Here is a 115,343-nt window from a genome sequence, read left to right on the forward strand (position 1 = left end):
CCGCGGCACCGGCCGCCGCCGGCGGGCCGTCCGGCCCGGCCGCGGGTTCCGGCGGTGACGGCGCGGTCACCGTCCCCGTACCGGCGTCGAAGGAGGCGGTGATCGCCGGGCTGCCGCCCGCACTGCGCACCGAGCTGGAGAACTGCAAGGCCTCCGGGGAGACCGACAACGGCGGCCTGCAGTTGCAGTGCCAGATCCGTGAGGGCAGCGCGCTGACCGCGGGCATCACCGAGGGCGGCTACCAGTCGATCATCGTCTCGGTGGACGTCAAGGACGCGAAGAAGCGGGTGATTGGGATCCGTCAGGGCTTCCAGAACAACACCGCCGCCGCCACCAACGAGACGGTCGAGGACACGGCGCGGTCGGCGGCCGCGCACATCGACGGTCCGGGCTACAACGACACCTTCAAGATCTGGTACGCCAACTCGTCGACCGGGGTGATGGCGTCCTTCAACGGCGCGCAGGGCCTCGACGGCGCCAAGACGTTCCTGGCCCGGTCGGGCCTGATCCACTGATCGTCGACGCATGACGAGGGGCTGCCGAACAACCGTGTTCGGCAGCCCCTTTCGCGTATCTGCGGGCCCGGAGAAGTTTCCTCGAAACGGTCGGGAACCTTTCCGGCGTCCGGCCGCATCCAACTCTCGACAACGCACACGAGAGCGAGCGAGGACGAGACGATGAGCAACCCGGACGCGTACACCGACACCGACCTCGCCGAGTACAAGGCCGAGCTGAACGCCATCGTCACCGACCCGAACCTGACGTTCGAGGAGAAGCTGGACGCGATTTCCGACGCGGCCGGCGAAGAATTCGACGACATCGTCAACGCTCACGACGCCACCGCCACCGCACCCGAGGAGACCCCCGTGACCGAACCGACCAGCACCGTCTACGACAAGCTCGACGCGATCGACGCCACCATCGAGGACCTCAGCAGCATCGGCCCCGACGCGCCCGCGGGATCCGACGTGGTCGGCGACCCCGCGACCGCGTCATACAACACCGCCACCGCACCGACCAGTGAGCCGGTACCCGCCGCGGACACCACCGCGGCCCCCGCCGAGGTGCCCGCCGAGGCCCCCTCCGAGGTCAACGAGGCCATCGGCGTCAACGGCAACGTCGACTACTTCTCCCCCCGCGACGTCGACCGCGACGGCGACGTCGACATCGCACACTCCCGGGTCGACGGCGTCGACACCATCACCCACTACGCCGACGACGGCGCCATCACCCTGGTCGAGCAGGACACCGACTTCAACGGCACCTACGAGACCGCCGCCTCGGTCCGCGCCGACGGCACCGTCCGGACCGCCGAGGACTCCGACGACGACGGCGACGTCGACCTGGTCACCTACTACGACCCGGCCACCCGCCAGCCGGAGCGTCAGGACGCGATCGACGGGGCGCGGATCACCGACAGCAAGTTCGACACCGACGGAGACGCCCAGCCCGACGTCCACCTCGTCGACAGCGACGGCGACGGCCGTTTCGACTCCGTGGCCGTCGACAGCGACGCCGACGGCATCGTCAACGAGACCCTCGTCGACACCGACGGCGACGGCGCGTTCGACCTGATCAGCTCCGACGACGACAACGACGGCACCCAGGAGTCGTACCTCACCTCGGCCGAGAACGGGGTCGGGTCGCTGGGCGACATCAGCACCTACGAGTCGCTGATCCCGGCCGACGACAGCTACCACACCCAGGCCGGCACCGGCGCCTACGAGCCGCCGACCGTCGACGAGATCCCTGGCGACCTCGCCTGACCTCCACCGACGCTGCGACCCGGAAGGATTCGACGATGGACGACTTCGACCATGACGCAGTTGCCATGTGGTCCGACACAGTCGCGGCCGTCGACGAGTCGTCGGCGGTCGACGACGCCGCCGGACCCGAGCCGATCCCGCGCGCAGATCCCCTGTCCGACTTCGCCATCGACCCGGCCGACCCGGCGCCCGGGTCCGGCGACGGACCGGTGGGGGCGGTCGGTACCGACGACGCCGACGACGGCGTCGACGACGTGCCCGACCTCGCCGGCGGGGAGGACGGGGTGCACGGCAACCCGGTCGCGTGGACTCTGGACTGGTTCTACCAGCAGTTCGACGGGTACTGCGGGCCGTCGGTGGTGGCACAGGTCGTCGCCCAGTACACCGGCGCTCCCATCACCGACCCCCAGCAGCTGGTGGACCGCGCCGTCGAGCTCGGGCTGACGGACGACCCCAGCGAGGGGATGACGCTGCCCGCCGTCGAGACCCTGCTCGAGGATCAGGGCGTGCCGTGCACGCGCACCGACAGTTCCCTCGACGACCTGCGCGACCGGCTCGACGCCGGGTACGGAGTGATCGCGATGGTCGACTCCGGTGAGATCTGGACACCGGGGGAAGAGGCCGACGAGGACGACGCCCCCGATCACGTCCTCGTCGTCGCCGGCGTCGACGACGCCCGCGGGGTGGTGATCCTGTCGGATCCCGGTGTGCCGTACGGCAATCAGCTCGAGATCCCGATCAAGCAGTTCGAGGACGCCTGGGCCGACTCGGGATTCGAGATGCTCGTGACCGACGCGCCGGACGAGGCCCTGATCGGTCCGCCCGCGGGCACGACGGGCGAGCGTCGGTCGGCGATCGTCACCCTGCGGTCGGCGCGGCCCGATGAACAGGACGCACAATGATGACGGCGGCGTCCGCGGGTGACGCGACAATGAGGGGCAGTGCCACCGCGGGGTGGCGGACACGAGAGTCAGCGAGGTGACCGATGGACGATGACGAGTCGCTCTTCACCGGGTCGGAGGCAGCGAGCGCGCTGCCTCCCGTGCCCGACGACGTGTGGGCGCGGGCGTTGGCGGCCGCGCTCGACCCGGCTGCGCCGGCGGTGGACGCCGACCTCGTCCCGGAGATGGACGACGAGCCGGTGGTGCCCGAGGAGGACGGCATCGTCCTCGTCGACGACGAGAGCGATCCGGACGACGACGACACCGCGGAGGTCGTTCTCGACGACGGCGACTCCGTGTTCGACGAGCTGACCGCGCTGGACATCGACGACGTGGGGGTTTCCGGCGAGGACCCGGCGAGCGCGTTCGATCCGCAGGAGCCGGACCTCCACCACCACATCGTGGACCCCGATCCGGGCTACGACCTGCTGTGACCGGCACTCCACCACCACGGTCGCGACCGACGACGCGGCGGCGGGTAGCATCCCCGTCGGCCATGTGGGGGTGTGGGTGAGAACGCAAGGAGCGCGGGGGAAGTCGATGGACGAAGCGGAATTGTTGGCCGCCTGCCGGGGCGGTGACCAGCACGCGTTCGCCGAACTCGTGGGTCGTCACCGCACCAACGCCTGGCACGTGTGCCTGCAGATCACCGGCAACGCCCACGACGCCGAGGATGCGCTGCAGGACGCGCTGACCGCGGCCTGGCAGAACCTGCATCGGTTCCGCGGCGACGCCCGCTTCAACACGTGGCTGCACCGCATCGCCACCAACGCCGCCCTCGCGGTGGTCCGGCGCCGCAAGATCACCACCAGCCTCGACGACGCCGACGACGACTCCCCCGGTATCGATCTCACCGATCACGGCAGCGGGTTCGACGAGCGGGTGGTCACGGCCGACGCCGTCCACCACGCCCTCGGCCAGCTCCCCGAGGACTTCCGGGTAGCCATCGTCCTCGCCGAGTTCGCCGACCTGCCCTACGCCGACATTGCCGAGCACCAGCAGGTGAGCGTCGCGACCGTCAAGACCCGGATCCACCGGGCGCGCAAGCAGTTGGCGCAGTCGTTGGCGGCGGCGCACGCCTGACGGGCCCACCGCGGCCGCGCCTCCGCGATCGTGTCGGTGCGCACTGCCATCATGGGCGGCATGCATCTGTTCGACGAGGGTTTCGAGCCGCCCGAGGACTGCGTGTCGTGGTGCAAGACCAGGAGTTACGACCTGCACGTCCTCGACGACGGCGCGCTCGTCGACCTTGACTGGTGGAACCGGCACCTCGAGGAGGACGAGCACGAGATCCGGCTCCGGGGCCGCGACCACGACGGCCGGATCGTCACCGGGGGCCGGGCAACGGTCCTGCGCAACGACCTGCGCCTGGACGGCGAGCTCGTCGACGCCGAACATGCCGGCCTGGGCCTGCTGTTCCTCTGCGCCGCGTGGCGCAGCGGTCACACCAGGCGGCGCGCGGCGCGCCGGTTCCCGGACGTGTCCAACCGCTTCGTCGCCCCGAACGTGCACCGGCACACCGCGATCAAGGCGGCCATCGACCGCCTCATCCGCGACAAGCGACTGCCGGACTACGACTACACCAGTGGCACCGGCTGGCCCGAACTGCCGAACGTCGGGGTCGCGTTGACGACGGTGTTCCTCTGGGCCGTCGACGTCAAGGCCGGCGGGATGCGTGCACAGCTGCTCGACCAGCACGGCGTGTCCACCCTCATCCACCAGGGCTGGCTCGAAGACCCGTCCGTCAGCGGCTTCACCCGCCGCCGCTACGACCGCTACCTCGAGGTGCTCCAGCACTGGGCGGCCACCGCCGGCTCCGAACCAGAACTGGTCGAGCGGTGGCTGGTGGATCGGTGGCACGCGCGGGTGGTCGAGGCGCGCAGTGGGGCGTTGGCGGAGCCGACCTTGTTCTGAGGTCGCCCACCCGCACCCCGCCCCGCACTGTCCGGATCTGGTCCGTCTCTACAGGACGGCCCGACTCACCGGCGGGGTCGGGTGCAGCTAGCGTGCACTCGTGGCAATAGCAGTTATCACCCGGGCATCAGGTCCGACCGCGATCGACGAGTACGTCGACATCGCCACGACATCGGGAGGCAACCAGTGACCGCCGCGAGCCTGCTCGCATCTCTGCGCGACTTGAAAGTTCAGTCGTACAGAGGCCAGCCAGCGCCTTACCAGTTTGTGGTCCTGCTTTACGCGATCGATCGGGCAAATACCGACAAACCGCGAATCGCCAGATTCAGTGAGGTCAAGGACGAACTGGGCCGTGCACTAGCCCCGTTCGCACTCGCCAAGACTCCGCCGAACCCTGCCAACCCGTGGGTGGCATTGGGTCAGTCGCCGTGGTGGGAACTTGAGGCGACCGTTCCCTACAAGCTCGTCGCCGAGCGTGACCTCGCTGCTGGGCTGAGCGTCGTTGCATACGACCTCGTCCGCGACGACCCGGCGTTCACCGGACAGGCTGTCGACGTCATCACTCGGATCATCGGTAGCCATCCCGCGTATCCGTCACTGCTGGAGTCACTCTCAGTCCACTAACTCCGAGCAGACGCCTGATGTCTCGCGCCGCGCCTGCTACTCAGATCCGACCTCTCACATCCCTTACGTCAACCCGGTGAACCCCTGGGTGCGCAGCCTTACCCGGCAGGCACCCATGCCTGCTCCAACAACTCGACGATCTCTTCTTCGCCGCGGGCCCGAAACCCGCTGAGCACCCGACGCGGCCGGTCCTCGCCTGCCCTTCCTATCGCTTCGGCGAGTGCGAGTACCACCTCGTCGTCGGGCAGGCTGTTCGCATCCGGCCGGCCGACTGCCGCCAATGCCCGACGCAGCGGCGCCCCGGTCGGATCGGCGACAGCCGCGCGCCGGACGTCGAAACGACGGTCAGAGTGAAATTCGAGGAACACGTACTCTCCCTCGCCGACTCCAAGGTCGTCGAGGAACCGACGTACCGTCCCGCTGGCTGGCTGCAAATTCTTCCAACGGATCGCGTGAGTACCGAGTCGGCTCTCGTACTCGACAACTTCGCCGTAACCGCAACCGACGATGCCGGCCAGCGCGGCAGGCACAGTGAACCCGGAGCCACGTAGGTGCTCGGAGGTGACCTTGAGCGAAAGACGCCAGATATCACCGTGACGGTAAAGGCGGCGCGTCTGTTCCGGAGTCTTCTGCGGGACCCCGCGGGTCGACCGCCGGCGGACGTTGCCCTGCCTTACCTCGAAGTCGCCACTGGCGGCATATGCCTGCACGCTGCTCGCGGAGACATCGAACTTGCCGGCCACCTGCGTGACGAGCGCGCTGAGCGGCATCTCACCGTCGTGGGCGTCCAATTCACGTGCAATGAGGTTGCGGATGGTGGTGTATTCCTCGACGCCCCATTCGGCCAGTGCCCAGGTGGCCCGGTCTGCACGTACGAACCGGTCGTCCCCACCAAGCACGTTGGCTACCGAGCGCGGGTTGCGGCCGCACGCCATGGCCGCGACGAGCTCATCGAGCGGTGTGGGTTCGCCGAGCACCTCGAGGATTGCGGCGGCGTGGTCGCCGGTGTTGCGCACCCGGGTGAGGATGCGGCCGCCGAGCAATGCGTACCCGCACCAGGTCAACCAACGCACCAGCTCGTCGCTGGAGAGCGCGGAGGACTCGGCGAGGACCACCAGTTCCACCACCCCGTTGGGGGACTCGAATTCCTCGAGCAGTGCCCGGGTCTGCGCCTTTGCCTCTGCGACGCCCGGTGCCGCGGCCCAACCGTCGGTCACCTCGAAGTAGTCGTCGAGGCGATCGAGGACCAGCCACAGCGGTACCCCGACGCTGGGGACCGGAACGGCAATCTCAGGATGCTGATCAATCAGCCGGTCGAGGGCCGCCACCGGCTGGATCTCGACGCGGAGGCTGGCCAGCAGGTTCCCCACTGCCGTACCGAACCCAAAGCGACCCTCGAGATGCCGCTTGACCTTCACCTCGATCTGTCGGGCCCGCTCACGAGTGACACCGAATTCGCTGCCGAGTTCCGCGAGAGTCTTCGGCTCCGGTGCGAGGAATCGCTCGCGGAGGACGAACCGTTCACGCTCGTCAAGCACGGCAAAGATCTCCTCGAGCTCCGCGATCGCGTCCGCGGGGCCCACCGCGTCTGGCAGGTCGGCTGCAGTCAGCGCGGAGATCCGGGCCGCGAGATCCTCCAACTCCGGTGGCGCGCCGTCCTCGATGTCTACCGAGAGCAGCGACTTCCCCTCCGCTCCACGCAGTTTGCGCCACCCCGCCAAGATGGTCAGATCGTCGACCAACCGCGCAATGACGTCGGCGGTCTTCGCGTCGAGAACAACGGCCGTATCGGAATTCGGCAAGGACTACTCCCCCACTAGAACTTTTGAAACCTCGTCATCAGATCACAGGGCTCCGACATGCTGGCCCGCACTTACCTGTCGAAACCAGACTGCAGCACTTCAGTTCGCTCGTCTGTTCGCTCGCGCGCTGATGGAGAAGTCTTGCCTGACTGCAGATTCGACCCACCGGTGCTACGCCCACGCTGAAGGCCTAGGCCGAGCACCGCCGAATCTTCCCCGAACTGGCCGAACGCGAGCTCGTCGAACGCTGGGCCGCGCGACGCCACGATGCCCGGCGGAACCCTCCCCGAACCGACGCTGTTCTGAGCCACACCCCGCCGACCCGTCGCCTGACAATTCGCTCGCACCACCGCTGTCCGTCATCTGAATGACACCAGCCCGCCCACACCGCACCCCGCGATACGGCAGCACTCACCCGCCTGACAGCATCACCGGTCAGACCACCCGATCGTGCCCGACTCACCCTCGCACTCACCCCCAAGACAGAAGGACCACAGCACTCACATGGTGTCCCATCTGGCGTGGCTGGACCACGACGAAACCCAGCGACGGCGCGTGATGCAGGTGATCGACCAATTCCGCGACGAGGGCACCGTCGACGAGCTGGGACTCGGCTCGATTCGCGACACCTTCTCGTCGCTGCTGCTGCCCGGGCTGTCGACACTGCACACCCGTGCCCGCTACCTTCTGTTCATTCCATGGCTCGCGGAGGCCGCCGCGGCCGAGGCCAAGGACGCCCGCGCACTCGCCCCGCTGTTCCGCGAGAAGGAGTACCGGCTCATCGAGGCCCTCGACCGGGCCGGCGAAACACAGGGAGTGATCGGCGGCACCGCCAAGCGCAAGCTGCAGCGGATGCCCAGCGGCATGTTCTGGTCCGCCACAGCACATTACGGACTTCGCCTCACCGGCAAGTCGATCAACGCGACGCTGCGGCAGGCTCACGACGCGGCCAGGTTCGACCGGCGCACCGAGGCCTCGGACGATCCGGGCGCCCGCCCCGACGTCGCCCCCACGGGTTTCGACCCGCGGCTGCCGGCTCCGCCGGAGGACCTACTGGTCGAGACCACGTTCACGCTCTCCCCCACCGAGGCCGAGTACCTACGCGAGCGAATGTGCACCACCCAGCCGGGCTCGATGTTCCCGTGGCTGTTCGAGCACGGTGTCGACGAGGACGCTCGCTACCTGTGGCAGCACCGCGACATCGCGCGGCTCGACGGTCCGCTTGCCGCCACCGTCGACCACGGCCGGCGCTTCTCGACCGTGATGACGGGCGCGACGGTCCTCTACAACCTGATGCTCGCCCGCGAGAAGGACGACGACGAACTGGTCGACGGATACTCCGAGGCCTGGCGCGACTGGAACGCCGAGGTCGAGACCGGAAATCTCCTCGCCGGTTGGGACCGCGGTGCGTTCTGGGAACTGGTGCAGCGCAACGGCAACATCACCAGCACCACCGCGTCATTCGTCGACGCCTGGCTCACGACCGCCACAGCGGCGGGATCTGCGCCCGACGCGGCAGCAGAGGAGATAGTCCGCGGCCGCGAGATCCAGCTCAAGGGCGCACGGGCTCGTCTCGGCGGCAACGTCGCCGGGGTCAACGCCTGGCGCGGGCAGTCCGGTGGCCAACTGAACTACAACTGGCCGGTCGCCGTGCGCATCCTGCGCGACGTGATCGACGGACGGGAGAACTGATGCTCAGCCCCGACACCCGGGTCCTTCTCACCGACGCGCTGCTACCACCGGTCGGCTACGCCATCGATTCCGTTGTCACCACGACGTATTCGCTCGACCTGACGGCACTGCTGCTGGCGCCGCTCACGTTCTCCGCCCGCACCCGCACCGGCGACATCGACGATGCCGACCCGATCGCACTACTCGAGTCGATCCGCCGCCATGTGGGGTCAATTACGGTGTTCACCCAAGCCGGGGGCCTGAAGCTGCCGAGCGCCTACCGCTCGGTGCTCTCGTTTGCCGAGAATGCGGTCGTCGAGGTGCGGGCCCCGCAGCCGGGGCGGCTGTTTCACCCGAAGATCTGGCTGCTGCGGTTCGTCAGTGACGAGGACGGCGGGTATCTGCACCGCTTCCTGTGCTCGAGCCGGAACCTGACGTTTGACGCGTCCTGGGACACGCTGCTCGTACTCGACGAGGACCCCGACTCGGCCGACGTCGTCGACCCGGCGCCGATTGCCGAGTTCGTCTCGGCCCTGCCCGATCTCGCGACGACCCCGATGAGTGTGGACCGTGCTGCCGCGGTAGTGGACCTGGCGCGCACCGTGCGCGGAGCCCACTTCGCATGCCCGAGCCCGTTCACGTCGATGACACTGCATCCGCTCGGCCTAAGCGAGGGCGCCGCGCTGCCGATCCCGGCTGTCGCTGACCGTGCCCTGGTGATCTCACCGTTCTTCGACCCGTCAACGTCGCGTCGCTTCGCCTCACTCGCGCCACAGACCCGGATCGTTTCGCGGGCAGAGACGTTCGACCGCACCGGCTCCGCCGCGTTCGGCTATGCGGAGACCTTCACGCTGCAGTCCGTTGCGGACCGGCCGGGCGAGGAAGAGACCGCCGACGAGCCGGCCTCGGAGGTCGGGGGCGTCCCGTCCGGCCTGCACGCGAAGGCGTTCGTGTTCGACACCGGCGACTCCACCCTGCTGATCACCGGGTCCGCGAACGCGACCAGCGCCGCGCTCGGCGGCAACATCGAGTTCTCCGCCGCGTTGTCCGGACCGTCGGCAAGATGCGGCATCGACGCGGTCTGGGACGGAGGCAGGGGGACGACGGGCCTGTCTCGAATCGTCGAGCCCTATACGATCACCCCGGCCGAACCGGATGCCGCGGCCGACGCGCTGGCGCGGGTGGAGAAGGAGATGGCCGACTTTCGCGCACTGCTCGCCGCCGCTGGCCCACAGCTGCACTTCACCTTCGACGGCGAGACCGCGCAGTGCACCTTGCTCGTTCCGGAGGGGATGGTCGGCGCCTTCGACGGGGAGGTCACGGTCAGCCCGATCTCCCTGCAGGGCGAGTACCGGCCGCTGGCACCGGAGGTCACCTGGTCCGGGGTCGCGGCCACCAACGTGACCGCGTTCGTCGGCGTGCGGACCGTTCGGGACGGCATCGAGCTGTTCGGCGTGGTCAAGGCCGAGCTGCACGGCGACGTCGCCGGTCGTGACCGGCTGATCCTGCGCGGTCACATCACGAGCGCACAGGACCTGACGCGTTGCCTGCTGTTCCTGCTCGGTGGGGAACTTCCCGGTGACCTGGATGCGCTCGCCGGCACCGATCGAGGACCGAACGGCGAACGCGCACCCGGCCGCGGCACCGTCGACGACACCGTACTGTTCGAACCGCTGGTGCGGGCCGTGATCGGGGACCGCGCCGCCCTCGACCGCATCGATGCCCTGATCCGCGATCTCGACGCCCCTGCCGACCTCATCGACGCGGAGCTACGCGACCTGCTGGACGCGGTGCGCGTCGCTCATGCCGCGGTGGCGGGAGGAGAAAAGTGACCACCGTCAAGCCCGATCTGGCCCGAACCCTGGCCCCACTCAAGGCCTTCCAGCGTGACACCGTCGCGCACGTCACCAACAGGCTGTGGACGGATGACGACCCGACCACCCGATTCCTGGTTGCCGACGAGGTCGGTCTCGGCAAGACCCTCGTCGGGCGCGGCGTTATCGCCGAGACGATCGAGCACCTCTGGGAGAAGGAGGACCGCATCGACATCGTCTACATCTGCTCGAACGCGCAGATCGCGCAGCAGAACCTGGCGAAGCTGGTGCCCGGAGACGTCGACGTCCCGCATGCCGACCGGTTGACGCTGTTGATGGCGAACGTCGCCGAGTTCCAGGGCCGCAAGCTCAACTACATCTCCTTCACCCCGGGCACGTCCTTCACCGTCGGAGAGACGGCGGGCAAGTCCGCCGAGCGGGTCCTCATCTACCACCTACTGCGCTGCGGCTGGGGTCGACAGGAGATGACGTCGAAGGGCTGGCTGAAGTTCTTCCGCGGCAGCTCCGGAGCGGAGCGGTTCGAGGGCAAGGTCAAGGCCTTCAACACTCACGCCGTCACCGTTGAGATCGCCGAGGCGTTCATCGCGGACCTCAAGGTCGCGGACCCGATCGACCCCAGCTTCGCCTCGCTGGAGGACGAGGTGTGGGACGTCGCCCACTCCCGGTTTGCCTACCTCAAGGGCGACCCCGACCGGGAGCTGAGCCGCTATCGCAACCGCTTGATCGGCCGGATGCGGAACCTGGTGGCGCACGCCGCCATTCGCGCCCTCGAACCCGACCTGATCATCCTCGACGAGTTCCACCGTTTCAAGACCCTGCTCGACGACGACAACCCCGAGGCGGAGCTCGCGAAGGCCCTGTTCAACCAGCCGACCGCCCGGGTGCTGTTACTGTCTGCGACCCCGTTCAGCATGTACACGCTGCCGGACGAGCCGGAGGGCGCGGACCACTATCAGGACTTCCTCGCGACCGTCCGGTTCCTCCTCGGTGGCCGCGGCCTGTCCGCCGAGGACGTGAACGCCCGAGTCGCGGACCTCGGTCGCGACCTCGAGACGATGCGCCGTGCGGCGCTGCCCGGCGCCGACACGCGAGCGGCAGGACTCGCGGCCCGGGATCGGGTGCAGCACACACTGACCCGCGTGATGTCGAGGGTCGAACGGCTTGCGTCGACACCGGACCGGGACGGGATGCTCACCGAGAAGCCGATGCCGGTACCGGTCACCGCCGGCGACCTGCAGGCGTACGCGGGTGGGCAGCGGATCGCGGACGCCATCGGCCGGGGCCGCGGCGGACGCGACATGTTCGAGTTGTGGCGGTCGAGCCCGTACCTGTTCAACATCATGGAGGACTACCAGGTCAAGCAGGCCCTGAAGAAGGCGATCGACTCGCCGGATCCGGCGGTCCGCAAGCCGGTGCACGACGCGATCCACACCGCCGACGGCCTGCTGGACTGGCAGTCCGTCGAGCAGTACCGACCGCTCGACCCCGGCAACGCCAAGATGCGCGCACTGGTCGCGGACACCGTCGACCGCGGCGCATGGAAGCTCGCGTGGCTCCCGCCGTCACTGCCCTACTACCGACCCGCCGGGGTGTTCGCGGACGAGGCCCTACTGGCCTTCACCAAGCGGCTGGTGTTCTCGGCGTGGACGGTCACGCCGAAAGCGATCGCCAGCGTGGTCAGTTACGAGGCCGAACGACGCGGGGTGCGGGAGTCCGGCCGCACCGGCGGGTACTCGGAGCGGGCGTCGCTGAACCCGCCGATCCGGCGGCCCCGCCACGACGGAAACAACCAGAACATGGCCCCGGAGGCACTGTTCCAGCCGTCGATCATCCTGGCGGAACTGTGCGATCCGCTGACGTTGGCCCAGCAGGTCGGCGGCACGGTCAGCGCCGCGGAGCTGCGGGACCGCGCGTCCGGCGCGGTCCGCGAAAGGTTCGACGCGATGTGTGCGGAGCGTGACATCAGCAGGTCGTCACGGTCCAAGGAGGACCCGTCCTGGTACTGGGCGCTGCCACTGCTGCTGGACCGGCATGCGCATCCGGATCGCCCGTATCCGGTGGAGATTCCGGAGTACTTCGCGTCGGCCGAGGATCCGGCCGAGCTTGACGTCGAGGCACTCGGCGGGTTCCCGGAGGACCTGGTCGAGGTCGTCACCGAACTCGGTCTCGCCGGCCCCGGCAACTGTGCGCTGCGGGCGCTGCGCCGGGCCACCGGGTCGGTGCGGGAGTTCGCGGACGACGACCTGTGGGACGCGGCGTTCGGCGCCACCGAGCACCTGCGATCGATGTTCAACCAGGCCGAGATCGCGGCGGCGGTGCGGGTTTCCGCGACCTCGGACGCCTACTGGCGGTCGGTGCTCGGCTACTGCCGGGACGGGAATCTGCAGTCGGTGCTCGACGAGTACTTTGCGCTCGGTGGCGTCGAGCGCGACCACGACGGCAACGACCTCGATCCGCTCACCGAGCGATTGGGGCAGGCCCTCTCGGTGGGGTTGGGCCGCGCGGAGATCGACGTGTTCGACACCAGCGGCGACGAGGTGGTGCTCGACGGCTCGAACTCGATCCGGCACCACTTCGCAATGCGGATGGGCCACAAGGGGGCGACGGACGAGCAGCAGCAGGCGCGAGCCGGGGACGTGCTGGCGGCCTACAACTCGCCGTTCTGGCCGTTCGTGCTGGCGTCGACATCGGTCGGGCAGGAGGGCCTAGACTTCCACACCTACAGCCATGCGATCGTGCACTGGAACCTGCCGGGGAACCCGGTGGACATGGAGCAGCGTGAGGGGCGGGTGCACCGGTTCCGTGGGCACGCTATCCGCCGCAACATCGCCGCCGAGCACGGCGGCGCCGCGCTGACTCCCGGCTGCACGGATCCGTGGTCGGCGATGTTCGCGGCCGCCGAGGCCGCAAAGACCCCCGAGGACACCGACCTGGTCCCCGACTGGGTGTACGCCCGGCCGGGCGGCACGACCATCGAACGGTACGTGCCAGCGATGCCGCTGAGCCGCGAGTCGGTGCGGTACCAGCGCCTGCTCCGCACCGTCGCCGCATACCGGCTCACCCTCGGCCAGCCGCGTCAGGAGGATCTGGTGCGGTACCTCAGCGAGGGGGCCGCGGACGGGGATGTCCTGCGGATTGACCTGGCACCGCCGGCACGGGATTCGGCTCCCGACGCGCGTCATTCACACAACCGACTTCTTCGGTGTGTCGACGAGCTGCCCAGCGGTCCGATCAGCTAACACCGAGCGGGAGGTCACCGCAAGCGGCGGCATGCTCACTCGCCATCACGCCCATAGACAGGAGTCGCATGCCCTTCATGCTTGACCACCGCCTCGTGATCGGGGTCGCCTCCAGTGCGCTGTTCGACCTCAGCGAGTCGGACGCGATGTTCCACGAACGTGGCGAGGCCGGCTACGCATCTGTCAGGAGGAGCACCTCGACGACCACCTAACTGGTGGGGTGGCTTTCCCTTCGTGAATCGCCTGCTGTCGTCGAACGATCTGAGCCTGGCCGCCGATGACCCGCTCGTCGAGGTGATCGTCCTGTCTCGACCCGATGACCGGCCTATGGACTGGCAACCTTGCGGTCGCCCGGCGCCGATCGGTCCTTGTCGGCAGTGGACAAGGGCGCGCGCAAGGGGCTGATGTTCTCCGCTGCGCTGCCGGAAGAGCTGGCGCGGCGGACGTTGGCTACCCGAATGGTGAACGCCGTCGGAGCCGCTACCGTGTTGAGCGAGAAGACTCAGCTGCATCAGCACGACGGGGCGTAGGCACCTGGTTCGGCCGGCAACATGGGTTCAGCAAACAGCGCCGTTCACAGCGGCACGCCGAACGCCGACCGTTGCGCCAACGCAAGATCAACCACCCTCTCGGCTCGCAGGTGCTCTCCGTCGCGGAGTCCGTCCTGAACGAACAAGACGCCTCGATCCTGCCCTGCACCTCGGCGACGTCCTCGAAATCATCCTGATCTGAGGCCCGCGCCGACTCTGCACCGAAAGGGTGGCGTCTGGGTCAGAGCCCCATCAGTCCGGCTACCAGCACACGGCCAATCGCTGCTCCGAGAGGAATCGGCACTGCATTTCCGATCTGACGCGCGATCGCGGTCTTCGATCCGACCCACTGATGTTCTTCGGGGAACCCCTGAATACGGGCTGCCTCGTAGTGGGTGATTGACCGATTGGCCGTCGGGTGTAGGTATCGACCCTTCTCCGGCTTGAAAAACTCCGTGCGAATCGTGACCGATGGCTTGTCCCAACGAAGACGCCCCATGACGTCGCCGGAACCCGACCGATGCTTGCGCCAACAGTTGGCTTGAAGCTCGAATGGAATATCGAACCGGTTGCCTCCAGGCGGAATCGTCTCGAAGCGTGACAACGACAGGTCTGTGAACGTCCGGGTGAGGTGAAGTTCGGGGGTCTTGAATGCTCCCCGAAAGGTCTTCCCGTTGAAGTCGATATAGGTTTCTGGCAGTTCGGTTTCTGTGACGTGCACAGCGACGCCAGCCAGCGCGTCCGCCACCGTCACCGGCTGATCGAGATGCGTGGGTTCTGGCGCACCAGGCGAGGAAATATCTCGGTGACGGCCAATCACGATGGTCCGTTTTCGCGCCTGGGCCGCGCCGTAGTGAGCAGCATTCAGAACGTAGTGACTGAACGTGTAATCAGACAGCTGGGCTCCTGGTTCAATGCTCCGCCGGAAGAGCTCGAACTCCGGAGATTTCAAAAACTGCGGAACATTCTCGAGGATGAAGAACTTGGGTTTGGCACGGCGCACGGTCTCGGCGTAATGCCACCACATCTTGTTGCGGTCGTCCGCCGCGTCCTGCCTGCCCAGCGCCGAGAATCCCTGACACGGCGGCCCTCCAACCACGACGTCGACCTCGGGAACCTCCTCTTCCTTCAGCCAGTCCTCGATTCTGCCCGCATACACCGGCCGTCGGAAGCTCGCGTTGTAGGTTGCGGCCGCAGCGAGGTCCATCTCGACCGCCTGGGTCACCTCGAACCGACCGTCCGCAGCATGCAGACCTGCGGAAAGACCCCCGGCACCGGCGAAGAGGTCGAGGGTGCTGATCGAGTTTGGAACGGCCATGCAGCAACCCTAACGTGGCAGACAGACAACCTAGAAAAGCACGGATCCGCTCGGTCCAACAAGGACCCCGACACCGCCCCACACTCAGCGAAGGGCTCTGATCTCCCGGACAGCATCACTCAACGTCGCGCGCAACGTGCCCGCAAGTTCATCTTCCGACTGGGCGTCAAATCGTATGAAAGCGGCCAGCCGAAGAAGTCGCTTGAGGAAGTCACGAAGAATATCGCGGCGCGACGATGACTCGTCCAGCTCGGCCCAAACCGTCAGGATCATCCTGACCACGAACGAACTGGCACCCAATGACGTACGGCGGGCGTATATCTGGTCAAACTCGGACTCACCGAGCAAGCCAAGATATGCATAGGGATCCACGCTGTCAGGCTGCTGGACCAAGTGCGCCCTCCACCACAGTCTGCCAAAGACATGCCGGGTGATGTCAGTCGAAAGTACACGGTCGCCTGGTGGATCCGGATAACGCCAGTACGCCACGTCCGGCAAGAGGACGAGTGCAAAGAACGCCCATATGTCGCCCGATGCGGCCTCCGCCGGGACCATCCCAGAGTCGCTGTGCAGGTACTTCGCCACCTCGAGATCAAAATCGTTTCGATCGCTTACCGTCGCTGTGTCCGGAAAGCCCGCGTCCTCTGCCAGCTTGTGTACATGGTTTCGCACTGACTCGAGCTGTTCGCCTGATACACGAGCTCCGCCGGTAGCGACATACACCGCACTGTCGTCACTCGAACGCCATCGGCTTCCGAGTTCCGCAATCGACAGGAACCGACACTCCTCATGCATTGCGCTCGCGATCTCGGGGAGGAGTCGCGGGTACAGAACACTCACGAGAGCTCCTCGAAAATCTTGACCGACGCCTGGACCCGAGTCGAGAACGCAGTCGGCGAATTGTCACGCTGACGACGGAGATCCTCAAACGCCTCATCCGGAAAGCGCATCTGGATCATCGCCTGCAACGTTGCCCCCAAACTGTCCTCGGGATACGACGTCACATCGTCGAACTCGGCGTTGCTCAGTGCATGCTCGATCAGGGTCCGTGCGACATCTGCATACGTCGAAGAAATAATCGCCACATCGACTGGCCTCGGGCTCGAGGCGTTCTTGAATGCAGTCGACGCAGGCTCGTTTGCTTCGTTGATCAGCAGTAGCAACGAACCCATCGTGGCAGCGTGCATGTTCGTTCCGATTTGGACGTACCACGCCGCCTCTAGAGGGTACGGCGTCGACGCGAAGTCGATAATAGCGATCGGGAACTGCGGAGCGTCACCCTGCAAGCGAACCGACTTGCTGTCGGACCAAAGCAGCGACCCTGCGCGACGAGGAGCAAAGGCCGCGACGTCAGCCTGATCGTGGGCCAACGTCAGGATCGTGTCGAGGGTAAGCGTTCCACCGAGATCCGAACCACGCAGAGTCGACCGAATCGCTACTCGTTGAACTCCATTGCCGAAGAGCACTTCTCGAAATGCAGGAGCGCGCAGACTAGACCCGGACGCCGTCCAGACGACCGACAATGCGATCTCGGCGCCGGGCGGGAGCCCCGTGTCCGAACGTAACCGGTCGAGATCGACATCGACGACACGTGTCAGCAACAGATCTGTGTTGTAGTCCCAGTCCGGCAGGTTGTCGTCAAGGTCGAATGGCGTGTCCATGACAAGAATCTGCCAGCTGGCGGCAGAGACGACTGCGTCGCCCGGAACGCGATACGGGAATGCCGTGCGACTCATGCCTCGACGGCCTTTCGCTCCGCGAACAGGTCAATAGACGTGACCGTGTCCGGGGCTGGACGGACGACGACCTTCCAGATTGTGTCACCGCCCACCATGTCGAGTCCGGCGAGACCGACGAATGCACTGTCGTCGTCGGTATCCCAACCGAGAATAACGGGCTGCTGGGCGTTCAGCGGCGGATCAGTCTCCTTACCCCGGTTGGACGGGATCGCGACACCTACGTCCGCGCGGATCGCGTAACTGCCATGCTGCGCGACCCGGAAGCGTTGAACCACAACGGCTTCTCCATTGCGGATTTCAATGGCGGGTTCGCCGATGTAGGCGACTCGGGGCCGTGTTCCCGCGCGGTGCCGGCCGAGCCGGCCGCCGCTTGCATCTGGCGACGCGCCGTCGCCGCCGGACCGATTAGCCGGTTCGGCCGAGCCAGCTGAACGGCCTTGCCCGGCCCCCGCTCCGGCGGATTCACCATCGGCTCCGAATGGCCTGGCTCCTGGTTCAGGTGTCGGTGCCGAATCGTGATCAGTGGCAGGCTTGCGCGGGTGATTCTTCGTCGATATTGCCGCAGTCATCCCCCCGAAGCCGAACGAGCCGGAGACCAACGACGAGAATTGTCGACTCGCTGCCCCAAGTGGAGCATTGACCGTCGCGCTCACCGCGTCTGAGCCGAGCTCGACGAGCGGACTGAGGCTCTCCTTGATCCTCTGGTACGTGACACGCACGATCTTCCGGTCGTTTCCTTCGAGCGGCTCATGACGCCAGTCGTCATGCGTCGGCGGTTCCGATTTCGCATAGGCCTGATCGACTTCGGCATCAGCCCGAAAGACTCCGGCATATGACGTGAAACGGGCACCCGTGGCCGGACCTCTCAGGTACTTGACGACGAGTTCCGGTGTGCGCATGAGACATACGTGATGCGACGTGTCCCTGAAGCCACACTCCTCGGAGACCGAGCTCGGTTCGAACGGCTTCATCATTGTCTTGTGGAGACCGAGTCTGCCTAGGTAGATCTTCGGACTCTTCACCCACAGCCGGTCTGAATCGGGCGATTCCATCTTGCGATAGGCCTGCACGAACAACCTCAGTGGCGACGTCTCGACCGGGTCGGGAATCGGAACATCATTCCCGTTGCACGTAACTGAGAATCGAATATCGGGAGGCGATCCGTCTGCCTTGTCGATCATCTTGGGCCACAAGTTCCACGCGATTGCGTCCGCGATCCACTGGGCGGCCTCGTCAGGGTCTCGGTCGTCGAGATCCGGGTCGACGATCATGACAGTGGTGCCCGTTTCCTTCTCGCCGAACTGCTCAAATCCCAGTTGGTGTGCGATCCTGTCGGCCTCAGCACCGATGAACGGTTCGACCACCTCCCCGGACATGTCACCCCACCAGTGCCGGCCCGTATAGCGCTTGCCTTCCATTCCTTCACCCACGGAGTAGCTCTTCCACAGGCTGCACCCGACTAGTCGTGTTTCGAAACCACCCTTCACCCGACAGCGAGTGTGGACCAGGACGGTGCCAGTGCGAGATAGAAGATAGTAGATGCCCTTTCCGAATCCATAGGTACCACCACCGAAGTCCCGGTTTCGGGGCTCGCCGATATTGCGGACGAAGCGCACGAAGTTGTTGTCCGTGGTGATCGCGTTGTCCGCACGGGTCGGGCCTCCGAGACCCTTTGTTCCTCGATCGGATACCGACAGAACTCGGATCGGTTTTGCCAACGTTTGCCGAAGTGGCAGCTGAGAGTCGGTGGGTGCCGACGGCGTCAGCAGCCGCCTCCACACTGGAGCCATTCCGGCACCCAGATCATTGAGTGCGATCCGGAAGTCGACCGGATCAGGACCACTCCGCGCATCCCAACTGTTCTGGGCGGCTTCACGGACGAGGACTGTGAGCATGTTCAACGCCGGCCGGCCAAGCTGGTTGCGGATTCCCTCAGCCGCGGTTGCGCCTTCAGGTGGATACATCTGGGATTCCCAGCCGAACTTCATGGAGCAATATCCTTCATAACTCGCTCGTGCAAGGCTTCGACTGCGGAGGCGTCCAAGCCCGAGGTTGCCGGATCAGGCAGTTCGATCGTGTATGCCACATCGGCCACCAAGACGGGAAGCCCCGAGTCGGACAGCTGCGTGATGGTCAGGCGCGGGAATTCGGCATCGACTGCATACCAGGCATCTTCGACCACTTCGAATCGAATGTCGCGGTACCAGTCCGAGTCCGCCAGCCGATATCCCGACTGCTGGAGCTTGTCGACCAACGCTGCCTGGTCGTCGCTGAGGTTCAACACCTCACTGACCAGATCAACGAGGCTGTGGCCGTCGGGTCTTGACTGCAGTCGCATCCAGGCCACGAAGAGGCGGCCGTTGTGTGGCGCGTCAAGCTGGTCTAGCCCATGAATCCTGACTCTGCGCCCATCGGTCGCGGTTGTAGCCTTCACTTCGAAAGCATCTGCGCCAAAAGCGAAATCGTGGCAGTAGCCAGCTGGGCCGGCCCACATCGAGACAGCCGATGAGCTTTTCGTCAGGAGACGACGCAGGACCCAGAGTTCGGCGAACAACCCGGTTAGCCGAGATTCGCCCAGGACCGACGATGATGTCGAGAACAATGAGCGCCATCGGTCCAACACGAGGTGGGTCGCGCCGAGCGCTTTGTCCGGTGAAGACGCGACCGCAAGCAGCACATCCGAGCAGACGTCACTGAACAGGTCGTTCAACTCCTGATTGAGGCAGCTCACGTCGGCGTAACGGGTGTATGTGGTGCTGGTCTCAAGCGCGCGTTCAGCCACACGGAGGTTTGCCCCATCGAGCTGCCTGCGCACCCTCTGCTTCCGCGATATAGGTATCAGGATATGGCGCAATCCATCAGCGTCGACCGCCGCAAGCAACCGCCCGTCTCTGCCTTCCACAGGGAGATCGGAGGTCCTCAAGCGATTCGAATTCGTTGGATGATCTGATTCGAGAACCTTCCAGTGATCATCCAGAATATCGCGCAGCGAACCCGCCACTACGTCTCCACGAGTTCCAGCTCGCTGAGATCTTCTTCCTCGATCTCGAGCCTAGACAAGTCTGCGCTGATGTACTCCCACTCGACCTCGCTGTCGCCATCCTTCGGAGTTGGAAAGACGAGACCCACTCCAATTACGTGTTCGGGAGCGTTGAGCCCGACACGCATCTCGGCGGTGCGCTCGCCGGGTTCGGAATCCTTGTCGATTGCGTACAACACGAGCAGCCCTGTCTTGCCCGCCTGCTCTGATCGCAGGCGGACGATAGCCGCTTCAGTGAGCTCACCTTCAACCTTGCTGGTATCCAGGTCGACGGCAGCGTCCCGGCGGCTCATGAGTGTCTTGATGTCGACGATGTCACTGGCCTTCAACCTGGCACGAGTGACTCGCTCGACGTCGATACCTGGGGCAAACCCAAACGTAGCGCCGGCCACACCGGATGGCTTCTTGCCCACAATCGCGACATTCCACTTGTGCAGTGCGGACTTCCCGACCCGCTGATTGATGTACCGGGTCAACAGGTTTGCGTCACAATCCTGCGACTTGGCATGGAAGCTGTAGGCCTCCAGAAACTTGATGACGTCCTCGAACGGAACTCCTCGCCACAAGTATCGGCCTTCCGTCGGTGTGTGCTCCTCATCGGTGTGACTGGCGATGACCTCCGCGATCAGTTGCTGTGCCGCCGACTGGTTGCCCAGCAGGGTCTCGGCGTCCAGGTCGAAGTAACGCGTCTGGATTCGTTGACCGCCATACGCGGCTGCCGCCTTGGCGATGTCCTTCATCTTCGCCGCGGCAGTGACGCGCAGTGAGGGATGGGTGCGTATGCGGACCGCAAAGGTGGTCGGCGTCTTGTCCTCAACCATGTACACACCGATGTCGCGACGGATCTCCGACTCGACGGTCGCAAGGTGTCGGAACCAGTCGCGGAGTTCCGCCGTCATCCAGACCCGAGGGAGGTCCTCATATCCGGTGCGGTAGCCGAACCAGCGGCCCATCTGTAGGAGTGTGTCGTACGCCGACACCGACCTAACGAAATAGCTCACCGACAGCCCTTCGAGCGTTAGGCCTCGGGACAGTGTGTTGCCGCCGATCGCGATCGCAACGACCGGATCCCCCTCGTAGTCGAGACGTACCTTGCTGCTCGCGTTGTCGAGAATAATCTCGCAGTCAGAAACGACGCGGGCAAGTTCATCCAGAAGCTCATCGAACGCAATCGGGGTGCGGCCGAACTCTGATGCCGGAACCTTGATCGTTTCCGTGTCCCACAGTTCACGGAGCTCGTCAAGAAGTGCGCTGTCCTCCGATCCAAGCAGGGATTCAGTCTCGGCGCGGAAGTCCTCTAGCGGGTCCCGGAAGCTGTTGTGAATCGCCGTGTTGACGCTGGTGTGGATCAGCATCGTGGCATGCCTCGTCCCAGTGCCCCTTACCTTGCGAGCAGCGGTGTTCAGCCAGAAGTAGTGGACCGCGTCGCGGAGGGCATCGCCGATCTCCGGCTCGAAGCCTTCCCGCTCCGCGCGGGTGCGCGGACGCACAAGATCAACTTCGTCGTCGGGGATCTCACGAATCATGTCGTAGCCGTCGTCGACGTCTTCGGGATCCTCGCCGTCGAGCACGTCCCGACCGAACAGCACCTCCGTGCCGAAGTGCCCCTCCGGCTTCGGGAGGCTGACAATGAAGTCCTTCGGGTAGAGGTCCTCCGCCGCCGGGTCGATGAGTAGATTCGCGAACGGTGTCGCGGTATAGCCGACGTATGCTGATCTGGGGAGCTTGTCCATAATGTCGCGGATCAGTGGGTTGATTGTCTTGGTCGCGACGGTTGCCTGATCGGCCTCGTCATCGATGATGAGGGCCGGGCAGTCCACCAGGTATCCAGATGCCGTGTCGAGCCATTCCCGGAATCGCCGGAGAACTGCGGCGTTCTTCTTGATCACACACAGAACGTGCTGTTTGTTGCTCTTGGCGAAGTACGCGGCTGCATTTGCTGGCGCCACGAAATCCTTCTCCGGCACGGTGAGCTGCATCCAACTCGCCGCATTGGGCTTGATCAGGTCCTGGACGAGGCGCAACTGCGTCTGGCGGCGGAGTCCGTTGTGGACGCCCGCGAGAACTATGAACAGCTTGTAGTTGCGGTCTGCGGCCTTCGCCATGACGGCCGTGAAGTTCGTCGTCTTGCCGGACTGAACGTGTCCGACGACGAGGCCCCGCGCAGAAAAGCGCTTCTCCTTGGGGTGGTTGAGCAGCGAGACCACCTGAGTGGATGACTGATCCAACGCATCGATGGACTCCGTGGTCCAATCCTTCTTTCGCAGTTGCTTTGCGAGTGTGGGCCAGCAGGTGTCGTCCGATTGCGGGCCTGTGTACCAGGTCGGCCGGTTGTCAAGCACAACGGACTGAGCAGTGTCCTGCTCACGGACCTTGATGGCCTCGAGCTCGTGGCGTTCACGAATCTGCTGAATCAGCGCAGGCGGGACACCAAACATCGACAGCATCTTGATTGCGTCTTGAGGCGTCTTGCTGTCAATCAGATCTACAAAATGTGCGTACTGCTCGTCGAACTCGGTGCTCAACACATCCCCCAGCCATCTCAGAAAATCGCTTGTCGCTATTGCGAGTCAAGGTAAATTGCGGCCAGTCTAGGTTGCTGGCCTGACACAGGTCTTGCGAGCGTGGAAATGGGCTGCCTTCGCCGAGACCGATCGGTGTTCGGCGAGTTCAACTGGCACGGCGCAGACTGGAAGTTTCGCACCATTGGCCGGCTACGATTCCAGCCTCGCCGGCACCACTCGACACTGCAGCGCCCGCAAAGACCGCTGGTAGACGTAGCGCGGTCCCGCGCGCGATGACCGGAAGAAGGCCACGGTCCCGCAGCGGGAGGCAGCTACGCCCACACCCCCCGCTGCGCCAACACCCACCGAACCGGATCCAGACACCGGAACGGCGAGATCCCGTTCTGGTGCAACCGATCTCCCACCGGCGACTCCCCCAGCGCCGACACCGCGAAGTACCGGCTCGACAGCTGAACCCCGGTGTGCGGCTGCTCGACGGCCATCACCATGGTCCGCGCCTCCAGCTTTTCGAGCAGGCTCCGCACCTCCTCGTGCACCAGCCGGCCGTCCTGCTCGTCGTACGGCCCGGCCCGCAGGCTGGGGTCCCGCGAGAACCCGGCGCCGCGGTGCGACATGACCTCGCTCCAGTCGCTCCCGTCCACGTGCGCCAGTGCCTGCAGGGCGTCGAACTTCGACAGGACCACCGCGAGGTGTGGAGTCCCGGTGCCGATGATCGACAGCACGGTCCGCAGCACCGACCGCGGGTCGCCGCCGACGCGTTCCTGCGCGGGCACCAGGTCGTGCAACTGATGGCGCACCGACTCCACCTTGAGCGGGTCGAACATGAACACCACCCCGTCGGCGTGCCCGAAGAACTGCATGGAAGCGGCGTTGACGTTGTTCGCGTTCTCCAGGTCCTCGCCCGCCACGTCACGGATGACCAGGTACTGCCGCGCCTCGTTCCAGACCCCGAGGCTGAATATCAGCGGTTCGCGCTGGTACGGGTTGCCGGTGTGCGCGGCCGGGGTGGACTCGAGGATCCCGCGCTCCTCGTACAGCGGCCGCTCGTAGTGCTCGAGGTAGTTCAGTTCCGTCTCCGTGGTGGCGGGTTCGGCCACCCGGTTGAGCCGTTCGCCGAGCAACTGCAGTGTCTTGACCAGGACGGCGATGTACACGGTCTTGCCGGTCGCGCGGGCGCCGGCCAGCGCGACGCACGTCGTCTGGGCGCCGCGCCAGCCGGCCGGCAGCCGGTAGTGGCACACCGGGCACACCTCGGCGACATCGCCGCCGGTCTGCCGCTCGCCGTAGAACGCGGGCGGGGCCCAGTCGTCCGCCGCGTCCGCCGGCCGAACCAGCTCGATCACCTTGCCCGACTTCACCGGGCTCCCGTGATAGGCCGAGGCCACCTCGTCCACCTCCGGTGCGTCCGGCGCCAGGGGGACCCAGGCGTACCGGTCCTGGGTCAGCGTCACGAAGCAGCGTGGGCATTTGGTCATCGCAGTACACCTTCCGAATCCTGCAGCGCCGCAACCTCGGCCAGCAGGGACTCCACAACTCGAGACAGCTCGTCGGCATCGGCCAGCAGCGCCGGGACCAGGTCGCCGCCCGCCTCGGGGGGCGCGACGACGGTGGCACCGACCTCCGCCGCCGCGCCCGCCGAGCGCGGTGCCAGCAGCACCAGGTGCGGCCGGACCGCCGACCCCGCGCCACCGTCGCGGACGCGGTCCGCGGGCACCGCGTCGGTCACCGTGACGACCAGCGTCTCGACGACCCGCGAGGACCGATCGATCGCCGCCGACCGGAATCCGACGCCCAGGCCCGCCACGTCGAGTTCGGCCTGCACACGGTCGGCGAGATCCCGCAGCTCCCCCGACGGCGGCGTCGTGACGGCGCCCCCGATCAGGTTCACCTGCACCGAGTCCCGTGCCCCGACGACGGTGGCGATGCCAGCCACGATGTCGACCACTGCCCGGATGCTGCGGTCCTCGATCCGCGGCAGCATCGAGATCGTGGTGTCGATGTCGACCTCGACCAGCAGGCGGCGCATCTCCGGCAGTCGGTCGACGCGGAGCAGCCCCCGCGCCGCCGAACGGGCCCGGGCCGCGAGGTCACTCAGCGGCACGTCGACGGCGGTCTTGCGGGCCGTCACCTCGAGCCGGTCACCGACGGGCGCGATCGTCGCCAGCTCGACGCCGTGCAACCCGGAGACGTCGATCGGCGTCAGCTCGGCGCGTTCCGGGTCCGGGTCACGCTCGCTGTCGACCCCGATGGTGACGTGCAGGACCGTACCCTGCGGGAATCCCCCTGCGCCACTGGACGGCCGCGCCATCACGACCGTCTCGGAGTCCACCCGCGGCAGGATCATCAGTCCAGGCCGCGGGTTGAGCACCTGCCCAGCGCCGGTCCCGTCCGGGCCGAACGCCCACACCTCGACCGAGACGCCTGGCGCATCCACCGTCACCGCGAGCGGTCGCCGCGGCAGGTCCACCCGTCCCGCGCCGTCGAGCACATATCCCGGCATCAGATCGATTCCCTTCGCCCACGGCGCCAGCACTTCTGCGTGGTCACAGTCCACTCACTTCCTTCTCAACCGACCGGCCGCGGGCCGGTCGGCGCTCAGTGAGCGCCTCTCGGTCCAGCCCTTGACGAACGGTGCGTAGCCCTTGCATGCGTACTCCACATCGATCCCGCCCTCCTGGCGGAGGACGGTCCGGATCGCGTCCAGCACACCCTGCGCGTCGACGGGACCGCGATAGTCGGACTCCCCCATCAGCGTCCACACGACCGACTCCAGCAGCGACCGCGGATCGTCCGGAGACCCGATCTCCATCCGGCACAGCAGGTCATCTCGATCGACGGCCAGCCGCAGCCGCGACGCGGACGGGTCGGTGAACACCGCGTACGCGACGGCCCAGCGGAGATCGATCACACCGGATCGCACCCAGGAGGACACCACGTCGAACGCCAGCCGCCGATCTGCACGGACCGCGCGCACCAACGCCTCCTCGTGCCCGTCCGGCAACCGGGGCACCGCAGAACCCCGCCCGGTGGACGCGTTCGCCCGGGCGGCGACGGTGAGGAGCGCGAGCCGCACCAGCAGGTCGTGCGGAAGGTCCGCCTCGAAACACGCCGCGTAGTCGAGGAGAACGGGCCGCACGTGCTGGTCCAGCAACGGCCGGATGTCGCGTTCGGTGAGGCTGCCCCACCGTCCCCAGCTCCGGATCGCCGCCCACGACGTCGCCAGCCCGTCGAGGTAGGGATCGGACTCAATCGGTAGCGCCGCACCGGCCCGTGGGTCCGCCGCCCGCGAGACGAGCAGCTCGACCTCCGGGCCCCACGGGTCCGTGACGATCCCGTTCCGCAGGAAGCCCCGGGGAACCACGGACGGATACTCCGTCACCGCCAGGCTCAGGTCGCGCGACGTCCACACGACCTCCCGGAGCAACCGGGTGAGGTCCTCGCCTGCCCAGCCGCCGCGGGATGCCTCGTACAGCGCGCGTCGCAGGACAATCAGCAGATGTGGGCTGTTCACGTCGAGTTCGCCCGCCGCCATGGAGGCGCGCACCCCGTCCGCGACGAGCATGCTCAGCGGCTCCGCGATTCGGCCGGGATCTCGTGACAACGCCTCCGGCACCGACTGCCCCGTCTCCCCGACTACCCACTTCAGCACGAGGTGCGGAACCCGTGACCCAAGCGGCCGGCCGGTGACCGCCGGGTGCGCGGCGAGCGCGGGCTGCAGGTACTCGAGTCTGGTCGCGGTCCCGACCGGTCCGGAGTCCGCGACCAGCGCGGGGCCGTCGACCGGGTCGCAGAGGATCGGCACCACCGCAGCCTCGAGCACCTCGAACACCGCCGCCCTGCCGGGTCCGTTCAGCAGCCCTGCCTCCGCGAAAACATCGAGCATGGCCACCGCGTCCACCGCGAGGTCGCGAAGTTCCTGGCGGGTCGAGACCGCGTGCGCACGGGTCCGCAGCGCCGCCGCCACCCGGTCCGCCTCGGCCAGCAGGTCATGCGACGACCACGCCGGATCGAGGCGTTCGCGCTGTTCCCGGGTGCTGCCGCGGATCCAGCGGCGATCGCCGAGCATGCGGAACAGGAACATTCGCCCGGCCAGCACCCGCACCGCCGGTGCGACGGTGTCGTCGTCGAGGAGGAGCACCAACGCCGGCCACGCCGCCGCGGTGTCGTGACCGAACTGCGCATCGACGACGGCCAGCGGCACCGCCGCGAGGTCCGGTTCGTCGACGACCGTCTCGGGCGACTGCTCGAGGATCACCTGGGCGGCCTCGTCGTGTCCGTCGTACAGTCCGGGTTCGAGGGTCACCGCCATCGCCAGCGGCCACATCGGCGACAGGCCCCGGTCACCGGCCCGGCACGCAATCGAGTCCTGCTGGGCGAGAGTGCGTTCGGCGACCGTCGCGTCGACGAGGGCGGTCTGCGCCAGCACCGACCACGCCGTCACCGGGACCGCCTCACCGCGGGCGGTGCGATGCGGTTCGCCGCCGAGCTCGCCGAGGTCCGGCGTCTCGTGCTCGTCGATCAACACCTGACCGCCGAGCACCGGGAGTCCCTCGACGTCCCTGCGCGGCACCGCCACCAAATGCGCTCCGCGGGTGACGGTCTCCTCGACGGCCGGCAGCCGGTCGAAAGTGCACCAGCCGAACCGCCGCGCCGACCCGGGCGACATGAACTGGCTGATCGCCCCGATCCACAGCGCCGCAGACTCGGGGTTGTCGGTACCGAGCACCACCGCCGGGCCGCCTGCCATTGCCCGGGCGACCGCGTCGAGCAGCAGGCTCAGCACCCCGATCCGCCAGGTTCCGGGGTCGAGCAGGAAGCCCAGCACCGAGGTCCGGTCGACCACCGCACCGACCGCCGGCGCGGCCTCGGACAGGCTCGCGTGCGCCACGGCGTCGGCTCCGTACGGCACCAGCCAGTCCCGCGAACGCCAGAGTTCGACGGGCCGCACCGACTCGGCCGCGGTGTCGTCGGCCCGGTCCAGCAGGACGTGCGCGAAGACGTTCCCCGGCCGACCCGAGGCGTCCGCCCCGGCCGCGACCGTGTGCCAGTAGCAACCGGCGCCGCCGGCCACCGGCACGTACGACAGCCGGCGGGGCCGGGCCTCGAGATCCTCCGGGGTCGGGAACGGCGGCGGCGGCTCGACCGGCTCGAATCGTGTTGCCACGCCGGACCGCATCAGGTCCTGCTCCGGCTCACTCAGACCGCCGCCGACCTCCTTGACCTGCCAGCCTCCCCCGCCTGCCCGCGCGGACGCCGGCGAATCGTAGGAGGTGTACGTGAGCTGGCCGAACCGGGGCGGCGCGGAATCCACCGAACCCGTCATCGCACCCGGCCGCCGAGCAGGTCGAGACGGATACGGTCCATCGGCGGATCCATCAGGGCGATCAACTTGCCCTGCTCCGGCCGGACGTCCGCGAAGACGCGGAGGTAGCCCGTCAGGTTCGCGACGTCCGCGAACCACATCTGGTCGTTGACGCCGCCGAGCCGCTGCGGATGGAAACTGCGCGCACCCGGCGCCTGCCGGTCGTGGCTCGCGCGCACCTCCAACGGTTGCCCGTCCCGTGCGCTGAGCGGCAGCCGAGCCGGGTTGTGCACCAGCACGAACGGCGGCGCGGTGCTGGTCTCGACCTCGGCGGCAAGGCGGACCGCGACCGTGGTCCCGCCGGGCTGCGCCGTCACGTCGTACCAGATCCGCAGCAGGCCCGGGTAGTCGACGGTGGCCGGAACTCCGACGATCCGTTCGCCCGCCGTGTAGGCGACCGGCACCACGTGCACCGAACAACCGTGCGGAGGAAGCGGTTTCGCCAGGTGCAGCCCGCCGTCCCGGTCGTATACGGATCGCGAGATCTCCGCCTCGGGGCGCTGTCCCAGCACCTGCTCGGCGGTCACCTCCCGCTGGCTCAGGTACACCGACACCGATGCAGCGCCTGTCGGCCACGGGAAGGTGAGCACCTGCTCTGCGCATCGCTCGACGATCCGGACATCGCGCAGCGCGGGCAGTGGCCGGGTCGCGGTGACGGTGGATCCGACCTGGACCTTGCCGTCCAGCACCGTGACCGGCGTGAAGTAGGCGCGGACCCAGCCCCGCGGCCAGGACACGTTCGTCATCCGGCAGGTCGAGTCCTCGCCCGGGATCACCGGGTGCACCAGCCTCGCCGAGCGCGGCAGGCCTCCCGAGACCTCGAGGGCGCTGTCCGGCAGCGGCTCCTGGCCGAGCCCGGGTCTGGGCCCGACCTCCGTCCGGTACATCACCACCGTGCCGGCGGCGGGTGCGGTCCACTCGAGGTCGAATCGGGCGTCGTCGCCGGCGCCGTGGGTGTGCACGGCCAGGTTGGCCACCGGCTCCAGCACGACGGATACGGCGACCTCCGCCTGCGCCGCGGACGAGAGCAGCGTGCGGCCGTCCACCTCCACCTCACCGATCGCGCGGTAGAGGTAGCGGCGCCCCCGTTCGGCCTCCCCGTCGACGAACCCGCCGATGTTCGCCTCGGTTGCCAGGATTCGGTGCCGGGCATCGGTCTCGACTCGGACGGTTCCGTCCAGCGGGATGCGCAGCACCCGAACCCTGGAGGTACCCGGCCACGCCGACCACTGGCCGATGACCGTGCCCTCGTCCTCCTGGACGAGGAAGTCGACGACGGGGCTGAGGATCTGGCCCTCGGCGATCAGTACCGGCTGGCGTTGTGCCGCGTCGCGGTCGTCGGCGCCGATGTGGCACCACACCTGCAGGAAGCGGACGGCCGAGGCGGGCGGGGTCGCGTCGATCACCCGCGGGCTCCGCGTCACCGCCGTCAGGTGGCCGGCCTCCGGCTTGTAAGCCCGGTGTTCCTCGTTGGCCACCACGCGGTACAGCACACGCTGACCCGGCCGCACCTGCGCGGGCTCCCATTCGATCAGGTGGCCGCCACCCGGTTCGGGTGTGATCGTCAGAGTCGACGGCAACCGGTCGGCGTCTCCGTGTGCGTACTCGCAGAAGTCCTCGGACCGCATGTCCACGAGCTCACCCGACAACGGCGCGGGCGCCGGCGGCACGGGGAGCCGGGCCGTTGCGGGGGCCGGTGTCGACTGCGTCTGCTGCGGGCCGGCGGCGGTCGCGGTGTCCACCGACTCCGGCTCGTGGGAGCCGAGCAGCTCGGCGATATCAGCGGCCAGCGCCTTCGCCTTGCGCGGCAGCATCGGCTCGATCTCGGCGGCGGTGCGCCGGTTCGAGCGGATGATCTGGTGCAGGTGGGTGTCCTTGAGGATTCCGACCTGCAGGTGCGCGGCGTCGATCTCGTGCTGGCGCAGCTCTTGCAGCGCGGCGAAGGCGTCCTGGGCCATGGGTCCACTCACTCTCAGAAGTTGAGGCCGTCCGCGACCGGCACCTCGAATGCCGTTCGCGCGGAAGGCTGCTGCACGTTGTTCGGTTCCGACGACCGCACGGGAAGGTCCGGCGCCAGCAGAATCTCGCGAGGCACGGCGAGCCCGTCGGACGCCGTGAGACGCAGGTCCTCCTCGGCGATGCCCTCGGTGTACTGCGTGGTGACGGCGACCAGTCCCAGCCCCAGCCGGGCCGTGCTCGGGACGGAGCCCGCGACCGCCGACAGGCCCTTGGTCGAGGCCAGGTCGGTGAAGACCGCCCGGTCGAAGAAGTCGCTGTCCGCGCGCGGCGACGACGAACCGACCCCGGCCAGGAAGTCGTCCAGACCGCTCCGGTGGACGCGGCCGTCGGCGTGGAACTCGACGCTGTCGACGAGCCGTCGGGTCAGGTCCCCGTCGGCCAGGGACAGTTCGGTGCGCGCCCGCTCCCAAAGCAGCGACGCACCACCCGCCTCGACCTCACCGCGATGCAGCATGGTCGACCACTCGTCCAGGGCGGATCCGGAGCCGGCGCCGGGCTGGGACGCCAACAGTGCGGGGTTGCGGCGGAGATCCTGACCGGACGCGCCGAGCACCTCGCCGGCGTCGCGGACCGCGGAGTCCCACTGGTCGGTCAGCCACCCGACGCTGAGCAGGTCGTGGCGGAGCTGCTCGGCCACCCGCTTGATCTGGCTCGGTTCCGGGCTGCCCGAGGCCACGACGGTGCTGAGAGGCAGGCCCCACTCGACCGGCCGCCGCACCTGGCGGACGTCGGCACTGGTCCCCAACGGCTTCGCCAGGAAGGCGCCGAGTGCGCGGCTCCACGACAGGTACTGGCGGTAGGCGGCCGACAGTACCTCCACGTCCCGCAGCGCGGCACGCAGATTCGTCTGGTTGGCCTCCCGCGCCGACTCCGCGGCTTCGCGTTCGGCAAGCAGCTGGAAGAGTTCCTGCTGCTCGGACATGAAGGCCCGCCCGACGAATCCACACCAGCCCAGCACGCTCAGGGTGATCACTGCGGCGCCCACCCACCAGGAGAACACCCCGAAGTGGGCCAGCGCTCCGGCCACCACCGCCACGACGACAAACACCGCCGTCAGCACCTGCAGCCGCCGCACCAGGCGCTGGTGCCGCTGGGCCGTCACCGCCGCGAGGTCCTCGGGCTCGGTCGACGCGCCGATCCGCTCGATGAGGCCGCGGGCCTCCGCCAGGATGGCGGTCAGGCGCTGGGCGAGGATCCCTCCGAAACCCACCGCGTAGCTGCGTCCCACCCGCGACGCCCAGGTGCCGAGCGCCGCGTTGGTGCGCCGCGCCTCGAGGCCGAGGGCCGGGTCCTGTTCGAGTCCGCGAAGCTGATCGCGGATCTCGTTGATACCGAGCACATCCGCCGGGTCGACGGCGTGCACGTCCAGGGTCGCGGACACGATCCCCGGAATGTCGGCGAACTGATCGGCCGGGCCCGGTACCACGTCGGATGCGGACCGCAGCACGGCGCGGTGCGCCCCGACCTGCGCGGCGGGGAGGTACGGGGAACGCTCACTGGCGTCGGCGAGGGTCAGCGCCCCTCGCTGGTAGTCGCGCCACAGGTCGGACAGATCCGCGGTCGGGGAACCCGACTGGCCCGAATGACGCTGCGCCGCAGACGACTGGGCGGCAACGCTGTCCAGTGCCACTGCGATTCGCTTCGAGGCCGCCTCGTACTCCGACCAACTCGCGCGCCGTCCGTTGGCGTCGACTCCGTTGACCACGATCTTGTATGCGGACGGCGCCGCGCCGAAAAGCGTGTCCTCCGCGGTCGACGCCAACGACGACGACACCCTGTTCGTCACCCGCGCGAACAGTGCGGCCGGCGCGTTTCGCAGCACCGCGCCGAGGAACGAGAGGAACATCCCCAGCGCCTCACGCAGGCCGATGGTCCGCGGCTCCGCCGCGGGCGGGGCGACGACCCGGTTCCCCTCCAACAGATGCCGATGTCGGGACCACACCGCGTGTGCCATCGACTGGGCTGTCGACGCGACGTCGTCGGCGTAGACCACGGAGGTACCCACATCGCTCGGCAGCGGCAGCTGTCCGCCGAAGTCGAGGACCTGCCGACGCAGTTCGGCCTCGGCGTGCGACGTGTCGAGCCTGCGGTAGAACGAGCGCACCACCCGCAACGCGTCACCGGGAAGCACGGGGACGTGGTCGAACGGCGCGTGCGCGGCGTCCGTCCACAGTCCCGCCACGCTGGCCACCACCGGCGCCGCATGGCGACCGACGGCAATCGGGTCGCCGGTCGCCGACAGCGAGATGTGTCCCATACCCGGGCCCCGCGAGTCCTCGGGTGCGATCAGCAGGTTGTGCCACCCGGCAGGCGCGAGAACCGCGGCCTCGGACCGCTCCTCGCCGGGCCGCCGGACGAGCAGGCGCAGCCGACTGACCTGAGCGCCACCGGAATTCGACGCGACCAGTTCGGCCATCGCGCGTTCGAACCCGGCGTCCACGGGAGTGGCGCCGGTTCCGCACGGCACCACGACGCACACCCGGACCCGGTCGATGATCCGGGTGGCCAGCACGTCCTGCAGCGCCACCTCGGTCTCGACGCCGCCGGCCACCTCGGCAGCGACGACCTGGGTTGCGCCCTGCCGGAGCCCGTCCGCGTCGATCCACAGGAACGGCGAGACCAGTCCCGCGGCCGAGAGATCGGTCAGGACATCACGCACGCCGCGTGCCGGTCCGGCCGATCCGAGGATCACGGTGAGCGCCTTCATTTCGGTCGTCCCCATCTCAGAACCGACCGGCGTCGGGAACGACAAAGGCCTGGCCCGGCGGCGTCCACACCGGTGCCGGTGCCGCATACTGTGCGGCCCGGTCCGGTTGCTCGGCAAGCGGTTTGCACTCGGCAATCAGCCGGATCAGCTCGCCGGTCGCCCAGTACACGTCCGGCGCGATGTCCCGGAACATCGGAGCGTGCGCGGCCTGGTCACGTGCGGTCACGGCGGAGAAGACACCGCCGCCGGGTGCCCCGTCCTGGCCGGGCGCCATGTAGTGCTCGCCGGCCACGCTCCTGATGGTCGACAGCCAGTCGGTCGCGCTCTTGGCCCTCGCGTCGACGGAGGCCTCGGGGCCGGAACCGTCGATCTGCGACTGCCAGCCGGTGACGGTCTCACCCGTCCGCAGCCAGTCGATCAGCAGCGCCTTCGCCGAGACCTCGTGGATGCCGCCGACCGGGTCCTGAGCCGACGCGTCGTAGACCGAGCGCAGGGCCCGGTACGGCAGCATCGAGCTCATCACCGGCGGCTCGTGCGAACGGGACATCGCCAGCAGCACCGACTCGAGGACCGCGGGCAGCCAGTCGTTCTTGGCGAGAAACCGGGACGGCGGGGTGAGCAGCGGATGCGGAAAGTCCACCCAGCCGGCCAGCGTGGACTCCCACACGCGCACCGGTTCGTCGTACGGGGCGGCCGGGATTCGCACCTGACCGAGCATCAGGCCGAGGAACCAGCCGGCCGTCATCGCCTGACGTTCGACGTCGTGCATCGGCAGCGAGGCCGTCAGTGGGCGCGCGCGCCGCCACTTCCAGAAGGCGTCCTGCTGCGTCGGGGTCGAATCCGCCCACTGCTTCGCCGCGGGGACGAGCACCGAATCGTAGGCCAGGGGTGAGTAGTTCGGGTACGAGCCGAAGATGTCCACCCGGGTGAGCTTGTCCTCGTCGGAGAGCAGCCGCAGGAACTCCGACTCGGTCTCGTGGTCGATCATCGGGTCCTTCTGCAGCACCTGCGCGAGGGTGTCGGCGACCGGGAGGTTCAGGAACGGCACCGCGGTGAACTTGTAGCGGTACTCCACCTGCTGTCCCGGGTGCAGCGCCTCGAGCGCCTGCTGGTTGACGCTGGCCAGCGGACGGGCCAACGACAGCGCCGCGGTGAACTTGGCCTTCAGTCGCGCGCGCCGCTCGTCGAGCACGTACTCGGGGACGGCGTGGTCCTCGATGTACTCGCGCAGCGACACGCGGCAGAACCTGTCGAACGACTCGCCGGTGCGCGAGACGAATCGCCGTGCGCGGTCGAGCAGTTCGGCGGGGCGGACGTGCACGTCGTAGCGTGCGGCCGACGGGATCAGCGCCTCGCGGGTGCTGGGATCGACCGGGAACGCACGCGAGCGCCACGCCGCGGTGCGCTCGATCACGGGCCGCTCCTGGGCCGGCGCGCTGGTGCCGTCGACCGTGCTCCACTGCCCGGTCACGACGGCGGCGACGCCCCGCTTGACCGCATCCGCGAACGCGGGGGTGCCGAAGTCGTCGGAGGTCACCGTGAGGGGCAGGTCGCTGCGGTACTGCGCCATGAAGTCCGCCGACGGGGTGAGCATCACCTCGTTGTTGGCCTCCGCGAACCGCGGCGGCACCCGATCCGCCTGATCGGCCGGCCAGGCCCCGTACTGGTCGGTGGCCAAGCGCGCGAGGCCCACGTCGCTGGCCGGCTTGCTCCGGGCCCGACGCAGTCCGGTCTGTTCCTCGTTGAGCCGGTCGAGCAGCGGCTGCAACACCTCGGAGACCAGCGCGGCCGCCACCTCCGCCACCTTGCCGGACAGCGAAGCGTACAGCTGCCGTTGGACGTTCCCGCGGCAGTTGCCGAGCAGCATGTCGACGGACTCGGCGTCGGACCCGATCAGCCCGTTGAGCGAGGCGAACGCCTGCGCGGTCTCCGCGGTGCGAGCGGTGATGTCCGCGGGCGCCAGCCGGGTCAGGTCCTCCGCGCCGGCTCGCACCACGTCCTTGAGGTAGGTGCGCAGTCGGCTCACCACCGCCGTCGCGTAGGGCAGCCCGACGTCGGCCACCGCGTTGGCGACGGTCTCCTCGATGCGCTCGACGAGCGGCCGGTGCCATGCGAATGCGTGCGTCACCGCGTGGTGTTCCGCGGCCGCAACCAGCGACTGGCGGCGTTGGCCGAGCGCGCGCTCGACCTCCGGCACCCACTGGTTGGCGACGAGACCGGTGCCGGACGGGAGGTAATGCCGGAGCTCGGACTCCACGATCTGGCCGGCCATCCGGCCCACCGTGTCCGCCGGGAGGACGACATTGGTCAGCCACGGTGCGACACCGGCCTGCGGTCCGCGCGAATCGGACTGCACCACAGGAAGTCCCATCGACGTCAGCAGCGTCGACCACTGGCTGTCGAGGATCGAGTTCACCTGGTCCTCGTCGGAGACCGGGCTGCCCGGGGTGCTGTGCCCGTCGAGCAGTCGGTCCACCGCGCTGCGGGCCAGCCGCTGCGCCGAGTACTCGGCGTACCGGTCCCGGCCCATGCTCAGGCTCGAGAACCCGTAGGTCCCCCACGGCAGGTTGTCCCACTGACCGCCCCAGCCGATGTTCTCGCGCTGGCCAGGCAGGCCGGCCCCGTTGGTGAGGTCGTACTGCACGAACTGGCGGGTCGCGGCGCCGCTCATCATCATCCCGGCCAGGCCCCGGGCCAGGCCGCGGTAGATCGCCTTCTGCGACCCGTCGCCGAACGGCGCACCCTCCACGCCGACCCGTCGGCCGACCGGGAAGACCCGCGCGAACGGCACCTTCTCGCCCTTGCCATGCTGCTGGCCGAGCGCCCCGAGGACCTCGACGTCGTGCTCGCGCGCCGAGCCCATCTGGCTGGCAACGATCTCGCCGAGCATCGCGAGGGCGTTCGCCCGCACGCCGGTGGTGGCGCTCTTGCCGAGTCCGTCGAAGATGTCCGGGGTCACCATGAACACGCCCATCAGGCGCGGGTCGAGCCCGGGGATCAGCGTCAGCAGCCGGCACACGTCCAGCGCCATCGACGCGCCCGCGCCTCCGGCCATCGAGGAGACCACCAGCACGATCGGCGACTCGCCCTGCTCGAAGGATCCGCCGCCGGGGATGTTCAGCGCGGACATCTCACCGGCGGTCTCCACGGTGGACAGCTGCTCCCACGCCCGCTGCAGGGTCTCCCGAATCCCCCCGGCCTTGCTCAGGGTGATCATCCGGCCCAGGGCGCGGTACTGCCCGGCGCCCGAGCCGATGGGCACGGTCACGGCCGCCGGGTCCCGCGGTGCCCACGTCGCGATGGCGCCGAGGCTCTGCCGGGCCACCAGCTGGTTGGTCAGCGCGTTGTCGAGGACCCCGTACGAATCACCCTGCGGCCCACTCCCGAAGTAGTGCCCACCCTGATCGCGGACGTTGTCTAGCCCGTCCGGCCCGCTCTCGGGCGCGGTCGGCACGTCGATACTGACGAACTGCCAGCCACCGGGGATCTTGTCGACTCCCGCCGCGGCCAGATCAGAACGGAGCTGGTCCATCATGTACGCCAGCGTCACGGCGCCGGATCCGCCGCAACCAACTACGAGAAACCGCCTCATTACGGTCCTTCCACATCGAGAGAGCTTGAAGCTGAGGTCGAGCCGTGAACTAGCGGCTCGGGGGGCCGAACGGGTCGAACGGGTCGGCCACCGAAGTGCCGCCGAACCCCTGTGCTGACGGCGCCGAACCGGTGCTCGGCATACCGGCACTCGATCCGGGACCGGGCGGCATCCCGAACGGGTCGTATGCCACCGGACCGCCGGGGCCGGGCGACGCCGCGGACGACGGCGGCGTACCGCCTCCGTTCCCGGACCCGGGCTTGGCCTGCTCGCGCAGCGTGCGGAGCAAGCCCGGCAGGCGTCCGTTCAGGTCCTCGACCAGCCGCGTTCGGCTCTCCGGGGTGGAGTTGCCGCCGACCAGGACCAGCACGTCGGCCAGGTCCGCCGGTCCCGCCGGATCGTGCAGCACGACCCACGAGTTGTGCACGGCCAACGGCAGGCGCGCGTCGCCGTTGCCGTCGACCTTGGCGGCGCGGGACGCGGTGACCCGCCCGTCTGCGTGGGCGGCCACGTAACCGGCACCGAACGGGTGCAGCCCGGTACGGACGTTGAGCTCCACACCGTCGACCGTCAGGTGGCGGGCCGGCTTGTCGAGGCCCCTGACCATCTGGGTGAGGTCCTCGTCACGAAACGCGAACGGCCGACCGTCTCGCAGGACGGCATCACCGACGACGGTGACCGGGAACCGTTGTGCCTTCAGCGTTTCCGCGGGTATCCGGGAAGTCCGCCACTTGGCCAACCACAGTCCGACCAGTGGCATCGCAATGCTGACCAGGAGCACGAGCAGGAAGGTCAACCAGAAGCGTCCACTGTCCAGCGGCTTCTGCAGGTCCGCGGAGAACGGCACCTCGACCGGCATGGCCCGGTCGGGCTCGCCGGCGGGCGCGACCATCAGCCGAACCGCGCCGTTGACCGCACCGTTGCCTGCGTTGTCAACCTGGAGCTGGACCGGCAGCGACGCCTCGGCTCCGTCCTCCACCTGAAGGCAGTCGTCGGCTGAACCCGCGCCGCGGCCGGTCAGCGCGACAGTGCCTACGCCGTCCGGGGCCGCGTCGATCCGGGCCGGCACCGCAGATTCGAGCCAGACGCAGCCGGGTCCTCCGACGCGGACGTCGGCGGCGAACGTGCCGGCCCCCTCGACGGTCCCGAAGTCGATGCGTGACGGCAGTGTCGGGTAGCCGATCGGCGGCGCCACGGTCAGCGGGACGTCCACCGACTGGGGCGTAAGGACAGTGCCCGGCGCGATGACCGCGCCCGACTCCGACTTGGCATCGGCGGTGGTGACCTCGAGCGTGAGCCGCATCGTTGCCTCACCCGGCGCGACCTGGGTGAGGTCCAGTTCCAGCGGCTCGCCGAGCCGGTCCTTGGGGATCTTCGTGGCGAGCTCGTGGTTGACGTGTGCACTGTCGGTCAGCGACACCGACAGCGCGGCGGTACCGAGCAGTGTGGACGGTGTCACCTCACGCCGATCGGCGTCGACGATGCCGAGCTGTACCGCCGACGTCTTCTCGCCACTGTGCACCGCGGCGGTGTCCTGCCCCAGCCACGCGGGGAATAGGTTGCCCGAGATGTGGATGTTCGACTTCGACCTGGCGGTCGGCGCGGATCCCGTGGGGTCGACGAATGCCAGCGCCCACTTCCCCTGCCACTGCGCCGCGTCGTCGTGACGCATCGTGAACGACACCGACCGGGGCGAAAGCCATTCGTACTCCACCGCGACGCCGCCGACCCGAACCGTCGCCGGCGAGCCGGCGCCCGTCCGCGGCAGGGCGAGCTGCTCGCCCCGCGGGGAGACCAGCGTCGGGACGAGACCCTCGGCGTCGGCGAAGCCGAGGACGGTCACCGAGCCGATCGAATCGTCCAGCACGAACCGGTGCTGGGCGTCCTCGCACATCGTGAAGGCGCACACCCCGGTCTCGCGTTCCAACGGCGCCTGGCCCGGCGTACTGAACGCATCGAAGGCGAACAGCAGGTCGTCGATGTTCTGCGCGACGTAGAAGTCGCCGGGCCGGGGCGAGACGATGTTGCCGCAGGCCCCGACCGATCCGGGCTCGCCCGTCGCGATGGCCCGCATCAGGTCGAAGTCCGCGGCCTGGGCGGTGCCGGCCGCAAGACCGACACCGAACGTCACGATGCCCGAGGAGCGGAGTTGGTCGGAGACCCCCGCGGGCCGGCAGATCGACTCCCGTGCGGCGTCGGCGACTCGGCGCACCCCGTCGTCCGTGGCGAGGGAAATACCGGGGGCGTAGGACTTCTCGCCGTCGCGCGTCGTGTAATCGAGCTTGCCGTCGGAGAACCACGCCAACGCCTGGCACCGGTTGCCGCCGTCCGCAGACGGGCCGCGTTCGGCCAGGGTGCCGCGCGCGCCGTCCAGGGCCGTCCGGTAGTCGGTGTCGATCCCGTTCGTCCGGCTCCGGAACTCGTCGACAGATTTCTGCAGTCCCGGCAGCGACGCATCGTCGAGGCTTTGCCATCCGGAGTGCACGACGAAGTCGTCCGAGAACCCGGCGAGTGCCACATCGAGTTTGAACCCGGCCGAGTCGCCGAACGAGTTCAGCTGGTCCAGCAGGTAGTTCGCCGCGGAAACCCGTGCCGCGTCCGGGTCGGAGGCCTGCAGGCTCCCCGATTCGTCGATCATCAGCAGCACGTCGCCCTCCCGCTGGGAGGCCATGCAGGCACCGAAGTCACCGACCGCGGAGGGCGCCGCCTGCGCGGCCGCGACGGGATTGGCCAGGACGAGCGATCCAAGCGCGGTGGTCAACACCGTCGCCGCGAGGGCGATCGCCCGCCTCACAGCCGACCCGCCCAGTCCGCGATCGACCAGGCACCCAGCACGACGCCAACGAATGCTGCCGCCATGACGATCCCGTAGACGATCCCTGCCGTCGCCGACTTCGCATAGACCGACATCGCCCGCTGACGGGTGTCGAGCACTGTGAAACAGGCAAGCAGCCCGAAGGTCACCAGCCCGGCGAACGCCCACCCGACGGCACCTGCAACCACCGACCCGCCGATGCACGCGACGAGTGCGAGCCCGACTCCGACAACCGCGGCCAGAGCTGCCGACCGCAGCCACCACATCGGCGGGCTTCCCTGCACGGCGCCAACTGCCGGACGCGCTGGAGCCGCACCAAACGGATCCGCGACGGCGCCGAACGTGGAACCGGGTCCGGAGATCGGCTCGGAGCTACCCGCGAAGGGGCTCGACATCGACGCCGAGGTGGGTGAGCTCGCGGGCCACTGCGCATCTGCGTCGTGCTGGGTACTCGCGTAGTCACTGAAGTCGAAAGGATTTGGCGCTGAGGGCACGTAGTTCTTCCCTGGATCGGTCGGTGAGTGCCCGCATATCGGACACCTGGAAATAGGTCATAAATGAAACTGAAGGGAAGTTGAACTCTCAATATCTGCGCCTGCACGTTACCAACGCACAGCCGAGCGAACAGGTGGCGACACTTGAGTTAGATATACCAGTTTGGATGAGGTCGATCACATGGAGGACACCATTCGGACAAAACGCCCTTCTCGGCTACGTCGCGACCAGCAGGCCCGCTTACTGACCACCACATTGACGATATTGACGCAAGCTACAGGCGGGGTCCGACAGACAATCCGACGGGACCGCCTCGGCCGCTCGGGAAGACCTGGCGGGGTCGCACCTTGGTCCGTGACCCCGGGCAACGATCCAGCACTTCCAGGCGCCCGTACGCGATATTAGAAGTCAACTGTTGCTCAGTTTTCAAGAAGTGGTTCGCCGGCGCTTGAACGCCGGAGTTTCACAGATTTGTCAGTATCCCGCGATATCGTGATTTCGCACCACGTCGGGGGACGGATTCGGTGCCGATGGCGACCGCGGTTCGGCCGCGAGAGGGTGGCTCATGTCCGACTTCGACAGTTTCGACGACTCCGTCGATCGTGCCTGGCAGCACTTCCAGTCCGGCCTCGCCGACCACCTCGGCGCAATGGACACCACTGCCTCCCTCGTCCTGCAGTCGCTCGGACCCGGCACCGGCGACGGCCACGCCGCTCTTGTTCGCTTCCTCGTCAACGACGACCGGGTTTCATGTTGGGTGCCCGCGAATGGCGACTCCGAGACTCGGCGCGCACCGACCGCCGCTGCCGAGACTCGACTCGTCGACCTTGGCTGGGCGCTTTCCGACCGGTCCAGCGACGGCGAGGGACTCCGCTTCTACTGGGTCGCCCAGCCGCGACGACGGGCGGACCAGTTGGCTGCGATGTCGGTGACGGCGCTGCGTGAGGTATGGAACGTGCCGCACCCGAGTTTCCTTCGGGCCGGCAGTGCAGGCCGACCGGCCGAACTGCCGTTCGCTGCCAACTACTCCCGGGACGACCTCCCGGCCGCCCCGGACCCGCAACCCAATACCGAAGCGGCGCAAGGAATCGTCTTCCCACGCGATCGCGACCACCTCCGCGAACTCGTCGGCAACTTCCTCACCCGGAATTCCGAGGATCCTCCGTTCGTCGATGCCGATGGCGACTTCGAGCTGCGGTTCGAGAAGATGGCCGTGTTCGTGAAGGCGCACCCGACTGAACCCTATGTACAGATCTGGGTTCCCCTGTTGCACTGGATCAGCAACCGAACCCAGGGCGCGGAGATCGTCGCCGAGCTCAACGCCGAGTGGCCGCTGATCAAGTTCGTCCTCGTCGAGGGCCGACTGTGCGCGTCGATCAACCTCATGGCGCAGCCGTTCGTCCCACGACACCTGGAAGACATGCTCGGACGCATGCCCGCGTTCCTCGCCACCTTCGACGACAGGTTCGCAGCCCGGTTCGGCACTGTCACCTTCCGGCAGCCACAGGAGACGGTCGAGCATGAGTGTGAACCGGAGTTCCCGCCCGGCCTGATGGCGGTGATCGACCTCGGGCCCGACGCCGCGGGAGCCCTCGGCGCCCGCCGAGTCGCCGAGGCCTGCGGCTACGACCGCGACACCCTCCTCGAGTACATCCACATCAGCTCCGAGCAGGAAGCGGAATGGCGGGGACACGAGGAGGCGGCGCGTCGGTCGCCCAACCAGGAGGACCTCGAACTCTGCGAGAGCGAGGCCAAAGGCTGGTCCCTGACCACCGAGTGCCTGCGGGCGGCCCTGCGACTGGTCGACTCGCCCGGCCGGCACCGCGCGCCCGATCCGACGCCGGAGCCCCACCGGCCCGACACATTCGGCCACCCGACCGAGCCGACCCTCTTCGACGAACCGACCTGACCGTCGCGGCGAAATACGAGGCGACGAGCGCGAACCACAATCCGCGGGTCCGATAGTGTTCACCCCGCGGCCCGACGGACTTCCGCTGTGATTCACAGCCACGGACATGCCCCCACCCGCACGACTCGATTCGTGCTGCCCGGGGGACTCCACCTTGACCTTGCTTCGTACGTCGGCGAACCATATAGCCGGCATCGCTCATCCCGATTCGTTGGCGGAGCAACTGTTGGAACAGATGCTGTACAAAACCGGCCGCCGGGCCAGCGCGGCCGAGCAGAAGTCCTGGAGTCGAAGTCTGCCGGTACTGGCGAGCGATCTCGTCGAGGCGGGTCTCGGCGACGTCGAGATGCTGGTCGAGTACCACCTTCCCCTCACCTCCCAGCGCGCCGACGTCGTACTGGCGGGCACTCATCCCTCGTCCGGAGCGCCGTCCTACGTCGTGGTCGAGTTGAAGCAGTGGTCGTCCGCCTACCGGTACGAGGACAACCCGGATCTGGTCGAGGTCCCCGGGATGCCAGGCGGGCCGAAGCTTCACCCGGTGGCCCAGGTGAAGGGCTACTGCGACTATCTCGCGGACTTCGCCAAGTCGATCGCCGACCAGCCGGATGCGCTGGCAGGAATGGCGTACCTGCACAACGCGTCTGACCCCGCGACCGTGTCAGACCTCCGCGCCTTCCCCACCGGCGTCACCGGGCGGCTCTTCACCGCCGCCGACCGCGCCGACATGATCGCCTTCCTGCGGACCCGCCTCGCCACCGGCGCCGCGAGCCACTCTGCCGGCGACTCGCTCATGCGGTCCGCGGTTGCCCCGTCCCAGCAGTTGCTCAAGGTTGCGGCCGCCGAGGTGCGGGACCGCCCACAGTTCCATCTACTCGGAAACCAGCAGCTCGCCGTCGACCTGGTCCTGCACGCCGTCGAGCAGGCCCGGTCCGCAGACAGCAAGCGGGTCGTCATCGTCACCGGAGGGCCTGGCAGCGGCAAGAGTGTCATCGCACTGTCACTGGTCGGCGAGCTCGCCCGCCGCGGCCGAACAGTGCTGCACGCGACCGGATCCCGGTCGTTCACCCAGACACTCCGCAAGGTGGCGGGACACCGCGCACCCCGAGTGCAGAAGATGTTCAAGTACTTCAACCAGTTCATGACGGCGGAGCGCAACGGTCTCGACGTCCTGATCCTCGACGAGGCCCACCGCATTCGCGAGACCTCGGTCGACCGGTACACCAAGGCGGAACTGCGCACCGACCGGCCGCAGATCGACGAACTCATCGCCGCGGCCCGGGTACCGGTGTTTCTCTTGGACGAGCACCAGGTGGTGCGGCCCGGCGAGATGGGGTCGCTCGAACAGGTGCAGAGCCATGCCCGGTCGCTCGGTCTCGAGACCCAGCACGTGCACCTCGGCGAGCAGTTCCGCTGCGGCGGCAGTGAGGAATACGTCCTCTGGGTCAAGCGTCTCCTCGGCCTCGTCGAGGGCGGACCGTACGCATGGAAGGGCGACCCCCAGTTCGCGGTGCGTGTCGCCGACAGCCCGCAGGAGCTCGAGCACCTGCTCTCGCAGCAATTCGATGGTGGCTACTCCGCCCGGATGACCGCGGGATACTGCTGGCCCTGGAGCGACGCCCGCAAGGACGGCAGCCTGGTGCCCGACGTCACGATCGGCGACTGGGCCAGGCCGTGGAACAGCAAGAGCGACAGACGGATCGGAGATGCCCCTCCGGCTCCACTGTGGGCGACGGAGGACGGCGGCTTCGATCAGGTCGGATGCGTCTACACCGCGCAGGGGTTCGAGTACGACTGGAACGGCGTGATCCTCGGACCCGACCTGGTGTGGCGCGGCGGGCACTTCACGACCGTCCGTGCCGCGAACCGCGACCCCGACATGAAGAACTCGAAGAAGGTCAGCGACCTCCGCTTCGACAGACTCGTCCGCAACGTCTACAAGGTCCTGCTCACCCGCGGAATGGTCGGGACGGTCATCTACTCCACCGACGAACGAACTCGCGCGGCTCTGCGGAAACTCATCGGCAACTGACGCCGGGCCGACGAACTCGGCCGCTACACACCAACGACAGCAAGCACGAACAAGACGAGCACGGCCCGACAGGCTTCCACTGCAGGACATGCCTCCACCCGGTGCGATACCGGATAGGCGCATGGGCGTTGACAAGTTGGATTGTCAAGATAGGCAAGGAAACCCCTCAGCACTGGGGATTTGCACGCGACGACCGGTTCTGGGATGTCCGGGAACCCGGCTCATTCAGGAAGATCGAGCCCGGCGACAACATCTTCTTCTGGCTCTCCGGTTCGGGTTTCACGTCGTGGGTCCGCGCGACCTCCTCGTTGTACGTCATCGGAGCCCAGTCACGGCCGGCGCACTGGATCGACGTCGCCACCGGCGGCTACACCCACCGCTTCGAGTTCGAGCTTGTCAGCGAGGATGTCGCGCACCCGGCGACCTGGGGCGAGCTGCAACAGGCCGCTGGGCGCAACTACGCACCGCCCGCGCCCGCGAACCCGGTGGCCGAACCCGCGGCCGAGGCCTTCCTGCGCGCTCGGTTCGGCGGCCACACCGACATCGCCTTCACGACGGTCCCCGTCGAGTACTCCCCCGGTGACGACATGCGTGACCGCGCGGTCCGCCAGATCACGTTGCGACGCGGTCAGGCACGGTTCCGAAACTCGCTGCTCGTGGCGTACGGCAACACCTGCGCGGTCACCGGCTCCACCGTGACGTCGGTCTTGGAGGCCGCGCACATCGACCGCTACTTCGGTGACCACACGAACCACGTGACGAACGGCCTCCTGCTCCGCTCCGACATCCACACGCTGTTCGACCTGGGCGTACTCACCGTCTCCGAGTCGCGAACGGTTCAGCTGGCGCCGTGGCTGCGCGACACCGAGTACGCGGACCTTCACGACCAGCCGCTTCGGGTGCCGTCGGACCCGGCCGGCCACCCGTCCGCTGAGGCGCTCGCTCGACACCGGCAGACATGCGAATGGCTGTAGCGGCCCGACCGACGACGTCGACGGGCACTCGAGCCGTTCACCAGCCCGTCACCTCGCCCGACCCCCGCCCCGGCCGGCCTCCGCGATACCGTGGACCCACACACGCCCACCACCGACATCGACGACCCGTCCGTATCCCGGACCGGCGCCGGACAGGGGAACAATGACCGAGCTCGACTCCCAGGACCAGCTGCTGCGCATCGACGGCGAGCTCGCGATTGCCACCGAAGGGCACGACCAGCTGCACGCCCTGTGCCTGCGGACCCTGGCCGAGCTGCTCGGCAGCGAGCCGGACGTCGACGAGGACGGCGACATCGCGATCCCGGTGCACGGCTTCGTGGTCTACGTGACGGTCGCCGACGACGGCCCGCAGCTGCACGTGTGGTCCTCGATCCTCACCGGCCTCGGTGACCGGGCGCGCGCCGCGGAGGCGCTCACCGACCTGGCACTGGAGTGGCCGCGTCTGCGCTTCGTGTTCAGCGACGACCACCTGCTGGTCTCGACGATCCTCGACGCCGAGCCGTTCGCCCCGCAACACCTGATCAACCTGGTCGACGAGATGCACGAGCTCACCCACGACCTCGACGACGACCTCGCGGCGCGGTTCGGCGGCACCCTCGACTGCGACACCGAGGACGACTCCTACGCCGGCGGCTGCGGGGGCTGCGGCGACGACTGTGACTGCGACTGCGGCGACACCGACGAGGGCCACCTCGACATCACCGCGGTGAACCCCAGCAAGTAGCGGCTGCCGCGTGCGACCGGGACCCCGCGCGGGTCACCGGTCGCGCGGCCGGCTCGTCACATCACGCGTAGTTCCGGACGGCCTGCCTCAACTCGTCGGCGTGCGCGTAGAGGTGATGCGGCGCCTCGATGTCGCGCCGCACGCCGTCCTTGCCTTCCGCGAATGTCATCACGAACTTCGTGCTCTTGCTGTTGAAGTGCAGCCGCGCAATGGGTTTGCGATTGTTGTCGTCGAGCAGGATCGCGCAGTACGACTTCGAGTCCCGGTAGACCACACGGTCGGGCGCGACCTCGCTGCAGACGATCGCTCGGACGATATTGAATGCCTCCAGTTCCTCGTCCGTCGTGACTATGTCCGAGTCGACAACGATCTCGTCGAGATTCGTCGAAGCTGAGGCCCCATTGTCGGCCGGCACCTGTGCCACGACCGGGCTCTCGATATTCGCCGCCGCGAATGGACGGGCGTCCTCCCCCAGCGCCGCCTTGAGTCGGTCGTTCACCTGGTCGTTGATGTACTGCGAGACCGCCTTCGAGACCAGGACGCGGAACTGGTCGACAATCTTCTGAGTCGCCTTGCCCTCGTAGACCCGAGTGGTGAAGAACCTGACCCAGTCGTCGTTCGGTTCCTTGACCTGCGCTGACAGAATCCGACGAATCTGCCCGACATATTTCAGGCCTTCGGCGGCATCGATGACCGACACCACGTCGAACGATTCCTTCGAAAGCTTCTGCATCTCAGGGATCAGAGTCTTGTCGACGTCGAGCAGGTCGAGCACGAGAAAAGGCTTCTCGTCCATCCTGTTCGGAGCATCACTGTCCGTGAAGACGTGGTACTCCTGACCGTTCGTGAGGATCGCGATGCGGGCAGAATCCACCACGCCGAAGTACCGGAAGAGCTGCGATGCGTGCTTCGGATTGAGCGGGTCGCCGATCCTCTTGCACTCGATCAGTATCTGGACAACGCCGTCCTTCGCGATCGCATAGTCGATCTTCTCACCCCGCTTCAGTCCGACGTCCGCAGTGAACTCCGGGATCACCTCCGCCGGGTCGAACACGTCGTATCCCAGCACCGACGCGATGAACGGCATCACGAACGCATTCTTCGTGGCCTCCTCGGTCTCGATCGAAGCCTTGTGTGCGGCAATCTTGTTCGAGATTGCGTACAACCGTTCCGAAAAACTCATTGCGCCCCCACTCTCGTCCGGTGCCAGCTAGCAGGAGGCTACGTCGAGTAGCCCGGGAAAACGCGCAAACGGGCACCGATACACGCTCAGTCGTCTACCCAGTCGTCAGCCGTCCGACGGATCACCTGCCGGAGAACCGACCGGCACCCGCAACGTGAACACGGTGGCGTCGGCTACCCGCCGGACGTCGATCGTCCCGCGGTGCAGCCGCGCGTTCTCCAGCGCCAGCGACAGTCCGAGCCCGCTGCCCTCGCTGCGTCCACGCGCGGTGTCCACCTTGAAGAACCGCTCGAAGATCTCCGCCCGGTGCTGCTCGGGCACCCCGGCCCCGTGGTCACGCACCTCGACCACCGCCTCGTCGGCCTCCCGCCGCACGCTCACCTCGACGGGGTCGGCGCCGTGCCGCAGCGCATTCCCGACCAGGTTCGCGACCACGACCTCCAGCCGGCGCGCATCGCCTTGCACCGGCACCGGCGCGGTCGCCGACACCGGGACCCGGTCCTCCCAACCCCGCGCGGTCAGGGTGCCGCGGACCAACTCCGCCAGGTCCACCTCGGCCAGGTCCAGCCGTGCCCGGCCGACGTCGTGCCGCGACATCTCGATCAGGTCCTCGACCAGCCGCGCCAGCTTGTCGATCTCCTCGCCGACGATCCGGGCGGCCGCGCCGGTGTCCGCGGGCAGCCGGTCCGCCTCCTCGCGGAGGATCTCCCCCACCGGCACCAGCGCCGCCAACGGGGTCCGCAGCTCGTGGGAGACGTCCGCGACGAACCGGCGCGACTGCGACTCCGACGCCGTCAGCCGCGTGATCGCCGAACCGTGTTGGCGCATCATCTCGTTGAACGTCTCGGTCACCCGGGCCAGCTCCGTGACGCCCACCTCCGGCAGCCGCACGTCCAGGTCGCCGGCGGCGGCCTGCGCGGCGGCGTCGTCCAGCCGGCGCAGCGGCCGCACCAGCGTCGAGGCGATCCACCAGCCGAGCAGCCCGCAGATCACCACCCCGGCCGTCAGCGTCACCGCGACGATCCGGATCAGGCTGTCGAACTTCTCCTGCACCCCGACGAGCGGCCGAATCGCGTACGCCTTCACCAGTTCCCGCTCCGGCCCGGCCCCGGGGTACGCGGTGTTCGTCACCTCGAAAGACATGCCCAGCAGGATCCGCTGGGAGTCGAGCCGCTGGAACCGCACCAGCCGCACCGAGTCGAGTCCCGCGGCGAAGCTCTCGCTGATCTGCGAGGGATCGACCGAACCCCGGCGCACCACCTGCCCGTCCACCACCGCGGTGACGTCGCCGGGGACGAACTGTTCCAGCTCGGCCGGGTCCGTGGTGTCCACCTGCGCGCCGTAGAGGGGGGCCATGTCGTCCCGGAACTCGGCGATCGCCACGTCCTGCGCATTCGTGTACACCCAGGACCGCGCGGCGATCGCCAACGCGACCGCCGTCGACCCCGCCACCACGGCCACCGCGATCACGAACACCAGGACGAAGCGGGCCTTGAGCCCCCCGAGCCCGAACCTCACGGGGACGGCACGAATCGGTAGCCGAACCCGCGGACGGTCTCGACGATCCGCGGCTCGGACGGGTCGTCCTCGACCTTCGCACGCAGCCGCTGGATCGCCGCGTCGACCAGCCGGGAGTCGCCGAGGTAGTCCTGGTCCCACGCCGAGGCAAGTAACTGCCGGCGGCTGAGCACCTGCCCCGGATTCTCCGACAGCACCAGCAGCAGCCGGATCTCGGTCGGGGTGAGGGCGATCAGGACGCCGTCGCGGCGCACCCGCAGCGACCGCCGGTCGATGTCGAGGCCCGCGCCGCTCGCGGCGGCGGGCGCGGGAGCCGGCGGTTCGGCCGCCGAGGACGGGGCGGGCGCCGCGACGGCGGTGCGCCGGAGCACCGCCTTGATCCGGGCGTCGAGGACCCGCGGCGTCACCGGCTTCACCACGTAGTCGTCGGCACCCGCCTCCAGGCCGGCGACGGTGTCCACGTCGTCGGAGCGGGCGGTCAGGATCACGATCGGCACCGCGCTCATCGCGCGCACCCGGCGGCAGATCTCGTAGCCGTCGGCGCCGGGCAGCCCGAGGTCGAGCAGGATCAGGTCGGTCTCGGCGATCGCCGCCGACAGGTCGGTGTTGCCGTCGGCCAGGTGCCGGACGTGGTGCCCCAGTCTGCTCAGCCCGAGCCGCATGGCCTCGGCCACGGCCGGGTCGTCCTCGATGAGGAGAATGCTTGCCACGTGTCGGCCACCTTCGTCGAGTGCGCTACTGCCGCTGGTCACGATGCTACCGCCGCCCGCGCACCGAACCCCGCCACGCTCACCGCCGGCCGTCGACGGTCAGCCGTTCCTGGCGCGGATCGGCCAGCGGGCCGAGCGACTCGGGAACGCTGTCCGACGCGTCGGTGGTGGTGATCGCGGACGCGATCAGCGTGAAGCAGCCGACGATCAACAATGCCCCCAGGGCGTCGCTCGGCCGGTGCCAGCGCAGCACCACCACCGTCACCGCGGTACCCATCGTGAGCAGCGCCGTGTTCACCAGCACCACCGGCCGCCACCGCCGCGGCGTCACCAGCACCGCCGTGCAGCCCACGGCGGCGACCACGGTGAGGGTGCCGCTGGGGAACGAGTTGTGCATCACCAGCCCGTCCAGACTCGGCCGGTCCAGCGACCGTTTGAGCCACCAGGCCGTCACGATCGGTCCGCCGGTGACGACCGCCACCCGCGCGGCCAGCCGCACCGGTTGCTCCTCCATCATCACCAGCAGCACGACGAGCACCCCACCGACGAGCAGTAACGGGACGATCATCCCCACGAACACGGTGGAGAACCCGAAGGCCGACGAGGTGGACGCGCGAACCATCAGGGCCTGGTCGACCACCTGTCCCCCGGTGGTGCGGACGGCGAGCCCGAACACGAGAAGGCCGGCGACGCCCAGCGCGAAGGCGGCCGAGAGCCGCTGGGGCCGGACCCGGACACGGCGGTTGAAAATGTTCATGCCACCGAGGGTGCCGACGCCCTGTCACGACGCCGCCGCAACAGCGCGCCACCCCGGACACGGATTGTCACGATGTCGTGACAGGGCTGTCGCACGCGTCACCCGGCCGAGGCGTCGGGCAGCTGCTCCGGGCAGCCGCCGTCCGGGGACCCGACCAGTTCGAAGTGCCACATCTCGTTGACGTACACCTGGCACAACCCGTGCGCGGCGCCGTACCGGATCATCCAGTCGGCGGCCGCGGTCGGTCCGATGTCGACGGCGGTGCCCGCGACGTGCCGGGAGAGCTCGGGCGTGCTGACGAGACGCCGTGCGGCGTCGAGGCTGCCGTAGACGGACACGGCATCCTCGAGCAGTTGACGCTGGTAGTCGGCCGAACGCCAGCCCGAGGTCACCAGCAGGCTGACCCCGTCGTCCCGGGCCTCCCGCGCGGCGGCCTGGATCGCCGTCAGCAGTACGGGATCGAGGCGGCCGACGGCGGGCACCTGCACGTCGAACGGAGTGACGCGGTCGCCGTCGGCGATCCGGCCGGTCTCCCCGGGATGCGCGGCCGTCGGCGGCGGCGCCACGACCGCGACGGCGCCCTCGGTGGCGGCGCAGGCGGCGGACAGCGCCGCCACCGCGAGCAGCGGAACGAGTTGTCGGGCAGGAGGACTCTTCTTCATGCCTCGACCGAAGCGGTCCGATGTCACCGCCAGTCGGCCGCGGCGCCACCGTCGTGCCACGATGTCGTCACCGTCCCGGCCGAGCCGTGTGACGTCCGGCGACTCGAGGCATCCCCCAATCAACGCGCGACTATCCCCCACCATGTCGCCGCCGCGCGCTACCGTGTTCTCCTCACGACACGTGACGCTGGCGGCGCCGAATGCGTTGGGCCAACGGGGATCAGAATGAGGTGGAGACCATGTCTGAATTCAAGGGTTTCGACCAGACCGTCGAGCATGCGTGGACCTACTTCGCGGCCAGCCTCGCGACGCACCTGCGGGAGATGCGCGACGGCGACCGCCTGGTGCTGACGCCGGCGGGCGCGATCGTGGACACCCCCGCGTACCTGGACTTCCTGGGCCGGGGCGACGGGTCCCTCGCCTGCGAGGTGCCCCACAACAGCGGTCACGGCGCACTGCTGACGATGACGGCGGACGGTGAGGCCCTTCTCGCCGACCTGGGCTGGCGGCCGCCGCTCGACTCGGCGACGGACCCCCACTACACCGGCCTGCCCGCGGACGAACTGGACGACTGGGTGGCCCGCTCGGTGACCGTCCTGCGCGAGGTGTGGGACGTGCCGCACCCGGGCTTCCTCGCCGCCCAGACCACGGGCAGGCCCGCCACGCTGGCGTTCATCTCCGCCGACGAGACGGTCGAGTACCCGGGCTACCCCGACCCGATGACGGCCGTCGTCCCGCGCGACGACGCGCACCTGCGCGAGATCGTGTCCGCGGTGGCGGAGGACCTGACCGGCAACCGGCCCACGCTCGACGAGGACGGCGACTACGTGATCCGGATCGGGTCCCGGCTGGTCTTCCTGATCCCGCGCGCACAGGACCGGATCCTGCGGATCTGGGTGCCGCTGCTCTCCCGGATCAGCGGGCGCACCCGCACCTCGGAGCTCATCGGGGACCTCAACGCCTGCGCGCCCTACGTCAAGGTAGTGCTCCGCGAGGACCAGGTGAACGCGACCATCGACATCGTCGCGTCGCCCTTCGTCCCGGAACACCTGCGCGACATGCTCACTCGGCTGACCGGATTCCTCGAGAACTTCGACGAGCAGTTCGCGGACCGCTTCGACGGTGTCCTGTTCGGCTGCAACGACTCCGACGACGACTCACCGAACTCGCCCGCCACAGACGACAGCGACTACGACACCTACCTCGACGGCGAGGACGCCGACGGAGCGGAGGCAGAAGCGAGTGAACCGCTCCCGCCCGCCCTGCTGACGTTGATGCAGCTGGACCCGGACGGCACCGGCGCCCTGGACGCGGCCTCGGTCGCCGAGATCTGTGGACGCGACCGCGACACCATCCTCGACTTCATGCGCATCACGTCCGAGCAGCAGATCGAGTGGGTCGACTCGGCTGACGCCGCACGCGCCGACGGCGAGGCGGCGGACGTCGCGGCGTGCGAGCACGAGGCCAACGGCTGGGCGGCGACCCTCGAGTCACTGCGTGCCGCCCTCCGCCTCGTCGCACTGCCCGCCCCCGCCGGACCGGCCTCGCACCCGCAGGTGCCCGGCCAGATGGAACTGTTCGACGACGAGGACGCCGACGCCGAAATGGACACGGCCGGCCCCGGCCCCGCCGCGCCGGAGGCCACCCTGTTCGACGACCCGGTGTAGACGCCCGCCGGCCGCGTCGGAGCAGGGAGACGCCCGACCGAGGTGGCCTCAGACCGACCTGACCTCCGCCAGTTGCAGCCCGCTCGCCCGGAGCACCTGCTTGCTCACCCCGGCCCGCACCGACTCCTCCGTCCCGATGATCCGGACGTGGTTCTGTGCCCGGGTGATCGCGGTGTAGAGCAGTTCCCGGGTCAGCAGCGACGACTCCTCACCCGGCACCACCACGGACACCGTGTCGTACTGGCTGCCCTGGCTGCGGTGAATTGTCATGGCGTACACGGTTTGCACTGCCGCCAGTCGGCTCGGGTGCAGCAGGAACGGCTCGTCGCCACGCGCGAACGCCGCCACCAGTTCCCCGTCGGCGCGCCGCACCACGACGCCGGTGTCGCCGTTGTAGATCTTGGTGTCGTGGTCGTTCGCGGTCACCAGCAGCGGCTGCCCGGGGTACCAGCGGCTCGGGTCCAGCGCGTGTCCCGACGCCTCGGACACCCACTCCATCGACCGCCGGGCCCACCAGCTCACGCCGTACTGACCTCCGCGATGCGCGCACAGCAGCCGGTGCGACTCCGACTGCTTCAGCGCGGCGGCCGCGTTGCCGGCCAGCGCCGCAGCGGTCACCGCCGCCGAGGTGGCGACGACGTCGCCGCGGACCGCGTCCCAGTCGTCCGGTCCGACGAACGAGACGGCGTCGCCCCCGGCCCGCAGGATGGCGATCACCTCGTCCGGGAGTCCGTCCCGCACCGCGTCCGCCAGTCGGCCGATCGTCGCGTTGAACCGTCGACCGCGGCTGAGTCGGACCACCCCGCCGCGCAAGCGGTCCCGATCCTCCCCCCTGAGCGCCGGCTCGTCGTCGTTGCCCGGCGCGGCCAGGTCCGCGCCCACGACCCGCGCCAGTACCGGGTTCTCGGCGCCGGTCGCCGGGCGGGCCACCAAGTCCGCGAGCACCGCACCCGCGTCGACGGAGGCCAGCTGGTCGGGGTCGCCGACCAGTACCATCCGGGTGTCCGGGCGCACCGCCTCGAGCAGCCGGCACATCATGGTCAGCGAGACCATCGAGGTCTCGTCCACCACGATCACGTCGTACGGCAGGTGGTTGCCGGCGTTGTACCGGTACTTGCCACCGGGCCGCCAGCCGAGCATCCGGTGCAGGGTCATGGCCGCCAGGTCCGTCTTCGTCTCCGGATCGATGGCGTTCGTCTGCGCTGCCACCGACTCCTGCAGCCGGGCCGCGGCCTTGCCGGTCGGCGCCGCCAGCCCGACTCGCAGCCGCTCCCCCGACTGCCCCGCCAACAGCGCCAGTACCCGCGCGACGGTATGGGTCTTGCCGGTACCCGGCCCGCCGGCCAGCACCGAGGTGCAGTGCGTCGCCGCGACGGCCGCCGCGAGTCGCTGGCGGTCCGGCGCCCGGGTCGGCGCACCGTTCTCGCGGAACAACGCGTCCAGATCCTCGCGCAGCCGGACCTCGTCGACGTCAGGATGGGTCTGCGCCCGCTCGTCGAGCAGCTTCCGGACCGTCTGCTCCTGCCGGAAGTACCGGTCCAGGTACAGCAGCTCGCCTTCCGGGGACTCGACCAGTCGCAGTGGTCGCAACGGACCGTTCGGACCGCCGAGCACCAGTGGACTGGCCCGCAGCCCCGCGGCGACGGCCGCCTCGTCCGGCCACGGCAGCGTCGCGGTGTCGATCGGCTCCGCGCCCTCGTCCGCGTCGTCGCCGGTCCAGATCTCCTCGACCGGGAAGTCGCGAATCTTGTTCAGCTCCAGGCACACCGACCCGGACCGCACCGCCCGCACCGCCAACGCCGTCGCCAGCAGCACCGGTTCGTCGTGCTCCCCGGCGAGCGTGCCCAGCCGCAGCGCCACGTGCACGTCGGCGGCGGAGAGCATCTTCGCGTCGTTGAACGTCCGCAGCAGTCCCTTGCCGCGCTGCGCCACCCGTGCGTCGGTCACGCCGTCACCCCTCTGTCGGTCGAGTCCGTCGCGAGCCCGGCCAGCAGGTCGGACAGCCCGGTGACCAGCGCCGGCGGCGGCGTCCAGTCGAAGACCCCGCAGCCGGGCGGGGTGTCGGGGCCGACCATGCCCCGCACGAACAGGTACTGGGTTCCGCCCAGGTGCACGGCGGGGTCGTAGCCGGGCAGCCGCCACCGCAGATACCGGTGCAGTGCAACGGCATACAACAGCGCCTGCAGCGGGTAGTGGGCGCGCATCATCTCCGCGGCCATCGCGTCGCGGGTGTAGTGCGCGGTGGTCAGGTGGTCCCCCTGCGCCAGCCTGTTGGTCTTGTAGTCCACCACCACGTACCGCTGCCGGCCCGATGCGTCGCCGAGCCGGAGTACCGCGTCGATGCTGCCGGTGAGGAACCCCCGAAGCTCCGGCCGGTCCAGTGTCAGCAGGTGGTCCGCGTACTCGTGGAGCGCGTCGCCGACGGGCAGATGGGTGCGCAGCAGCGCCACCAGTCCGTCGAGGGTGACACCGGGCTGGGCGTCCTCACCGCCGGCCAGCGGCAGCTCGAACTCGAGTTCCGGCAACCGGTCCTGCGGCGACAGGTCCGCGAGGGTCACCCCGGTCCCGTCGCCGAGCGGGGTCCGCAGCACCGGCAGCAACGCGTCGGCCAGCTCGCCGGGGTCCACCGCGGACAGCTCCGCGGCCACGGCCTCCCGGCAGCAACGCAGCAGTTCGGCGGCCAGGTCGGACGCGCCGGTGTCGACGATCTCGAGGACCGCATGCACGAGGGTGCCGAACACCGCGCCGCCGGGCAGTCCGTTCATCGTCGAGGCGATCCCCGCCGGCTCGGCGTCGCCCGCGAGCACCAGCGGCGGCGTGTCGGGTTCGTCGACGGTCTCGGTCTCCTCCGGTTCGCTGCCGGCGCCGGGTGCGTCGTGCGCGGCGGCGGTCAGCGCGCTGTACGAGGTGCGCCGCCAGCGGTCGTCGAGGACCCGCTCGAATCGTGCCGCGTCCAGCTTCCCGGGTTCGCCGCGCGGCGGGGTCCACGACGCCGCGGGGATCGGGTCGGCGCCGACGGCCTCCACCGCGACCGCAGCGGCGCCCGTCGACAGCACCGGCGCCCCGGCCGCCCACCGGTTGAGCTCGTCGGCGATCACCGGGTCGGCCGGGATGCTGACCCGCTGCGGCACCTCCAGCTCACCGGGCTTGCGGCCCAGCAGCATTCGGTGCAGGGGCGCCCCGCCGGTGGCGTAGGCCGGCGCCCACCACAGCACCAGCTGGCACTTGGCCCGGGTCATCGCGACGTACAGCAGTCGCAGCGACTCGCCGGACTCCTCCTCGTCGTGGACCCGTTTGCGGTCGCGGTAGCCGTCGCTGTCCTCGCCGCCGACGTCGAGGATCCGGCGTCCGTCCCGGTCGTGCAGCAACAGGGTGTCCGGGTTCGGCCGCTTCGCCGCGTCCCAGCCGAACGGCACGTAGACGACGGGGTACTCGAGGCCCTTGCTGGCGTGCACGGTGCAGATCTGCACAGCCGCGGCATCGCTGTCGAGTCGACGGCTGCGGTCGACGCCACCCGACTTGGGGTCGCGCATCCGGTCGGTGAGCCAGCGGGTCAGCGCGGTCAGCCCGAGGTTCTCCTCGACCGCGGCGGCGTTGAGCAACTGCCCGACGTGCCGCAGGTCGGTCAGTTCGCGTTCGCCGCCCTGCCTGGACAGCAGCCTCTTCTCGAGTTCCCACCACCCGGAGAGCCGCTCGAACAGCGCCGCGAAGCCGGAGTGCGTGAACACCTGCGCGAGCTCTCGCAGTTTCCCGCCGACCTCGGCGACCACGTCGTCGCCACCAGCGGCGGAAAGGAGGTCGAACTCGGCCACCGTGCGCCCGACCAGCGGAGTGAGCGCGGCCAGGCGCACCCGGTCCGCGCGGTGCGGCTGTTCGAGCGCGTGCAGCAGCCACAGCCAGTGCTGCGCCGCGGGGGTGACGAACACGCTCAGCCCGCCCGCCAGCACCGACGGCACCCCGGCCCGGTCCAGGGCGTCGTGAACCAGGGTGATCTGGGCGTGGGTGCCCGCGAGCACCGCGATGTCCCCCGGCGCGACCGGCCGGGGACCGCCCTCGACCTCGAGGGACGCGCCGCGGCCCAGCAGCGCGACGACGTCGGCGGCCAGGTCCGCGGCGACCCGGGAGCGCAGCGGACCGACGGAGGGGAAGCCGCTCTTGCCGACGGGTCCGGCTCCGCCCCGGGGCAGGTACCGCAGCCGCAGCGGCGCCTCCCCCGCCAGCCGGGACTCCGACTTCGCCGACTCGACGGCATGCACCACGATCTTGTCGTGCCCGAGTGCCGCGCCGTGCTGCAGGTAGCCCAGCGCGTCGAGCAGTCCTGAGTCGCTGCGCCAGTTGACCGTCAACTCCTGCTTGCTGTTCGCGACGTCGACGGCGGCGAGGTAGGCGAGCACCTCGGCGCCGCGGAACGCGTAGATGGCCTGCTTGGGGTCCCCGACGAGCACCAGCGTCGAGTGCCCGTGGAAGGCGCTGCCCAGGATCCCCCACTGCTGCGGGTCGGTGTCCTGGAACTCGTCGACCAGCACCACCCGGTACCGCCCGCGGACCCGGTCGCAGGCGGCGGCGCCGTGCTCGGGGTCGGTGAGAACGCGATGCAGCAGCTTCGGCAGGTCGTCGAAGTCGCGCAGCCCCGCCGCGCGTTTGCGGACGTCCATCTCCGTACGCACCGCGGCGGCGAACTCGACGGCGTCGCCGGCCGGGGTGCCCTCCGCCCCGTCCGGCGCGAGCACGGCCTGCGGGTCGAAGATGGCGGCGCGGGCGGCCTTGCGGGCGGTACCGGGGTCCAGGCTGGGGGTCTCGGCGGCGCCGAACATGCGCAGGTACAGGTCGCCGATGGATTCGGCGATGAGGTCGTCGGCTTCCTCGACGAGCACCGCCTCGGGGTCGCGCTCGCCGGCGATGCCGAGCCCGTCGAGCACCCGCTGACAGAAGCTGTGGGTGGTCGCGATGGTGGCATCGTCGAAGTCCGAGAGCGCCTGCAGCAGTCGTCGTCGACGCGACGCGACCTCGTCCGGCGTGCCGGTGGCCAGGTGCGCGGCGAGCTCGTCCGTCCCGGCGCGCGCGGCGGCGGGGTCGGCCAGAGCCGTTGCGGCAGTGGCGAACCGGTCGCGGGCGCGTGCGCGGAGTTCCTTGGTCGCGGCCCGACTGAAGGTGACCAACAACAGCTCGGAGAGGTCGGCGTGGCCCTCGGCCACGAAGCGGGTGGCCAGGCCGACGATGGCGTAGGTCTTGCCGGTGCCGGCGCTGGCCTCGAGCACGGTGGTGCCGGTCGGCAGCGGGCCGAGCAGTTCGAACTTGGTGGGGCTCATGGCGTCTCCAGCGTCTCGGCGGACAGCAGTGGCTCCCACAGTTGCCGTGCCGCCATCCCGAAGACGGTCGGCTCCGGGCTGCCCGACGGCGCCGGGCGTGCGGTGAGGACGCTCAGCGGCGCGGAGTCCCCGTAGACGTAGCCGATGTGTCTGTCCTTTCCGTCGCCGAAGTCGCCGCCCCACTCCTTGCCCGCGTAGGTCATCGCCTGTTCGACGGACCGGCCCTGGAACCTCAGCTCCGCGTAGGCCGCGGACGACGCCGTGGCGATCGGTGCCAGCACGTCGAGCCCGCGGTCCCGCAGCGCGACCAGGCGCACCAGGTGTGCGAGGGCGTCGTCGGGCGCGACCAGCGTCGACTGCTGCACCGGCGCCCGGCCCCTGCCGCGGCCGGTGGTGACGGCCCGCCACCGCTCACCCTCGGGGGGTGGTCCGGACGCGGCGAGCGCGAGCAGGTTCGCCCACACCGGCAGCCGGTGCTTCGGGGCGAGCCTGGAGAAGGTGCTGCGCGCCACGACGGCGCCGTACACGCCGCCGACGGTGCCGGTCAGCCGGCGCCCGCCGCCGAGGTCGAGGTCCACGTCCACCGTGGTGGCCCGGCCGTCCCGTCGGCTCGCGGAGAACAGCGAGTGCACCTGCCCCTCGATGTCGGCGAGGGCCCGCCCGCCCAGGCGGGCGGGCGGCAGGGTGCCGCGGCGCCATTCCGCGTCCCGAAACTCCTCGACCGACACCCCCGCCAGCCGCGCCGCGAGCATCCGTTCCCCGACATTCCATTTCGCCAGCGGGTCGAGTTCGAGGTCGAGGGCGTCGGCGAGGTCCTCGTCGAGGTCGGGCACCCGCAGGCCGAGGCGCTGCCGCAGGAAGGCCTGGGTGGGGTGCACCAGGAACGCAATCAGGTCCGCGAGATCGACGGCTTCGGGTTGTTCCGGCCGCGGGTCGAGCGGCCGTGGCAGGAAGTCGGTTTCGGCCGCAGCCGGGTGTTGCGCGGCGCGGGCCCCGGCCAGCGCGGCGGTGTCGAAGCTGAACGGCGACCCGGGCGCGAAGTTGCGGGGGTCGAACGGCTGCAGCGGGTGCCCGTGCCTCACGACCGACTCGCTGGCGTCGGCCCCGACCATCTGCTCGATGACGTCGGTGAGCTCGCTGAGCGGGATCGCCGGAGCGCGGCGGGACCCGGTGACCGGGTCCTTACCGGTGTAGAAGAGCAGCAGCCGCTCGGTCGCGGACATGATCGCGTCGAGCAGCAACTGGCGGTCCTCGCTGCGCGGGTCGCGTTCCCCCAGTCGGGGACTGCGGGCCAGCACATCGTCGCCGTCGACGCCGGCGCCACGGGGGAACACCTCGTCGTCCAGTCCGAGCAGCACCACCACCCGGTGCGGCACCGACCGCATCGGGACCATGGTGCACACGGTCAGCTCGCCGGTGCGGAAGTTCGTGCGGCCGGGCCGGCCGGCGAGCCGAGTCGCGAACAGGGCCCGGACGTCGGCCAGCCGCAGCGTCGGGTCGCCGCCCTCGCCGCTGTGCTCCACGGCTCCGGCCAGTTCGCGTCGCGCCTGCCCGAGTTGCCATGCGTCGGTGGGGCTCACGTCGACGAGCAGGTCCAGTGCCCGGGCCAGGTTGGCCGACCACTGCGCGGCGGTCTGCGGACCGGCGAGTCCGCGCAGCGCCACGTCGAGCCGGTCGATGTACTCGGCGAGCCCACCTGCCAGGGTGATGTCGTTGCTCTCCACGTCGTCGAGCGGCAGCGCCAGTGAGAGCCACTGCGCGTCGGACTCGTCCGCGGCGGCGCCGAGGAGGATCCGGTCCAGCGCGGTGCCGAAGGTGTTCTGCTTGAAGTCGCCGAGCCCGAACGCGCCGCGCTGACGGGGCCCGATCCCCCACCTGGCGCCGGCGGCACCGGCCCATTCCCGCAGCCGCTCCAGGTCGCTGTCGCCGAATCGGAAGCGACGCCGGACCGGTTCGGTAGCGGCGAGGTCCAACACGGAGCTGGCGGCGACCCTGGCGTCGGCAAGACCGAGCAGCGTGGAGACGACGGAGAGCACCGGGTTGGTCTGGTGCAGGGCGCGGTCGGCGAGCCGGACCCGCAGCCGGTGGCCCGGATGCCCGAAGGTGTTCTGGCCGTACGGGTCCTGACCGAACGCGGCCCGCACCAGCGGGGCGTAGGCCTCCACGTCGGGACACATCACCAGCACGTCGCGCGGTTCGAGCGTCGGGTCGTCCTGGAACAGGTGCAGCAGGCACTCGCGCAGCACCTCGACCTGCCGGGCCGGGCCGTGGCAGCCGTGCACCTGCACCGAGGTGTCGTCGGCGGCAAGTGGAAACGCCACCGGCGGACGGTCGGCAGCAAGGTCCCCCTGGATCCGGCCGAGCAGGGTGTCGGCGGGCGGGGCGGGCGCGGGGTGGTGGACGTCGACGAGGTCGAGTCCGGCGATCCGGGCCTGCAGTTCGCGGACGTCGCGGGCCAGGCTGGCGAGCAGCGGATGACCGGCGGCGAGCGCGCGGTCGTCGTCGGCCCGGAGCGTCGGCTGCGAGGCGCCGTCCAGTTTCGTCCACATGGCCGGACTGGGATGCGGAATCCACAGGTGCACATCGTGGTTCACGCCAATCGCGGACAACACCGCGATCTGGTCGGCGCTCAGCCGGGTGGGGCCGAACAGCGACAGCCGGCCGGGGAGGTCGAGCAGGCCCGGTTCGGCGCGCAGCCGGGCGCACGCGCCGTCGAGGCGTTCGGCGGGGCTCGGGGAGCCGATCCGCGCACGCAACCGACGCCACAGCTGCGGCTGCCAGAGTTGGTCGTCGTCGAGGGGCTCGGACTTGTCGTCCCCGGCGTCGACGTCGCGGCCGTCCGCCCAGGCGACGAGCATGCCGGGGCGTTGCGCGCCGTAGCTGCGGAAGAGCCCGGCCAGGTGCGCGGCGGTCGCGTACCGACGGCCCGCCCGGTGATCGTCGGCGCCGTGACCGAGGTGGCGGGCCAGCACCGCGCACCACGGCTCGTCGAGGCTGTCGTCGATGACCGCGAGCAGGGTCCACAGCACCCGCGCGGGGTGCCACGGATCCGCGTCGGCGTCGACTCCGGTGGCAGCGGCCAGCGCCGCGTCGACCAGCCGGGCGGGCGACGGGAACTCGATGTTGGCCGCCACCCCGTCGCCGTCGCGCGCACCGAGCGTCATCGAAAGTCGTTGGGTGAGCCAGCGTTCGACGCCCTTGGCCGGGACCGCGACCACCTCGGCGGCGAACGGGTCCGCGAGCGGCACGGCCAGCAGCTCGGCGAGCGCGGCGGCGAGGGTGTCGGAACGTTCGGCGCGGTGCAGCGTCAGCATGTCCCGGTCCTCCCCAGCGTCGGGTCCACAATGTCCAGCCTAAGAAAACCACACCGGCCCGACATGTCCCGCTGCCACATGTCGGACCGTGTGGGTTTCGACGGGCATGTCCTATCCGAGCGCCCGGCGCATCAACGCCGTGGTCTCCCCGTCGTACGCCACCAGCGTCACGACCTCGACGTCGGTCTTCGCCGCGGTGATCGCCGCCACGGCCTGCCGGACCGCGTCCGCCCTGGGCCAGCCGTACGCGCCGCCCGAGATCAGCGGGAACGCGACCGTCCGGGCTCCGACCGCGTCCGCCACGGCCAGGCTGCGGGTGTAGGCGGCGCGCAACTGTGCCGACCGGTCCTCGTCCTGGGAGTACCGCGGGCCCACGGTATGGATCACCGTCCGCGAGGGGAGCCGTCCGGCGGTGGTGGCGACGGCGGCGCCCACCGTGAGGCCCTCCGGCAGCGTGGTGGCGCGCAACAGCTCGCAGGCGGCGAGGATCTCGTGGCCTCCGGCCCTGTGGATGGCGCCGTCGACCCCGCCGCCACCGAGCAGAGACGGTTTGGCGGCGTTGACGACGGCGTCCACGCGCAGCCGGGTGATGTCGCCTTCGACCACGTCGATGACGGTCACGACTGCGCCAGGAGGTCGGTGGCGCCGTCGCTGTCGTCGCATCCGCCGCCGACGGTCTCGAGGGCCAGTCGCTCCAGGTCCGGCGCGGTGTATCCGGGCCAGCCGTGCAGGATTCGGCGCCACCCGGCGGGCACCGCGGACGCACCCCAGCGGGCCCCGAGGAGGCCACCCGCGATGGCGGCGGTGGTGTCGGTGTCCCCGCCGGCCCGGACCGCCGCCACGAGGGCGCGCCGCAGGTGCCGGTCGTCGGAGCTGTCGGTGGAGGTGATCGCCCACCATGCCGTCTGCAGCGCGTGCACCACCCACCCGTTGTTCGCGAAGTCCTCGGGCGTGCCCTGCTCGGCCTGGTCGAGCAGCGGACCCCAGTACGCCGCGACGTCCGCGGGCGCGATGTCGAGGTAGTCGCGGACCCCGTCGAAGGTGCCGTGCAGGACGGCATGCCGGATGGCGTGACTCCACAGCTGGCAGGCCTGGGTGGCCTGCGGGTCGTCGTGGGTGAGCGAGGCGATCTGCGCCGCGGCATCGAGGCAGCCGGCCTCGTCCCCGAGATAGGCCAGCGCGACCGGCGCGGTGCGCATCAGCGAGCCGTTGCCGCCCTTGCGTCCGGTCAGTGCGCGGGCCCGCGCCTGCATCGCGGCGCCGCCTGCCGGACGCCGCGAGAGCACCGCCCGGGTCTGGTTGCCGATGTCGGCCGGATCCGAGTCGAACCACCGGACAAACTGCGCCGCAACGGCGTCCAGCCCCTCTCCGCGGCCGATGTCCGCGCCGGTGGCGGCAACCTCGGCGATGGCGAGCGCCATGGAGGTGTCGTCGGTCCACTCCCCCGGCGCCCAGTCGAACGGGCCGCCGCCGATCATCTCGATCGCCGCGCCGGCATCCGGGTGGGTGAACTCGTACCCGGCCCCGAGCGCGTCACCGGCGGCGGTGGCGAGCAGCACCCCCGCCGCACGATCGCCCTGCTGCGTCGACAACTTCACGTTCATGAGGTCCCCTTTGATCAACTGTGATCTAACAATAGATCATTATTGAGATAAGATGCAACGGTGACCGAATCGACAGTACCGAGCGGCAAGTCCCTGGAGGACTACCCACGCCCGTCGGTGGCGGTGGATGTCGCCGTGCTGACCTACTCCTCCGGTGCACTGCAGGTACTCGTCGTCGAGCACCGCCTCGGCTCGCTGGCACTGCCCGGCACGTTCCTGCACGAGCGCGAACTGCTCACCGACGCCGCCGAACGCGCGCTGCGAGACAAGGCCGCACTGCCGGGCACACAGTTCCACCAGTTGGCCATGTTCGACGATCCCACCCGGGACGACCGCGGCTGGGTGCTGTCGATGGCGCACGCCACCGCCATCCCGACCGGCGACCTTCCCGCCGACGCCACCCTCGTCCCGATTCAGCACGGGAGGGTCACCCAGAGCCTGGCGTTCGACCACGCCGACATGGTGGGCCTGGCCGTCGAGGACCTGCGGGAGCGATACGCGGCACAGGTCGATCCGGCCGGACTGCTGGGCGAGACGTTCACGGTGCTCGAGCTGCGCCAACTCTACGAGGCCGTGTTCGACCGGGAACTGCAGAAGGACTCGTTCCGGCGGCACGTCAGCAAGGCGCTCGAGAACACCGGGGAGTGGTCGAACCCCGGCAACGGTCGCCCGGCCGAGATCTTCCGCCGCCGCGGCGACGCCGCCCTGCCCGCCCAGGCCGCGGTGCTGTTCGCCGGCTGAGCCCGCCCCTGCCCGCCCCCAGGGGACACCACCGAAGGGCGGGCGATTTAATTCAGATCCAAAAGAACGACTCCGAGATATTTCCACGGCTATTGAAGATAAGTTATTTCCGATCCAGAAAGATCTCTCGGCAATTTAAGGACATATCTCCGGGTCGCTTCAAATTCGCCCTTAATTTCAAAAAGAATTCCCGCACAAGGCTCGATGACCTGCGGTGACGACGACGATCCGACCACTCCGAGAGATTCTCGAGAAACGGTTGACGCGGGGCTCTCCGTTGCTCTAACGTCGTGCCAGCGAACACGGAGCGCACGCCGAACAACGCAAGTCTGGCCAATTACGAATTTCCATCAGGCCATATCTCTGTCGATTTCACAGTGAATGGGAGTGATCATGAACGACCCCCTGACCCAGTCCGGAACCGAACTCTACGACGCGATCGTCGACGAGATGCCGGACGAGGAATTCACCGACGACTACCCGGCCGAGGCACTGCTCGTCGTGGCCCACGGCATCAAGCGAATCCTGTGCTCGGGCCTCACCGAGGTGGTCCTCAACGAGCGCGACCACATCATGCCGTCCGACCCGAACTGGTTCTCCGGCAACAGCTTCGCGATGACCGTCGCCATCGGGCAGTACCGACGTCTGATCGACGAGTCCATCGCCGTCGCAGCGCTGATGAAGCTCGGCTGCGGCGACTCGGCCTGGCACGTCCTCGGGGGCATGAGCGGGCAACTGGTCAACCTGGCTCTCTCCGAACTCAACCCGGATTGGGCCATCGCCAGGGCAAAGATCGCGATCGGCTCGTCGACGGAGGCGGCCGCGTTCGGGCACCGCAGGGACTGCCGGATCAACCTGCCGGACCTGCAACTCGAACTCGCCCTCCTGGGCCTCGAGAGCCCGGGGCCACCCGAGAACGAGCCGAAGAGCGAGGCCCTGTCCCAGGCGCTCGTGGCGATCCACCTCGGGAGAGACGCAGCCGTGCAGGCACTTCCGCCGCAGGACCTCGACCCGCGTTTCGCAGGGCACGCGGAACCCGACGAGACCTCACAGCTGCTGTGGCACACGACGGCCGACGTCCTGCTCCTGGCCACCGAACTGCTCGAGAAGGTGATGCGCGAACTCTGCGCGGACGACATCTACTGGCAGGGCATCACGGCGGGGCTGCAGACCGCCATCGCCGACATCAGCCCTGGACAGGGTCAGCCCCAGACTGACGCGGCCTGACCACCGGTCCGCAGTACCCAACGCACACCAGCACCACAATCCACCACACTCTCAGCCCGCACCGAAAGGCACACCATGACCCTCGCGCACGGCAACAGCCAGTCCACCCACAGCCTGCTCGGCAAGGGCCGCAGCGCCGTCCGGCCCGCCGGCGCCCGGTGCGGCCGGCCGGCCGGCCCGTGTTCGGCCGCCGTCGAGACCGCCCGCCAGAGTCTCGGCGGCCGGGTCCTGATCCACCCCGACGCCTGCCGCGGCATGCGTGACCTGGACTCCGCCCCGCAATCTGCGGCCTGGGGCAAGGCAATCGTGCGTGGTCTCACCGCACTCGGCGCCTATGCGGTTTCCGCGGAGGCGGGCTTCGCGGGCGGATTCTTCCAGTGGTGCAAGACCTCCGGCCACCCGCAGTCCTGGCCCGCCACCCCGAAGAAGCTGGCGATGCGCGAGTCCGAGACCGTGATGAACAGCCCGAAGCTCTACCGTTCCCGGATCCTGCCCGTCGCCACCGAGGTGGACGCGTCGGGTGCGATCCTGATGCAGGCCCACCTGAAGATCGCCGAGGGCGGCGGTGACCTCGCCCCACGCATCTACTTCACCGTCGACCCGCGCACCACGGCCGTGCACGTCGGCTTCGTCGGCCCGCACAAGCACATGCGCAACACCCGATCGTGACGCCCGGTGCCGGCCGAAGGGCCACACCGAACCGGCAACCTGGCCCCGGGCTCCACCGGACACGACGCCCTCGCCGCGGCTCGAGAACGTACGACTCGCTCGATCCGTACGGATTCGGCGTGTCGTACGTTTTCCGCGTTTCGTACTTTTCGGCGTGTCGTACGTTCTGGATTTCGACCGAACTGTCGTGTCCGGCGGCGCGGGCACCACGCCCGCTCACCCGACGATCACCACGTGCAGGTTCCGCGGGCCGTGCACCCCCTCGACCCGTTCGAGTTCGATGTCCGAGGTCGCCGACGGCCCGCTGATCATGGTGGTCGGGCGCTCAGGCACCAGCCGCGCCAACGCCTCCGGCACCCCTACCTCGACGCTCACCAGGGCAACCACGCACACGTGCACGTCCGGCACCAGGGTCAGCGCCCGCCGGCCCTGATCGGGGCTGCCGTCGAGGAAGATGGTCCCGGTCTCCGCGCACGTCACCGTCGAGGACGTCACCACGGCGTCGAGCGTCGACAGCTCCGGCGCCGGCACGTCCGCCGAGTCCACCACCACCTCGCCACCGAACGAGGCCAGCCACGACTCGTCCAGTCCCGCAGGCACTCCCACCCGCGTCGCGCCGAGTTCGGTGAGCACCCCGGCCAGCACGGACGCCAACTCCCCCGCCTCGCACGTGTGGACCTGCGCCTTGTAGTCGACGAGCCGGTCCACCAACAGGGACCGGCGCTGCTCGTCGGGCATGGTCCGGCCGGTCCGGTACCCGCGCGGGATCTCCAGCGCCGCCGGCGGCGCCAACGTCAACGCGTCCCGCACCCGCGCCAGCATCACCTCCCGTGAACTCACGACCGCCCCTCCCGTCGCGCGGCATCGATCTCCGCACGCCCCTCCGCCGAGTCCCACCACTGCCGGAAGGTCTGCTTCGGCGGCGCCGGGATGTCGCGGGCGGCGGTCCACCCGCGCAGCGGCGGCGGCAGGGTGGAGATCCTGCCCTTCTTCCCCGCCAGCAGCCGCCCCAGGCCGGCGGCCTTCTGCGCCGCGGTGAACCGCCGGGCCTTCGTCATCGCGTAGGACGCGGCCTTCATCGCGGCGGCCTCGACGCCGAAACCCGACTGCTCCACCTTCTGGTGCCGCAACTCCACCAGCATCGACGGGATGTCGATCTTGACCGGGCAGGCGTCGAAGCACGCCCCGCACAGGCTCGACGCGAACGGCAGCGTCGAGTTCGGGTCGTCGGCGCCGTCCATCCCGGCGAGCTGCGGGGTGAGCACCGCGCCGATCGGACCGGGATAGGTGGAGCCGTAGGCGTGCCCGCCGGTGCGCTCGTAGACCGGGCACACGTTCAGGCACGCAGAGCAGCGGATGCAGTGCAGCGCGGCGCGGCCCACCCGGTCCGCGAGCGCGGCGGTGCGGCCGTTGTCGAGGAGCACCAGGTGGAAGGACTGCGGTCCGTCGCCGGAGCTCACGCCGGTCCACAGCGACGTGTACGGGTTCATCCGCTCCCCCGTCGACGAGCGCGGCAGCAACTGGAGGAACACCTCGAGATCCCGGTACTCCGGAACCACCTTCTCGATGCCCATCACCGTGATCAGGGTCCGCGGCAGCGTCAGGCACATCCGGCCGTTGCCCTCCGACTCGACCACGCCGAGGGTGCCGGTCTCGGCGATCCCGAAGTTGGCCCCGGAGATCGCCACCGGAACTGTCATGAACTTGTGCCGCAGGAACTTCCGGGCGGCGGCCGCGAGGTGCGCCGGGTCGTCGTCGAGGTCCGGGTCCACGTCGGCCATCTCGCGCAGGAAGATCTCGCGGATCTCGGCGCGGTTCCGGTGGATCGCCGGCACCAGGATGTGCGAGGGCTTGTCGTGGCCGAGCTGCACGATCAGCTCCGCCAGGTCCGTCTCGTACGCGCGGATGCCGCGGGCCTCGAGGTGCTCGTTGAGCGCGATCTCCTGCGTCGCCATCGACTTGACCTTGATCACCTCGTCGGAGCCGGTCGCACGCACCAGCCGGGTGACGATGTCGTTGGCCTCGTCCGCGTCGGCGGCCCAGTGCACGACGCCGCCGCGCGCGATCACCGCCGCCTCGAGTTGCTCGAGCAGCTCCGGCAGCCGGTTCATCACGTCGGTCTTGATCGCGGATCCCGCGTCCCGCAACGCCTCCCAGTCCGGCAGCTCCCCGGTGACCGCGAGACGTTTGGCGCGGATCGTGTGGGTGGCCTTGCCGAGATTGCGGCGCAGCTGCGCGTTGGCCAGCTCGTGGTGCGCGGCGGCCGGGAACGACTCGGTGCCGCGCAGGAACCCGGCGCCCCTCGGAGCGCGGGGCGGGAACGGCGGCAGCCCGAGTGCGACACCCCTCATGCCGTCACCGGCCCTACCGACGCCAGGATCTCCGCGAGGTGCACCGTCCTGGTCCCCATCTGCAGCCGGGACATGCCGCCACCGATGTGCATCAGGCACGACGAGTCACTGGCGCAACAGAACTCGGCGCCGGTGGCCGCGACGTTGCGAATCTTGTCGCCCAGCATCGCCGTCGACGTCTCCGCGTTCTTGATCGCGAAAGTGCCGCCGAACCCGCAGCACACGTCGGCCTCCGGCAGCTCGACGAGGTCGATCTCGCGGACCGCCCGGAGCAGGCGCAGCGGCTTGTCGCCGACCCTCAGCAGCCGCAGCGAGTGGCAGGTGGGGTGGTAGGTGACCCGGTGTGGGTAGTGGGCGCCGACGTCGGTCACCTCCAGCACGTCGATCAGCAACTCGGAGAGCTCGAAGGTCTTGGCCTTTACTGTCTCGACCCGCTCGCACAGGCCGACGCTGCCGTAGCGCTCGGCGACGATCTGGTGCTGGTGGCGCACCGACCCCACGCAGGAACCGGACGGGGCGACGATGGCGTCGACGGAACTGTCGCCGAAGTTCTCGGCGTAGTTCTCCACCAGCGGGAGCGCGTCGGGCTGGTAACCGGTGTTGACGTGCATCTGCCCGCAGCAGGTCTGTCCCGGCGGGAACACCACCTCGTGTCCGAGGCGGGTGAGCAGCAGGGCTGTGGCCTTGGCCGCGTCCGGGAACAGCGTGTCCCCGATGCAGGTGGCGAACAGCGCGATTCGCATGCGGTACTCCGGAGTCGTGGGGTGACTTCCGCCCACAGTAGAACCGCCGCCCGCCGTCGTGCAGGCCGACGCGGCGAGCGGGCCCGAGTCCAGCAAGTTCCCGCGACGCGGGACCCCGCCTCCCACCGCCGCGCCGGAGAGGTCATGATGACGGAAAGGGTTAGCGATATTAACTAGTCACGAGGTACCTCAGATGAGCGAAGCGACGGCCATCGGCGATGGCATCTTCCAGATTCCTGTTCCCATGTCCCACAATCCTCTGGGCAACACCCTCGTCTACGCGATGGAGTCGCCCGGAGGGCTGGTCCTGGTGGACACCGGCTGGGGCGACGACGAGGGCTGGCAGGGCCTGACCTCCGGCCTCGAGTCGATCGGGCACTCGGTCTCCGAGGTGGAGGGCGTGGTGCTCACCCACTTCCACCCCGACCACACCGGCCTGTGCGGGCGGGTCCGGGAGGCGTCCGGCGCGTGGATCGCCATGCACGAGTCCGACCACGACATGTTCGAGAAGATGTCGGAGGGACGCGGTCAGGAGTGGATGGACTACCAGCTGGCGAACCTGGCCCGCGCCGGCGCGGAACCCGAGGACCTCGCCGCGTTCGAGAAGGCATCGGACGCCAACGCACCGGTCGGCCCCGACGCCGCCCCCGACCGCAAGCTCGAGGACGGTGAGCTCATCGCGCTGACCGGCCGCGACCTCCGCGCGGTGTTCACCCCCGGTCACACGCCGGGCCACGTGTGCTTCTACCTCGAGGACGCCGACGTGATGTTCACCGGCGACCACGTGCTGCAGAAGACCACCCCGCACGTCGGGAACTTCGTCTACCCGCTCGAGGAGCGGGACGGCCTCGCCGAGTTCCTGGACTCGCTGCGACGCGTCCAGTCGATGGACGTCACCCGCGGCCTGGGCGCGCACGGCCGGCCGATCGACGACGTCGCGGGCCGCGCGGTGGAGCTGATCGAGCACCACGAGGAGCGGCTCGACCACCTGTACGAGGCGTTCGCCGACGACCAGATCACCGTGTGGGAGGTGGCCCAGCGGATGAAGTGGTACCGGCCGTGGACGGACTTCCACCCGATGGCCAAGGGCATGGCGCTGTCCGAGGCGGCCGCGCACCTGCGGCACCTGGTGACCCGCGAGCAGGTCGCGCAGGTGCCGGGCACCGAGCCCGCGCTGTTCGTCGCGCGGCGGTAGCCGCTGCGCCGATCCATGGCGCATCACTGCCAAAGCGACGAAGATCGGAACTGTAGGTCCTTCGAGGGCGTGGTCGTCCACGCCCTCGACCGGACGGACGTCCCTCGGAGGCTTCCGTCCCCGGAGACAGGAGTCCGCAGTGAGTGATCCCGCAACCCCGACCGCCTACCCGGAGGTCGACCAGGCCCTCACCGACCTGGTGGAGGGCGAGAAGACCTGGGCCGGCCTGCCCCTGAGCGAGCGACGCAGACTGCTCGACCGGGTGCGGGAGCTCACGGTGGCGAACGCCGGCGACTGGGTGGACGCCGCAGTCGCGATCAAGCGGCTCGACCCGGACTCCCCGCTGGTCGGCGAGGAGTGGATGTCCGGTCCGTACCCCCTGGCCACCTCACTGACCGCGCTGTCGGCGAGCCTCGCCGCCCTCGAGTCCGGCGCCAGCCCGCTCGCCGACGCCGACTTCGGCACCGCCCCCGGCGGCCGCACCACCGTGCGGGTGCTGCCCCTGAACGTCTTCGACCGGTTGCTGCTGAGCGGGTTCAGCGCCGAGGTGTGGCTGCGGCCGGGCATCGACAAGGCGACGGCGCAGCGCGACGCCGGACTCGCCGAGCTGGACCCGACCCGGACCAACGGCGTCGGCGTGGTGCTGGGCGCCGGGAACATCACCTCCATCGCGCCGCTCGACACGCTGTACGAGCTGATCGCCCACAACCGGGTGGTCGCGCTCAAGCTGAACCCGATCACCGACCCACTGCTGCCCGTGCTGGAGCGGGTGCTCGAACCGCTCGTCTCGATCGGCGTGGTCCGCCTGCTCACCGGCGGCGCGGACGTCGGGACGTACCTGACGCGGCACCGCCTCGTCGACCACGTGCACATGACCGGCAGCGCGCTCACCCACGACGCGATCGTGTTCGGCACCGGAGAGGACGGCGCGCGCCGCAAGGCCGCCGGCGAGCCGGTGCTCGACAAGGCCATCTCCAGCGAACTCGGCGGGGTGTCGCCGACCATCGTGCTGCCCGGCAAGTGGAGCCGTTCCGACATCGAGTTCCAGGCCGAGCACGTCGCGACGCAACGCCTGCACAACGGCGGCTACAACTGCGTCGCGGCCCAGGTGGTGGTGCTCTCGTCGGCCTGGCCCCAGCGCGACGAGTTCGTCGAGGCGCTCCGGAAGGCCGTCGACCGCGCCCCGGCCCGCGCGCCCTACTACCCGGGCAGCGACAACCGGGTGGCCGCGGCGACCGAAACCTTCCCGCGCGCCGAGAAACTCGGCGATCGCGGCGGCCGGGTCCTGGTGAGCGGTCTGCCGCCGGACGAGTGCACCCCACTGCTGCAGACCGAGTACTTCGCCCCGGTCCTCGGGGTGATCGACCTGCCGCACGACGGCGCCGAGTTCGCCACCCGCGCAGCGGAAATGGTCAACGACCAGTTCGTCGGCACCCTCGGTGTCAACATCATCGCCGAGCCCGGCACCATCGACGCGATGGGCGGGCGCTTCGACTCGCTGCTCGAGTCCCTGCGGTACGGCACCATCGCCGTGAACGCCTGGACCGGCGTCGGGTACCTCACCGCCACCGCGACCTGGGGCGCCTTCCCCGGCCACACGCTCGACGACGTGCAGAGCGGCATCGGCGTGGTGCACAACGCCCTGCTGATCGACAGCCCCGAGCGCACGGTGGTCCGCGGACCGTTCCGGCCGTCGCCGCGGTCGTTGCTGCACCGCGAGGCGTCGATCTCGCCGAAGCCGCCTTGGTTCGTCGACAATCGCACCGCCGCCCGCACCGGGCGACTGCTGACCGGCTTCGCGGGCGCGCCGTCGTGGACCAAGCTGCCGGCGATCTTCGCGTCGGCGCTGCGCGGATAAGTGCTGGGTGGATAGACGGTTCTCCCCAACACTTCTCGAAGTGGAGGCCAACAAATGAACAGCGAGAAGTCGGTCGCCGACTACGTCGTGGTCGGGGCGGGGTCGTCCGGCGCCGCGCTGGCCGGCCGGCTCAGCGCCGACCCGCACAAGGACGTCGTCCTGCTCGAGGCCGGGCCGCCGGACAAGAACAGATTCGTCCACATACCCGCGGCCTTCTCGAAGCTGTTCCGCAGCGAACTCGACTGGGACTACCTGACCGAGCCGCAACCCGGGCTCGGCGGCCGCCGGGTCTACTGGCCCCGGGGCAAGATGCTCGGCGGGTCGTCGTCGATGAACGCGATGATGTGGATACGCGGTTTCGCCGCCGACTACGACGAGTGGGCCGACCTCGCCGACCGGTCCTGGGCCTTCCACAACGTCGTGGAGTACTTCCGCCGGATCGAGAACGTCGAGGGGGCGGCGTCCGACGACGCCGGCACCTCCGGACCACTCTCGGTGAGCCGCCAGCGCAGCCCACGCCCACTCACCGCGGCGTTCCTCGAGGCCGCACGCGAGTGCGGGTACCCGGTGGAACGGGCGAACACCGCTCGGCCCGAGGGCTTCTCACAGACCATGGTGACGCAGAAGCGCGGCGCCCGGTGGAGCACCGCCGACGCCTACCTGGTGCCCGCACGCCGACGCCCCACCCTGACGGTGCTCACCGAGGCCAAGGCCACCCGGGTGATCTTCGAGGGCACGGCCGCCGTCGGGGTGGAGTACCAGAAGGACGGCGCGCGCCGCACCGTGCGGGCCCGCAGGGAGGTGGTCCTCGCGGGCGGCGCGATCAACTCGCCGCAGCTGCTGATGCTCTCCGGCATCGGCGACGAGCAGCACCTGCGCCGGCACGGGATCGCGGTGCGACACCACCTGCCGGAGGTGGGTCGCAACCTCGCCGACCACCTGGTCTCGATGCTCGGCTACCGCGTCCAAACCGACACGCTGTTCGCCGCCGAGAGGCTCCCCGAACTGGCGAACTACCTCGCCCGGCGGCGCGGGATGCTCACCTCCAACGTCGGCGAGGCGTACGGGTTCGCCCGCAGCCGTGAGGAACTCACGCTGCCGGACCTGGAGATGATCTTCGCCCCCGCCCCGTACTTCGACGAGGGCCTGGTGCCGGCCACCGAGCACGCCGCGGTGATCGGCACGATCCTGCTCAGGCCGCAGAGCCGCGGGGAGATCACGCTGCGGTCGGCGTTCTCGGAGGACAAGCCGGTCATCGACCCCCGCTACCTCAGCGACGCCGGCGGCGCGGATCGTCGCGCGATGCTCGAGGGTCTGCGGCTGTGCACAGCCCTCGCTGCGGCCCCCGCGCTGAGGTCCCGGCTCGGCACGATGCTCCGGCCCGACCTGCCGGCGCACACCCCCATCGACGAAGTGCTCGCGGTCGCGCTCGAGCGGAACTCGCACACCCTGTACCACCCGGCTGGCACCTGCCGGATGGGCAAGGACGACGGCAGCGTCGTCGACCCCCAGTTGCGGGTGCGCGGGGTGGAGCGGCTGCGGGTGGCGGACGCGTCGATCATGCCGACCCTCATCCGCGGCCACACCCACGCGCCGTCGGTCGTGATCGGGGAGAAGGCGGCCGACATGATCCGGGCGGCGGCCTGACCGGCCTGTCGAACCGAAGGGTCTTTCGAAACCCTTCCGAATTAGTTGGACGTCCTATAATCTGACGCGCATGAGCATGGACCCGCGCACCAACACTGTCGACGGCGTGCTGCGCCGCTCGGCCGCCAAGTTCCCCGACCGCACGGCGCTGACCTTCGACGGTCGCAGCTGGACCTACCGCGAGCTCGACGCCGCGGTGACCCGCGCGGCCGGCCACCTGCTCTCGCTCGGCCTCGAGCACGGCGACCGGGTGGCCGCGTACGGCACCAACTCCGACGGGTACGTGATCGGGTTCCTCGGCTGCGCGCGGGCGGGACTGGTGCAGGTGCCGGTCAACTACGCCCTCAAGGGCGAGGAGCTGCGGTACCTGGTCGCGCAGTCCGGTGCCCGGGCGGTGCTGGTCGACCCCGGGCTCTCCGGCACCCTGGACTCGGTGCGCCCGGATCTCGCCGTCGAGCATGTGCTCGCACTGCGGGATGCGGACGGCTCGCTGGTCGAGGTCAGTGCCGGCGGTGAGGTGCCGGAGCTGCGGCAGCAGGCCGCGTCCACTGACCTGGCCCAGCTGCTGTACACGTCGGGAACCACCTCGAAGCCCAAGGGCGCCATGATGACCCACGGTGCGCTCGTGCACGAGTACGTGTCGTCGGTGATCGCGCTGGGCCTGTCCGCCGACGACAACCCGCTGATCTGCATGCCGCTGTACCACTCGGCGGGCATGCACGTGTTCATGATGCCGTACCTGTCGGTCGGCGCGACCGTGAATCTGATGGCGGCACCGGACATCCCGGAGATCCTGCGCCGCATCGAGGCCGACCGGATCGGGTCGCTGTTCCTCGCGCCGACGGTGTGGGTGCCGCTGGCGAACCACCCGGACCTCGACACCCGCGACCTCTCGTCGCTGAAGAAGGCGCAGTACGGCGCGTCCATCATGCCGGTGACGGTGCTGAACCGGCTGCGCGAGAAGTACCCGGACCTCGGGTTCTACAACTGCTTCGGGCAGTCGGAGATCGGGCCGCTGGCCACGGTGCTCGGGCCCGAGGACCACCAGGACCGGCCGTCGTCGTGCGGGCGTGCGGTGTTCTTCGTGGAGACCCGGGTGGTGGACGCCGAGGGCAACGACGTCCCCGACGGCGTCGCCGGCGAGGTCCTCTACCGGTCCCCGCAGCTGTGCCAGGGCTACTGGGAGAACCCGGAGGCGACGGCGGAGGCGTTCCGCGACGGCTGGTTCCACTCCGGCGACCTGGTCACCCGCGACGCCGAGGGCTTCATCACGGTGGTGGACCGCATCAAGGACGTCATCAACACCGGCGGGATCCTCGTCGCCTCACGCGAGGTCGAGGACGCGATCTACACGCACCCCGCGGTCGCGGAGGTCGCCGTCGTCGGCACCCCGGACGAGAAGTGGATCGAGGCGATCACCGCGGTGGTGGTGCTCCGCGAGGGCGGCCAGCTGACGTCCGAGTCGCTGATCGCGCACGTCAAGGAGCGGATCGCGCCGTTCAAGGTTCCCAAGCAGGTGGTGTTCGTCGAGGAACTGCCGAGGAACCAGAGCGGCAAGCTGCTCAAGCGGGAGTTGCGGACCACCGGGGCCTGACCGCCGGCGACGACCGGCCACCGCAGAAACGGCGCAGCCGACGGGGCGCGTGTGGGAGGGTGGCCGGACCGAACCGGAGGAGGCCCCGTGAGCCGGAAGATCATCCGAAAGACCGGCATCGCCGCGGCGGTGGCGCTGGCGGCCGTCGGGCTGAGCGGCTGCTTGGCCCCCGGCACGCCCCCCGGGTGGTCGAGCTACACCATCGAGCGGGGCGCGCACAGTGCGACGGTGGGTCGCCCCGCCGGGGTTGCCGGTCCCCTGGCGGGTTGGGTCAGCCCCGGTGGGGCGTCGCGGACGTACGACTTCGTACTGACCCCCACGGCGGAGTACGTACTCACCGCGCCCACCCAACCCGAGGACCAGTTCGACTGGAACAAGCTGCCCGGCTTCTCGGACTGCGGCGACATCGACCTGGCACGCAACGGCGCCATGTTCGGGTGGCGGTGGCGCACCGACACCTCGCCCCGCGTGCTCGAACTGGTGCCGTACGCGAATGCCGACGGCGTGCACCAGTACCCCGACAGCGCGCTCGTCACCCTCTCCCATGACGACCTCGCGGCCAATGCGCCGCTGCGGTACTCGATCCAGATCGACGGGTCCGTCTACCGTTTCGCCATCGACGGCACCATCCGCGGCCGGGACATCCACGAGACGGCCACGCTTCCGCGGTCCTGCCCCACCAACCCCACCAGCACCGGAAAGTGGTACGCCGGCTTCTACTTCGGCGGCACGTCCACCTCGCCGTCGCAGATGTACGCCTACGTCCGCGAACCCGCCGGCGGCTCGGCGCCCGGCCAGACCGGTGGCGACGGTTCGCTCGGCTCGAGCGGACCGGCAAACCGACTCACCGAGAGCGCGTGAGGGAGCGGCTGTCGCCGCGGAACTCGGCGACAGACCGGCCCCGAACACGCACCGTGACGTCGTAGATACCGTTGCGTCCATATCTTTCTCGCTCGACCGCCTCGGCGACGAGCTCGTCTCCCAGGCGTGTGGGGGCCAGGAACCGAATGTCCGCCCGCGCGGCGACCGCAGGTTCACCGTATCCGTTGCACGCGAGCGCAAATGCCGTGTCCGCCAGGGCGAAAACGAATCCGCCGTGCGTGATTCCGTGCCCGTTCACCATCGTCTCGCCGACCGTCATCGATGCGACCGCACGGCCCGGGGCCAGCTCCCGAAGCTCGATCCCGAGCGCCTGCGACGCCACATCGGCATCGAACATCTCTCGCGCCGACCGGCATTCGGCGGTCATACGTCTCCCACCGGCCCCTGGACCGATTCCACTTCCTGGGTGAACATCGTCACCCCTCCGGTGGCGAAGTTCCGGACGTCCCTGCCGGCTTCCCGCATCTCCTTCGACGCCAGTCCGGCGTGCATCGTCTCGGCATCGGGGAAGGACAGCGACGCAATCGAATAGTAGGCGGGGCTGCCGCCGTCGAGCGCGCTGCACTTCCCCCAGGTGTAGCCCGACAGTCCGGGAATCCTTCGCGCCAACGGGATGTGCGTGGCGCGATAGTGAGCATCGAAGGCGTCGGGATCCTCGGGATGGCCATAACACACCACCACCTTGAAGCCCATGTCAGAGCCCTCCATCGTCGGACGCGCCCTTGGCGACGAGGGTGAGGACGTCGTAGGTCGCCACCACATCGCCGTTCTGATTCGCGACCACGGCGTCCCACCGCACCTCGCCGTAGTCGGCGCTGCTGCGCGGTGTGATCAGCTTCGCCGTCAACGTCACGGTCAGACTGTCATCCGCCTTGACCGGGGTCAGGAAACGGAGGCTGTCGACGCCGAAGTTCGCGAGGACAGGTCCCGGGTTCGGCTCGACGAACAGCCCGGCCGCGAGCGAGACCACGAGGTAGCCGTGTGCGACGATACCGCCGAAGAGGGGGTTCGCCGCCGCGGCATCGGGATCGGTGTGCGCATAGAAGGTGTCGCCGGTGAACTCCGCGAAATGGTCGATGTCCGCCAGTGTGACCTGCCGCGGTCCTCCGACGACAGTGTCCCCGATCCGCAACTCCGCCAGATTCTTCCGGAACGGGTGGACGCCCTCGTCGGATCGCCGTGATCCGGGAAACCAACGGTTGCCGACGGCGGTCAGGATGTCGGGGGTCGCCTGGACCGCGGTGCGCTGCATGTGGTGCAGGACTCCGCGGATGCCACCGAGTTCCTCACCGCCGCCGGCGCGGCCCGGGCCGCCGTGCACGAGCACGGGCAGCGGCGAGCCGTGCCCGGTCGATTCCCGCGCATCGTCCCGGTTGAGAACCAGGACGCGTCCGTGGAAGGGCGCCAGCCCCAGCACGACGTCGCGGGCGAGCCCGGCCTCGCGGGTGACGAGGGAGGCGACGAGGCTGCCCTTGCCGCGGGCCGCGAGTTCGAGCAGTTCGTCGGTGCCGTCGTATCCGATCACCGTGCTCACCGGCCCGAACGCCTCGATGTCGTGCGGCTCGTCGGCGGTCTTGTCGTCACAACGCAGCAGGATCGGGGGGAGGAACGCGCCGGTCGACCGGTCCGCTCCCACGACCTCGAAGTCCTCCGGGTCCCCCACCACAATCTGCGCCGACTTCGTCAGTCCGCGAAGCGCTTTCAGCACCTCGTCGCGCTGCTCGACGCTCGCCAGGGCGCCCATGGTGACCCCCTCGGCATCGGGGGCGCCGACCACGACCCGCGCGAGGCGGCCCCGCACGGCCTCGACCACGTCGTCGACCAGGCCCGACGGAACGAAGGCACGGCGGATCGCGGTGCACTTCTGGCCGGCCTTCACGGTCATCTCCGTGACGAGTTGCTTGACGTATAGATCGAACTCCTCACTGCCGGGTTCGACGTCCGCACCGAGAATGGAGGCGTTGAGCGAATCCGCCTCGGCGTTGAAGTGCACGCCCTCGGCGACAACCCTCGGATGGGCCCGTATCAGCGCCGCAGTGTCCGCGGATCCGGTGAACGCGACCGAGTCCTGCCCACCGAGGTGGTCGAGCAGATCGCGCGCGCTGCCCGAGAGCAACTGGACCGACCCTTCCGGTAGCAGTCCGGACTCGACGATGCGACGGAACACCAGTTCGGTGAGATAGGCCGTCTGGCTTGCCGGCTTGACGATCGACGGCACTCCGGCGATGAATGCCGGCGCCAGCTTCTCGAGGAAGCCCCACACGGGAAAATTGAATGCGTTGATCTGGACGGCGACACCGCGACGCGAGGTGTAGACGTGCTGACCGAGGAACGTCCCCGCCTTGCCCAATTGCTCGTGGGGCCCGTCGAGGTGGACGGTGTCGTTCGGCAGTTCGCGCCGCGCCTTGCTCGCGTAGCTCAGCAGGGTTCCGAAGCCACCGTCGATGTCGACACCGGAGTCGCGTCGCGTCGCACCGGTGGCCGTGGACAGCTCGTAGAACTCGTCCTTGCCGGCCATGAGCGTCAGGGCCAACGCCTTCAGCGCTGCGGCGCGCTCGTGGAAGGTCAGTTCGGCCAGCGCGGGCCCACCGACCGCACGGGCATACGTCACCATCCCGGCAACGTCGAGCCCGGTCGACGAGATGCGCGCCACCTCGGAACCGTCGACTGCGCTCAGCAGCGGCGTTCCGGCATCGGGTGCCGTGTACCAGCTCCCGGCTACATAACTTTGCACTAACCTGCTCACGACAACCTCTCTCCACCGTACGTTCGGTCGGTAATTAGGATCGCCAGAACCTCGCCAGATTGTCAAGGCACGAGACATATTCCGACGACCACCAGTTTCTCGACCGAATCCGTCGAACCCTTGCGCACCGACCAAAGGTTCGGTTATTAATGGAAACCAGCACGCTACGAAGGAGGCGAAAGTGGTGCAAGCAATCCTGATGCGCGGAGCCCGCATCCCACACGAGCGCTCAGGCCGAACCCTCACCCGGCTCCCCCTGCCGAGTGAGGCACCATGAACACCCTGACGATCGACAATCGAGCGGACCGGATGGTGGTCACTCTCCAGCGTCCGCAGCAGCGAAACGCGATCAACGCCGAAATGGTCTCGGAGCTGCACCAGGTGTGCGCGCTTCTCGAGGACACGCCGAAGCCGTTGCTGATCAGCGGATCCGGTGATCACTTCGCGGGTGGGGCCGACATCGCGGAGCTCCGGGAACGGGGTCGCGACGAGGCGCTCGCGGGTGTCAATCGCAATCTTTTCGATCGCGTCGCAGGCCTGCCGATGCCCACTGTTGCGGCGGTGAGCGGATTCGCGCTCGGCGGCGGCGCGGAACTGTCGTACGCCTGCGACATCCGGGTCGCAACGGACACCGCGGTGTTCGGCAACCCCGAGCCGGGTCTCGGCATCATGGCCGCCGCCGGTGCCAGCTATCGACTGCAGGAACTGGTCGGCACGTCGATCGCCAAGCAGGTGCTCCTCGCCGGCCGAAACCTCGACGCGGCGGCGGCGCTGCGTTGCGGGCTCGTGATCAGCGTCGTGCCCCCCGGCGAACACGTTGCCGCCGCGCACGACATCGTCGATCGCATCAACCGGTCCGCACCACTCGCGCTCAGGCTCAGCAAGCTGATCGCCGATGCGCCCGGATCCCACCCCTTCGCCGACGACATCGCGCAGGCAGTGTTGTTCGAGAGCCGAGACAAACACGACCGTATGACGGCCTTTCTGGAGAAGAAGAAATGACGAGCACAATCCCCGGCCGTGTCGGTGTCGTCGGCGGCGGACGAATGGGCGCCGGCATCGCGCAGGTGTTCGCGACGCTCGGTTCCACCGTCACCATCGCCGAGAGCGGCGATCGACAGGCGGCATTCACCCGAGTTTCGGACGGACTGGACCGCGCCCACGAACGCGGAAGGCTCGGCGAATCCGACCCGGCGACCGTGCTCGGACGCGTGTCGCTCGTCGACGCACCGGACGAGCTGCCCGCCGGACTCGATCTCGTGGTCGAGGCCGTCCCGGAAGCACTGCAGCTCAAGCTCGGCGTGCTCGCCCTCGTGGAGAAGACCGTCGATCCGACGACGGTGATCGCGACCAACACCAGTTCCATCTCGATCGCCGATCTCGGTGCGGTGCTGGACGATCCCCGCCGATTGATCGGCATGCACTTCTTCAATCCGGTACCGGCGTCGACGCTCGTCGAGATCATCCGGACTCCCTCGACCGACACCGACGTCGTGGCACGGGTGTGCGAGTGGGTCTCCCAGCTCGGCAAGTCCCGAGTACTCGTCAACGATTCGCCCGGATTCGCAACGAGCAGGCTCGGTGTCTGCCTCGGGCTCGAGGCGATCCGAATGCTCGAGGAAGGTGTCGCCGATGCCGAGTCCGTCGATCGTGCAATGGAACTGGGATATCGACACCCCATGGGTCCGCTGCGTTCGACCGACCTCGTGGGCCTCGACGTTCGACTCGCCATCGCCGAGCACCTGACGGAGACGCTCGGCGAACGCTTCCGGCCTCCCGCCCTGCTCCGCGAGAAGGTCGCGCGAGGCGAACTCGGCCGCAAGTCGGGTCGAGGCTTCTTCATCTGGTCCTGAGACGACACTCGGGCCCGTATCCCACTGACAGGAGGCGTTATTCCATGAGCGGCATCGAGACGGTCGGGCTGACCACGACTGCGGGCCTGGCGACGATCACCCTGCGCCGGGTCGACGCATCCAACGCGCTCGATCGCGCAGTGAAGGAACAGTTGTCGGCTGCGGTCGAGGCGGTGGCCGCGGACCGAACGGTGCGCGCGGTCCTCCTCGAGGCCGAGGGCAGGAACTTCTGCGTCGGTCAGGATCTCGCCGAGCATGCCGCGGGCCTGGCGGCGGACCCCGCACGGGCGATGGACACCGTCGGCGCACACTACAACCCGCTGCTCACTGCGCTCGCCGCGGTGCGCGTACCGGTGGTCGTCGCGATCAACGGCGCGTGCGTGGGGGCAGGGCTGGGCATCGCGCTGGCAGGAGACATCCGCATCGCCGGGGAGGGCAGCAGGTTCGCCACCGCCTTCACCGGGATCGGACTGGCGGGCGATTCCGGATTGAGCCACACACTGGTCGAGATGCTCGGTCCGAGCCGTGCGACGGGCCTGCTGATGCTCGGCGACCGATTCTCGGCGGCCCAGGCCCTCGAGTGGGGTCTGGTCCACCGGGTCGTGCCCGACGGCGACCTCGCCGACGCGGCCCGGGCGCTGGCGCGTGAACTCGCGGCCGGACCGACCGCGGCCCACGTGCACGTGAAGCGCCTCGTGTCCGCGTCGTCCGCGGGCCTCACCGAGGCGCTCGAGCGTGAACGCGAGGCGCAAGAAGACCTGGGCCGCTCGGCGGATCATCGCGCCGCGGTCGACGCCTTCCTCGCCAAACGCGCACCGGCCTTCGAAGGCCGCTGACCGCGCCGCGCGTGCTTGTGCCGCGCGTCACTTCCATGCATACTCCCACCGACCGATCATTCGGTATTAGAAGCAGGACATATGACCTCGTCTATCGCAGAAAATGAGCTCCAGAGCCACTTCGAGGCGACCATCTCGGCCGACCTGCGAGTCGAGCCGCGGGACTGGATGCCCGAGGGTTACCGCAAGACCCTGATCCGGCAGATCGCGCAGCACGCACACTCCGAGATCATCGGCATGCAGCCCGAGGGCGCATGGCTCACTCGGGCGCCGTCACTGCGCCGCAAGGCGATCCTGACGGCGAAGGTACAGGACGAGGCCGGGCACGGCCTGTATCTGTACTCCGCGGCGGAGACACTCGGCGCCGACCGCGGCGACCTCACCGACAAGCTGCTCGACGGCCGGCAGAAGTACTCGTCGATCTTCAACTATCCGACCCTGACCTTCGCCGATGTCGGCGTGATCGGTTGGCTCGTGGACGGTGCCGCGATCTGCAATCAGGTTCCGTTGTGTCGCAGTTCCTTCGGGCCGTACGCGCGGGCGATGATCCGGGTGTGCAAGGAGGAATCGTTCCATCAGCGGCAGGGGTACGAGCTGCTCATGACGATGATGCGCGGCACCGACGCCCAGCGCGAGATGGTGCAGGAGTCGGTCGACCGCTGGTGGTGGCCGGCCCTGATGATGTTCGGCCCGCCCGACGACCGATCGCCGAACTCGGAGCAGTCGATGAAGTGGCGCATCAAGCGACACACGAACGACGAACTCCGCCAGCGGTTCGTCGACATGTCGATACCGCAGGCCGAAGCACTGGGCGTGACGTTCCCGGACCCGGATCTGAGATGGAATGCCGAGCGCGGTGCGTACGACTTCGGCGAACCCGACTGGAGCGAATTCATGCAGGTGATCGCCGGGAACGGTGCGTCGAGCGTCGAGCGCATTGCCAACCGCCGGGCCGCGCACGAGAACGGTGCCTGGGTACGCGAGGCCGCTACCGCCTTCGCCCGCCGGGCGAGCACGAAGGAGAACGCACGATGAATGCAGCCGACCGAGTCACCAGCGCCGACTGGCCGTTGTACGAGGTATTCCTCCGCGGCAAGCGCGGACTCAATCACGTCCACGTCGGTTCGCTGCACGCCGCCGACGACGAGATGGCGCTCAGGCACGCCCGCGACGTGTACACCAGGCGCAACGAAGGCGTGAGCATCTGGGTGGTGCAGTCGAACTCGATCGCGGCATCCAGTCCGTCCGAGAAGGATCCGTACTTCGCGCCCAGCGGCGACAAGGTCTACCGCCACCCCACCTTCTACGAGATCCCCGACAACGTTCCCCACATGTGAACCGGCCGGCTCGCTCGCGCGGCCGTCCACAATCTTCGAGGATGCACTATGACCGACCACGACCACGCCTACGACGGCCTTGTCGACGAGGACAGCCACGGCCAGTGGGCCTTCGGCACCAGCTTCGACGACCCACTGGCCGGCGTCGACACCACGGTCCCCGACGACGTCGATCTCTCGGCGCTGGCCACCTACTGTCTGATGCTCGGCGACGATGCGCTGATCAGTTCGCAGCGACTGACCGAGTGGGTCACGCGTGCACCGGAACTCGAGGAGGAGGTCGCTCTCGCCAACGTCGCGCTCGACCTGCTCGGCCAGGCGCGCCTTCTCCTGGCGCGGGCGGCCGCGGCCGATGCGGCCGTCGTGCCCCACGTCTCCGACACGGCACAGATTCCGGGCGAGGATGCGCTCGCCTTCTTCCGCGACGAGAACCAGTTTCGCAACGTCCGACTCGCCGAGATCGGCAACGGCGACTTTGCGCAGACCGTGATTCGCCTGCTGGTGTTCTCGACGTGGCGACTAGCACTCCTCGACCGGCTACGGGAGTCCCGTGATCCGGTCCTTGCCGCCGTGGCCGTCAAAGGCGTCAAGGAACTCACCTACCACCGCGACTACGCCGCCCGGTGGGCCGTCACACTCGGTTGCGGCACAGCCGAATCGAAGGCGCGGATGGAATCGGCCCTCGACGGTGTCTGGCCGTACGTCGACGAGCTCTTCGTTCCCACCAGCGAGGAACGCGCGCTCGCTGCGGTGGGTGTGGCGGTCGATCCCGGCGAACTACGGGAGGAGTTCGACACGGTTCTCGGTCAGGTGTTGCACGCTGCCGAACTGTCCGCGCCGACCGGCCGCGTCGCCGGCACGGTGGGAGGACGCGCGGGCCGTCAGGGCCTGCACAGCGAAGCGCTCGGACTACTCCTGGCCGAGATGCAGGTGGTCGCCCGGGCACATCCGGAAGGCGTGTGGTGACATGTCCGCTTCCACACACGCCGAGCTGCACGTCCGCGACGCGCGGCGCATCGCGGAGTCGGTTCCCGACCCCGAGATGCCGATGCTGACCCTCGCGGATCTCGGTGTCCTGCGCGATGTCGAGGTGGGAGCAGACGGTGCCGTGGTCGTGACCATCACCCCCACCTACTCGGGTTGCCCCGCCATGGCGACGATGCGCGACGACATCCGGCACCGCCTGCAGCTCGCGGGCTTCCCGTCGGTCGAGGTGAGGACCACGCTCTCGCCTCCCTGGAGCACCGACTGGATAAGCGACGAGGGACGTCGGAAACTGCACGAGAACGGCTACTCCACTCCTGGCCCGGCTCCACGCCGCGGTGCGGGCCCGGTGCCGTTGACTCTCACCGCGGCGCCTCGGACGATCGAATGCCCGCGGTGCGGTGGCGCCGACACCCGCCTCGACTCCGAATTCGGGGCGACACTGTGCAAGGCCCTCTACCGGTGCCTCGATTGCCTGGAGCCCTTCGATCATGTGAAAGAGATCTGAACATGGACACTGTGGACACCACGAAACCCGCTGTCTCGAACCGCAACAGGACCTTCCACACCCTCACGGTCGCAGATGTGGAGGCGCTGTGCGACGACGCCGCCGCCGTCACCTTCGAGATTCCTGCCGATCTTTCCGGGGAGTTCGCGTTCGGCGCCGGCCAATCCCTCACGCTCCGTCGCACCGTGGACGGCGTCGAGCACCGCCGCTCGTACTCCATCTGCGCCCCAATCGGTTCCAGCCCCCGCGTCGGGGTCCGCGAAGTCGCCGACGGGCTCTTCTCGAACTGGTTGGTCCACGAGGTACGCCGGGGCGACAGGATCGATGTCCAGCCCCCTTCCGGATCGTTCGTCGCCGACCCCGCCGCCGGTGGCCGGCACGTCCTGATCGCGGCGGGCTCCGGGATCACCCCGATGCTCTCGATCGCCGCGACGATGCTCGTCAACCCCGAAACCGAAGTGGTTCTCCTCTACGGGAATCGGCGCACGCGTTCGGTGATGTTCGCCGAGGAGATCGCCGACCTCAAGGATCGATACAGTGCGCGCTTCCATGTCGTCCACGTCCTGTCTCGGGAGCCCCGTGAGGTGGAACTCTTCACCGGCCGTCTCGACGCCGACCGGCTCCGCGCGATCTTCGGCGCCGTGGTGCCGATCGCCGGTGTCGATCATTTCTGGTTGTGCGGGCCGTACGGCATGGTCACCGATGCCGAAGTCGTACTCGGCGAGCTGGGCGTCGACCCGAAGCGTGTCCACCACGAACTGTTCTATGTCGACGACGTGCCCCCTCCCGCGGCCCGCCACCGTGAGGAGGGGGTCACCGGCCCCAGCAGCGAGGTCACCCTCGTCCTCGACGGACGCTCGACCACCGCGACGTTGCCCCGGGACGAGACGATCCTCGACGCAGCAGAGAAGTACCGATCGGATCTGCCGTTCGCCTGCAAGGGCGGAGTGTGTGGAACCTGCCGCGCGAAGGTCACCCACGGAGACGTCGACATGCGGCGCAACTATGCGCTCGAGGACTACGAGGTCGATGCCGGCTTCGTCCTCACGTGCCAGAGCTATCCGGACAGCGCCGACGTGACCGTCGACTTCGACGCCTGACCGCCTGGCCCGGCCCTTCACCACATCGACCCCAGTCGCGCCCGACCGCGGCACCCGGAGACCACTATGACCAGCACCGTCACCCCGTCACAGGACATCGAATTCGCAACGCGCGACCGCATCTCGTCCCTGCAGCTCGAGCGCCTCCAGTGGTCGCTGCGCCACGCCTACGAGAACGTCCCGCACTACCGGAAGGCGTTCGACGACGCCGGGGTCCACCCCGGCGATCTGAAGGACCTCGGCGATCTCGCGAAGTTCCCGTTCACCGCGAAGGCAGATCTGCGGGACAACTACCCGTTCGGGATGTTCGCAGTGCCACAGGATCACGTGTCACGAATTCACGCATCGTCGGGAACGACGGGACGTCCCACCGTGGTCGGGTACACCGCTACCGACCTCGACAACTGGGCCGACCTGATCGCGCGGAGCCTTCGCGCCGGCGGCGTGAAGCCGTCCGACAAGGTCCACGTCGCCTACGGGTACGGGCTGTTCACCGGCGGACTCGGCGCCCACTACGGCGCGGAAAGGCTCGGCTGCACGGTCATTCCGATGTCGGGAGGGATGACCGAGCGTCAGATCCAGCTGATCGAGGACTTCCGTCCGGATGCGATCATGGTCACCCCGTCGTACATGCTCACGATCGTCGATGCGATGCTCGCCAAGGGAATCGATCCGGCCCGGACATCACTGCGCACTGGCGTCTTCGGAGCGGAGCCGTGGACCGAGGAAATGCGCGGCGAACTCGAGCAACAGCTGGGCATGGACGCGGTCGACATCTACGGACTGTCCGAGGTCATGGGCCCTGGGGTCGCGATGGAGTGCGTGGAAACCAAGGACGGCCTTCACATCTGGGAGGACCACTTCTACCCGGAGGTGATCGACCCGGTCACCGGCGAGGTGCTGCCCGACGGCGAGGAGGGCGAACTCGTCTTCACCTCGCTCACCAAGGAGGCGATGCCGATCGTTCGCTACCGCACCCGCGACCTCACCCGACTGTTACCGGGCACTGCGCGCACGATGCGCCGCATGCAGAAGGTGACCGGCCGAACCGACGACATGATCATCCTGCGCGGAGTCAATCTCTTTCCGACCCAGATCGAGGAACTCATTCTCGCGGTAGCCGGTCTGGCCCCCCAGTTCCAGTGCGTTCTCGACCGGCCCGGCCGAATGGACGAGCTGACCGTCCGCGTCGAGTCCCGGCCGAACACCTCGACCCTCGAGGCCGACCGTCAGGCCGGCAGGCTGCGGCAGTTGGTGAAGGACCGCATCGGTGTCACCGTCGCCGTGGAGGTCCTGTCCCCGGGGAGCCTGGACCGATCGATCGGCAAAGCACGTCGCCTGATCGACAATCGACCTTCCTGAAAAAGGTTGGGGCGCCTCGGATCCGATCCGAGGCGCCCCGTCTTGTCGGTACGTCCGTCACCGGGAACCCCCGGGGTCAGGCCCTCATCCCGTCGAAGGTCAGCGCGACTACCGCATCGGCGAGCTCGGAGACCGATTCACCCCCGCGCGGCCGGTACCACTCGATCAGCGAGTTGACCATCCCGAATACCAGCCGGCTCGTGAGCGCCGGGTCGATCCCCGGCCTGAGGTCGCCTTCCTCGGCGGCGGCCACCACCAGATCACTGACGAAGGCATCGAATTCCCGTCGGCGTGCGAGGGCACGTCGCTCGACGGCCGTGTTCCCACGAACCCTGAGAAGCAATGTCACGTAGGGAAGCTCGGTCACGAGCACCTCGACGCTTCGCCGCACGAGGTACTCGAGTCGATCGATGGACCGACCGCTGGTCACCTGATCCTCGGTCGTGACCGCGAAGAGCGCGTTGAGGGCCCGGGCCAGCGCGAGTTCCAGGAGCTCCGCCTTGCCGGATACGTGGTGATAGATCGACGACTTCGTGATGCCGAGCCGCTGAGCGAGCGCCTCCATGCTGGTGCCGTCGTAGCCCTTGTCGTTGAACACCTTCACCGCAACGGCAAGCAACGAGTCGAGATCGTATCCCGGTCGCCCGGGCGACCCCGTTCTTCGGACTGGACCTGCCGCCGCCATCTCGCGCGTTCCTTCCAGGACGTGGGCACCCGCCTCAGAACGTGCGGCTCGACGTCAGCCTACCGAAGGTTCGGTAATCACCGTGGGCCGACCGCGAGATCGGGATGTCCCCGGGCACGACAACGACCACTCCCCCCGCGCGATGTGCGCGGAGGGAGTGGTCGTGCCGGGATCCGGGGCTACGGGAGCACCGCGCCGCCGTCCACGTGCAGAGACTGCCCGGTGACGTTGGCCGCGTCGGCCGAGAGCAGGTACGCGACGGCTCCGGCGACGTCCTCGACGGTCTGCGGGCGCTTCATCGGGATGAGCTGGTCGACCATCCCGCCGAAGATCTGCTCGGGCGCCACCCCGGCGAGAGCCGGGTCGTGCTCGGCGAGCCAGCCGGCGGACTGTCGCCACATGTCCGTCCAGATCAGGCCGGGCAGAACCGCATTGACGCGAACGGAAGGGGCGAGCGCACGGGCCGATGACTGGGTCAACGCCAGCACGGCCGCCTTCGACGAGCCGTACGCGGTCAGCAACTCGTGCCCGTTCCGGGCCGCGATCGAGGAGAAGTTGACCACGGCCCCTTCACGACCACGCGTGGCCAGCTCCGCGGCGAAGGCCTGGATGGCGAAGAAGACCCCACGGACGTTGACCGCGTACGTCTTGTCCCAGGTGTCCACGTCGAGTGCGTCGTACTGCCGGAATCCGCCGAGCCCGGCCACGTTGACGAGACCGTCGAGGTCGTCGTGCGCGGCGAAGGCTTCCGCGACGGCCGCCCGCAGCGCACCCACGTCGCAGATGTCCACCACGTGGGTGGTCACTGTCACCCCGCGGGACCCCACTGCGACAGCGGTTTCCGCCAGCCGCTCCCTGTCGATGTCGAACAGTGCCAGACCCCGGCCGTCGGCGGACATCCGTTCGGCGACACCGCGCCCGAGGCCGCCTCCGGCACCCGTGACGAGGACCGCGCCCGCCATCTAGCGGCCCGTCCGAGCAGGCAGGTGCGCGACCGCATCGTTCGCCGCGGCGAGGTCGTAGAGCAGCTCGTGCGTGATGACCCCGGCGACGGTGCCGTCCTCGTTGTACCCGACGATCGGCCCGTGGAAGATGCCGAACATCAGGGACTCCACCTCCTGCTTGGGCAGATGCACGATGCCGGACGGTTCGTAGATGTAGTGGTTGGGGCCGATGGATTCGGCCTCGCCCTCGTACGCCCAGCGGCCGAAGATGTTGAACGCCTCCGCGGCGCCGCAATGCATGTGCAGCGGCGCCTGCGCGTTCTCCGCCACGTACAGCAGGATCGAGGCCGCACCGGTGGTCTCGTTGATGTTCAGGAGCTTGAAAGACGTACCCGGCATCGGGAACGGGGTCCACGGGATGTCGTCGCAGTTGTTGACCCGGGAGGCGAGGCTGAGCGTCGGCCCGGTCACCAGGGAGCTCGCGCGAGCGAAGACCTCTGCGACCGGAGCGTTGGACTGCGGGTCGATCTCGGGACCCGTCAGTTGCGGGCGGATCGGATCGACCACACGGGCATCGTCATGGTGAGTGGCGTTGACAGACATCGGATTTCCTCCTTGATTCGGGGACCCACCCATGCTCCGATGTGGCGGCCGTCACGTCCATGACGTATTCTCGCCCGATCGTTAGACGAATACCTAAGGTCGTGCACGATGGATCTGAACCTACGGCTCGTGCGCTACTTCGTGACTGTCGCCGACGCCGGGACCTTCACGAAAGCAGCTGAGCAACTGCACATTGCGACGCCGTCACTGAGTCAGCAGGTACGCAAGCTCGAAGAGACACTGGGCGTCTCACTGCTCGAGCGTGACCACCGCGGAGCTCGCCTCACCGAGGCCGGGCAGGACTTCCTCGAAGAGAGCCGGGCGCTGTTGGCCGCCGCCGAATCTGCGGTCGGCGCGGCCCGTCGCCACAAGCGCAGCTCGTCCGGGAAGGTGCGCCTCGGATTCCTGGCCGGCGGCGCCGGGGAGCTGACCCGTCCGATTGTCGACGAGTTCCATCGACGAGAACCCGAAGTGGAACTGGAACTGACACAGCTGGCGTGGGGGGACGAGCTGTCGGCGTTGACCTCCGGTCGGGTCGACATGGTCGTCGCCCGCCCGCCTCTCGAGTCGCACCCCCGGCTACGCCGGGTCGTTCTGTTCGAGGAGCCTCGTGTCCTGCTGATGGCACACGACCACCCGCTGGCCCGCCGGCGGAAGCTACGGATCGTCGACCTCGCCGACGTCGTCCAGGTGGACACCCGCGAGGGGACCCGGGACTGGCGCAACTGGTGGTCGATCGATCCGCGGCCGGACGGCACACGTCCCACCTACGGCCCCATGGTGAACAGCATCGAGGAGATGGTCCAGGTCGTCGCGACCACCGATGCGGTTGCGATCACCGGCGCAGGGGTGGCCAGCCTGTTCCGGCGAACGGACACCACCGCACGACCCATCGTGGACGCCGCACCGTCGACCGTCGAACTCGTTTTCCTGGCCTCGGACCTGCCCCGTGCCGTCGAACGTTTCGTGGCGGTTGCGCTCGGGCTGAGTGCAGTCCTCGGCACCCGCTGACCCTCCGTGGGAACTTCTCGAAGTTGGCGCGCGCGGCGTCATTGCGACGCAAGGGTTCCCGCAGATCATCGGGCGATCTGACGCGGATCGGGCTCCAGCTCGCGGGCCGCGACTCCGACGATCCCTGACAGCACGCCCTCCGCATCACCGACCCGAACCGGAGACGGAGTCCGCGACGGGGCGCGATGCCTGCGCGACGACGAACAGAAAGAGCCCACAGGCGGTGACGAGAAGCCAGGCGGGGCCTGACGCGTGCGCGAATTGCGCCGGACCGACGCCGGAGACAATGCTGCCTGCGACGGCGATACCGACCGCCGCACCGAACTGGCGAGCAGTGGATGTGATCGCGCCGGCGACACCGGCGCGATCCGGCGGGAGCCCGCCGACCGCGGTGTTGGTGATCGGGGCATTGGCGAAACCGAAACCGATGCCAATGAGCAGATAGGCCGTCAGGAGCCATATGACTCCGGTGCCGCTGTCGAGAGCGAGAAGCAACAGTCCCCCGGCCGTGATGAAGCCGCCGGCCAGCGCGAGGGGTGGTCTCGGTCCGAGGCGCCCGACCAGGTGGCCCGACAGTGGTGCACACACGGTCGCCCCGAGGGCGAGGGGCAGGGTGGCCGCGCCGGCGGCCAGCGGCGTCAATCCGCGGGCCTGTTGCAGATACAGCGTGCTGATCAGCAACGTCACGTTCAGCGCGACGAACACTGCCACCGCCCCCACCACCGCACTGGTGAAGGCCGGCCTGCGAAACAAATGCAGATCCATCAACGGCTCGGGTCGGCGAGATTCGAGCCTGCCGAACGCGACTGCCGCACCGGCGACGCCGGCGTACGCGGCCAGCGCCGCCGGCGAAACCCAACCGATTCGCGGCCCCTCGATCAGCACGCCGACGGACACACCGACAATGACCGCGAGCAGGGCCTGACCGGGCACGTCCAGGCTCCGGGGCTGCTGCGCTCGCGACTCCGGCACGAACACCGCGCTCAGCACCAGAGCGATCACGATGATCGGCGCGTTGATCCAGAACGCCGATCGCCAGCCCCAAACCGAGATGAGCGCACCACCCACGACGGGCCCCACCGCCATGCTGAGCCCGAAGACCGACGCCCAGACACCGATGGCCCGTGCCCGCTGCTTCGGATCGGAGAACGCATTCACGACGATTGCAAGGGCCACGGGGCTGAGCATCGATCCGCCCACACCCTGAACAACGCGGGCCGCGGCGAGCGCGCCGAGCGAAGGGGCGAGTGCGCAGGCCAACGAGGCGACCGCGAACACCGCCAATCCGAGTTGGAACACCCGCCGTCGTCCGAATCGGTCGGCCAGCGCCCCGGAAGAGATCAGGAGGCCGGCAAGGGCAAGGGTGTACGCATCCACGATCCACTCGAGGCTGCGCACGTCCGCGCCCAGGTCCTGCCCGATCGCGGGCAGGGCAACATTGACGACTGTCGTGTCCATCCCCACGACGAACATGCTCGAACAGCAGACCGCCAGCACCGTCCACTGTCGACGCGGGCTCAACCCCGGTGGGGCGAGGAGTGTCGTCTCGTTCGTCATCTGCCGTACCCGGCGGTGTCTGTCCATCCCCGAATGGTCGCGGCGTGGCCCGCCGACGGCCCAGCGATTTTGCGAAGACCGCAAAATGGTGGTCGTGGACGGCGACGTGGAACGGATCATCGACGACATCGGCCCCCGGCTGCGCAGACTGCGCAACGACCGAGGCCTCACCTTGGAGTCCCTGTCGGCCGAGACCGGGATCTCCGTCAGCGCGCTGTCCCGGCTCGAGTCCGGCAAGCGCCGGCCCACCCTCGACCTGCTGATTCCGCTTGCGCGCGCACATCGCGTCGCGATCGAACAGCTGATCGCCGCGCCTGCCACGGGAGATCCCCGTGTCCACCTCACCCCGATCCGCAAACGCCGCGGCACCACCCTGGTACCGCTGACGCAATTCCCGGGCCGCGTGCAGGTGTTCAAGGAGGTGCTCGCCCCCCGCGAGCCGAAGCTGGTGACCCACGCCGGCTACGAGTGGCTGTACGTCCTGGCGGGCGAACTGCGCCTCATCCTCGGTGAGCGCGAATTCATCCTTCGCCCAGGCGAAGTCGCCGAGTTCGATACCAGTGAGCCGCACTGGTTCGGCCCCGGGGACTCGAACGCAGTCGAGATCCTGCACCTGTTCGGACCGCGGGGCGAACAGGCTGTCGTCCGCACGCGATCACCAGCCGCGCCCACCCCGGAGGCCGAATTCCACCGCGCCGATCGCACGACGTGAGCGCGTGGACGAAGCCCGAGCTTCACCCCACTGGCCGCTCGAGCGCTACCTGGCGACAGGCCTCACCGATCGCATCCTGAAGCGTTGCCAGCTCCGGCCTGCGGTTGCCTTCCAACGTGCACAGGGTGACCACGCTCGGGCTGATGTCCTCGATCGGCACGAAGCTGACCAACGGATGGCGGTAGTACATGGGCAGCGACGCCGGCGTGGTGGCGACCCCTGCGCCGGCGGCGACCGCTTCGAGTAGTTCTTCCACGGTCGACACCGCAAGGCTCGGTTCGGCTCGGGTGCCGTCCGGCCGCGGGTTCACCATCCAGAAGTCGGTCCATTCCGGCGGCCCGCCGCTGCTGCTGATGAACGGCTCTGCGGCAATCTCGGCGAACCGGATCGACTCCCGGGCGGCCAACGGGTGGTCGTGCGCAAGCACGGCCACCCGTCGCTCGGACAGAAGTCGCCGGCGCCGGACTCCCTCGGCAGGAAACGGTTCGCGAACGAAGACCGCGTCGATGTCGCCGGCCAGCAGTGGCGCCAGTTGTTGGCTCCACTCGAGATGATGCAACCTCACCTGCAGATCCGGATCGGCGGAGCGGAGCCGATCCAACACGGCCGTGGTGAGCTGACCGGCACCGGTTGCCATGAACCCGATGTCGATGCTGCGACGGCCCAGGCGGACCGATTCACGCCACCGCAGAAGGCTCTCGTTGGCGGCCACGACGGCGCGTGCCTGCGGGATCAGCGCGCGCCCGGCTTCGGTCAGCTCGACGTGTCGGGAGTTGCGTTCGAAGAGCAGGAAACGCAGGTCCTTCTCCAGCCGGGACACCTGCTGACTGAGCGCCGGTCCGGTCATGTGCAGCTGCGCGGCGGCGCGTCCGAAGTGCAGCTCGTCTGCCACGGCGAGGAAACACCGAAGCGCCTGCGGCGAGACATACATGCTTCACCTCGCACACCATCGGTTGGAGAATCGGCTGTCAGGTTAGCCGATTCGGCGGCTACCCGATCGCCTGGGCGTGCATGTCCTGAGACGGATCGGTGGCGTAGTCGACCAGTTGGAGCTTCTCGACGGCGCCGTTGTCACGCGCCATGTAGTAGTGCAGTCGGGCGTCGGCGACGACCCCGAGTCCGCCGTCGGGCAGGTAACCGGCGATCGGGCCCTCGACCATGGCGAGCATGACGCAGCCGTCCGGGGCAATCGGCGTGTGCACGGCGCCGGCTACCTCGCAGGTGTACATACCGGCCATGCCGGGATCGTCCTCCTCGTAATAGAATCCGCCTTCCAGTAGATATGCCTGCACATTTCCCATATGCCAATGCGGAGTGGCAACAGTTCCGGGATCCACTTTCAGAATGAGCGTGAATGCGCCGGACACGAGGTTGCAGTACAGAAGCTTGAATTGCGTTCCGGGCATCAGCCAGTCGGTCCACGGAATGTCGTCGGGGTCGACGAATTCCTTTCTGGCACCCTTCGGCGTGACGCCGGGGTCGGTCATCCAGAATGTCGGTCCGAGGTTCGAGGCAGCGGTCATGGGCTTCTCTTTCTATTCCGTGGTTGGGGTTTCGGTCCGTCAGCCGACTGCGGTCATGTCGACCAGGATCTTGATGGCTGTCTGGTCCTTGAGCGGACCGAACCCGTCGGTGATGAGGTCCTCGAATGCGATCGTCTGCACCCAACTCTCCAGCGGGTACGCCCCCCGAGCCATGAGCTCGATGGTCTCCGGGTAGTCGCGGCAGTACGCGATGGAGCCGACGATCTCGCACTCGTTGAACAGGATCTCGGTGGGGTTGAACTCGACCGGCTTCTGATGCACCGCGACGACCACGACTCGGCCGTGTCGAGCCGTCGAGCGGACTGCGTTCAGGAAAGTGGCCGGCACGCCGGCAGTCTCGAACGACCTCGCGACACCGGCTCCATCGGTGTGCGCGCGCAGTTCCGCGACGACATCCGTCTCATTGGGATCGATGACCTTCGTCGCTCCGACAGCTTCGATCGCCGCGCGCCGGGCCGCCGACGGCTCGATCACGGTGATGTCCTCGATGCCTATGGCCCGCAACGCCAGAAACACCCCGATTCCGATGGGACCGGCCCCATGAACCGCGACACTGTTCCCCGGCGCGACATCGCCACGATGCACGGCGTGCAGGGCCACGGCGAGGGGTTCGATCAATGCCCCGTCCCGGGTGCTCATCCCGTCGGGAAGCCGATAGACGTGATCAGCGTCGACGACCGCATACTGTCCGAGTCCACCCCCACCCGCCCAGCTGTAGCCGACTGCGGCGATGCTGCTGCAGAGGTTGTACGAGCCGGCCAGACAGGCCGCGCATCGTCGACAGTTGACGGTGGGCTCTACCGCCACAGCGTCGCCGACCGACAACCCGTCAACCTCTGAACCTATCGCCACGACCTCGCCGGAAAACTCGTGACCGAGGACGACAGGGACGCTCACCCCAGTGAGAGGATGCGGCGTGATCGGCGCCATCATGGGCGCGTGGTAATACTCGTGCAGATCACTTCCGCACAGGCCGTTGAAATGAACTCGAACTTTTACCTGACCAGGACCTGCAATAGGCTCCGGAATATCGTCGAAGCGAATATCCCCAACTCCGTGATAGCGGGCTGCCTTCATTCTTAGAACTCCCATGTTCGAGACTCATACAGGTTCCGACGTGATGTGGACAACAATCGCACCGGGCGGGTAGGGAAGTCCAGGTACTTTCTTTCGTGTATCGATAAGCCGCGCTTACCGATCGGAAAAAGGTCGAGCGGCCGACACGGACGGTGGAACGGCCTTCGCCGAAGACGACGTCACGGTCCCAGTGCAGCCGGTTCTCGATTCCCCAGGGACCTCGGATCCAGGCCGCGGCCTGTTGTGGATCGGTCTCATTGCCCCTCCCGCCTGCTGATTGCGGTGATGACCTCGCCCGTGGGTGACCCGGACTTGCCGACGGTGGTGACCGCCTGCCGGTACCGGGTGGTGGCGCCGTCCGGGCGACGCTCGAACAGGTCGACCGCGTATGCGCCCTCCCCCGTCCGTTTGACCACGACGCAGTGCGTCGTGCCGACCGGGATCGACTCCGTGATTCCCCGGGTCAGGACCTCCGCGGATCCGACCCGCGCGTTCTCTGCCACGAAGGTCCGGGCCTTGGCCCCGTCCCGTGCCCCGTAGTAGGCGTCCTCGAACCCCGCGATCGCGGCCGCCCCCGGATCCGGCGAGTCCACGGTGGCGGGCTCGCCCGGGGCGAGTCCCGCACACCACAGATCCTCCGCCGACGCGGGAACCGTTGCCGCCCAGCCTGATTCGTCGGCGCCAACGCCCACTCCGGACTGCTCGGCTGCCGCGACCGCGGAGTCCTCGCTCGGCCCGGACCGGTCCCCGAGGGTCACCGCCGCGAACACCCCACCGGCGACGAGGAGTGCCACAGCAGCAATCGCCGGGACACCCCGGCGCCGTCGACGAGTGGACGCCGCCAGCGGCCCGGACACCGACCCTGCGACATAGGCGGTCAGCTCGCCCTCGGCCGGCGGCACCCGCTCGGGCCCGTCCGATGAATCCGCCTGTGACGCTTCCACGCTCGCCGCATCGATCGCGCCAGCGCGCGGCTTGGCGCCGCCGCCACCGACATCCGGCGTGGACTCCGCGGCCGCGAACCAGTCGTCGCGGACGCTCTGCCAGGTCGGACGCGTACCCACGCTGCCGGAACTCCCCTCCCCGCCGCGACCGCTAGGCCAGGCCCGCGCGCACGGCCGTCAGGACCTCTTCGACCTGGCCGCCCACCGGGCCGACCGGCGAATTCACGACGGCCGATTCGAGCGAGGTCACTCGCTCGAGCCCGCCGGGCTGCGAGATCGCCACGGTCCGTACGACATCGACCCGACCGGTCACGGCGCCGGCCACGTCCTGCGCCACCCGCGGCGCCGCGTCGGCGACGACGCGCACGCCATCGACCACCTCGGGACCACCGGGCCCGGCCTCGACCTTCGCCACGACCGCCCGGGTCTGCTCGGTGACCGCATCGGTGTCGATCACGACCGGAGCGGGCGCGGCCGGCTCCGGTGTGGAGGTCGGGGTCAGGTCGACTAGCGGCTCGCCGTCGACGTCACCGGCGCCGAACGCGGTGCCGGCCGCGCCGCCGACGAGCCCACCAGCGGTGCCTCCGACGACGGCGGCCGGAATGCCCAACACCGCGGCGCCGGCCGCGGCACCGATTCCCGCACCGGCGACGGTGCCCACCGTGCCACCCGGAACCCAGCCGACACCCGGTAGCACCACCCCACCAATCGCACCGCCCGAGAGTCCGCCGATCGTGCCGCCGATGAGAGCGCCGGGTACCGCACCCACCACCGCCGCCGGCGCACCCAGAGCGGTGCCGCCGGCCAGCGCCCCGCTCGCCGCGCCCGCAGTGGTCGCCGCCGCCACCTTCTGCGCCCGCTCCGGCTCGAAACCGACGGACTTCCAGAAGGTCGCGACCTGCGACTCCGCGATGGCGAACTGGTTGTTCGTGCGCTCGAGGTCGTCGTCGCTCAGCCGCACCGTCTGCTGGTCGACCATGAAGTCGCCCGCGCGCAGCATGCTCTTGGGCGCCTGGATCGGCGCGACCGTCTCCACCGCCGTCGGCAGGTGCAGCACCTGCGGTTCCTCGTACACAGGCTCGCCGTACCCGGCCGGCTGCTCGTACCCGGGCACGTCGTACGTGCTCGGCGCCTGGTACGGCTGGTACTCGATCTGCTGGTACTCCGTCGGCGGCGCCACCCAGTACTGACGCGGCGCCGGCTCGGGTTCCGGCACCGGCGCGGGCTCCTCGGCGGGCGCCACTCCGGGCTGGTCGGCCTCGGCCGTGACCACACCGGGTTGCGACTCCTCCGGTACCGAAACGCCGGGTTGCTCCGTCGGCGCGGCGACTGCCACCCCGGTGCACACGATCGTGATCGCGAGCGGAACCGCCCCCGCCAACGTCGCTCGCTGTACGCGTCGGCGCCGATTTCGCACGCCGAATTCCCTGTCCTGCATGATCCCCCCTGGATCTGTCCGGACGCTCCTGTGTCGGGAGGGAGCGTCGCGCCGACGGTCGTCCGACGGCGGCTGCTCCTCATCTCTCGCCGCCGCGGACCTTTCGATCTGCGGCGCCCGCGAGTCGCGAACCGGGCCCCCACCCAGCCCGCGACGAAAGCGAATACTAAGCGACATTCAGGAGATCTGCAGTGAAATGCGGTGAACGGCAAACCCGCACGTCAACAGGCACGTGCCGGCGAAACCGGCCGCCGATGTCGGCGAAACCGGCCCCGCCGACCGGCGGCTACCGGGGCCGGCCGTGCCTCAGCGGACTCCCCGCACGCGCAGGTCCCGCGCCAGGTGGTCACGCTGTTCGAGCACCAACCGGTGCAGCGCCGTGGGCGCCTCCGCATGCTCGTCGAGCCAGGCGTCGACCGTGCGCAGGGAGTCCGCGGCCGGGAACAGCCCGACCACGATGCGGCGGGCGATCTCGATGCTGCGCGATGCCCACACGTCACCGATCGAGGCGAAGTACTCGCCGTCGTACCGGGCGATGAGGTCGCGTCGTGCGCCTGCCCGGAAGCCGCCGATGACCGCGTCGAGGTGGTCGTTGGTCAGCGACGTGTCCTCCAACGCCGACGCCCAGGCGCGGGCCTTCACGTCCTCGTCCGGGCGCGCCGCCATCGCCCGCAGGTGCGCAGTGCGGCCCGACGCGGTGTCGTCGCGGGCCAGCTCGGCGTCGAGGTCCGCGGCGTCCGCGTCACCGGTCGCGGCGAGCGCGGTCCACAGGGACCAGCGCAGGTCGGGGTCGAGCCGCAGCCCGGGCACCGTTGCCCCGCCGTCGAGCACCGCGCGCAGGTCAGTGGCGCGGTCGCGTTGGACGGTCGCCGCCGCCGCGACCGCCCGGGCCCACGCGAGCTGCTCCCCCGATCCCGGTTCCGCGGCGGACATTGCGGCCCAAGAGGATTCGAGCCACTCGCTGCGCCACCGGTCGCGGGCCTCGGGGCGCAAGTAGTGCCCGACGGCGTAGGACGCGTTCGCCAGCGCCGCGGTGAGCAGTGCCATGTTGGATTCGGTGGGCGCGAAGGTGCGGGCCATCGTCAGGTAGCGCTCGGTGGGGAGCACGCCGTCGCGGGTGGCGTTCCACAGCGCCGACCAGACCAACCCGCGCGCCAGCGGGTCGACGACGCGGTCCAGCGAGGCCTCGACGGTGCGGAGGGAGAACCCGCCCAGCCGGACCTTGGCGTAGGTGAGGTCGCCGTCGTTGAGCAGCACCAGGGGCGTCTCGGTCAGCTCGACCGGGGTGCGCACACCGGAGATGTCCACCTCCAGGCGCTCGGTCAGCACCAGCGAGCCGGCGTCGTCGAAGTCGTAGAGCCCGACGGCGAGGGTGTGCGGCCGCGGGTTGGTCTGGACGATCTCGTGCCGCTTGCCGCGGCGCTCGAGCGTCAGCGTCGAGACCCCGCTGGTCTGCAGCCAGGCCTGCGCCCACGCCGTCAGGTCCCGGCCGGACGTCGCCGACAGCTCCGCCAGCAGGTCCTCGAGCGTGGCCGTGCCGAACGCGTGCGCGCGGAAGTAGCGGCGCGCACCCTCGAAGAACTCCACGCGCCCGACGTGGGCGACCAGCTGCTTGAGGACGCTGGCGCCCTTGGCGTAGGTGATGCCGTCGAAGTTGAGCTTGGCCGCCTCGAGATCGACGATGTCCGCGACGATCGGGTGCGTCGTCGGCAGCTGATCCTGCGAGTACGCCCAGGCCTTGCGACGGTTCGCGAACGCCACCCACGCGTCGGTCCACCGGGTGGCCTCCGCGCTGGCGAGGGCGCCCATGTAGTCGGCGAACGACTCCTTGAGCCACAGGTCGTCCCACCACACCATCGTGACCAGGTCGCCGAACCACATGTGGGCCATCTCGTGCAGGATCGTGTTGGCCCTGCCCTCGTACTGCGCGGCGGTGGCGGCCCCCCGGAACACGTACGCCTCGGTGAAGGTGACCAGGCCCGGGTTCTCCATCGCGCCGAGGTTGTACTCGGGGACGAAGACCTGGTCGTACTTGCCCCACGGGTACGGGTAGTCGAACTGCTCGGCGAAGAAGTCGAGGCCCTGCGCCGTCACCTCGAGGACGGTGTCGGCGTCCAGGTACTGCGCCAGCGATGCGCGGCACAGAACGCCGAGCGGAACCGTGAGATCTCCCCGGCTCCAGGAGGATTCGACGCGGGCGTAGGGACCGGCGACGACCGCAGTGAGGTAGGTGGAAATGGGCAGGGTCGGCTCGAACTCGACGACCTGCCGGGCGTCGTCTGCCTCGCGGGTGGCGACGGTCCGGTTCGAGACCACCTCCCAGCCCGCTGGGGCGGTCACGGCAAAGGTGAACGGCGCCTTCATGTCCGGCTGCTCGAAGCAGGCGAACACCCGGCGCGCATCGGCCGGCTCGTACTGGGTGTAGAGGTAGGTCTGCCCGTCGACGGGGTCGTGGAAGCGGTGCAGTCCCTCTCCCGAACGGCTGTACTCGCCCGTCGCAGCCACCGTCACCACGTTCGACGGACCCAGTCCGCGGACGGCGATGCGGGCGCCGTCGTACTCAACGGGCACGGTCTCGCCGTTGACCGTCACCGACTCCACGGACAGGCCGAGGAAGTCGATCCACGTGTGCGCGGCGGTCGCGTCGAACTCGAGGGTGGTGGTGGTCGCGAAGCCCGGCCGGGACTGGTCGGGGGCGGCCGCGAGGTCCAGTTCCACGCGGTAGGCGCGGACGGTAATCGCCGCCGAGCGCGCTGCGGTTTCGTCACGGGTCAGATTCGCGGTGGTCACACCCGTAGATCCTGCCACCGATCCGGCCGCGAGAGCGCATCCGTTGGTTCACTGGACGGACGAGAAGGGAGCCAACCATGGGCAGGCTGATCTATTCGGCGATCGCCTCGATCGACGGTTACACGGCGGACGCGGACGGCAACTTCGACTGGGCCGCGCCGGACGAGGAGGTGCACGGCGCCGTCAACGATCTCGAAAGGACGGTCGGCACCAACCTGTACGGGCGCCGGATGTACGAGACGATGCGCTACTGGGAGACCGCACCCACCGGCCCGGACGAGCCGGCCGAGATGCGGGACTTCGCGCGGATCTGGCGGGCGGCGGACAAGGTGGTCTACTCCAGGACTCTCGAGTCGGCACCCGGCGCCAGGACCCGGATCGAGCGGGAGTTCGACCCCGAGGTGGTCCGCCGGATGAAGGCGTCGGCAACGCGGGACCTCAGTGTCGGCGGCCCGGGCCTGGCCGGACAGGCGATCCGGGCCGGGCTGGTCGACGAGTGCCACCTGTTCCTCGTGCCCGTCCTGGTGGGCGGCGGGACCCGGGCGCTGCCCGACGGCGTCCGGGCGCGGCTCGAACTCGTGGCGGAACGCCGGTTCGGCGGCGGCACGGTTCACCTGCACTACCGGTTCGGGACCTGACCGAGCCGGTAGTACTGGTGACCCACGCCCCGCCCGGCCTACGCCCAGCCGCCGCCCCGCAGCTCACTGGTGGTGGTCACCAGCCCGCGGCCGCGGTCGTCGAGCTCGATCACCTCGCTGACCGTCAGGTCCTCGGCGTACCGGGTCACAGCGACCGCGCGATGATCGACTTCATCACCTCGTTGGCGCCGGCGTAGATCCGCTGCACGCGGGCGTCCTGGTACATCCGCGCGATCAGGTACTCGCGCATGTAGCCGTAGCCGCCGTGCAGCTGGACGCAGCGGTCGATCACCTCGCACTGCTTGTCGGTGAGCCAGTACTTGACCATCGCCGCCTCGGACGGGTCGAGCTCGCCGGCCAGGTGCGACTGGACGCAGTGGTCCAGGAACACCTCGCAGGTGCGGGCGATGGTCTGGCACTCGGCCAGCTCGAACGCGGTGTTCTGCAGCTCGAAGAGGCTCTGCCCGAACGCCTGCCGCGACTTGGTGTAGGCGACGGTCTCCTCGACCGCACGCTTCATGGCGCCGGCGGCCTGCGCGCCGATGATCAGCCGTTCCTGCACCAGCTGCGCCATCAGCTGCCCGAAGCCCTGGCCCTCGGCGTCGCCGAGCAGGTTCGAGGCGGGCACCCGGACGTCGGTGAACGACAGCTCGGAGGTGTCGGCGCCCTGTTGGCCCACCTTGTCCAGCACCCGCCCCACCACGAACCCAGGGCAGTCCCGCAGGTCGACGATCAGCAGGGACACGCCCTTGGCGCCGGCCTTCGGATCGGTCTTGACGGCGAGCACGATCATGTCGGCGGACGAGCCGTTGGTGATGAAGGTCTTGGACCCGTTGACGATGTAGTCGTCGCCGTCACGGAGGGCGGTGGTCTTGATCGCCTTGAGGTCGGAGCCGGCGCCGGGCTCGGTCATGCCGATGGCGCCGAGGATCTCGCCGGTCGCCATCCCCGGCAGCCACGCCCGCTTCTGCTCCTCCGAGCCGTACTCGGCGATGTAGTGCGCGACGATGCCGCTGTGCACCGAGACGCCGAAGGCGAGGTCGCCGGCGTAGCCCTGGGCCTCGAAGACGGCGAGGTCGTGGGCGAAGGTGCCGCCCCCGCCGCCGTACTCCTCCGGGATCGAGCAGAGCAGCAGGCCGAGCTCACCGGCCGTGCGCCACACGTCGCGGTCGATGCGGTGCTGGGCGTCCCACTTCTCGTTGTGCGCGACCACCTCACGCTCGAAGAACCCGAGCGCGAGCTCGGACAGGGCACGGACCTCGTCGTCGTGCCAGGTGGGGACGTACTTCTTCATGAAACTGACCGCCTTCTCCGCTGTGCCGGACCAATGGCGTGCGGCCGAGGGGCGCGCGCCTGATCATTACCGTTACACACGACGGTACCGACGCCGGCCTCGGGCGCGCCTCGGCGAGATCGATTCGACGGACGGTGCGGTCTGCCCTCCCGTCGAACCGGTCACCGCGTCAGACGGTCGCGGCTGCCCTGCCGGCCTGCACCGCCTCGCCGATCCACGGCACCACCGCGGACCGCACATCGACGGTGCGCGGCAGCAGACCGTTGGCGGCCAACAGGTTCGCGGTGTGCTGCTGCTCGTCGAGGAACGACTCGCTCACCGGGTCGACGCCCCACGGGCGACCGCGCAGTGCCCCCTCCCAGGTGTCCAGGTCGGCCTGCCCGCCGCGGGCGACGGCGTCGTCGACGAAGTACCGGGCCGCCTCGCGGGGGTTCGCCTCGATCCAGGCGTCGGACTCCTGCAGCGCCTCGACGACGGCCCCGAGCGCCTCGCGGTTGTGCTCCGCGAAGTCGCGGCTGGTGAACCACAGCGACTGGTGACCGAACAGCGACTCCGTGTCGACCAGGGTGCGCACGTCGTGGGCGTTCTCGACGGCGGCCAGGCCCGGGTAGGCGCCGACCCAGGCGTCCAGGTCGCCGGCGACCAGCGCGGCCCCGCCCTCGAGCACACCGGTGTCGACGGGCTCGACGTCCGCCCACGTCAGCCCCACCCTGTCCAGGGCGAGCAGCAGCAGGCTGGTCTGCCAGGACCCGTGCGCGATGCCGACGCGCCGCCCCTTCAGGTCCGCGACCGTCTCGATGCCGGAACCGGCGAGGGTGACCAGGCGGCCGTTCTCGATCCGCGGCCCGGAGATCCCGATGTAGATCACGTCGTGACCCTTGGCGAGCGCGGTGAGCGGCGGGGTGAAGCCGGTGCCGATGACGTCGTAGCCGCCCTCGGCGAACAGCCAGTCCGAGTGCAGGCTCGGCAGCGCGGTCCTGACGTCCACCGGCGCGGGCTCCGGAAGGGCGCGCAGGTCAACCCATTCCACGTCGGGTAGGGCGCGCTCGAGGATCCCGCGGTGCCGCAGGACGAACAGGGAGTTGTTGTGCGGGAAGTAGCCGACGCGAACGGTCATCGAATTGCTCCTGAGTCGAGACGGGAAGTGCGGTGCGGGCCGGTGCGCCCTTCTCGGCAGGGGGACTACCGAGAAGGCGCACCGGCGGTGGGGCGGGGGCTAGACGAGCCCCCGCCTGCGCGCCTCGTCGACGAGTCCGCTGCGGGACCACTGCGCGACGAGGTTGGTCTTGTCGAATTCGACGGTGCCGCCGACGGACTCGCCGATGGCCTGGTACTGGGCACCCTCCTCCAGCAGCACCACGAACTTCGCGAGCTCGAGCAGCCCGGCGCGGCCGATGACGTTGACGCCCCCGTTGGCCTCGAAGATCGCGACCAGGTCGGGGTCGCGGACCAACTGCTCGAGGATGAACTCGCCCGCGCCGACGCTGCGGTCGATGTGCGGCGGGATCTCGCGGGACAGGGTCAGCCGCTGCGAGGCCGCGTACCGGATCGGCAGGCTCTTGTGGGTCTGGGCGAAACCGCCGAGCCACGGGGTGTGCACGTGCACGACGGAGGTGATCTCCGGGTGCTCGCGGAACACCTTGGCGTAGCCGGTGACGAAGCCGGCGGAGCCACGACCGGAGAGCACCTCGCCGTCGAAGGTGGCGATCACCGGCGTGACGGTGCGGTCGTCGGCCCAGGGGCCGGGCTCGTTGAGGGCGACGGCGATCTCCTCGCCGGGCACCCGCTCGACGAAGTTCACGGTGCCGTTGGCGGAGACGGTGCCGGTCTCGCGGAAGACGCGGAACGCCTTCTCCGCGTCGCGGGTGGCGCTCGCCGCGAAGTCCGCGACGGTCTCGGAGATGCGGGATTCGGTGGTGGTCATGTTTTCTCCTAGCGGGTGATGAGTCGTGTGTGGTTGGGGTGGTCCTGATCGCCGGAAGGGCGCACGGGCGGCGCCGTCGCCTGGAGCAGCGGGAGGACCTCCTCGCCGACGCGGTAGGCCTCCTCGAGGTGTGGGTTGCCGGCGAGGATGAACGCGTCCACGCCGAGCTCGCGCAGTTCGTCGAGGCGCTGCGCGACCTGCTCGTAGCTGCCGACCAGTCCGAACGCGGGTCCCCCGCGGATCAGGCTGAACCCGCACCACACGTTCGGCTGGACCTCGAGATCTCGGTAGCCGGTGATGTTCTCGGGCACCCAGCCCTTGATGCGGGCGGCACCGACCGAGTCGCCCTGCGCGGCCCTGTTCGCCGCGTCGCGGTCGACGAAGGCCCAGCCCTTCTCGATCTCCGCCCAGGCCGCCTCCTCCGTGTGCCGGGCGACGACGTCGATGCGGACCGCGAACTTCGGTGTCCGCCCGAGCTTCTCGGCGTGGGTGCGGACCCCGTCGAACTTGGCGCGCAGATCCGCGAACGGCTCGAGCCAGGACAGGTAGTAGTCCGAGTGCCGCCCGGCCGCACCCACGGCCGCGGCCGACGACCCGGAGAAGTACACCTCCGGGAACGGCTGACCGGCCAGGCCTGGGGGCAGCGCGGCGCCGTCGGTGGCGTAGAACCGGCCCGCGTGCTGGTACGGGTCGCCGTCCCAGACGCCGCGCAGCACGTCGAGGAACTCGCTGGTGCGGGCGTACCGGTCGTCGTGGTCGACCTTGTCGCCCCACCACAGCTGCGCCGGTCCCCCGCCGCCGCTGATGATGTTGTAGACCAGCCGGCCGCCGGTGGCCCGCTGCAGGCTCGCCGACATCCGCGCCGCCTGGACGGGATGCAGGAATCCCGGCTGGAAGGCGACCATGAACTTGTAGGTGGTGGTCTCGCGGGCCAGCGCCGACGCCACCGCCCACGGGTCCTCGGTGACCGGGAACGACGGCAGCAGCCCGCCGAGGAACCCCGCCGACTCGGACGCCTTGGCCACGGCCGCGATGTGGTCGATGTACCCGTAGCCGTCCAGTTCGCCGCCGCGGATGGCGGGCGCGATGTTGCCCGGGCCGTATCCGTTCGCATGACCGCGGTTGTAGCGCCGCGGGGTGCGCAGCGACGCGTGGTCGCCTTCCATGCCGATCCGCCAGTAGAAGTCGGTGCTCATGCGGTGGCCTCCTGTCCTGCGATGGTGCGTCCGGCCGGGTCCACCAGGTGCAGCAGGTGCTCGCCGGCGCGGTGCAGTTCCTCGATGTGCGGGCGCCCGGTGAGGACGAAGCTGTCGATTCCGGCGTCGACGTAGGCCGAGAGCTGTTGCGCCACCTGCTCGTAGCTGCCGACCAGTCCGATCGGCTCGTCGTAGCCCAGCTCGGTGAACCCGGCCCAGCGACCGCCGCCGAGGTCGAGTTCGTGGGCGACGGGGCTGTCCGGATGGACCTCGCGCCACTGCCGCTCGACCCGGGCCCACGCCTCGTCCTCGCTCTCGCGGGCGATGATCGGCAGCTCCAGCCCGGCGCGCACCGTGCGTCCCTGCGCCGAGGCCCGCTCGGTCAGCGCGGCGACCAGGTCGCCGACACCGTCGACGGTCTCGGTGAACAGGTGCACGTCGCCGTGACTCGCCGACAGGTCCAGCGCCTCGTCCGAGGAACCGGACAGGTACACCGTGGGGAACGGCAGCCCGGACAGGATTCCGCGGAAGCCACCGTCGACGACGTCGAAGTACTCGCCGGTGAAGTGGAAGTCGGTGCCCTTGAATCCGGCACCGGCGAGCGGGGTCTCGTTCCACACCCCGCGGGCCACGGCGAGGAACTCCGCGGCCCGGGCGTACCGGTCGGCGCCGGCGACCCGGTCGCCCCTGGCCCGGGCGTCCGCCTCGTCGGTCTCCACCTGGATCCGCCAGGCCAGCCGGCCGGCCGACAGTCGCTGCAGGGTCGCGGACACCTTGGCCGCGTACACCGGGCTGCCGAACGCCGGCTGGAACTCGACGACCACCCGGGCGTGCCGGGTGTCGCGCAGGGCCCCGCCGCCGACGATCCACGACTCCTCCCCCAGCGGGTCGTAGGGCGCGAGCACCCCGTCGAGGCCGGAGAGCTCCGCGGCCAGCACGATCTGGGCGAGGTCGTCGAAGGGCCCGAAGTTGCCGGGGCGCAGGTCCGTTGCCACCGTGGGCACCCGCGGTCCGCCGAAGCCGCCGCGGTTGCGCGTGCCGGGCGTCGCGTGTCGGCCGTCGCCGCGGGAGGGCAGTTGCCAGAGGAGCTCGGTCATGACGCCGCCCTCCCCGAGGCCAGCAGTTCGCGGGCACGCTCGAGCGGCTCGCGGGCCACCCAGGACTCGAGGTCGAAGTCCGCGGCCAGGAAGCCGTGCGTGTAGAGGAACTGCTTCTGGATGTCGATCAGCTCGACCCGCTCGTCGGACAGCGACGGGTGCAGGTCCAGGTGGAAGCCGTCCTTGTAGGCCGCCGCGACTCCCTCGGGGCCGGAGAGGGTTTCGCGGGCGAGGACCTCACGGACCCGGTCGAGGTTGTCGGCCGCCCAGTCCGCGGCGCGCAGGCTCTGCGCCAGGAACCCCACCACCAGCTCGGGCCGGGACTCGAGCAGGTCCGCGTGCACGGTGATCGGCCGCGGAGTGCCGTTGTTCACGCGCCGCCGCTTCGCGTCGGTGGCGTCCAGGTCCACCGCGACCCGCAGACCGTGCTCGCGGGCCACCTCCTGCGCACGGGCACCCTTGACGTAGATCGCGTCCACGTCGCCACGCAGCAGCTCGTCGACGCCCCAGGTGGTGGTGCGCCGACTGCCGCGAACAGCACTGCGCACCTGTGGGTTCCGTTCGACGTCGACCTCGACGGCGGTCACGTCGGCCAGCGTCAGGCCGCCGAGGCGCAGCGCGTTGGCGAAGCCGTGCAGGGCCATGGCCCGGGGGAAGCTCCGTGCCTGGTCCTGGGCCCAGGCCGGGACACCGATCCGCAGCCCGGCCAGGTCGGACGGCCCCGCGACCGCGGACTCGGGGCCGACGACGACGGCCTGCGACTCGTCGATCCAGGTGAGGCCGACCAGCCGGGTGGACGAGCCCTGGGCGCGGGCGGCGATCGCGGGGACGTTGCCGCCCTCGCGGACCAGCCCGAGCAGCTGGTGGTCGAAGTGACGGACGGCCAGCTCGGGGCCGGCCTCCTGCAGCACGCCCAGGCTCACTCCCGCGTCGGCGGCGGCGTCGGCGAGCCAGCCGAGGCTGTGCGCAAGGCCGCTCGCGGTGGGCACGGGGCAGCGGGTGTACCAGAGGGTGTCGAGGGAGGTGGCGGCTACTGCGGTCATCACGTGCTCCTTAGGTGGTGTCGTCGGAAGCGGCGCGGCCGACTCCGAGTTCGGCGAGAAACGCTGCGCGGTAACGCAGGGACTCGGGATCGGTGCGGTCGCGGGGGCGGGCCAGGTCGATGTCCACGTCGACGGCGAACCGGCCCTCGTTGAGGATCAGCACCCGGTCGGCCAGCCGCACGGCCTCGTCGACGTCGTGGGTGACCAGCAGCACCGCGGGACGGTGCCGGGCCACCAGGTCGCCCACCAGGTCCTGCATCTGCAGCCGGGTCAGGGCGTCGAGCGCGGCGAACGGCTCGTCGAGCAGCAGCAGTTCCGGCTCCCGGACCAGCGCCCTGGCGAGTGCGACCCGCTGGGCCTCGCCGCCGGACAGGGTGGCCGGCCACTGCCTGGCCTTGGTCTCGAGGTTCACCTCTGCCAGTGCCCGCACCGCGCGGGCCCGGTTCTCGGCGGTCCGCCGCTGGCCGACGGTGACGTTGGCCAGCACCCGCTTGGACGGGATCAGCCGCGGCTCCTGGTAGACGGTGGTGCGCTGCCCGGGGACCAGGATCTGCCCGGCGTCGGGCCTTTCGAGCCCGGTGAGCAGCCGCAGCAGGGTGGTCTTGCCGGTGCCGCTGGGCCCGAGCAGCACCACGAACTCCCCGCGGTGGATCTCCAGGTCGACGCCGTCGAGGACGGTCTTGTCGCCGAAGGCTTTGCGGACCCCGCGCAGGGAGACGGCGACGGGCTCGCCGGCCCGGCGGGCGCTGGCCGCGGTCGCGGTGCGCTCGCGGATCGCCAACGGCGGCAAGGGCGTGTCGGTGCTCATCGGACAGCCACCTGACCGCGCCACGGCATTGCGAACTTCTCGATCACCCGGACGACGGCGTCGAAGACCAGGCCGAGGACCGCGTAGAGCACCACGCACAGCACCATGTAGTCGGTGCGGTTGTACTCCTGCGCCAACGTCACCAGGTAACCGATGCCCTCGCGGGTGCCGACCTGCTCGGCGGCGATGAGTCCGGTGATGGAGATCGACAGGCAGATCCGCAGCGCCATCAGCACTCCCGGCAACGCGGCCGGCAGGATCGCCCCGACCACCAGCCGCCAGCCGCGCAGCCCGAAACTCTGTGCGGCCTCGACCATCTTGCGGTCCACGTTGCGGACCCCTAGGTAGGTGTAGGCGTACATCGGTCCGACGGTGGCGACCGCGATGAGCAGCACCTTGAAGGTCTCGTCGATGCCGAACCAGGCGATGAACAGCGGCACCAGCGCCAGGAACGGGATGGCCCTGTTGATCTGCATAGTGGAGTCGACGATTTCCTCACCGAGGCTGGACAGCCCGGCCAGCACACCGAGCACCAGCCCGATCACCACGCCGAACAGCACACCGACAGCGGCGCGCTTTAACGACGCGATCGAGAAGTCCACCAGCTGCCCGGTCTGGTACAGCTCGGCGAAGGCGGACCACACCTTCGGCGGTCCGGCCAGGATCTCCTCCGGCACGGCGCCGGTCGCCGAGCCGATCCACCAGACGGCGACGATCAGCGCCGGGACCAGGAAACGCAGCGGGATCGACACCCAGCGCGGCCGGCTGCGACCGGCCCGGTAGCGCGGCTCCTCCAGCTCGAGCTGCCCGGTGGCGGCGCCGCGACCCGCTGCCATGGTCCCGCCCGGCGCACGGGGCGCGGTCAGGGTGGCCATGTCAGTTCCCCTTGGTGGGCGCGGACTGGTTCTGCGCAGACGGGTCCGGCGTGGTCGGCTTCTGCGCGGACCCGGCGAGCTTGTCCTGCAACGGGTAGAAGACGTCGCCGGCGGTGAGCGCGCGGGTGGTCACCCCGTTCTGGAAGAACAGGTCCGCGACCTCCTGCAGGTCCGCGGCGTCGTCCGCGGTCGGGTAGTGCGGCACCGATGCCCGGCGCCCGAGGTCGACCGCCCGGGCCAGCCGGTCACCGGACAGCGCCCGCGGGCCGGCCTTCTCGAAGACGTTCTGGTAGTCCTCGGGGTTGCTCCGCTGTCCCTCGGTGAGGGCCTGCAGCGTCTCGAGGTACTTCGACGCGACGTCGGGGCGCTGGTCGAGCACCGCGGTGCGGAACGCGACGATGGTGTTGTCCCTGGAGTCGATGGAAGCCTCGGTGGCGATCTCGACGACGCCGTCGCGGGCCTTCGCCTCCTGGTAGGGGTCGTTGAACGACGCCCACGCGTCGACCTGGCCGGTGGAGAACGCCGACGCCGCGTCCGACGGCTGCAGCGGCACCCGCTCGACCTGGTCGAACGGGACGTTGGCCCGGCGCAACGCCTTCAGGGTGATGTACTCGCCCTTGCCCGCCGGGTTGACCGCGATGCGCTTGCCGACGAGGTCCTTGACCTCCTTCACCCCCGAACCCGGGGAGGCGATGATGCCGCTCTGGTCCTGGTCGACCGGGTCGGCCACCGCGATGATCCGCACGGCCACGTCCTTGGAGAGCGCGCCGACCACCGGGCTGTAGGCGCCGCCGGAGACGTCGAGCTGGCCGGCGTTGAACAGCTTGAGGTTGGCGCTGAACGCGGGCGGCGCCTTGACCCACTCGACCTTGGCGCCGAGCGGGGCCAGCGCCTTGTCGAAGGTGCCGTCGCGCTTGCCGACCGCGAGCGGGCCGGCGTTGCCGGGGTCGGTGACCTTGAGGACGAAGGTCGGCTCGGCGCCGGACGTGGCCGTCGAGGCGGCGTCGTCACCCCCCGAACCGCAGGCGGCAACCAGCGCGACGACGGGGAGGATCGCGAGCGCGGCGCGCGCTCGGGGCAGTCGGCGGGTGCGGGACATCTACGGGCTCCTGTTCGAAGGCGTGTCGTTCAGTGCCCCAAAAACTAGGATCCGCAATCCCCGCTGGCTAGCTATAGTTTTCCGCCGGTTGGAAGGGTTGACAGATCAGGCGGGGAGGCTTCGGCCGCAGCCCGCCCGCCGAACCCTTCCGAGAAACTGACACACGTTCTAGCATGCTGACATGAGCCTGCTGATCGCGGACGACAAGCGTGTCCGGACCCTGACCCTCGACCGACCCGACGCGCTCAACGCCTTCGACGAGGCCCTCTACGACGCCACCACCGAGGCGCTGCTGGACGCGGCCACCGACCCCGACGTGGCGGTGGTGCTGCTCACCGGCAACGGCCGGGCGTTCACCGCGGGCACCGACCTGCGCGAGATGCACGCACGCACAACCGATCCGGACTTCAAGCCCGGCAAGCACGGCTTCCGCGGGCTGCTCGACGCCCTGGTGGAGTTCCCGAAGCCGCTGATCTGCGCGGTCAACGGGATGGGGCTGGGCATCGGCGCGACCGTCCTCGGGTTCGCCGACCTGGCGTTCATGTCGAGCGACGCGCGGCTCAAGTGCCCGTTCACCGGGCTGGGCGTGGCGCCCGAGGCCGCGTCGAGCTACCTTCTGCCCGCCCTGATCGGCAGGCAGAACGCGGCGTGGGTGTTGATGTCCTCGGAGTGGATCGACGCGGCGCAGGCGAAGGAGATGGGCCTGGTGTGGCGGGTCTGCGAGCCCGAAGACCTGCTGCCGGAGGCGCGGAGGCATGCCGAAGTGCTGGCGGCCAAGCCGATTTCGAGCCTGATCGCGGTCAAGCGGACGATGACCGCGCCGCTGCGCGCCGAGATCGACGCGGCCCGCGAGCGGGAGAACGAGTGCTTCCGCGAACTCATGGGCGGACCCGCCAACCTCGAGGCTCTCGCCGCGTTCGCCGAGGGCCGGGCGCCGGACTTCACGGCGCTGCCCGCCGGCTGGTGAGGGACCGGGCCCGGCGTCAGACCAGGTCCTCGGCGGCCTCGAACCGGGCCTGACGCCGCTGCTTCGCGCGGACCACCAGCGCCGCCCCGGCGATTCCGACGGCCGCGCCCACCGCCGCACCGGACCAGGTGGACGCGCCGTCCTGCGCGCCCGCAACGACCAGTCGGTCGATCAGGCCGACCACCCCGACCGCGTACAACGCCCCGGCGAGGAACAGCCGCGGGCGCACGCGGAAGGCGGTGGCATGCAGGTCGACGTGGCGTCGGCGCGCGAATTCGATCGTGGCAATCGAGATCACGGCGGCGGCGACGAGCAGCCCGAGCCCGATCCAGGCGCCGGTTCGCCCGGCCACCCAGGGCAGCACCGCGGCCGCGGCGAGGGCCGCCCACAAGAAGAGCTGGAAGCCGACCGCCGCCGCCTCGTTCCACACGTCCCGCTGCCGCTCGTCGAGGTAGAACTCGTCGTCCAGGTCGCCGACCGAACGCATGGCCCGTTCGAACGCACTCATCGTCATCACTCCTCGGTCGTCAGCGGAAACAGGTCTTCGACGGTGGCGCCGAGCACCCTCGCCAGGCGCAGCGCCAGGTACACGCTCGGCGCGTAGTCGCCACGTTCGACGGACACGATGGACTGCCGACTGACCCCGCCCGCCTGGGCGAGCTGTGCCTGGGTGATCCCGGCCTGCTTGCGGTGCTCGCGCACCCGGTTGTCCCGCGGTGTTCCGGACATACAAGAAGTAAAGAACACTTGTCATTTGTATGTCAAGAATTCTTTACATAGGCCGCGGGTCTCACCCACCGACCGGCGCGCCCAGCACCTTCCCGGCGGACGGCCAGAACGGCAGCCCGGCAAAGAATGTCGCCCCCGCCGCGATCACCGCGACCGCGGCGTCGACACTCGTGCGGCCTTCCTTGGCCCAGTACACGTCCTCGAGGTCCAGCAACAGCGCCAGCTCGTCGACGATCAACGCGCCGCCCGAGCCGTAGGCGATCGCCACCGCCGGGTGCCGCCGGTCCTTCTCGGAGCCTCGGGTGGCCACCGCACCGACCGCGCCGAGCAGCGCGATGCCGATGTTGTAGTGGTGGAAGTGGCGTCCGCCCAGGCTGATTCCGCCACCGGCCGGTCCGTGCCCCGCCCGGATCCAGTGCGTCAGCACCCGGACCGACCCGAAGGTCGCGGTGAAGGCGGCCCAGGAGATGACGGCCGACTGCTCGCTGGGGTCGAGCCGGTGGTGCCATTCGTGGCGCAGTCGGTCCCACCGGGTCTTCTTGACGCCGTTCTCGCTCGGGATGCCGGCATCGGGTGCGACGCCGGACAGGCCGCGGTGATCGGACATGGCACTCCCTCGGTTCGGGACGACCATCCGACCGTACGACTACCCCCGCAGGTAAGCCAGCACCGCCAGCACCCGGCGGTGTCCGCTGTCGGCCGCGGACAACCCGAGCTTGGCGAAGATGTTGCCGATGTGCTTGCTCACCGCGGTCTCGCTGACCACCAGCCGCGCCGCGATGGTGGTGTTGTCCAGGCCCTCCGCCATCAGTCCCAGCACCTCGGTCTCGCGCGGGGTGAGCGAGCGGATCGGGTCGTCGGCGCGGCGCCGGCTCATCAGCTGCGAGATCACCTCGGGGTCCATCACGGTGCCACCGTCCGCGACGCGCCGCAGTGCGTCGACGAACTCCGCAACCTTGCCGACCCGCTCCTTGAGCAGGTAGCCCAGGCCGTGGGCGCCGTCCGCGAGCAGCCCACCGGCGTACCGGTCCTCGACGTACGCGGAGAGCACCAGGACCGGGAACCCCGGTCGACGCCGCCGGGCCTCCGCCGCCGCCTGCAGCCCCTCGTTGGTGAACGTCGGCGGCATCCGCACGTCGAGCACCGCGGCATCCACCGAGTCCAACACCTCGAGGAAGCCGTCCGCATTGTCCACCGCCGCAACGACATCGAATCCCTCGCTGCGCAGCAGCAGGGCGAGGCCCTCCCTCAGCAGCGCGTCGTCCTCCGCGATCACGATCCGCACGGCAACTCCACTCTCAACGTCGTCGGCCCACCGTCGGGGCTCACCAGTTCCACGCTTCCCTCGAAAGCCTCTGCCCGACGCCGGATCCCGGCCAGGCCGCCGCCCGCACGTGCGGCGGCGCCGCCCCGCCCGTCGTCGGCGACCACGATCCGCAGCACCTCGCCGGACGGGCCGACGTCGGTGGTCGCGGTGAGGACGACCCGGCCCGCCCCGCTGTGCTTGGCGACGTTCGTCAGCCCCTCCGCCGCCACGAAGTACGCGGCCGACTCCACCGCCGCGGGCGCCCGGCGCAGGCCGTCGACGTCGAGTGCGCACGGCACCGGGCATCGGCCGGCCAGCGCCGACAACGCGCCGTCGAGACCGAGCTCGTCGAGGATCGGTGGGTAGATGTCGTGGACCAGGGTGCGCAGCCCGGCTAGCGCGTCGGTGGCGGCGTCCTGCGCCCGGCGCAGTTGCGGCAGCGCCTGTTCCGGGTTCGTCGTCAGGGACCGCTCCGCGATGCCGAGCATCATCACCACCCCCACCAGCTTGTTCTGCGCGCCGTCGTGCAGGTCCCGCTCGATCCGTCGCAGCTCCGCGGCGTGCGCGTCGAGGGCCGCGGCGCGACTCGCGGTCAGCGCGCTCACCCGCTGCGCCAGCTGCGACGCCCGGGTCGGGGCCAGCAGTCGCAGCGTCACCGCGCACATCCCGCGCGCCATCGCCGGCACCAGCCACAGCGCGACCGCGGCGTACCCGAGGCCGATCAGCGGCATCGCCGCCGCGCCCCACCACGAGGTCACCGGGTACAGGTTGCTCACCGGCTCGTCCGCCGGCATCGCCTGCCAGTACGCGGGGACGAGCAGGGAGTTCAGTGCGCCGGCCGGGAGTCCGACGGCGAGCAGCGCCGCGGCCGGCGCGACCAGTGCGTGCACGGCCACCCAGCCCGCGTCCCGCAGCGTCGACGGCGCACTGACCAGTCGTCGCAGGTCCTCGAACGTCGGGTCGGCCGGGATCGGCGGGTACCGCTCGCCCACCGGTTCCCCGGTGAACCGTCCCGCCCGTTGCCGCGCCAGCGCCGTCCACCCGCGCAACGCCCGCACCGCCGTCGGCGCGACCAACCAGCCGGGTCCGAGCAGCAGGAACGGCGCCAGCACCAAACCGGCGATCAGCATCAGCAGCGACACCGTCCCGGCGACGCCCTCGACCACCAGGTAGGCGAGCGCCCGCCCCCACCGCCGCAGTCGTGCGCTCGTAGTCATGGCCCCAGCATGCCCCACCCGTTCGGCCGTGTCGGTACAGCCAGCTACACCATGGATCCGGTAGTCCGCCGGATCGAGACCCGCCCACGCCGTCAATAGCGTTGGTGCCCATGACGACACAAGCCATGCCGACCGCCGCGGCGCGTCCCGTGCCGGGCCCGCCCACCGCCATCCGCCTCGACGGCGTCACCAAGAAGTACGGTGCCGGCGGCGGTGCCGTCACCGCGCTGCGCGGGGTCAGCCTCGCCCTGCCCCGCGGCGCCTTCACCGCGGTCATGGGTCCGTCCGGCTCCGGCAAGAGCACCTTCCTGCACTGCGCGGCCGGCCTCGACCGGCCGACCACCGGGTCCGTGTGGCTCGGCGACACCGACATCTCCCGGCTGAAACCGAAGGCCCTGACCGTGTTCCGGCGCGATCACGTCGGCTTCGTGTTCCAGGCCTACAACCTGCTGCCCGCGCTGTCGGTGGAGCAGAACATCACCCTGCCACTGCTCCTCGCCGGCCGGGAGGCCGACCACGGCTGGCTCGACTTCGTGGTCGGTGCCGTCGGTCTCGCCGACTTCCGCGGGCGACGACCAGCGGAACTGTCCGGCGGTCAGCAGCAGCGGGTCGCCATTGCCCGCGCGCTGGTGACCCGGCCGAACGCCGTCTTCGCCGACGAGCCGACCGGTGCGCTGGACTCGCGGACCGGCCGGCAGGTACTGGAACTGCTGGGCCGCACCGCCCGCGAACTAGACCAGACCGTGGTGATGGTGACCCACGACCCGGTCGCCGCGTCCCACGCGGACCGGGTGCTCTTCCTCGCCGACGGCGCCTTCGTCGGTCACCTCGACCGTCCGAGCGCGCAGCAGGTCGCCGACCACATGACCCACCTCGGGGAGTGGTGACCGTGCGGAGGTCGTCGGTGACGACGCTGGCCGGTGCGAACATCCGGCGCCATCGCGGCGGGTTCGCCGGCATGTTCGTCGCCGTGTTCTTCGCGGCCCTGCTGGTGACCGGGTTGGGGGTGCTGATCGAGTCCGGGATCCGCGGCGGCGTCGAGCCACAGCGGTACGCGGGCGCCGACGTCGTCGTCGGCGGCCGGCAGAGCCTCGACGTCAGGGAGGACATCGACCAGCCGTTCGCGGAACGGGCACCGCTGGCGGCGGGCACCGCCGCGGACCTGGCCGCTCTCCCCGGGGTGGCGCGGGCCGTCGCCGACGTCACGGTCCCGCTGACCTGGTCCGGCAGGCCGGTCGAGGCACACGGTTGGGGCTCGGCGGCGTTGACGCCGTACGCGATTCGTGACGGCCGGGCGCCGGAAGGCCCGCGCGAGGTCGTCGTCGACGACGCCCAGCCGGCCCGGGTCGGCGACCAGGTTCCGTTGGCGCACGGCGGGATCACCGCCGACTACACGGTGGTCGGTGTCGCGGCGGCTAGCGCGGGAACGAGCCCCGACCGCGCCGCGCACGTCTTCCTCACCGACCAGCGGGCCGGCGCGCTCTCGCCGCACCCCGACCGGGTCGCGGCCGTCGGGGTGACCGGCCGTGACGGGATCTCGGCAGACGCCCTGGCCGACACGATCCGCCAGCGCCTGCCCGAGGTGGACGTGCACACAGGCCGGGCTCGCGGGGACGCCGAGTTCCTCGACTCCGGCGGCGCACGAACTGAACTGGCGATGATCGGCGCCTCGTTCGCCGGCACCGCGGTGCTGATCGCGATGTTCGTGGTGGCGAGCACCCTGTCGCTGTCCATCCAGCAGCGCCGTCGGGAGTTCGCGCTGCTGCGGGCGGTCGGTGCGACGCCGGGGCAGATCCACCGACTGGTCGGCCGCGAGGTGATGCTGGTCGCGGGCGTCGCCGCCGCGGCGGGCGCCCTCCCCGGGTTCCTGCTCGCCGGGTGGCTTCGGGCGCGGTTC

94 protein-coding genes (1 of these 94 running past the window's edge) are annotated in these 115,343 nt (G+C 69.4%); 39 read left to right on the forward strand and 55 right to left on the reverse strand.

The features are described from left to right. The 7 genes from RT2_RS15450 to RT2_RS15480 form a co-directional block, all read left to right on the forward strand. On the forward strand, positions 1 to 515 hold a 515-nt coding region (locus RT2_RS15450), incomplete at its 5' end, for a molecular chaperone (RefSeq protein WP_072845687.1). A gap of 162 nt (positions 516 to 677) precedes the next feature. Further along, positions 678 to 1,766: a hypothetical protein gene (locus tag RT2_RS15455; RefSeq protein ID WP_245709486.1), complete on the forward strand. Its 1,089-nt coding sequence runs from the start codon at positions 678 to 680 to the stop codon at positions 1,764 to 1,766. A gap of 35 nt (positions 1,767 to 1,801) precedes the next feature. Beyond that, positions 1,802 to 2,668 (forward strand): C39 family peptidase, encoded by an 867-nt coding sequence (locus tag RT2_RS15460; protein WP_072845688.1) that lies wholly within the window; start codon positions 1,802 to 1,804, stop codon positions 2,666 to 2,668. Positions 2,669 to 2,751: 83 nt separating this feature from the next. Beyond that, positions 2,752 to 3,141, forward strand: a complete 390-nt coding sequence (locus RT2_RS15465) for a hypothetical protein (protein WP_072845689.1) — start codon at positions 2,752 to 2,754, stop codon at positions 3,139 to 3,141. A gap of 106 nt (positions 3,142 to 3,247) precedes the next feature. Further along, a complete protein-coding gene (locus RT2_RS15470) occupies positions 3,248 to 3,790 on the forward strand; it encodes an RNA polymerase sigma factor (protein WP_072845690.1) in 543 nt (180 codons plus the stop codon). Positions 3,791 to 3,826: 36 nt separating this feature from the next. Further along, positions 3,827 to 4,621, forward strand: a complete 795-nt coding sequence (locus RT2_RS15475) for an 8-oxoguanine DNA glycosylase OGG fold protein (protein WP_443096388.1) — start codon at positions 3,827 to 3,829, stop codon at positions 4,619 to 4,621. A gap of 186 nt (positions 4,622 to 4,807) precedes the next feature. After that, on the forward strand, positions 4,808 to 5,245 hold the full coding sequence (locus tag RT2_RS15480) for a phosphorothioated DNA-binding restriction endonuclease family protein (RefSeq protein WP_139191263.1): 438 nt from the start codon (positions 4,808 to 4,810) through the stop codon (positions 5,243 to 5,245). 98 nt (positions 5,246 to 5,343) lie between these two features. Here RT2_RS15480 and RT2_RS15485 read toward each other — a convergent pair whose 3' ends face one another. Then, entirely contained in the window at positions 5,344 to 7,047 is a 1,704-nt protein-coding gene (locus RT2_RS15485) for a sigma factor-like helix-turn-helix DNA-binding protein (RefSeq protein ID WP_092776331.1), read from the reverse strand. A gap of 504 nt (positions 7,048 to 7,551) precedes the next feature. On the opposite strand from RT2_RS15485, the gene RT2_RS15490 reads away from it, so the two are divergent. The 4 genes from RT2_RS15490 to RT2_RS26125 all read left to right on the forward strand — a co-directional run bounded on the left by RT2_RS15490 (position 7,552) and on the right by RT2_RS26125 (position 14,004). Next, on the forward strand, positions 7,552 to 8,739 hold the full coding sequence (locus RT2_RS15490) for a DUF6361 family protein (RefSeq protein WP_072845693.1): 1,188 nt from the start codon (positions 7,552 to 7,554) through the stop codon (positions 8,737 to 8,739). Next, entirely contained in the window at positions 8,739 to 10,550 is a 1,812-nt protein-coding gene (locus RT2_RS15495; protein ID WP_072845694.1) for a phospholipase D family protein, read from the forward strand. Before RT2_RS15490 ends, RT2_RS15495 begins: the two co-directional genes overlap by 1 nt. Further along, positions 10,547 to 13,792 carry a DEAD/DEAH box helicase gene (locus tag RT2_RS15500; RefSeq protein ID WP_072845695.1) on the forward strand — a complete coding sequence of 1,082 codons (3,246 nt, stop codon included), beginning with the start codon at positions 10,547 to 10,549 and terminating at the stop codon, positions 13,790 to 13,792. Before RT2_RS15495 ends, RT2_RS15500 begins: the two co-directional genes overlap by 4 nt. A gap of 68 nt (positions 13,793 to 13,860) precedes the next feature. Beyond that, positions 13,861 to 14,004, forward strand: a complete 144-nt coding sequence (locus RT2_RS26125; RefSeq protein WP_174556717.1) for a 5'-nucleotidase — start codon at positions 13,861 to 13,863, stop codon at positions 14,002 to 14,004. Between the two features lie 559 nt (positions 14,005 to 14,563). Here RT2_RS26125 and RT2_RS15505 read toward each other — a convergent pair. The 14 genes from RT2_RS15505 to RT2_RS25950 form a co-directional block, all read right to left on the reverse strand. Then, positions 14,564 to 15,640, reverse strand: coding sequence for a DNA cytosine methyltransferase (locus RT2_RS15505; protein ID WP_072845696.1), 1,077 nt, complete (start codon positions 15,638 to 15,640; stop codon positions 14,564 to 14,566). Positions 15,641 to 15,724: 84 nt separating this feature from the next. After that, positions 15,725 to 16,480 (reverse strand): DUF6339 family protein, encoded by a 756-nt coding sequence (locus RT2_RS15510; protein WP_139191261.1) that lies wholly within the window; start codon positions 16,478 to 16,480, stop codon positions 15,725 to 15,727. Then, entirely contained in the window at positions 16,477 to 17,376 is a 900-nt protein-coding gene (locus RT2_RS15515) for a hypothetical protein (protein WP_083577407.1), read from the reverse strand. The genes RT2_RS15510 and RT2_RS15515 overlap by 4 nt, the downstream gene beginning before the upstream one ends. After that, a complete protein-coding gene (locus RT2_RS25510; RefSeq protein ID WP_139191259.1) occupies positions 17,373 to 19,367 on the reverse strand; it encodes a hypothetical protein in 1,995 nt (664 codons plus the stop codon). The genes RT2_RS15515 and RT2_RS25510 overlap by 4 nt, the downstream gene beginning before the upstream one ends. Beyond that, the gene (locus RT2_RS15525) at positions 19,364 to 20,380 is read right to left on the reverse strand and encodes a PD-(D/E)XK motif protein (protein WP_083577408.1); all 1,017 of its coding nucleotides are present in this window, start codon (positions 20,378 to 20,380) and stop codon (positions 19,364 to 19,366) included. Before RT2_RS15525 ends, RT2_RS25510 begins: the two co-directional genes overlap by 4 nt. Continuing rightward, positions 20,380 to 22,944 carry a Z1 domain-containing protein gene (locus RT2_RS15530; protein ID WP_072845777.1) on the reverse strand — a complete coding sequence of 855 codons (2,565 nt, stop codon included), beginning with the start codon at positions 22,942 to 22,944 and terminating at the stop codon, positions 20,380 to 20,382. The genes RT2_RS15525 and RT2_RS15530 overlap by 1 nt, the downstream gene beginning before the upstream one ends. Positions 22,945 to 23,255: 311 nt before the next feature. Next, a complete protein-coding gene (locus RT2_RS15535; protein ID WP_072845699.1) occupies positions 23,256 to 24,419 on the reverse strand; it encodes a TRAFAC clade GTPase domain-containing protein in 1,164 nt (387 codons plus the stop codon). Next, on the reverse strand, positions 24,416 to 25,498 hold the full coding sequence (locus RT2_RS15540; protein WP_245709485.1) for a hypothetical protein: 1,083 nt from the start codon (positions 25,496 to 25,498) through the stop codon (positions 24,416 to 24,418). Before RT2_RS15540 ends, RT2_RS15535 begins: the two co-directional genes overlap by 4 nt. Then, the gene (locus RT2_RS15545) at positions 25,499 to 28,267 is read right to left on the reverse strand and encodes a GAP1-N2 domain-containing protein (RefSeq protein WP_072845700.1); all 2,769 of its coding nucleotides are present in this window, start codon (positions 28,265 to 28,267) and stop codon (positions 25,499 to 25,501) included. It abuts the gene before it with no gap. Further along, positions 28,264 to 30,264 carry a SaeA-related protein gene (locus RT2_RS15550; protein ID WP_072845701.1) on the reverse strand — a complete coding sequence of 667 codons (2,001 nt, stop codon included), beginning with the start codon at positions 30,262 to 30,264 and terminating at the stop codon, positions 28,264 to 28,266. Before RT2_RS15550 ends, RT2_RS15545 begins: the two co-directional genes overlap by 4 nt. A 14-nt stretch (positions 30,265 to 30,278) precedes the next feature. Further along, the gene (locus RT2_RS15555) at positions 30,279 to 33,047 is read right to left on the reverse strand and encodes a magnesium transporter (protein ID WP_245709484.1); all 2,769 of its coding nucleotides are present in this window, start codon (positions 33,045 to 33,047) and stop codon (positions 30,279 to 30,281) included. A gap of 1 nt (position 33,048) precedes the next feature. Continuing rightward, on the reverse strand, positions 33,049 to 36,624 hold the full coding sequence (locus RT2_RS15560; RefSeq protein ID WP_072845702.1) for a tubulin-like doman-containing protein: 3,576 nt from the start codon (positions 36,622 to 36,624) through the stop codon (positions 33,049 to 33,051). Positions 36,625 to 36,673: 49 nt separating this feature from the next. After that, positions 36,674 to 39,418, reverse strand: a complete 2,745-nt coding sequence (locus RT2_RS15565) for a vWA domain-containing protein (protein ID WP_174556718.1) — start codon at positions 39,416 to 39,418, stop codon at positions 36,674 to 36,676. Continuing rightward, complete coding sequence (locus tag RT2_RS25950) at positions 39,415 to 39,933, reverse strand: hypothetical protein (protein WP_072845703.1); 519 nt, start codon at positions 39,931 to 39,933, stop codon at positions 39,415 to 39,417. Before RT2_RS25950 ends, RT2_RS15565 begins: the two co-directional genes overlap by 4 nt. A gap of 566 nt (positions 39,934 to 40,499) precedes the next feature. Between RT2_RS25950 and RT2_RS15575 the strand changes: the two genes are divergently transcribed. The 4 genes from RT2_RS15575 (at position 40,500) to RT2_RS15590 (ending at position 45,591) form a co-directional block, all read left to right on the forward strand. Then, the gene (locus RT2_RS15575) at positions 40,500 to 41,843 is read left to right on the forward strand and encodes a T3SS (YopN, CesT) and YbjN peptide-binding chaperone 1 (RefSeq protein ID WP_072845704.1); all 1,344 of its coding nucleotides are present in this window, start codon (positions 40,500 to 40,502) and stop codon (positions 41,841 to 41,843) included. A gap of 154 nt (positions 41,844 to 41,997) precedes the next feature. Continuing rightward, complete coding sequence (locus RT2_RS15580) at positions 41,998 to 43,872, forward strand: DNA/RNA helicase domain-containing protein (protein WP_072845705.1); 1,875 nt, start codon at positions 41,998 to 42,000, stop codon at positions 43,870 to 43,872. A 128-nt stretch (positions 43,873 to 44,000) separates the two neighbouring features. Then, entirely contained in the window at positions 44,001 to 44,846 is an 846-nt protein-coding gene (locus RT2_RS15585) for an HNH endonuclease (RefSeq protein WP_072845706.1), read from the forward strand. A gap of 163 nt (positions 44,847 to 45,009) precedes the next feature. Beyond that, positions 45,010 to 45,591 carry a T3SS (YopN, CesT) and YbjN peptide-binding chaperone 1 gene (locus RT2_RS15590; protein ID WP_072845707.1) on the forward strand — a complete coding sequence of 194 codons (582 nt, stop codon included), beginning with the start codon at positions 45,010 to 45,012 and terminating at the stop codon, positions 45,589 to 45,591. A 61-nt stretch (positions 45,592 to 45,652) separates the two neighbouring features. On the opposite strand, the gene RT2_RS15595 is transcribed toward RT2_RS15590, so the two are convergent. From RT2_RS15595 to RT2_RS15615, 5 genes are all read right to left on the reverse strand, one after another. Next, entirely contained in the window at positions 45,653 to 46,756 is a 1,104-nt protein-coding gene (locus RT2_RS15595) for a type I restriction endonuclease (RefSeq protein WP_255312543.1), read from the reverse strand. Between the two features lie 123 nt (positions 46,757 to 46,879). Beyond that, the gene (locus RT2_RS15600) at positions 46,880 to 48,292 is read right to left on the reverse strand and encodes a sensor histidine kinase (RefSeq protein ID WP_072845709.1); all 1,413 of its coding nucleotides are present in this window, start codon (positions 48,290 to 48,292) and stop codon (positions 46,880 to 46,882) included. Then, positions 48,289 to 49,002: a response regulator transcription factor gene (locus RT2_RS15605; protein WP_072845710.1), complete on the reverse strand. Its 714-nt coding sequence runs from the start codon at positions 49,000 to 49,002 to the stop codon at positions 48,289 to 48,291. Before RT2_RS15605 ends, RT2_RS15600 begins: the two co-directional genes overlap by 4 nt. Positions 49,003 to 49,081: 79 nt before the next feature. Further along, positions 49,082 to 49,759, reverse strand: a complete 678-nt coding sequence (locus RT2_RS15610) for a phosphatase PAP2 family protein (RefSeq protein WP_072845711.1) — start codon at positions 49,757 to 49,759, stop codon at positions 49,082 to 49,084. A gap of 98 nt (positions 49,760 to 49,857) precedes the next feature. Then, positions 49,858 to 50,421, reverse strand: coding sequence for a M15 family metallopeptidase (locus RT2_RS15615; protein WP_072845712.1), 564 nt, complete (start codon positions 50,419 to 50,421; stop codon positions 49,858 to 49,860). A gap of 239 nt (positions 50,422 to 50,660) precedes the next feature. Between RT2_RS15615 and RT2_RS15620 the strand changes: the two genes are divergently transcribed. After that, entirely contained in the window at positions 50,661 to 52,088 is a 1,428-nt protein-coding gene (locus RT2_RS15620; RefSeq protein WP_139191257.1) for a T3SS (YopN, CesT) and YbjN peptide-binding chaperone 1, read from the forward strand. A gap of 48 nt (positions 52,089 to 52,136) precedes the next feature. Here the strand turns inward: RT2_RS15620 and recD are convergent, their stop codons facing one another. From recD to RT2_RS15645, 5 genes are all read right to left on the reverse strand, one after another. Continuing rightward, positions 52,137 to 54,035 carry an exodeoxyribonuclease V subunit alpha gene (gene recD, locus RT2_RS15625; RefSeq protein WP_072845714.1) on the reverse strand — a complete coding sequence of 633 codons (1,899 nt, stop codon included), beginning with the start codon at positions 54,033 to 54,035 and terminating at the stop codon, positions 52,137 to 52,139. Further along, positions 54,032 to 57,397 carry a UvrD-helicase domain-containing protein gene (locus RT2_RS15630; RefSeq protein WP_072845715.1) on the reverse strand — a complete coding sequence of 1,122 codons (3,366 nt, stop codon included), beginning with the start codon at positions 57,395 to 57,397 and terminating at the stop codon, positions 54,032 to 54,034. Before RT2_RS15630 ends, recD begins: the two co-directional genes overlap by 4 nt. Then, positions 57,394 to 60,711, reverse strand: coding sequence for an exodeoxyribonuclease V subunit gamma (gene recC / locus RT2_RS15635; RefSeq protein WP_072845716.1), 3,318 nt, complete (start codon positions 60,709 to 60,711; stop codon positions 57,394 to 57,396). Before recC ends, RT2_RS15630 begins: the two co-directional genes overlap by 4 nt. Before the next feature lie 111 nt (positions 60,712 to 60,822). Further along, entirely contained in the window at positions 60,823 to 61,332 is a 510-nt protein-coding gene (locus tag RT2_RS15640) for an O-acetyl-ADP-ribose deacetylase (RefSeq protein WP_072845717.1), read from the reverse strand. Then, positions 61,329 to 62,315, reverse strand: a complete 987-nt coding sequence (locus tag RT2_RS15645; protein ID WP_371851172.1) for an ADP-ribosylglycohydrolase family protein — start codon at positions 62,313 to 62,315, stop codon at positions 61,329 to 61,331. Before RT2_RS15645 ends, RT2_RS15640 begins: the two co-directional genes overlap by 4 nt. A gap of 60 nt (positions 62,316 to 62,375) precedes the next feature. Here RT2_RS15645 and RT2_RS15650 point away from each other — a divergent pair, with 60 nt between their 5' ends. From RT2_RS15650 to RT2_RS15660, 3 genes are all read left to right on the forward strand, one after another. Then, a complete protein-coding gene (locus RT2_RS15650) occupies positions 62,376 to 63,056 on the forward strand; it encodes an NUDIX hydrolase (RefSeq protein ID WP_072845718.1) in 681 nt (226 codons plus the stop codon). A gap of 393 nt (positions 63,057 to 63,449) precedes the next feature. Then, positions 63,450 to 64,283, forward strand: coding sequence for a hypothetical protein (locus tag RT2_RS15655; RefSeq protein ID WP_139191255.1), 834 nt, complete (start codon positions 63,450 to 63,452; stop codon positions 64,281 to 64,283). A 75-nt stretch (positions 64,284 to 64,358) separates the two neighbouring features. Then, on the forward strand, positions 64,359 to 64,952 hold the full coding sequence (locus RT2_RS15660; protein WP_072845720.1) for a hypothetical protein: 594 nt from the start codon (positions 64,359 to 64,361) through the stop codon (positions 64,950 to 64,952). Between the two features lie 216 nt (positions 64,953 to 65,168). Here the strand turns inward: RT2_RS15660 and RT2_RS15665 are convergent, their stop codons facing one another. The 3 genes from RT2_RS15665 to RT2_RS15675 are packed head-to-tail and all read right to left on the reverse strand — an operon-like array spanning position 65,169 to position 68,046. Next, positions 65,169 to 65,792 (reverse strand): LutC/YkgG family protein, encoded by a 624-nt coding sequence (locus RT2_RS15665; RefSeq protein ID WP_072845721.1) that lies wholly within the window; start codon positions 65,790 to 65,792, stop codon positions 65,169 to 65,171. Beyond that, a complete protein-coding gene (locus RT2_RS15670) occupies positions 65,789 to 67,303 on the reverse strand; it encodes a lactate utilization protein B (RefSeq protein ID WP_072845722.1) in 1,515 nt (504 codons plus the stop codon). Before RT2_RS15670 ends, RT2_RS15665 begins: the two co-directional genes overlap by 4 nt. Then, positions 67,300 to 68,046, reverse strand: coding sequence for a (Fe-S)-binding protein (locus RT2_RS15675; RefSeq protein ID WP_072845723.1), 747 nt, complete (start codon positions 68,044 to 68,046; stop codon positions 67,300 to 67,302). The genes RT2_RS15670 and RT2_RS15675 overlap by 4 nt, the downstream gene beginning before the upstream one ends. A 193-nt stretch (positions 68,047 to 68,239) precedes the next feature. Between RT2_RS15675 and RT2_RS15680 the strand changes: the two genes are divergently transcribed. The 5 genes from RT2_RS15680 to RT2_RS15700 all read left to right on the forward strand — a co-directional run bounded on the left by RT2_RS15680 (position 68,240) and on the right by RT2_RS15700 (position 75,201). Next, the gene (locus RT2_RS15680; protein ID WP_072845724.1) at positions 68,240 to 69,241 is read left to right on the forward strand and encodes an MBL fold metallo-hydrolase; all 1,002 of its coding nucleotides are present in this window, start codon (positions 68,240 to 68,242) and stop codon (positions 69,239 to 69,241) included. A 139-nt stretch (positions 69,242 to 69,380) separates the two neighbouring features. After that, positions 69,381 to 71,099, forward strand: a complete 1,719-nt coding sequence (locus RT2_RS15685; RefSeq protein ID WP_072845725.1) for an aldehyde dehydrogenase family protein — start codon at positions 69,381 to 69,383, stop codon at positions 71,097 to 71,099. 54 nt (positions 71,100 to 71,153) lie between these two features. After that, positions 71,154 to 72,746, forward strand: coding sequence for a GMC family oxidoreductase (locus tag RT2_RS15690; protein ID WP_072845726.1), 1,593 nt, complete (start codon positions 71,154 to 71,156; stop codon positions 72,744 to 72,746). 70 nt (positions 72,747 to 72,816) lie between these two features. Then, a complete protein-coding gene (locus tag RT2_RS15695; RefSeq protein ID WP_072845727.1) occupies positions 72,817 to 74,340 on the forward strand; it encodes an acyl-CoA synthetase in 1,524 nt (507 codons plus the stop codon). An 87-nt stretch (positions 74,341 to 74,427) separates the two neighbouring features. Next, on the forward strand, positions 74,428 to 75,201 hold the full coding sequence (locus RT2_RS15700) for a hypothetical protein (protein WP_072845728.1): 774 nt from the start codon (positions 74,428 to 74,430) through the stop codon (positions 75,199 to 75,201). Here RT2_RS15700 and paaI read toward each other — a convergent pair. The 3 genes from paaI to paaZ are packed head-to-tail and all read right to left on the reverse strand — an operon-like array spanning position 75,185 to position 77,968. Continuing rightward, positions 75,185 to 75,589: a hydroxyphenylacetyl-CoA thioesterase PaaI gene (gene paaI, locus RT2_RS15705; protein ID WP_072845729.1), complete on the reverse strand. Its 405-nt coding sequence runs from the start codon at positions 75,587 to 75,589 to the stop codon at positions 75,185 to 75,187. The two genes, RT2_RS15700 and paaI, sit on opposite strands and share 17 nt — an antisense overlap. Further along, positions 75,586 to 75,915, reverse strand: coding sequence for an EthD family reductase (locus RT2_RS15710; protein ID WP_072845782.1), 330 nt, complete (start codon positions 75,913 to 75,915; stop codon positions 75,586 to 75,588). Before RT2_RS15710 ends, paaI begins: the two co-directional genes overlap by 4 nt. Before the next feature lies 1 nt (position 75,916). Beyond that, a complete protein-coding gene (gene paaZ, locus RT2_RS15715; RefSeq protein ID WP_072845730.1) occupies positions 75,917 to 77,968 on the reverse strand; it encodes a phenylacetic acid degradation bifunctional protein PaaZ in 2,052 nt (683 codons plus the stop codon). A 273-nt stretch (positions 77,969 to 78,241) separates the two neighbouring features. Here paaZ and RT2_RS15720 point away from each other — a divergent pair, with 273 nt between their 5' ends. The 9 genes from RT2_RS15720 (at position 78,242) to paaK (ending at position 85,948) form a co-directional block, all read left to right on the forward strand. Then, positions 78,242 to 78,970 (forward strand): enoyl-CoA hydratase/isomerase family protein, encoded by a 729-nt coding sequence (locus RT2_RS15720; RefSeq protein ID WP_072845731.1) that lies wholly within the window; start codon positions 78,242 to 78,244, stop codon positions 78,968 to 78,970. Further along, the gene (locus RT2_RS15725; RefSeq protein WP_072845732.1) at positions 78,967 to 79,821 is read left to right on the forward strand and encodes a 3-hydroxyacyl-CoA dehydrogenase family protein; all 855 of its coding nucleotides are present in this window, start codon (positions 78,967 to 78,969) and stop codon (positions 79,819 to 79,821) included. The genes RT2_RS15720 and RT2_RS15725 overlap by 4 nt, the downstream gene beginning before the upstream one ends. Positions 79,822 to 79,865: 44 nt before the next feature. Beyond that, complete coding sequence (locus tag RT2_RS15730; RefSeq protein WP_072845733.1) at positions 79,866 to 80,657, forward strand: enoyl-CoA hydratase-related protein; 792 nt, start codon at positions 79,866 to 79,868, stop codon at positions 80,655 to 80,657. An 81-nt stretch (positions 80,658 to 80,738) separates the two neighbouring features. After that, complete coding sequence (gene paaA / locus RT2_RS15735; RefSeq protein ID WP_072845734.1) at positions 80,739 to 81,692, forward strand: 1,2-phenylacetyl-CoA epoxidase subunit PaaA; 954 nt, start codon at positions 80,739 to 80,741, stop codon at positions 81,690 to 81,692. Next, positions 81,689 to 81,994, forward strand: coding sequence for a 1,2-phenylacetyl-CoA epoxidase subunit PaaB (paaB, locus tag RT2_RS15740; protein ID WP_072845735.1), 306 nt, complete (start codon positions 81,689 to 81,691; stop codon positions 81,992 to 81,994). The genes paaA and paaB overlap by 4 nt, the downstream gene beginning before the upstream one ends. Before the next feature lie 48 nt (positions 81,995 to 82,042). Continuing rightward, positions 82,043 to 82,960, forward strand: a complete 918-nt coding sequence (paaC, locus tag RT2_RS15745; protein WP_072845736.1) for a 1,2-phenylacetyl-CoA epoxidase subunit PaaC — start codon at positions 82,043 to 82,045, stop codon at positions 82,958 to 82,960. Position 82,961: 1 nt separating this feature from the next. Beyond that, the gene (paaD, locus tag RT2_RS15750; protein WP_072845737.1) at positions 82,962 to 83,486 is read left to right on the forward strand and encodes a 1,2-phenylacetyl-CoA epoxidase subunit PaaD; all 525 of its coding nucleotides are present in this window, start codon (positions 82,962 to 82,964) and stop codon (positions 83,484 to 83,486) included. Between the two features lie 2 nt (positions 83,487 to 83,488). Then, on the forward strand, positions 83,489 to 84,586 hold the full coding sequence (gene paaE / locus RT2_RS15755; RefSeq protein WP_072845738.1) for a 1,2-phenylacetyl-CoA epoxidase subunit PaaE: 1,098 nt from the start codon (positions 83,489 to 83,491) through the stop codon (positions 84,584 to 84,586). 66 nt (positions 84,587 to 84,652) lie between these two features. Beyond that, the gene (gene paaK, locus RT2_RS15760; RefSeq protein ID WP_072845739.1) at positions 84,653 to 85,948 is read left to right on the forward strand and encodes a phenylacetate--CoA ligase PaaK; all 1,296 of its coding nucleotides are present in this window, start codon (positions 84,653 to 84,655) and stop codon (positions 85,946 to 85,948) included. 76 nt (positions 85,949 to 86,024) lie between these two features. Here the strand turns inward: paaK and RT2_RS15765 are convergent, their stop codons facing one another. The 3 genes from RT2_RS15765 to RT2_RS15775 form a co-directional block, all read right to left on the reverse strand. Beyond that, on the reverse strand, positions 86,025 to 86,633 hold the full coding sequence (locus tag RT2_RS15765; protein WP_072845740.1) for a TetR/AcrR family transcriptional regulator: 609 nt from the start codon (positions 86,631 to 86,633) through the stop codon (positions 86,025 to 86,027). Between the two features lie 179 nt (positions 86,634 to 86,812). Further along, complete coding sequence (locus RT2_RS15770) at positions 86,813 to 87,595, reverse strand: SDR family NAD(P)-dependent oxidoreductase (protein ID WP_072845741.1); 783 nt, start codon at positions 87,593 to 87,595, stop codon at positions 86,813 to 86,815. Next, positions 87,596 to 88,180, reverse strand: a complete 585-nt coding sequence (locus RT2_RS15775) for a cupin domain-containing protein (RefSeq protein ID WP_169888394.1) — start codon at positions 88,178 to 88,180, stop codon at positions 87,596 to 87,598. Between the two features lie 108 nt (positions 88,181 to 88,288). Here RT2_RS15775 and RT2_RS15780 point away from each other — a divergent pair, with 108 nt between their 5' ends. Beyond that, on the forward strand, positions 88,289 to 89,191 hold the full coding sequence (locus RT2_RS15780) for a LysR family transcriptional regulator (RefSeq protein ID WP_072845743.1): 903 nt from the start codon (positions 88,289 to 88,291) through the stop codon (positions 89,189 to 89,191). A gap of 144 nt (positions 89,192 to 89,335) precedes the next feature. On the opposite strand, the gene RT2_RS15785 is transcribed toward RT2_RS15780, so the two are convergent. Further along, on the reverse strand, positions 89,336 to 90,664 hold the full coding sequence (locus RT2_RS15785; protein WP_245709482.1) for an MFS transporter: 1,329 nt from the start codon (positions 90,662 to 90,664) through the stop codon (positions 89,336 to 89,338). Between the two features lie 169 nt (positions 90,665 to 90,833). Here RT2_RS15785 and RT2_RS15790 point away from each other — a divergent pair, with 169 nt between their 5' ends. Further along, a complete protein-coding gene (locus RT2_RS15790; RefSeq protein WP_174556719.1) occupies positions 90,834 to 91,460 on the forward strand; it encodes a helix-turn-helix domain-containing protein in 627 nt (208 codons plus the stop codon). A 22-nt stretch (positions 91,461 to 91,482) separates the two neighbouring features. On the opposite strand, the gene RT2_RS15795 is transcribed toward RT2_RS15790, so the two are convergent. From RT2_RS15795 to pepN, 6 genes are all read right to left on the reverse strand, one after another. Next, on the reverse strand, positions 91,483 to 92,391 hold the full coding sequence (locus tag RT2_RS15795) for a LysR family transcriptional regulator (RefSeq protein ID WP_072845745.1): 909 nt from the start codon (positions 92,389 to 92,391) through the stop codon (positions 91,483 to 91,485). A 58-nt stretch (positions 92,392 to 92,449) separates the two neighbouring features. After that, positions 92,450 to 92,983, reverse strand: a complete 534-nt coding sequence (locus tag RT2_RS15800; protein ID WP_072845746.1) for a 2,4'-dihydroxyacetophenone dioxygenase family protein — start codon at positions 92,981 to 92,983, stop codon at positions 92,450 to 92,452. Positions 92,984 to 93,022: 39 nt separating this feature from the next. After that, positions 93,023 to 94,081: a 2,3-butanediol dehydrogenase gene (locus RT2_RS15805; protein ID WP_072845747.1), complete on the reverse strand. Its 1,059-nt coding sequence runs from the start codon at positions 94,079 to 94,081 to the stop codon at positions 93,023 to 93,025. Positions 94,082 to 94,335: 254 nt separating this feature from the next. After that, positions 94,336 to 95,145 (reverse strand): DUF8176 domain-containing protein, encoded by an 810-nt coding sequence (locus tag RT2_RS15810; RefSeq protein ID WP_072845748.1) that lies wholly within the window; start codon positions 95,143 to 95,145, stop codon positions 94,336 to 94,338. A 31-nt stretch (positions 95,146 to 95,176) separates the two neighbouring features. Then, a complete protein-coding gene (locus RT2_RS15815; protein WP_139191251.1) occupies positions 95,177 to 96,463 on the reverse strand; it encodes an insoluble domain protein in 1,287 nt (428 codons plus the stop codon). 306 nt (positions 96,464 to 96,769) lie between these two features. Next, entirely contained in the window at positions 96,770 to 99,253 is a 2,484-nt protein-coding gene (gene pepN, locus RT2_RS15820; protein ID WP_072845750.1) for an aminopeptidase N, read from the reverse strand. A gap of 77 nt (positions 99,254 to 99,330) precedes the next feature. Between pepN and RT2_RS15825 the strand changes: the two genes are divergently transcribed. After that, the gene (locus RT2_RS15825) at positions 99,331 to 99,891 is read left to right on the forward strand and encodes a dihydrofolate reductase family protein (RefSeq protein ID WP_072845751.1); all 561 of its coding nucleotides are present in this window, start codon (positions 99,331 to 99,333) and stop codon (positions 99,889 to 99,891) included. A gap of 145 nt (positions 99,892 to 100,036) precedes the next feature. Here the strand turns inward: RT2_RS15825 and RT2_RS15830 are convergent, their stop codons facing one another. The 9 genes from RT2_RS15830 to RT2_RS15870 all read right to left on the reverse strand — a co-directional run bounded on the left by RT2_RS15830 (position 100,037) and on the right by RT2_RS15870 (position 109,227). Continuing rightward, positions 100,037 to 101,185, reverse strand: a complete 1,149-nt coding sequence (locus RT2_RS15830) for an acyl-CoA dehydrogenase family protein (RefSeq protein WP_072845752.1) — start codon at positions 101,183 to 101,185, stop codon at positions 100,037 to 100,039. A gap of 169 nt (positions 101,186 to 101,354) precedes the next feature. Then, positions 101,355 to 102,302: an ABC transporter substrate-binding protein gene (locus RT2_RS15835; RefSeq protein WP_072845753.1), complete on the reverse strand. Its 948-nt coding sequence runs from the start codon at positions 102,300 to 102,302 to the stop codon at positions 101,355 to 101,357. Between the two features lie 99 nt (positions 102,303 to 102,401). Next, the gene (locus RT2_RS15840) at positions 102,402 to 103,109 is read right to left on the reverse strand and encodes a class II aldolase/adducin family protein (protein WP_072845754.1); all 708 of its coding nucleotides are present in this window, start codon (positions 103,107 to 103,109) and stop codon (positions 102,402 to 102,404) included. Positions 103,110 to 103,117: 8 nt separating this feature from the next. Further along, the gene (locus RT2_RS15845; RefSeq protein ID WP_072845755.1) at positions 103,118 to 104,305 is read right to left on the reverse strand and encodes an LLM class flavin-dependent oxidoreductase; all 1,188 of its coding nucleotides are present in this window, start codon (positions 104,303 to 104,305) and stop codon (positions 103,118 to 103,120) included. After that, positions 104,302 to 105,402, reverse strand: coding sequence for an LLM class flavin-dependent oxidoreductase (locus tag RT2_RS15850; RefSeq protein ID WP_072845756.1), 1,101 nt, complete (start codon positions 105,400 to 105,402; stop codon positions 104,302 to 104,304). The genes RT2_RS15845 and RT2_RS15850 overlap by 4 nt, the downstream gene beginning before the upstream one ends. Then, on the reverse strand, positions 105,399 to 106,445 hold the full coding sequence (locus RT2_RS15855) for an ABC transporter substrate-binding protein (RefSeq protein ID WP_072845757.1): 1,047 nt from the start codon (positions 106,443 to 106,445) through the stop codon (positions 105,399 to 105,401). Before RT2_RS15855 ends, RT2_RS15850 begins: the two co-directional genes overlap by 4 nt. A gap of 10 nt (positions 106,446 to 106,455) precedes the next feature. Beyond that, positions 106,456 to 107,253: an ABC transporter ATP-binding protein gene (locus RT2_RS15860; protein WP_072845758.1), complete on the reverse strand. Its 798-nt coding sequence runs from the start codon at positions 107,251 to 107,253 to the stop codon at positions 106,456 to 106,458. Beyond that, positions 107,250 to 108,128: an ABC transporter permease gene (locus RT2_RS15865; RefSeq protein WP_072845759.1), complete on the reverse strand. Its 879-nt coding sequence runs from the start codon at positions 108,126 to 108,128 to the stop codon at positions 107,250 to 107,252. Before RT2_RS15865 ends, RT2_RS15860 begins: the two co-directional genes overlap by 4 nt. Before the next feature lies 1 nt (position 108,129). Then, the gene (locus RT2_RS15870) at positions 108,130 to 109,227 is read right to left on the reverse strand and encodes an NrtA/SsuA/CpmA family ABC transporter substrate-binding protein (protein ID WP_072845760.1); all 1,098 of its coding nucleotides are present in this window, start codon (positions 109,225 to 109,227) and stop codon (positions 108,130 to 108,132) included. A gap of 181 nt (positions 109,228 to 109,408) precedes the next feature. Between RT2_RS15870 and RT2_RS15875 the strand changes: the two genes are divergently transcribed. Continuing rightward, positions 109,409 to 110,194, forward strand: a complete 786-nt coding sequence (locus RT2_RS15875) for an enoyl-CoA hydratase/isomerase family protein (protein ID WP_072845761.1) — start codon at positions 109,409 to 109,411, stop codon at positions 110,192 to 110,194. Positions 110,195 to 110,210: 16 nt separating this feature from the next. Here the strand turns inward: RT2_RS15875 and RT2_RS15880 are convergent, their stop codons facing one another. The 5 genes from RT2_RS15880 to RT2_RS15900 all read right to left on the reverse strand — a co-directional run bounded on the left by RT2_RS15880 (position 110,211) and on the right by RT2_RS15900 (position 113,446). Continuing rightward, positions 110,211 to 110,702, reverse strand: a complete 492-nt coding sequence (locus RT2_RS15880) for a hypothetical protein (RefSeq protein WP_072845784.1) — start codon at positions 110,700 to 110,702, stop codon at positions 110,211 to 110,213. Between the two features lie 5 nt (positions 110,703 to 110,707). After that, complete coding sequence (locus RT2_RS15885) at positions 110,708 to 110,923, reverse strand: helix-turn-helix transcriptional regulator (protein ID WP_072845762.1); 216 nt, start codon at positions 110,921 to 110,923, stop codon at positions 110,708 to 110,710. 61 nt (positions 110,924 to 110,984) lie between these two features. Beyond that, complete coding sequence (locus tag RT2_RS15890; protein ID WP_245709481.1) at positions 110,985 to 111,530, reverse strand: hypothetical protein; 546 nt, start codon at positions 111,528 to 111,530, stop codon at positions 110,985 to 110,987. Between the two features lie 39 nt (positions 111,531 to 111,569). Further along, positions 111,570 to 112,208, reverse strand: coding sequence for a response regulator transcription factor (locus RT2_RS15895; RefSeq protein WP_072845763.1), 639 nt, complete (start codon positions 112,206 to 112,208; stop codon positions 111,570 to 111,572). Beyond that, positions 112,196 to 113,446 (reverse strand): sensor histidine kinase, encoded by a 1,251-nt coding sequence (locus tag RT2_RS15900; protein ID WP_072845764.1) that lies wholly within the window; start codon positions 113,444 to 113,446, stop codon positions 112,196 to 112,198. Before RT2_RS15900 ends, RT2_RS15895 begins: the two co-directional genes overlap by 13 nt. A gap of 110 nt (positions 113,447 to 113,556) precedes the next feature. On the opposite strand from RT2_RS15900, the gene RT2_RS15905 reads away from it, so the two are divergent. Together RT2_RS15905 and RT2_RS15910 are read left to right on the forward strand one after the other, a co-directional pair. Further along, positions 113,557 to 114,333, forward strand: coding sequence for an ABC transporter ATP-binding protein (locus tag RT2_RS15905; protein ID WP_371851173.1), 777 nt, complete (start codon positions 113,557 to 113,559; stop codon positions 114,331 to 114,333). Then, positions 114,330 to 115,343: the 5' end (the start) of an ABC transporter permease gene (locus RT2_RS15910; RefSeq protein ID WP_245709480.1), read on the forward strand. 1,479 nt of this gene lie beyond the right edge of the window; 1,014 of the gene's 2,493 nt are visible here — the first part of the coding sequence; it begins with the start codon at positions 114,330 to 114,332; the stop codon falls past the right edge of the window. The genes RT2_RS15905 and RT2_RS15910 overlap by 4 nt, the downstream gene beginning before the upstream one ends.

This window comes from Rhodococcus tukisamuensis NBRC 100609 (assembly GCF_001894985.1).
Classification (GTDB): Bacteria; Actinomycetota; Actinomycetes; order Mycobacteriales; family Mycobacteriaceae; genus Rhodococcus_G; species Rhodococcus_G tukisamuensis.

Excerpts from the sequence above, each read along its gene's own strand:
- RT2_RS15455 (WP_245709486.1), top strand. The coding sequence starts at position 678 with ATGAGCAACCCGGACGCGTACACCGACACCGACCTCGCCGAGTACAAG.
- RT2_RS15460 (WP_072845688.1), top strand. The coding sequence starts at position 1,802 with ATGGACGACTTCGACCATGACGCAGTTGCCATGTGGTCCGACACAGTC.
- RT2_RS15465 (WP_072845689.1), top strand. The coding sequence starts at position 2,752 with ATGGACGATGACGAGTCGCTCTTCACCGGGTCGGAGGCAGCGAGCGCG.
- RT2_RS15470 (WP_072845690.1), top strand. The coding sequence starts at position 3,248 with ATGGACGAAGCGGAATTGTTGGCCGCCTGCCGGGGCGGTGACCAGCAC.
- RT2_RS15490 (WP_072845693.1), top strand. The coding sequence starts at position 7,552 with ATGGTGTCCCATCTGGCGTGGCTGGACCACGACGAAACCCAGCGACGG.
- RT2_RS15495 (WP_072845694.1), top strand. The coding sequence starts at position 8,739 with ATGCTCAGCCCCGACACCCGGGTCCTTCTCACCGACGCGCTGCTACCA.
- RT2_RS26125 (WP_174556717.1), top strand. The coding sequence starts at position 13,861 with ATGCCCTTCATGCTTGACCACCGCCTCGTGATCGGGGTCGCCTCCAGT.
- RT2_RS15505 (WP_072845696.1), bottom strand. The coding sequence starts at position 15,640 with ATGGCCGTTCCAAACTCGATCAGCACCCTCGACCTCTTCGCCGGTGCC.
- RT2_RS15515 (WP_083577407.1), bottom strand. The coding sequence starts at position 17,376 with ATGAGTCGCACGGCATTCCCGTATCGCGTTCCGGGCGACGCAGTCGTC.
- RT2_RS25510 (WP_139191259.1), bottom strand. The coding sequence starts at position 19,367 with ATGAAGTTCGGCTGGGAATCCCAGATGTATCCACCTGAAGGCGCAACC.
- RT2_RS15535 (WP_072845699.1), bottom strand. The coding sequence starts at position 24,419 with ATGACCAAATGCCCACGCTGCTTCGTGACGCTGACCCAGGACCGGTAC.
- RT2_RS15545 (WP_072845700.1), bottom strand. The coding sequence starts at position 28,267 with ATGACGGGTTCGGTGGATTCCGCGCCGCCCCGGTTCGGCCAGCTCACG.
- RT2_RS15550 (WP_072845701.1), bottom strand. The coding sequence starts at position 30,264 with ATGGCCCAGGACGCCTTCGCCGCGCTGCAAGAGCTGCGCCAGCACGAG.
- RT2_RS15555 (WP_245709484.1), bottom strand. The coding sequence starts at position 33,047 with ATGGGGACGACCGAAATGAAGGCGCTCACCGTGATCCTCGGATCGGCC.
- RT2_RS15560 (WP_072845702.1), bottom strand. The coding sequence starts at position 36,624 with ATGAGGCGGTTTCTCGTAGTTGGTTGCGGCGGATCCGGCGCCGTGACG.
- RT2_RS15575 (WP_072845704.1), top strand. The coding sequence starts at position 40,500 with ATGTCCGACTTCGACAGTTTCGACGACTCCGTCGATCGTGCCTGGCAG.
- RT2_RS15590 (WP_072845707.1), top strand. The coding sequence starts at position 45,010 with ATGACCGAGCTCGACTCCCAGGACCAGCTGCTGCGCATCGACGGCGAG.
- RT2_RS15610 (WP_072845711.1), bottom strand. The coding sequence starts at position 49,759 with ATGAACATTTTCAACCGCCGTGTCCGGGTCCGGCCCCAGCGGCTCTCG.
- RT2_RS15615 (WP_072845712.1), bottom strand. The coding sequence starts at position 50,421 with ATGAAGAAGAGTCCTCCTGCCCGACAACTCGTTCCGCTGCTCGCGGTG.
- RT2_RS15620 (WP_139191257.1), top strand. The coding sequence starts at position 50,661 with ATGTCTGAATTCAAGGGTTTCGACCAGACCGTCGAGCATGCGTGGACC.
- RT2_RS15630 (WP_072845715.1), bottom strand. The coding sequence starts at position 57,397 with ATGAGCCCCACCAAGTTCGAACTGCTCGGCCCGCTGCCGACCGGCACC.
- recC (WP_072845716.1), bottom strand. The coding sequence starts at position 60,711 with ATGCTGACGCTGCACCGCGCCGAACGTTCCGACACCCTCGCCGCCGCG.
- RT2_RS15645 (WP_371851172.1), bottom strand. The coding sequence starts at position 62,315 with ATGAACGTGAAGTTGTCGACGCAGCAGGGCGATCGTGCGGCGGGGGTG.
- RT2_RS15655 (WP_139191255.1), top strand. The coding sequence starts at position 63,450 with ATGAACGACCCCCTGACCCAGTCCGGAACCGAACTCTACGACGCGATC.
- RT2_RS15660 (WP_072845720.1), top strand. The coding sequence starts at position 64,359 with ATGACCCTCGCGCACGGCAACAGCCAGTCCACCCACAGCCTGCTCGGC.
- RT2_RS15670 (WP_072845722.1), bottom strand. The coding sequence starts at position 67,303 with ATGAGGGGTGTCGCACTCGGGCTGCCGCCGTTCCCGCCCCGCGCTCCG.
- RT2_RS15675 (WP_072845723.1), bottom strand. The coding sequence starts at position 68,046 with ATGCGAATCGCGCTGTTCGCCACCTGCATCGGGGACACGCTGTTCCCG.
- RT2_RS15680 (WP_072845724.1), top strand. The coding sequence starts at position 68,240 with ATGAGCGAAGCGACGGCCATCGGCGATGGCATCTTCCAGATTCCTGTT.
- RT2_RS15690 (WP_072845726.1), top strand. The coding sequence starts at position 71,154 with ATGAACAGCGAGAAGTCGGTCGCCGACTACGTCGTGGTCGGGGCGGGG.
- RT2_RS15695 (WP_072845727.1), top strand. The coding sequence starts at position 72,817 with ATGAGCATGGACCCGCGCACCAACACTGTCGACGGCGTGCTGCGCCGC.
- paaI (WP_072845729.1), bottom strand. The coding sequence starts at position 75,589 with ATGACCGCCGAATGCCGGTCGGCGCGAGAGATGTTCGATGCCGATGTG.
- RT2_RS15710 (WP_072845782.1), bottom strand. The coding sequence starts at position 75,915 with ATGGGCTTCAAGGTGGTGGTGTGTTATGGCCATCCCGAGGATCCCGAC.
- RT2_RS15720 (WP_072845731.1), top strand. The coding sequence starts at position 78,242 with ATGAACACCCTGACGATCGACAATCGAGCGGACCGGATGGTGGTCACT.
- RT2_RS15725 (WP_072845732.1), top strand. The coding sequence starts at position 78,967 with ATGACGAGCACAATCCCCGGCCGTGTCGGTGTCGTCGGCGGCGGACGA.
- RT2_RS15730 (WP_072845733.1), top strand. The coding sequence starts at position 79,866 with ATGAGCGGCATCGAGACGGTCGGGCTGACCACGACTGCGGGCCTGGCG.
- paaA (WP_072845734.1), top strand. The coding sequence starts at position 80,739 with ATGACCTCGTCTATCGCAGAAAATGAGCTCCAGAGCCACTTCGAGGCG.
- paaB (WP_072845735.1), top strand. The coding sequence starts at position 81,689 with ATGAATGCAGCCGACCGAGTCACCAGCGCCGACTGGCCGTTGTACGAG.
- paaC (WP_072845736.1), top strand. The coding sequence starts at position 82,043 with ATGACCGACCACGACCACGCCTACGACGGCCTTGTCGACGAGGACAGC.
- paaD (WP_072845737.1), top strand. The coding sequence starts at position 82,962 with ATGTCCGCTTCCACACACGCCGAGCTGCACGTCCGCGACGCGCGGCGC.
- paaE (WP_072845738.1), top strand. The coding sequence starts at position 83,489 with ATGGACACTGTGGACACCACGAAACCCGCTGTCTCGAACCGCAACAGG.
- paaK (WP_072845739.1), top strand. The coding sequence starts at position 84,653 with ATGACCAGCACCGTCACCCCGTCACAGGACATCGAATTCGCAACGCGC.
- RT2_RS15765 (WP_072845740.1), bottom strand. The coding sequence starts at position 86,633 with ATGGCGGCGGCAGGTCCAGTCCGAAGAACGGGGTCGCCCGGGCGACCG.
- RT2_RS15770 (WP_072845741.1), bottom strand. The coding sequence starts at position 87,595 with ATGGCGGGCGCGGTCCTCGTCACGGGTGCCGGAGGCGGCCTCGGGCGC.
- RT2_RS15775 (WP_169888394.1), bottom strand. The coding sequence starts at position 88,180 with ATGTCTGTCAACGCCACTCACCATGACGATGCCCGTGTGGTCGATCCG.
- RT2_RS15780 (WP_072845743.1), top strand. The coding sequence starts at position 88,289 with ATGGATCTGAACCTACGGCTCGTGCGCTACTTCGTGACTGTCGCCGAC.
- RT2_RS15785 (WP_245709482.1), bottom strand. The coding sequence starts at position 90,664 with ATGTTCGTCGTGGGGATGGACACGACAGTCGTCAATGTTGCCCTGCCC.
- RT2_RS15790 (WP_174556719.1), top strand. The coding sequence starts at position 90,834 with ATGGTGGTCGTGGACGGCGACGTGGAACGGATCATCGACGACATCGGC.
- RT2_RS15795 (WP_072845745.1), bottom strand. The coding sequence starts at position 92,391 with ATGTATGTCTCGCCGCAGGCGCTTCGGTGTTTCCTCGCCGTGGCAGAC.
- RT2_RS15800 (WP_072845746.1), bottom strand. The coding sequence starts at position 92,983 with ATGACCGCTGCCTCGAACCTCGGACCGACATTCTGGATGACCGACCCC.
- RT2_RS15805 (WP_072845747.1), bottom strand. The coding sequence starts at position 94,081 with ATGAAGGCAGCCCGCTATCACGGAGTTGGGGATATTCGCTTCGACGAT.
- RT2_RS15815 (WP_139191251.1), bottom strand. The coding sequence starts at position 96,463 with ATGCAGGACAGGGAATTCGGCGTGCGAAATCGGCGCCGACGCGTACAG.
- RT2_RS15825 (WP_072845751.1), top strand. The coding sequence starts at position 99,331 with ATGGGCAGGCTGATCTATTCGGCGATCGCCTCGATCGACGGTTACACG.
- RT2_RS15830 (WP_072845752.1), bottom strand. The coding sequence starts at position 101,185 with ATGAAGAAGTACGTCCCCACCTGGCACGACGACGAGGTCCGTGCCCTG.
- RT2_RS15835 (WP_072845753.1), bottom strand. The coding sequence starts at position 102,302 with ATGACCGTTCGCGTCGGCTACTTCCCGCACAACAACTCCCTGTTCGTC.
- RT2_RS15840 (WP_072845754.1), bottom strand. The coding sequence starts at position 103,109 with ATGACCACCACCGAATCCCGCATCTCCGAGACCGTCGCGGACTTCGCG.
- RT2_RS15845 (WP_072845755.1), bottom strand. The coding sequence starts at position 104,305 with ATGAGCACCGACTTCTACTGGCGGATCGGCATGGAAGGCGACCACGCG.
- RT2_RS15850 (WP_072845756.1), bottom strand. The coding sequence starts at position 105,402 with ATGACCGAGCTCCTCTGGCAACTGCCCTCCCGCGGCGACGGCCGACAC.
- RT2_RS15855 (WP_072845757.1), bottom strand. The coding sequence starts at position 106,445 with ATGACCGCAGTAGCCGCCACCTCCCTCGACACCCTCTGGTACACCCGC.
- RT2_RS15860 (WP_072845758.1), bottom strand. The coding sequence starts at position 107,253 with ATGAGCACCGACACGCCCTTGCCGCCGTTGGCGATCCGCGAGCGCACC.
- RT2_RS15865 (WP_072845759.1), bottom strand. The coding sequence starts at position 108,128 with ATGGCCACCCTGACCGCGCCCCGTGCGCCGGGCGGGACCATGGCAGCG.
- RT2_RS15870 (WP_072845760.1), bottom strand. The coding sequence starts at position 109,227 with ATGTCCCGCACCCGCCGACTGCCCCGAGCGCGCGCCGCGCTCGCGATC.
- RT2_RS15875 (WP_072845761.1), top strand. The coding sequence starts at position 109,409 with ATGAGCCTGCTGATCGCGGACGACAAGCGTGTCCGGACCCTGACCCTC.
- RT2_RS15880 (WP_072845784.1), bottom strand. The coding sequence starts at position 110,702 with ATGAGTGCGTTCGAACGGGCCATGCGTTCGGTCGGCGACCTGGACGAC.
- RT2_RS15885 (WP_072845762.1), bottom strand. The coding sequence starts at position 110,923 with ATGTCCGGAACACCGCGGGACAACCGGGTGCGCGAGCACCGCAAGCAG.
- RT2_RS15890 (WP_245709481.1), bottom strand. The coding sequence starts at position 111,530 with ATGTCCGATCACCGCGGCCTGTCCGGCGTCGCACCCGATGCCGGCATC.
- RT2_RS15900 (WP_072845764.1), bottom strand. The coding sequence starts at position 113,446 with ATGACTACGAGCGCACGACTGCGGCGGTGGGGGCGGGCGCTCGCCTAC.
- RT2_RS15905 (WP_371851173.1), top strand. The coding sequence starts at position 113,557 with ATGACGACACAAGCCATGCCGACCGCCGCGGCGCGTCCCGTGCCGGGC.